The sequence below is a fragment of the Pigmentiphaga sp. GD03639 genome (assembly GCF_029845405.1).
In the GTDB taxonomy this organism is placed as follows: domain Bacteria; phylum Pseudomonadota; class Gammaproteobacteria; order Burkholderiales; family Burkholderiaceae_B; genus Pigmentiphaga; species Pigmentiphaga daeguensis.
The window spans coordinates 1-109,850 of sequence record NZ_JAOCLR010000002.1 but is presented as its reverse complement, the minus strand read 5'-3'; the positions used below and the strand labels follow the sequence as shown (position 1 = coordinate 109,850).

Genomic DNA, 109,850 nt, shown 5'->3' with positions numbered 1-109,850 from the left:
GATGAGGATGGTCGCCGGGGGCGACTTCATCACGAAGGTGAAGCTCTTGTCGGCAAAGGCGGTGATCACCACGGGAATCGGCAGACCGGGTTCCATGCCCTGGGTCTTGGCGTTGAACGCCTTGCAGAATTCCATGATGTTCAGGCCGCGCTGACCCAGCGCCGGACCGATCGGGGGGGACGGATTGGCTTTACCAGCTGGCACTTGCAGCTTGATGAAGCCGACGATTTTCTTCGCCATGCTTGACTCCTTGCGGGTACTTGCGCAGGCCGTTCAGGCCTGCTCCCCGGGGTTGACGGTCGGGGTTGTCCGCGGCGCGAACGCCGCGAGCCGGATGGCGCTGACCGTAGCGCCCCATCCGGCCATATATCTGGTCAGGACTTCTCGACCTGGCTGAAATCGAGCTCCACCGGGGTCGATCGGCCGAAGATCGTGACCGACACGCGCAGCTTGCTCTTTTCGTAGTTCACGTCTTCCACGTTGCCGTTGAAGTCGGTGAACGGACCTTCCTTGATGCGGACCATTTCGCCCACCTCGAAGAGGATCTTGGGACGCGGCTTCTCCACACCCTCTTCCATCTGCGACAGGATCTCGTCGACCTCGCGCTGGGGGATGGGCGTGGGACGGTTGCCCGACCCACCCACGAAACCGGTCACCTTGTTGGTGTTCTTCACCAGGTGCCAGGTCTCGTCGGTCAGATCCATCTCGACCAGCACGTAGCCGGGGAAGAAACGCCGCTCGGTAATGGACTTCTGGCCACCCTTGACCTCGATGACCTCTTCCGTGGGCACCAGGATGCGACCGAAGGAGGTCTGCAGCGCGGCCCGCTCGATGCGTTCCGTCAGCGCCTTCTGGACGCTTTTTTCCATGCCGGAATAGACATGGACAACGTACCAACGTTTGCTCATCGTCTCGTTTCCGCCGTGTTATTTCCAACCAAGAATGAGGTCGTACAGCACCCATTCGATGGTCTTGTCTGTGACCCACAGGAACAACGCCATGACCACCACGAACGCGAACACCGCAACGGTGGTCTGGATGGTTTCCTTGCGGGACGGCCATACGACCTTGCGCGTTTCCTGGACCGAATCCTGGCCGAAAGCGACCAGGCGCCGCCCGGGCTCGCTGAACCAGCCGATCACGAGGGCAACGACCACGCCGGCGACGATGGCGCCCACCCGGGCGATCGTGGGGCTGCCTGCCAAGGCGTAGAACCCCACCAGCCCAGCGACGAATGCCGCGATGGCCAGGCCCAGCTTGATGCGGTCGGCAGTGCTAGTTACGGTTTCTACGTTTGGATTCGACATCTTTTCGTCCGGGCAGCGCCAGACCTGCTGGCGGTGACGGTGCTTGCAAAACACCCGGGGCAGAAGCCGCGCCGGGCTTTCTGTCGGAAGCCGCGGCTAGACCCCGCAGGCTCCGGGAGAAGTGGCAGGGGAAGAGGGAATCGAACCCACAACCTTCGGTTTTGGAGACCGACGCTCTGCCAATTGAGCTATTCCCCTATGGATGAAGCCCCCCCGAATTCTTTAGGGAGGGCTTTCAAACTTTTACCGCCAACTACTGTACTTTCGCACTACGTCTTATCCCGCGCCAGGCGCGGGACAAGGGTCTCAAGCAATAATTTTAGCGACGACGCCGGCGCCGACGGTACGACCGCCTTCACGGATGGCGAAGCGCAGGCCTTCTTCCATGGCGATCGGCGCCAGCAGCTTGACCGTGATCGACACGTTGTCGCCCGGCAGCACCATCTCCTTGTCCTTGGGCAGCTCGATCGTGCCCGTCACGTCCGTCGTACGGAAGTAGAACTGGGGACGATAGCCGTTGAAGAACGGCGTATGACGGCCGCCCTCTTCCTTCGACAGCACGTACACCTCGGCCGAGAACTCCGTGTGCGGCGTGATCGAACCCGGCTTGGCCAGAACCTGGCCACGCTCGACGTCTTCACGCTTGGTGCCGCGCAGCAGGATACCCACGTTGTCACCGGCCTGGCCCTGGTCCAGCAGCTTGCGGAACATTTCCACGCCCGTGCACGTCGTCTTGACCGTGTCCTTGATACCGACGATCTCGATTTCCTCGCCGACCTTGATCACGCCACGCTCGATACGCCCCGTCACCACCGTGCCACGACCCGAGATCGAGAACACGTCTTCCACCGGCATCAGGAACGCTCCGTCGACCGCACGCTCGGGCGTCGGGATGTACGAGTCCAGCGCCGCCGCCAGTTGCAGGATCGCCTGCTCGCCCAGCTCGCCCTTGTCGCCTTCCAGCGCCATGCGGGCCGAGCCCTTCACGATCGGCGTATCGTCGCCCGGGAAGTCGTACTTCGACAGCAGTTCCCGGACTTCCATTTCCACCAGCTCCAGCAGCTCGGCGTCGTCAACCAGGTCCGCCTTGTTCAGGAACACGATGATGTACGGCACGCCAACCTGCCGCGACAGCAGGATGTGCTCGCGCGTCTGCGGCATCGGGCCGTCAGCGGCCGACACCACCAGGATCGCGCCGTCCATCTGCGCCGCGCCCGTGATCATGTTCTTCACGTAGTCCGCGTGCCCCGGGCAGTCAACGTGCGCGTAGTGACGGGTCTCCGTCTCGTATTCCACGTGCGCCGTGTTGATCGTGATCCCACGCGCCTTCTCTTCCGGCGCCGCGTCGATCTGGTCGTACGCCTTGGCCTCGCCGCCGAACTGCTTCGACAGCACCGTCGTGATCGCCGCCGTCAGCGTCGTCTTGCCGTGGTCAACGTGACCGATCGTGCCCACGTTCACGTGCGGCTTGGTACGCTCAAACTTGCCTTTTGCCATGGCTGACTCCCGCCTCTGGATGCCTGCTATAACGGATGGAACCGAAAAAAACTGGTGCCCATGACGCGGATCGAACGCGTGACCTCTCCCTTACCAAGGGAGTGCTCTACCACTGAGCCACATGGGCGAATTCTGTACTGCAATCACCGGACCGTCCGGCAACTCACCGGAAACCCGGGCGCCTGCGACGACCTCGTTGGAGCGGGTGAAGGGAATCGAACCCTCGTCGTAAGCTTGGAAGGCTTCTGCTCTACCATTGAGCTACACCCGCCTACCTGGTACTGCTACTGCCGCGGACCCCACCGCCGCCAAACCTTCCGGCCAAAATTTTGACCAGCCGCTTGAGTTACAGCACGCTTCAAGCCACTGGCCACGAATTTCACCGGAAAGCAAAGCCGTTGGTGGAGGGGATTGGATTCGAACCAATGTAGGCGCAAGGCCAACAGATTTACAGTCTGCCCCCTTTAACCACTCGGGCACCCCTCCGCCGGGGAACGAAAGATTATGAAGGAGTCTGAATCGAATGTCAATTCACGCTCCCGGCCTATCCGTATCCGTCCCCAGGGCAGTTCGCTAATATAGACGAAAACGCCACCGCGCCCGACGCGCCCACCCCTTCGAGATACTCCCATGCACCAGGAAGCCATCGTCATCAGCCGCGCCGGCGGCCCCGAAGTCCTCGTTTCCGAGAATCGCCCCGTTCCCGCCCCCGGCCCGGACGACGTGCTCATCCAGGTAAGCTGGGCCGGCGTCAACCGGCACGATTGCGGCCAGCGCTCCCGCGGCCCCAACGACCATGAGTCGGACGTTCCCGGCCTGGAGGTGGCCGGCCGGGTGCATGCCGTGGGCGCCAACGTCCGCGACCTCGCTCCAGGCACCCCGGTCTGCGCCCTGGTGGACGGCGGCGGCTACGCGCAATACGCCTTGGCCCACCGCGCCCTGGTGCTGCCCGTGCCGGACTCGCTCACGCTCGAGCAGGCCGCCTGCCTGCCCGAGGCGGCCTTCACCGTCTGGTACAACTTCTTTTCAGTGGCCGCCATGCAACCCGGCGAAACGGCGCTCATCCACGGCGGGACCAGCGGCATCGGCGTATTCGCCATCCAGTTGCTGCGCGCGCTGGGCCACCCGGTCTACGCCACCAGCGGCAGCGACGAGAAATCGGCTTTCGCGCAGTCCCTGGGCGCCAGCCGGGTGTTCAACTACCGTACCGAAGCCTTCGCCGAGATCATGGCCCGCGAGGGCCTGGCCGCGGACGTGGTGCTGGACATGTCGGGCGGGCGGCACACCGAACAGAACCTGGCCGCGCTGGCCTACGGCGGCCGCATCGTGCACCTATCGGGCGGCTCGGGCGCGCCGCTCCAGGCCTCCCTGCGCGCCATCATGCAGAAAGAGGCACGCATCACCGGCTCGATGATGCGCCCGCTGCCGCTGGACCGGAAGATGCGGGTGGCCGAGGCCCTGCGCACCCGGGTCTGGCCGCTGCTGGGCAAGGAGATCCGGCCCGTGATCCAGCGCACCTACCCGCTGTCGCAGGCCGCCCAGGCCCATCGCGACATGGAAACGGGCGACCACATCGGCAAGCTGCTGCTGGAAGTGCGGGCCTGATGCGGGCGCGGCTGCCCTCGCGCCGCCCTACAGGTCCAGGGCGACCGCTTCCTTGATGGTGGACAACGCGAAACTGGAGCGGATGTCCACGACGGACGGATGCTTCATCAGCGTATCCATCGCGAATTTCGAAAAATGCGCCAGGTCCCGCACCTGGACGCGCACCAGATAATCCATGTCGCCCGTCATCGCGTAGCAGGCCACGACCTCGGGCCAGGCCTGCACGTCGCGGGCGAACTGCTCGATGGGCGCGTGGCCGCCGTTGACGTGCTTCTGCAGGCGCACGCTGACGTAGGCCAGGAGACCCAGCCCTACCTTTTCCGGATCTACCACCGCCATGTACTGGCGGATCACCCCCCGCTCTTCCAGGCGCCGGACCCGCCGCAGGCAAGGGCTGGGCGACAAGGCCACGCGTTCGGCCAGTTCCTGGTTCGTCAGGCGTCCATCGCGCTGCAATTCCACCAGGATCCGCCGGTCCGTCCGATCCAATTCAATTTCCGCCATCTTCCGCCCCGATTCCCTATATTTCTTTTATTTTATTGCTCAGAACACCTTTATTCGAGCAATCTTTGGAATCATTCGCCTCGCGATCATTCCTACAATGCCGTCTGGGATTCCTTTCGATCAGAGGCGCGCGGCGCCACAGCGGAGACAGCCATGACCACCCCCTTCCAGCCCTGGGACAACCCCATGGGTACCGCCGGATTCGAATTCGTCGAATACGCCGCTCCGGATCCCGCCGCCCTGGGCAAGGTGTTCGAAGGCCTGGGCTTCAAGGCGATCGCTCGCCACCGCCACAAGAACGTGCTGCTTTACCGCCAGGGCGGCATCAATTTCATCGTCAACGCCGAACCCGACTCGTTCGCGCAGCGCTTCGCTCGCCTGCACGGCCCTTCGATCTGCGCGATCGCCTTCCGGGTGAACGACGCGGCGGCGGCCTACAAGCGCGCGCTGGAGCTGGGCGCCTGGGGCTTCGACGGGCACAGCGGCCCCATGGAGCTGAACATCCCGGCCATCAAGGGCATCGGCGACTCGCTGATCTATTTCGTTGACCGGTGGCGCGGCAAGAACGGCCGCAACGGCGGGATCGGCGACATCGACATCTACGACGTGGACTTCGAGCCGCTGGAGCCGGCGCGAGCCAGCGAGGACGCGGGCCACCGCGGCGCCGGCCTGACCCTGATCGACCACCTGACGCACAACGTGCACCGGGGCCGCATGAGCGAGTGGGCGGATTTCTACGAACGGCTGTTCAATTTCCGCGAGATCCGCTACTTCGACATCGAGGGCAAGGTCACGGGCGTCAAGTCCAAGGCCATGACCTCGCCCTGCGGACGCATCCGCATTCCCATCAACGAGGAAGGCAACGACGAGAAGGGCCAGATCCAGGAATACCTGGACCTCTACCACGGCGAGGGCATCCAGCATATCGCGCTGGGCACGGACGACATCTACGCCACCGTCGAGGCGCTGCGGGCCTCGGGCGTGGTCTTCCTGGACACGCCGGACACGTACTATGAACTGCTGGACAAGCGCCTGCCGGGCCACGGCGAAGACGTCGCGCGGCTGGCGAAGAACCGCATCCTGCTGGACGGCGCGCCCGGCGGCGGCCTGCTGCTGCAGATCTTCACGCAGACCGTGATCGGCCCGATCTTCTTCGAGATCATCCAGCGCAAGGGCGACGAAGGCTTCGGCGAAGGCAACTTCAAGGCCTTGTTCGAATCGATCGAGCTGGATCAGATGCGGCGCGGGGTGTTATAGCCCCCCCTACGCGCTGACGCGCGCCCCCAGGGGCGATGCGGGTGGACCGGCGGAGCCGGATCCACCGCATCCTGGGTCTAGTCCTTTTATCTTAGGGTGTGGCGGCTGCGCTTCGCTGGCTGCCAACTGTTCGGCATGCCGAGAGGTGGGCCGGAAACTTGCGTTTTGCCGACCGGCCGTCTCAAGGCCGGGCGGAGCCTACCGTCCGGATGCCGTCCACGGGGGGGAGCTTGGTGGCCTGGACTTCGACGCGCTCGCCGCCCTGGTCCAGCACCACGCCGCCGCCCAGGACCTCGGCCAGCGTGACGCCTTCGGCCAGCTGGGTGCCGACCGCGTAGGCGCGGGCGGGGCGGCCGTCTATGGCCAGGACCGCGGAGCCGCTGGGTCCGGCGGCGATGAGGCCGGCCACGACCACCTGGATCTTCGCCCCGGCGCCCGTGCCGAACCAGCCGGCCACCGGGCCGGTGTCGGTCTGCAGGGCACCGTCGCCGACCGCCGTGGGTGGGGCCGGCGGGGGAGAAGGCGCGAGCAGGATGGCTCCCCACACGCCTATGCCCGCCGCGAGCGCCAGCAGCGCGACGAAGGTGCTCGATCGGGGGAGACTGGGGATTACCCGCATCACTGACTCCGGCAGGGGCCGCCTTGGCGCGGCCGGTCAAAACGGTCCATTTTGCGGGGGGAATGTGACAGGGATACCCGCATCATGAATTGTCATCTAAAGCAGCGATAATAGGTGCCGCAAAAATTACGACACGGAGTTTACGCTGTGACACGGTCACGCTCTATCCGCGCCCGGCGCCAGGCCGGCTTTACCCTGATCGAGATCATGGTCGTCGTGGTCATCCTGGGCATCCTGGCGGCGCTGGTCGTGCCGCGGGTGCTCGATCGGCCCGACCAGGCCCGGGCGGTTGCCGCCCGGCAGGACATTTCCGGCATCATGCAGGCGCTGAAGCTGTACCGCCTGGACAACGGCCGCTACCCCACGACCGAACAAGGCCTGCGTGCCCTGGTCGAACGGCCCGCGACCGGACAGGTGCCTCCGAACTGGAAGCAGTACCTCGACCGCCTGCCCGCCGATCCCTGGGGCAATCCGTACCAATACCTGAACCCGGGCGTACACGGCGCCGACGTCGACGTGTTTTCGCTGGGCGCCGACGGCCAGCCCGGCGGCGAAAACGCCAATGCCGACGTCGGTTCCTGGGACCTCTGATCCCCGGCGCCGCCCCGCTGCCCGCGGCGTCGGCGCAGGCCCCCGGCGCGCCCGGGGGTTCACGCTGATCGAATTGATGGTCGTGGTCGTGATCGTCGGCATCGCCGCTGCGGCCGTGACCATCCGGGCCTTTCCCGACCGCCGCAAGCTGCTCCGGGACGACGCCGAACGGCTGGCCCAGCTGTTCTCGGTGGCCCAGGGCGAGGTCCGCGCCGACGGTCGCCGCATCACCTGGCAGGCGGACGAGCAAGGCTACCGCTTCGTCCGCCGCGCCCGCGCGCTGACGCCGGGCGCGGTCACGGCCGCGGGCACCTCCTCCACCACGCTGGACACCTTCGGCCGCGACGAACTGCTGCGGCCACGACGCTGGGCCGACGGTCCGGTCACCGTGCAGGTCGAGCCGCCCGGCCCGCCCGTATTCACGTCGGAGTGGATTCCGGGTCCGCTCATCGTCAGGCTGCGCAACGCCGACGCGATCGTGACCATCCTGCGCGACGAGGCGGGACGCTATGCGGTCCAGTGAAGCCGGCTTCACCCTGGTCGAAGTGCTGGTCGCCCTGGCCATCGTGGGCGTGGCGCTGGCCGCGTCGGTACGGGCGGTCGGCCTGATCGCGCAGAACAATGCCGCGCTGCGCGCCAAGTCGCTGGCGCTGGTCGAGGCCGAGAACCAGTTGGCCGAGCTGCGCCTGGCCCGCCTCATGCCCAGCCCCGGACGCCAGCTGGTCAACTGCCCGCAGGGCGGTCAGGCCATGCAGTGCGAACAGGTATTCACCAATTCGGACAACACCAACATCCGCCAGGTGATGATCCGCGTCCATCCCGAAGGCGATCCCGACCGCGTGCTGGCGCAGGTCAACGGCTTCCTGAGCGCGCTGCCATGACCCGACGCGCGCAGGCCGGCTTCACGCTGATCGAGGTCCTCGTCGCCATTTCCCTGATGGCGGTGGTGGCCATCATCTCGTGGCGCGGGCTGGAGAACGTCAGCGCCCTGCAGCGACGGCTGGCGGGAGATGCCGACGAGGTCGAGAGCGTCACGCGCATGCTGGGCCAGATGGAGCGCGACCTGGCGATGCGCGCGCCGGACGCGCTGCTGGACACCGGCACCGCCACGGCCACCGGCGCGCGTCTGCCGCAAAGCCTGCGCATCACGATCAAGGAAACGCCCGACGCCTCGGCCACGCTGGAGATCATCCGCGCCGACGCCGCCGATCCGGCCGGCTGGCAGCGCGTCGTCTGGTTCCTGGACGGCACGGTGCTGCGCCGCGCGGCCGGCGCCTCGGCCCGCCTCTATCCCCTGCCCGCGGCGGGCGGCGGCGCGGCGATCCTGGGCGGCGTGACGCGTTTCGTCATACGCGCCTGGGTACCCGGCCAGGGCTGGATCAATACCCCCTTTCCCGCCACCGGCACCCCGTTCACCGGCCTGGAGCTGTCGGCCGAACGCCGGACCGGCGAACGCGTGGAACGCTATCGCCGCGTGGTGGTGCTCGAATGACGCGGCGGCCCGACCCTCGCGCCAGGCGCCGGCAGCGCGGCATGGCGGTAATCAGCGCGCTGCTGATCGTGGCCGCCGTGGCCGTGCTGGTAACCGGCCTTTTCCAGCGCCAGGCGGCGTCGGTGCGGGCGGTCGAGAACGAACAGGCCCGCATCCAGGCCCGCTGGCTGTTGCTGGGCGGCCTGGACTGGGCGCGGCTGGTCCTGCGCGAGGACGCCCGCCGCAACAACACCACGCGCCTGGGCGAGCTGTGGGCCACGCCCGTGGCCGATACCCGCATCACCCGCCCCGGGGACGACCGGGTGGCCCTGTTCTCCGGCCGCATCGAGGATGAACAGGGCAAGTACAACCTGCGCAACCTGGCCAAGGCCGGCGTGCCGCAGCCCATGGAGATCGCGGCCCTGGACCGGCTGTGCGCGATGCTGGGCCTGCCCGGCAGCCTGGCGCCGCGGATCGCCGTGCGGATCGCCAGCGCGCAGGCGGTGCCGGGCACTTCCGGAGAAACGGGTACGGGAACAGGAACGGGTACGGGCAGCGGCACGGGAACCGGCCAGAACGGGGAAGCAAGCCAGGGCCGCGGCCCTTCCGCCCCGATGATACGGACGGTGGACGACCTGGAAGGCATCACCGACGTGGACGAAAAGACCATCGAAGCCCTGCGCCCCTACGTCACGGTGCTGCCCGAAACCACCGCGGTCAATGCCAACACGGCCCCCGCCGAGGTGCTGGCGGCGGTGGTGCCGGGCCTGTCGCTGGCGCAGGCCCGCGCGCTGACCGAGCAGCGCAACGCCGGCACCTGGTTCAACGACCGTGCCGATTTCGGCAACCGCCTGGCCAATCCTGACATTACTATCAGCGACTCGCAGATCGTCACCGCCAGCAAGTGGTTCATGGTTTCCGGCACCGTGACGCTGGAGCGCGCTGCCGTCACAATGCAGGCGCTCGTCTCGCGGGCCAATGCCAATTCACCCACCGTGGTCTGGAAGAGGGAGACCAATTGAAGACAACGTTGCGGCTAGAGCTGCCCGCCCTATCCCTGCTGCATGCCGACTCGCGGGTGGCGTTCGCGCTGCTGGACCGGCAGCATGCCGTCCAGCGGACGGGCGAACTGCCGCTGGCCGAACTGGCCGCGGCCGTGCCGCCCAGCCGCGTCGAGGGCATCCTGCACCCGGCCGACAGTGTGCTGACCACCGTCACGGTGCCGCCCCTGCCCACGCACCGGCTGCAGGCCGCCGTCGCCGGAGCGGTCGAGCCCATGCTGCTGGGCGACATCGAAGGCCTGGCGGTCGCCCACGGCGCCCGCGCCGGCGATGGCTCCGTCTCCGTGGCCTGGGCGGCCCGCGAGCCGCTTGCGCGCGCCCTGCGGCTGCTGGCCGACAGCGGCCTGCCCGCCGACGCCCTGGTGCCGGCTCCGCTGGCCCTGCCGCTGACCGACACGGGCTGGACCGTGCTGGTGCGCGACGACCACGTGGTGGTGCGCACCGGTCCCCAGGCCGGCCAGGTCTGGGCCATCGACCCGTTCGCGACGACCGATGCCGATCCGGCGGTGGCGGCGCTGCTGCCCGCGCTCGAGCAGGATGCGCCCGGTGTCGTCGGCTGGATCGACCCGCAGCCCGCGGGCTGGCCCGAACTCTCGGCGACCGAGCGGCGCGCGTTGCCCACCGGGGCGCGCTGGCAGGGCGTGCTTCCGGGGTGGTCGCTGGCCCTGGCCGACCTGCAACCCCATCGCTCCGGCCGTTCGCCGTGGCGCCAGCCGGCCGCCTGGGCGGCCGGCGCGGCCGCCGTGTGGCTCGTGGGCCTGAACATCCACGCCTGGCAACTGGGCCGCGAGGAAGTCGCCCTGCGCCAGCGCATGGCCACCCAGGTCAAGACGGCGTTCCCGGACATTCCCGTGGTGCTGGATCCGCTGCGCCAGGCCGAACAGCGGCGCGATGCGTTGCGAGCCGCGGGCGGCGAATTCGGCTCATCCGATTTCCTGCCGCTGGCGCTGGCGACCACGCAACTGCTGCCGGCCGCCACGAACAACGTCGTCGCGCTGCGCTACACCCAGGGCGAACTGAAGCTGGAGCTGGTGGACGACGGCATAGGCATGGTCGCCAAGGCCGGCGCCGCGCCGCCACCGGCGCCAACGCAGCAGCAACAGGCCACGCATGGCCTGCGGCGCCTCATGCAGCGCCGGGAACAGGCCGCCGCGCCCGCGCCCACGGCAGCGCCCGTGGCGAGCCGGATGGAAATCGATCCGGCCATCCTGCAGCGCGCCGAGGGCCTGGGCCTGCAGGTCACGCACGACGACGGCGTCTGGACCATCCGCTCCGCCGCCAGCGCGGGCCAGGACGGGGGCACGCGCCCGGCGCCCCAGGGCGGCGGCGTGCGCATTCAACAGGACAACCCGCGACGATGAATCTCCCCGCTTTCAAACTTTCCATGCCGCCGGCGCTGGCCCGGCTGGGCGAAGACGCCGGACGGCGCTGGGCCCGGCTCGCACCGCGCGAGCGCCGCCTGCTGAGCATCGCCGGCGCGGTGGCCGGCATCGCCCTGGTGTTCCTGCTGTTCATCGAACCCGCCTGGACCCGCGCCAACCGACTGGAAGCGCAATTGCCGCTGCTGCGCACGCAGGCGGCCCGCGTCGACGCGCTGACGACCGAGGCGCGCAGCCTGCAGCGGGTGACCAGCGGCCGGATGACGGCCGACGAAACCCGCCAGGCCCTGGCCCAGAGCCTGGAGCGCGCCGGCATCGCCGCCGAGGTCGCTCCCGCCGACGCACCGGCGGGCACCAGCGGCGATGCCTGGCAGGTCACCGTCGACCGGGTGCAGGCCGCGGGCCTCATGCAGTGGCTGGCCTCGGTGCCCGGCCGCACCCGCCTCCAACTGGCGCAAGCCGATCTCGAACGCCCCACGGACGATAACGGACGCCTGCTGACGGGCAAGGCGTCGGGCGTCCTGGTCTTCACCCCGGCCACGGCCGGACAGGGCCGCTGATGCGCACCTGGCTCAAGATCCTCCTGTGCGTCCTGGTGGCCCTGGCCGCCGCCCTGGCGGTACTGCCGGCCCGCTGGCTGATCGCGATCCTGCCCGCCCAATGGCCGGTGGCGGTGGTCGACGCCTCGGGCACCATCTGGCGCGGCAGCGCGCTGCTTGCCCTCGGTTTCCCCGAGGCCCGCAGCACCCTGCCCACGCCCGTCGAATGGAAGACGACATGGGACGGCGGCCCGGCGGTCGAGATCCGCCATCCCTGGCTGGACGGCCCGCTGGGGCTGCGCCTGCAGACCAACGGCTTCCTGCTGTCGGGCCGCACGCTGAAGCTCCCCGCCTCGACGCTGGCGCAGCTGGGCGCGCCCTTCAACACCCTGCGCCCCACCGGCGACGTGCGGCTCAAGTGGCCGTCCCTGCGGCTCAACGGCGGCATTCCGCCCGGCGAGCTCCTGGACGCCGAGTGGAGCGACGCCGGTACCGCGCTGTCGCTGCTGCGGCCCATCGGCCACTATCGCGCGCGCCTGACCGGAGAAGCCGGCGGCGCCGTCGCGCTCGCGCTGTCCACGCTGTCCGGCCCCCTGACCATGGAAGGGTCCGGACGCTGGGCCGCGCGTACCGGCTTCCGCTTCAACGGGGTCGCCCGCCCCGCCCCCAATGCCTCGCCCGAGGCCCGCGCCGCGCTGCAAAGCACGCTATCGGCGCTGGGTCGCCGCTCGGGCGACGATTCCATCCTGCAAATCGGCCGCTAACATCATGCCTATGCTCAACCAAGCCCCTTTCCGCAACCGACCGGCCCCGGCACCCTTCGCCCGGACGCTGGCCGCGGCGGTCTCCTCGGCCATGCTGGCGCTGGCCGTACCGCCGGCCGGAGCGGCCGCCGCCGCAGGCCCCGCCAATGCCTCGGCGGCCGACGGCGTGGTGCTCAACTTCGTCAACACCGAGCTGGAAGCGGTGGTACGCGCGCTGGGGCAGTTCACCGGCAAGACCTTCCTGGTCGATCCGCGGGTGAAGGGCCAGCTGACACTGGTTTCCGAGAACCCCGTCAACCGCGACACGGCCTATCGCATGCTGCTGGGCGCGCTGCGCATGCAGGGCTTCGCGGTGGTGGAAGTGGATGGCGTCAGCAAGGTGGTTCCGGAAGCCGACGCCAAGCTGCAGGGCAGTCCCGTCACCAGCGGCGCCGGCGCCAACAGCGGCCAGCTCGTCACGCAGGTGTTCAAGCTCAACTACGAAAGCGCGACCAATCTCGTGCCCGTGCTGCGGCCCATGATCGCGCCGAACAACCCGATCAACGCCTACCCGGGCAACAACACGCTGGTCATCACCGACTACGCCGACAACCTCAAGCGCATCGCCAACGTCATCGCCAGCGTCGATACGCCCTCGGCCATCGCCACGGACCTGATCGAGATCAAGTACGGCATCGCCACCGACGTGGCCGCGCTGGTCACCAAGCTGCTCGACCCGGGTACCGGCGGCGACGCCACGCAGCGGATCACCGCGGTGGCGGACCCGCGCACGAACAGTGTGCTGCTGCGGGCCAGCAGCCCGGCGCGCAACAAGCTCGCGCGCGACCTGATCGCCAAGCTGGACAACCCAGCCGCCCGTGCCACGAACATGCACGTCGTCTACCTGCGCAACGCCGAAGCGGTCAAGCTGGCCGAAGTGCTGCGCGGCGTGCTGACCGGGCAGTCGGGCACCGGCACGATGGGCGGTACCGGCAGCCTGGGCGGCGGGATGAGCGGCGGCCTCGGCACGGGCCTGGGCGGCTCGACCGGCCTCTCGGGCAACAACACCTCGTCCCTCGGCAATAATTCCAATACCTCGGGCACGTCCGGCGCCCTGGGCGGCGCGACCGGGCTGGGCGGCTCCAGCACCCTGGGCAGCGGCACGACCCAGGCCGGCTCGACCGTGTTCACGGGCGGCGGCGCGACGGTGCAGGCCGACGCCACCACCAACACGCTCATCATCACCGCGCCCGAGCCGCTTTACCGCAGCCTGCGCGAGATCGTCGACCAGCTCGACGTGCGCCGCGCGCAGATCTTCGTCGAAAGCCTGATCGTCGAAGTCTCGGCCGAGACCGCCGCCGAGTTCGGCATCCAGTGGCTGACCGGGCTGGGCAACCTGAACGCGGGCAACGGCACCGCCGTGGTGGGCGGCACCAGCTTCGGCGGCACGGGTTCGAACATCATCGGCGCGGCACAGAACATAGGCTCCATCGGCAAGGGCCTGAGCATCGGCATCGCCAAGGGCTCGGTCAACATCCCGGGCATCGGCCAGGTCACCAACCTGGGCTTCCTGGCCCGTGCCCTGGAAACCCAGGCCGGCGGCAACATCCTCTCCACGCCCAATCTGCTGACCCTGGACAACGAACAGGCCAGCATCATCATCGGCCAGAACGTGCCCTTCATCACCGGCCAGTACGCGCAGACCGGCAGCACGTCCACCGTCAGCCCCTTCCAGACCATCGAGCGCAAGGACGTGGGCCTGACGCTCAAGGTCAAGCCGCAGGTATCCGAAGGCGGCACGGTGAAGATGACCATCTACCAGGAAGTCAGCAGCGTCGACGAGAGCAAGTCCAACAGCGCGGGCATCATCACCAACAAGCGCGCCATCGAATCCAACGTGCTGGTGGACGACGGCCAGATCATCGTCATCGGCGGCCTGATCCAGGACCAGGTCACCGGCAGCGTGGAAAAGGTGCCGGGGCTGGGCGACATTCCCGTGCTGGGCAACCTCTTCCGCTACGACAACCGCAAGCGCACCAAGACCAACCTCATGGTGTTCCTGCGGCCCTACGTGGTGCGCGAAGGCGGCTCGCAAAGCAGCCTGATGATCGACCGCTACGAATACATGCGCGCGCAGCAGGCCCAGGCGCAGCCCGGCTCGCACTGGCTGCTGCCCGACATGCAGGCGCCCCAGCTGCCGCCGCGCGTGCCGGGCGTGGGCGATCCGGTCCAGAGCGGCCGCGCCGGGGCGGGCAACGTGCCCCCCACGACCATTCCGCGCGACGTCTCCGCCCTGCAATCGACCGACCCGACCATCGTGCTCCAGGTATTCGGCGCGCCCTCGGAAAGCGAAGCCCAGCTGGCGGCGCGCCGGGTGGCCGACGCCGGCATGAGCGCCTACGTGGTCCACGACGACGCGCAGCGCTGGGACGTGCGCATGCGCGTGGCGCGCGACCGCGTCACGGTGGACACGACACTGGCGGCCCTGCGCGACCTGGGCTATGCCGCCGAGATCGTGACGCGGCCATGAATCCGCTGCCTTATTCGTGGGCCCGCGCCCAGCGGGCACTGCTCAGCATGCGGCCCGACGGCAACCTGCTGACGGTCAGCCCGCGCACGCCGGCCTGGGCCATCGCCGAGGTCCAGCGCCGCCATGGCGCGGTGCGCATCGCGCGGATTTCCGACGCCGAACTGGAAACCCGCCTGACCGCGGCCTACGCCGACACCGGCGACGCCGCCGCGGTGGTGGGCGCGGCCGAGAACGAGATCGACCTGGCGCGCCTGATGCAGGATATCCCCGAAGTGGAAGACCTGCTCGAAACCCAGGACGACGCGCCCGTCATCCGGATGATCAACGCGCTGTTCACCCAGGCCGCGCGCGACGGAGCGAGCGATATCCATATCGAGCCCTTCGAGACCCACTCGGTGGTGCGCTACCGCGTGGACGGGACGCTGCGCGACGTGGTCAGCCCGCGCAAGGCGCTGCACGCGGCATTGATCTCGCGCATCAAGATCATGGCCAACCTCGACATCTCGGAAAAGCGCCTGCCGCAGGATGGCCGCATCGCGCTGCGCGTGGGGGGCCGTCCCATCGACGTGCGGGTATCCACGCTGCCCACCGGGCACGGCGAACGCGCGGTGCTGCGCCTGCTGGACAAGGAAGCGGGCCGGCTCGAGCTGTCGCGCCTGGGCATGGACGCCGGATTGCTGCAACAGCTGGACCGGCTCATCCACCAGCCCCACGGCATCGTCCTGGTCACCGGCCCTACCGGCAGCGGCAAGACCACCACGCTGTACGCCGCGCTGGGCCGGCTCGATGCCTCCACCACCAACATCCTGACGGTGGAAGATCCGATCGAGTACGACCTGCCCGGCATCAGCCAGACCCAGGTCAACTCCAAGATCAGCATGAGCTTCGCGCTCGCGCTGCGCGCCATCCTGCGCCAGGATCCGGACGTGATCATGATCGGCGAGATCCGCGACCTGGAAACCGCGCAGATCGCGGTGCAGGCCTCGCTGACCGGCCACCTGGTGCTGGCGACGCTGCACACCAACGACTCCGTGTCCGCGGTGACCCGCCTGACCGATATGGGCGTGGAACCCTTCCTGCTGTCGTCCTCGCTACTGGGCGTGCTGGCACAGCGCCTCGTGCGGCGCCTGTGCCCCGACTGCAAGGCGCCGCACACCGAGCCGGACGGCCGCACGGTGTACCGGCCGGTGGGCTGCGCCACGTGCAGCCATACCGGCTACGTCGGCCGCACCGGCATCCACGAGCTCTACACCGTGGACGACACGCAGCGGCAACTGATCCATGAAGGCGCGGGCGAGCAGGAACTGCGCAATGCCGCCCAGGCGGCCGGCATGCGCACCATGCGGCAGGACGGCGAGCGCTGGATCGATTCGGGCACGACCTCGCCTGAAGAAGTGGTGCGGGTAACACGGGATGTGTAGGAGGAAGGGCTGACATGCCTTCGTATCGCTTCGAAGCCGCCGACGCACTGGGCAAGCTCGACCGTGGGATGATCGACGCCGACAGCCCGCGCGCGGCGCGCGCCCAGTTGCGGGCGCGGGGGCTGACGCCCCTGGCCGTGGAGGAGGCCGGCGCCCAGCGCAGCAGCGGCGCAAGCCGCGGCTGGTTCGGCCCCCGCATGTCCGACTCGGAACTGGCCTGGGCGACGCGGCAACTGGCCAGCCTGCTGGCGGCCCGCCTGCCGCTGGACGCGGCGCTGACCGCGACGGCCGAACAATCCGAGAAAAAACACGTATCCGAGGTCCTGGCCGCCGTGCGCGCCGACGTGCGGGCGGGCCACCGGCTGGCCGACGCGCTGGCCACCCGGCCGCGCGATTTTCCCGACATCTACCGCGCCCTGGTGGCGGCGGGCGAGGAGTCCGGCGACCTGGCGCACGTCATGGAGAAGCTGGCCGACTACATCGAGGAACGCAACGCCCTGCGCATCAAGGTCCTGACCGCCTTCATCTATCCCGCGGTGGTCGCCCTGGTATCGGTCGGCATCGTCATCTTCCTGCTGGGCTACGTCGTGCCGCAGGTCGTCAGCGCCTTTTCGCAGGCACGCCAGGAACTGCCCATGCTGACCCGCGTCATGCTGAGCCTGAGCGACTTCGTCCGCAGCTGGGGATGGCTGGTCGCCCTGGTCCTTGCCGCCGCGCTGACCGGCTGGCGCATGATGTTGCGCGCGCCCGCCACGCGACTGGCCTGGCACACCCGGTTGCTGAAGATGCCGCTGGCCGGCCGCTTCATCCTGGGCCTGGACGCCGCCCGCTTCGCCTCCACCCTGGCCATCCTGACCGGCAGCGGGGTACCGCTGCTGCGGGCGCTGGACGCGTCGCGCCAGACGCTGGGCAACGACCGCCTGCGGGCCAGCGTGGACGACGCCACGTCTCGCGTGCGCGAGGGCGTATCGCTGGCCTCGGCGCTGCAGGTACAGAAGACCTTTCCGCCCCTGCTGGTGCACCTGACCGCCAGCGGCGAGAAGACCGGCACCCTGCCCGAGCTGCTCGAACGCGCGGCGCAGACGCTGTCGCGCGAGGTCGAGCGCCGCGCCATGGCGTTGACGGCACTGCTCGAACCGCTGATGATCCTGCTGATGGGCGGCTTCGTGCTGCTGATCGTACTGGCGGTGTTGATGCCCATCATCGAGATCAACCAGCTCGTGCGCTAGCGCACGTTGCACCGGCGGCGCCAGCGCCGCCGGGTTCGCCGCATCCGACTCATGAAGAAACCCGCCGGCCATTCCAACGACCACCTCGAGAATTCGTTGGGATACCTGCTGCACCGCGCGGCCCACATCATCGCCGCCACCTTCGGCGACGAGCTGAAGGCGGACGACATCCCGCTGTCCGTCTGGCGCGTGCTGGCCACGCTGAACGACCGCGACCACCAGTCGCTGAGCGAACTCGCCAGCCATACCGGCGCCGAACTGTCCTACCTGTCGCGCACCGTGGCGCAGGCCGAAGAGCGCGGCTTCGTCATGCGCTCGGCGCAACCGGGCGACAAGCGCGCGACCAGCGTCTCCATTACCCCCGCGGGACGGGCCATCGTCCGCAAGTTCTCTCCGTTGACGCAGACCCTGCAAAAGCAGTGGCTGGCCGACATACCCGACGCCGACGTGGAAGCCACCTTCCGGACGTTGCGCGCCGTGTACCGGAACGCGGTCGCCGGCGCTTCGCCCTCTTCTCCGGTCAACCGCAAGATCACGGTGGCCCGCAGGGTCAACAAGCGCGCGACGCTCAAGGCCGACTCGCACTGACCCGCCTTTTCCCCCGGGGAATTCCCTAGGATCTTCGTCGCGCCAAAAAGGTTGTTTAAACTACCATTTAGTGATCCAATGCTTCGCATGCGCTGCGTGGGCATGACTCGTGTCGAGAACTGCTCCGTGGTTCCGATGCCATTGCTTGCCCGAGGTCCACCATGAAGCTCGTCACGATCGACGCGACCCCCGGCGGGATTGCCGGCGCCCTGCTGGAATCCGGCGAGATCCTGCACCTGGGCCGCGCGGCGGCCCCCGGCACGATAGAGGCCTGGCTGCCCGCAAGCGTGCGCGGCATCCTGCAGGCGGGCCCGGAAGGGCTGGAAGCCGTGCGCCGCCTGGTCCGCCGCGCGGAAGGGCTGGGCGCTAGCGAACGGGACCGGCTGCGCAGCACGGGAGCCCTGACCGATGCATCGGCGACCCCGCTGCTGGCTCCGGTGCCTGATCCCCGTTTGATCCTTGCGGCGGGCCGCGCCTACGGCGCCCACGTCCGCGAGATGGGGGGCGGCCCGCCGCCCCATCCGACCGCCTTCCTCAAGAGTCCTGACAGCGTGACCGGCCCCGGCGCCCGCATTCCCATCCCCGCCGGCATCGAACAGGTCGACTACGAAGGCGAACTGGCCGTCGTCTTCGGCCGCGCCTGCCACCGCGTGCGGCCGGCACAGGCGCTCGACCACGTCGCGGGCTACATGGCGGCCAACGACGTCTCGGCGCGCGACTGGATGCCGGGCGTCCAGGCCGCCCGCACCCCGGTCGAAGGACGCCAGAGCTGGGAACTCAACATCATGGGCAAGCAGTTCCCCTGCTTCACTCCCATGGGGCCGGTGCTGGCCACGAGCGACGCAGTCGGCGATCCGTCGTCGTTGCAGCTCGTCACCCGGCTCAACGGCCGCGTCATGCAATCGACCAGCGTCGGCGACCTGATCCATCCCATCGCCGAGACCATCGCCTACTTCTCGCAGTGGTACCGGTTCCAGCCCGGCGACGTGCTGCTGACCGGCACCCCGGCCGGCGTCGGCTTCGGCCGCGACCCGCAGGTCTTCATGCACCCGGGCGACCAGGTCGAGGTCGAGATCGCCGGCATCGGCACTTTGCGCAACGACATCGCGGCCGCCTGACGCATCCGCGACAAGAGAGGAGACCAGACATGAACATCGAAAGCATCATCCCGGCGCCGGCCCATGCCGGGTCGGTCGTCAGGCCCTATGTGCTGTCCCATGGCACCCTGGAGTGCTATGACATCGAGAAATCCAGGCGCTTCTATGAAGAATTCCTGGGACTCGAATGCGTGCACCATGCCTCGCGCGGACTGTCCATCCGCTGCGGCCTGAAGTTCCACATCGTCTGCCTGGAAGTGGGAGAACGCCTGAAGCCCGTCAGCGTCTTCAACCACTGGGGCCTGGACGTCGCCACCCCGGCGCAAGTCGACGCTGCCTGGGAAGCCGCCAGGGCGCTCCAGGAAAAGTACGAGATCCGGCAGGTCCTGTCGGTCAAGAGCCAGCACGGCGTGTACTCGTTCTACCTGGAAGACCTCGACCATAACTGGTGGGAGATCCAGCATTACGACGGCTTCCAGCACGACGACGTCTTCGCCGCGGGCGATCGCCACAGCATGGCCGACCGCCCTTCCCAACGCCGGCTGCGCCAGGGCATCGACGCCACGCGCACGGACTGAGCGCCGGCCAGTTCCTCCAACGACAATCACCAGCGAGACACCGATGAACGACGACCTGCCCGTGCTCGACGCATTCACCCATCTCATGCCTCCCGCCTACCTGCGCGAGGTGGAGCGGCTTTCGACCAACCGCGACATCGCCAAGCGCCTGGGCACCGTGCCCATGCTCCATGACGTGCCCCGCCGCATCGAGATGATGAAGGGCTTCGGCGACTACCGGCAGGTGATCTCGCTGTCCCAACCCTCGGCCGACAACGTCCTGGGGCCGGAGGCCTCGCCCGCCCTCGCCCGGCTGGGCAACGACGGCCTGGCCGAGATCGTCGACCGCCACCGCGCCTACTTCCCGGCCTTCGTCGCGAGCCTGCCCTTGAACGACATCGAGGCGGCGCTGGAAGAATTCGACCGCGCCGTGCTCGAGCTGGGCGCCGCCGGTATCCAGATCGAGACCAACATACACGGCGCGCCGCTGGACCATCCGAGCTTCCTGCCCCTGTTCGAGCGCGCCGTCCACCACGACGTGCCGATCTGGATGCATCCCCACCGCGGCGCCGGCTACGCGGACTATCCGACGGAAGGCAAATCCCGCTTCGAGATCTGGCAGGTGCTGGGCTGGCCCTATGAAACCAGCGTGGCGATGGCGCGCCTGGTGTTCTCGGGGCTGATGACGCGCCTGCCCACGCTGAAGATCATCACTCATCACCTGGGCGGCATGATTCCCTACTTCGAAGGCCGCGTCGGCACGCTATGGGACCAGATCGGCGTACGCACCGCGGACGAGGACCTCGGCTACATCAAGGACATGCTCGGCGACCGCCCCGTCGACTGTTTCCGCCGGTTCTACGGCGACACGGCCGTGGGCGGCTCGGCCTCCTCCATACGCTGCGGACTGGACTTCTTCGGCAACGACCATGTGGTGTTCGCCAGCGACTGCCCGTTCGATCCCGAAGGAGGCCCGGGCTTCATCCGCGACACACTGCGCGCCATCCGGTCCCTGGCGCTGCCCGCCGACGCCCATCGCAAGATCTGCCATGACAACATCGCCGGGCTGATAGGCCTCGCGCACAAGGCCGCGCCCGCGGCAGCCACCAGCGTCCAGGAGGCCTGACATGAAACGCTTCGGGATCATGCTCACCGCCGCGCTGGCCGCCTTGACGGGTGGCGCGGGCGCACAGACCTTTCCCACGCGGCCCGTCACCGTCGTCGTACCCTATACCCCCGGCGCCGGAGGGGATTTCGTCGCCCGCAAGCTGGCCCCGGAAATGGCGCGCGTCCTGGGCCAGCCCGTGGTGGTCGAGAACCGCGTCGGCGCAAGCGGCACCATTGGAACGTCCGGCGTGGCGAAGGCGCCTCCCGATGGGCACACCCTGCTCTCGACCGCCGACACCATCACCATGCTTCCGTACCTGTACAAAAGCGTCACCTTCTCGCCTTCAAAGGACTTCGCGCCGGTGGCCATGGTCGCGACCGGCACGTGGGCGCTGGCCGTCACGCCTTCGCTACCCGCGCACTCACTGGCCGAACTCGTCGAACTGGCCAAGAAGCGTCCCGGCGGACTGTCCTATGCCTCGCCCGGGCTCGGGACGCCGCACTACTTCCTGATGGAACTGTTCAAGCAGACCGCCAGGATCGACATGCTGCACGTCCCCTACAAGGGCATGTCGGGACTCGTCACCGACCTGATCGGCGGACAGGTGCAGGCCGCGCTGCTGTCCCTGAACGTTGCGCTGCCCCACGTGGCGGCGGGCAAGCTGCGGCTCGTCGCCGTCATCGCCGACCACCGCTCGCCGCTGGCGCCCGCCATACCCACCTTGCAGGAAGCCGGCTACGCCAACTTCCCGTTCGCGCCCTGGATAGGCCTGCTCGCTCCCGCCGGCACTCCACGGCCCGTCGTCGAGCGTCTGCACCGCGCCGTCGGGCAGGCCCTTGCCTCGGCAGAAATCCGCGAATCGCTGCACCAGCAGGGGCTGGAAGTCGCCCTGAGTTCCCCCGAAGAACTGGGCACGCGCATCCGCGCCGACATGGAACGGTGGAAGGCATTGGTCGAACGCTCCGGCGTCGAGCCCGAATGAGCGCGCGACCTGGCGAAGGGCAGCGCTTCCAGCGGAGTTGACGGCGGGGCGGCAGGCGCCTGATGATGCGCGGTGAAACGGCGCGCCGCCCCAACCGGGCGCGCCCCCGCCACTCACCCAGGGACACGCCATGACGACCATCTACGATTTTTCCGCCACGGACATCGAAGGCCGCGACGTACCGCTCGAGCGCTTTCGCGGCAAGGTGCTGCTGGTGGTGAACGTGGCCTCGCAATGCGGATTCACCCCCCAGTACGCGGGCCTGGAAGCCATGTACCGCGCCTACCGCGAACGCGGCCTGGAAATCCTGGGCTTCCCCTGCGACCAGTTCGGCCACCAGGAGCCGGGCAGCAACGAAAGCATCCGGGACTTCTGCAAGCTCAACTACGACGTGACCTTCCCGATGTTCGCCAAGATCGACGTCAATGGCGACGGGGCCCATCCGCTCTACCGCTGGCTGAAAAGCGCCAAGCCCGGCCTGCTGGGCACCGGCGCCATCAAGTGGAACTTCACCAAGTTCCTGGTCGATCGAACCGGCGTGCCCATCGCCCGCTACGCGCCCACGGACAAGCCGGAATCGATCGGACCGGATGTCGAGGCGGCGCTGGGCTCCGGTCCGGCTTCGTCCTGACCGGCCACGATCAATCCCGCGCCTCGGCGTCCCTGCCTGGAATCTCCACCCCCGGGATACCCGCCAGGATCTCCGACAGGATATCGATGAACCCGTGAACCGGTGCGGAGAGCGTCTTGTGGCGCTGCCAGGCCACGACCACCTTGCGCCTGATGACCGGCTCGACCAGGGCCACGCTGCGCAGGGCTCCCCCGAACAACTCCGACGACAAGGCCATGGGCGGAATGATGGACAGCCACCCCGGCCTGAGCGTGACGTGCAACAGGCTCTGCAAGGAGTCGATTTCCAATTGCGGCCGCAAGACCAGTCCTTGCAGGCCGAACTGGGCGTCGATCAGGTTGCGCATGGACTTGTAGCGCGACGGCAGCACCAGCTGGAACCCGGCCAATTCATTTCCCCGCACGTGGTCCCGGTCCGCGAGGGTACTCCGATGACCGACCACCACCAGGGCTTCGGTGGAAATATCCCGGGTCTGCATGTTGAGCAGGTCCTGCGTCGTGCTGAGCAGCGCGCACTCCAGGTCGCCGGAGATCAGCCAACTGATCAGGTCGCTGCGGTACCCGTCGCGGGACAAGAATTCGACCGCCGGATGGCGCTCGCGGAACGCCTCCAGCGCCCGCGCCATCACGAACTGGTGAAACGACGCCTGGGCGCCGATCCGGATCTTGCCGCTGAACCGGTCCGCGCCGCTCGCCAATACCGCTCCCGCGCGTTCGAGTTCCGTCAGCACGCGGATGCAATGCCGGTAGAACTCGTGCGCCAGGGGATAGGGCGTCACGCCATGCGGGTCCCGGCTGAACAGTTGCACATCGTGATATGCCTCCAGCCGCTTGATCTGCTGGCTGATCGCGGGCTGGACGACGTGCAGCCGGCGGGCTGCGCGCGTGATGCTGCCCTCTTCATAAAGCGCGACGAAGCAGCGTATCTGGCGTATGTCCATGCTGGGCACCCGGACAGGGAGTGATGCGCGCTTGGGGCCCGGGCATCCCGTTCAGCGGCTGGGAACGACACCCGGCGGCAGGCTCGCGACGTGCTCGGCGATCGCTCCGGGCGTCGTCAGCCATACCCGGTGGCGCTGCGAGGCGATATGGGACAGGATCCGCCGCAATTGCCTGATGCGATGGGGCTGTCCGGTCAGGAACGTATGCAGCGACAGGCAATATACCATCGGGTATTGCGCCGATTCCTGGAGCTGTTCGTCGAACGCATCGATGGCCATGCGCGTGAACTCCTCGTCGCTCGCTCCCCGGTTCACGTAGGCGGGCAGATCGTTGAGTTCCATCGACGGATAGGGCACCGCGAGAATGGGGCCGTGCTTGGTGCGGAACCACATGGGCTGGTCGTCGAACCACCAGTCGAGCATGTATTTCCATCCCAGTTCCTTGAGCAGTTCCGGCGTGTTCGGGCTCTGCGAGATGAACGGTCCCAGCCATCCGGCCGGCGCCTTGCCCTCATGCCGCTCGAACAGCGACTTGACCTCGCCCAGCATGGTCCGCTCGGCGTCCGGCGCCATGTCGGCCTGGCGCTCGGAGTTCGTACGCCCGTGTCCGACCATCTCGTCGCCACGCTGCCGGCATGCCTCCAGTACCTCCGGGCAGACGTCGTAGACCGATCCGTTGGCCAGCACGGCCAACGGAAATCCGAACGATTCGAACTCCCGCAGGATGCGCCATACGCCCACGCGATTGCCGTAGTCGCGATAGGCGTAGCCGCGATGGTAGGGGGCGGAAGGCATGGAGGTGAAATCGTTGCCGGGATTGCGCCCGAACTCGAAGCCTTCGATGTTGAGGGCGAAATAGACCGCCAGCCGCTTCCCCTCCGGCCAGTCGTAGACCGGCCGGGTGACGATGGCGCTGTAATCGTAGCGATCGTTGCCGTGTTCGAATTTCTTCACTTCCCATCCTCCTCTGCCACCGCCGGCGCCAAGCCTTCGAGCGCCGCCAGCAGTGTCCTGGTATCCATCACGTCCGCGTACTTCTCCGCCATGTCGTAAAGATTGACGGCATGCGAGGCCTGGTTCCGGTCGTAAACCGCGTCCGAAGGCACGGCGACTCGATAGTTGTAGGAAAACGCGTCCACCACGCTGCTGCGCACGCAGCCCGACGTCGCGCAACCCGTCACCACCAGGGTGTCGGCACCGGTATTGACCAGGTAGCTGGCCAGCGGAGTGCCGAAGAACGCACTGGGATGTTTCTTGGGCAGCAACACGTCGCCCGGACGAGGCGCGATGGACGCCACGAACTCGTAGCCCTTGGCCGGGATCTGCATCATGGTCGGCACCTTCTCCGTCAACCGGCCCTGGTCAAAGCCGAACTTGGGCGCGACGTGGGGATACAGCACCGGCCAGTTCCTCGCGCGAAACAGCGCCAGCAATTCGGCGATGTGCTCGATGGCCCGCCACGCCGTATCACCGCAGGAAGTGGCGAACTCCTGCACGGCCTGCTCGAACGGCATCGGCCTCGTCCCGGCCGTGCGGTATTGCACGTCGATGATCAACAGCGCCGGCCGTCGGCCCAGGCCCGACGGCCGGCCAAACCCGGCCAAGCGGGAAGCGGCCCGGTCTCGTTCGGGGATGAGCTGGTCCCATATTTCCGACATGTCGCTTTCCTCCTCAACGCGCACCGCGCACGATATCGACGATCCGGGCCGCGTCGCGGGCCTCGGCACCTCGCCACGCCACGTGGCCATCGGGGCGCACCAGCACCAAGGGCGCGCCATACGCCCGGGCCGCTTGCCCGGATTCGATCCGGTGCACCGCCAGCGGCATCCCCCTGCGATCCGCTTCGCGCACGAACCGGGCCGCCTCGGCCATGGCCCCGTCGCCGAATGCCAGCAGCGTGAATCCCCTGCCAAAAAGATCGAGTGTCGACCGCCCCGGTTCAAGCCAGGCGTGCGGCGCGCGCGCCCCCGGGCGTGCGGTCTGCTCGTAGCGCGAGTATTCGTCGGGAACCGGCGGCGTGCCGTCCGCCACGCACAGCGGCGATTCGTCGTAGCGGTATCCCATCTGCAACCCCCACGACTGCCACTCGTACTGCGTGGCGCGCTTCATCTGCTCGCCGATCTCGCGGCGCGCCGCCTCCGCCTGCGCCGTGTCCTCCAGCAGGTACTCGCAGCGGGGCGGCGACACCCAGGTCTTGTAGTTGTGCGTCGAGTAGGCGGCATTGCGCACCGCTACCGGCTGGCGCTCCTGCGTGTAGGCCGGCAGCAGGGCTGGCCCGCCCCACCCCTCGATCATCGCCTGCAGCTTCCACCCCAGGTCCGCCACGTCGCCCAGGCCCGTGTTCATGCCCATGCCGCCGGTGGGCGACATCGTGTGCACGGCATCGCCGGCCAGCAGCACCCGTCCCCGCCCGTAGCTCCCGGCCACCAGTTCGGCCCGCTTCCACGGCAGGATGGACACCACCTCGAACGCGATCCGGTCCGTGCCCAGCGCGCGCTGCACCCAGGCTCTGGCGTCGAAGGCTTCCATGTCGAACTTCGCCGCCGTGCCATACACGGTCAGCCGCCACACATCGCGCCCATCGATCACCGTGACGTTGCCCCAGGTTCCCTCCGGCCCGATCAACAGGAACCGCTCGGCGGCCTGCTTACCGCACTGCTCCAGCAGCCCCGGGCAGGAGAACAGCACGCTCATCGAATAGTTCAGGTGGCCCCGGCCTTCCATCTCGATGCCGAGACCGGTCCGGATCGTGCTGCCCGCGCCATCGCATCCGACCAGATAGTCGGCCCGGATAGCCAGGGGCGCGTTCCGGCGCAGGTCCGTGGCGCGGATCAGGACGTGTTCCGCATCCTGCTCGAAGCCGTCGACCCGCGTCTCGACCCGGATCGTGCCGCGGCCGCTGTCCCGCAGCGCCCTCTTCAAGACCGGATCGAGCCAGTGCTGCGGGCAGCGTTGCTTCTTCTCCGGCGACCACTCGGGCAGCGGCATGGCTGCCAGCGCGGGATACTCGTCCCTGGCCAGCGTATGGCCGGCCAGGCTGGTGCAGAACTCGATGGAGAGCGCGAAATCGCCGGGAAACCCGCTTTCCCGGACAGCTTGCGCGATTCCCCAGCGCCGGAATAGCTCCATGGTCCGCACGGAAACGAACCCCGCTCGCGGATGGGTCACGTGCCCGTCTTCCTTTTCCAGCACCATCGCGTCGATACCCCGCCACGCGAGATCCAACGCCAGGGACAAGCCCACCGGACCGGCACCGACGATCGCCACCGGGGTGGACAACACTTCTTCAGTCATACAGTCACTCCACCGAAACCTTTGCGTCCGTCACCACCTGCTTCCACTTCCTGCCTTCGGCTACCACCGCCGCCGAAAACTGGTCCGGCGTCTCGTCCACGGGCATATAGCCGAGCCTGGCGATTTCCGCCCGCACCGACGGCTGCTGACTGGCGTGGCGGAACGCAGTATTCAACTTGGCCAGCACACCCGCGGGAATCCCCTTGGGGGCCACCAGCCCGAACCATTCGAGCGACTCGAACCCGGGATATCCGCTCTCGGCAAAAGTCGGCAGATCGGGAACCAGCGGATTGCGCTCCAGGCTGGAAATGGCGATGGGGCGCAAGCCCCCGTCCTGCATGTGAGGCAGCATGTGTCCCAGCGCGATGAACGCCATGTCCAGGTGATCGCCGGTCAGGTCCGTCAGCACTTGCGCGTTGCCCTTGTAGGGGATATGGATCATGTCGATTCCGGCGCGCGCCTTGAACAGCTCGCCGGTCAGGTGGATGATCGATCCCACGCCCGCGGAGCCGAAGCTCAGCCTGCCCGGCCTGGCCTTGGCCAATGCCACGACGTCCGCGACCGTCCGCACGGGCAGCTTGCTGTTGACCGCCAATACCAACGGCCCGCGCACGGCCCGGCTGACCGGCTGGAAAGAAGCAAGCGGGTCGTAGGGCAGCGAGGCATACAGCGATGGCGCGACCGCCAGTGTGCTGGTGCCGCCCCACAGCAGCGTGTAGCCGTCGGCCACCGCGCGGGCCGCCTGACCACCTCCCAAGGTGCCGCCAGCGCCCGGCCGGTTGTCCACCACGACGGTCTGGCCCAGCTCCGGGGCAATGGCCCGCGCGAAGATGCGGGCGGTGACATCGGTGGGCCCGCCCGCCGCGAACGGCACGATCAGCGTGACGGGACGGCTGGGATAGTCGGCCGCCCAGGCCGTGGACAACACGGCCGCGGACAGTGCCCAAGCCAGCATGATACGGGCGTGACGTCGCCACGCTTGTCTGGAAGCGTTCATGTGATTCTCCTGAGATTGCGCGGTCGCCGCCGCGCCGTGAAAACTAGACGGGAATCCGGCCTGCCCATCCGCCATAGAGCGGCTCGCCCACACGCTCCGGGGCCAGGTAGGCCTCGCCGCCGGCCTCCCTCACCATGGCCCAGGCCAGGCACAGGTTGGAAGACACGACAGGCTTGCCTGTCGTGGACGAGACTTCGACCAGGGCCCTGAGCGTCGGCATGCCGGTCCCCGTGAACATGATGGCGTCGGCATCCTGCCAGCGCAGCCGGCTGAACGAAGACATCACCAGGGGAGTCGTGATGCCGTAGATATCGCGCGTGTCGCTGGTGTCCAGCGACACCGAGGCACAATCGACGACGTCCAGGCCCGCGGCTTCCCAATAGCGTTTGCTGGCCTCGACCAGGAACGGCGGATAAGGCGCGAAAAGGGCGACCCGCCTTGCGCCGAGGTGATCCAGGGCCCGCCGCAGCGCCTGCGCCGAGGAAATGACGGGATAGCCGAAGCGCGCCGATGCAGCATCCAGCGCCCGCCGCTCCTCATCCGCGCCCACCAAATACGAGCTACCGGTGCAGGCATAGCCCAGCACATCCAGCCTGGCGCTGTCGTAGCTCTCCAGGCTGGACGGCAGATTGATCAGGTAATCGATCAGCCGCTGGCGCGAATCCGTGCGGCTGCCTTGCAGACGAGTGACGAGCATCGAGAATCCGGCAGGCAGCAGGGCCGCCAGTTCGGGCTCGACCACGGGATTCGCCTGCGGAACCGCCACGCCCAGCACCGCACCATTGCCATACTCGCGTACCACGTCGCTCATGACATTCCTTCGTTCCAGAGTCGAAGAAATTATCTGCAGGCGACGCCATCGGGACAATTAACTTTGGTTGATGGGGGGTATCACGCAGCACCCCACCCTGGGCAAGCCTCCCGTTTCATGGGAGCATCTGCGCTTTCCGTCAGAAAGCGAGCAACAGCATGAAAGAAGTCATCGACGTCGGCCTGCCCGATGTGGGCCAGCCTTTTTCCTGGGCGGTGCGCAGCGGCGGGATCCTGTTCACCTCGCAAGGTCCGGTGCGCAAGGACGGCAGCATCGACACCGGCCCGATCGAGGACCAGGCCCGCCTGACCTTCCGCAACCTGCAATCGGCGGTCGAGGCCGCGGGCGGCACGCTGGACGACGTCACGCAGGTGCTGATCTACATGACCGACGTCAACGACATGAAGGCCATCGACGCGGTCTACCGCGAGTTCTTCACCGCGCCCTACCCCAGCCGCTCCAGCGCGGCCGTCGCCGCCCTGGTCGTGCCGGGCATGAAGGTGGAGATCGTGGCGTTCGGGGTGGTCAACAAGTAGCGGGGATCACTCCCGGTCCAGCACCTCGAAGGGCGAGGCCGAGCGCTTGATGTAGCCCAGCACGATGTTGGACTCGATGTCGCGCACGCCGGGCGCGCGATACAGGCGGTTGACGATGAAGTCGGAGTAGTGGCTGACGTCCCGCGCCCTGACCACCAGCATGTAGTTGGCCCCGCCCGTGACGATGCGGGCGGACAGCACTTCCGGCCAGTCCTTGATGGCGGCCACGAAGGCTTCGTGCCACCCCTCCACCTCGTGGCGCATGGACACGTGCACCACGGCCTCCACTTCCAGGCCCAGCTTGGCGTAGTCCAGCACGCAGCTGTAGCCCTGGATGATGCCCGCTTCCTCCAGCAGTTTCACGCGCCGCAGGCAGGCCGATGGCGACAGCGAGACCTGGGCCGCCAGGTCCTGGTTGCTGATGCGGCCGTCGCGTTGCAGGCACTCGACGATGCGCATGTCGAGGCGGTCCAATTTTATTCGCATTAAATTTCAACTTTCTTTTCGAATTTCGAATTTTATTTGAATTCAGCCTTGCACGGGCGTCGAAAATGCCAGCACATTCGACGGCCGCTTCGATAAGATTCCGCTTGAATACACGGCGTTGCGGCCCGCGCACGCCGCCCCCTAGCCGCGACGCCATGCCCCTGATAGACATCAGCCCCCCGCTTTCCCCCGCGACCCCGGTCTGGCCGGGCGACACCCCGTTCCAGCAAGCCGAGGTCTGGCGCATGGAAGGCGCCTGTCCCGTCAACGTCGGGCGCGTGACACTGTCGCCCCACACCGGCGCCCATGCCGACGCGCCGCTGCACTACGCGCGCGATGGCATGCCCATCGGCGCCGTGCCGCTCGATACCTACCTCGGCCCTGCCCGTGTCATCCACTGCCTGGGCGCCGGTCCGCTGGTGGAACCACGCCACATCGAACACGCGCTGGCCGATGTGCCGCCGCGCGTGCTCCTGCGCACCTATGCCCGCAATCCGGTCGAGCGCTGGGACAGCGGCTTTTGCGCGATCGCGCCTGCCGCCATCGCGCTGCTTGCGCGGCATGGCGTGCGGCTGGTCGGCATCGACACCCCCTCGATCGACCCGCAGGAATCCAAGACCATGGACGCGCACCGCGCGGTGCATGCCGCGGGCATGGCGATCCTCGAGGGTCTGGTGCTGGATCAGGCGCCCGAAGGCGACTACGAACTGATCGCCCTGCCGCTGCGCTTCGCCACGCTGGACGCGAGTCCCGTGCGCGCGGTGCTGCGGCCGCTGCGCTGATCCTCCCATCCCGTTTCAACGACCCATCGTCCAGGACGTTCCTCCATGACTGCCTCCCGGCAAGACACCGACGCATCCCCCGCCTCGTGGCACAACGCGCAGATGGACTTCTCCAAGTCAATGAGCTATGGCGATTACCTCGGCCTAGACCAGTTGCTGGGCGCCCAGCATCCGCTGTCGCCCGACCACAACGAGATGCTGTTCATCATCCAGCACCAGACCAGCGAACTTTGGATGAAGCTGATGCTGCACGAGCTGTTCGCGGCCCGCGCCTGCATCCAGCGCAGCGAGGTGGAGCCGGCCCTGAAGATGCTGGCGCGCGTCTCGCGCATCATGGAGCAGCTGGTCCATGCCTGGACGGTGCTGTCGACGATGACGCCGTCGGAATACACCAAGTTCCGCCAATACCTGGGCAGCTCGTCCGGCTTCCAGTCGTTCCAGTACCGGCAGATCGAGTTCGTGCTGGGCAACAAGAATGCCGCGATGGTGGCGCCGCATGCGCATCACCCCGAGCGCAAGGCACTGGTGGAAGCGGCGCTGGAAGCCCCCTCGCTGTACGACGAGGCGCTGATGCTGATGGCGCGGCGCGGCTTCGCCATCGCGCCGGAGCGCCTCGCGCGGGACTGGACCCTGCCCACGCAATACGACGCCTCGGTCGAGGCGGCCTGGCTGAAGGTCTACGCCGATCCGGATGCCTGCTGGGACCTGTATGCGCTGGCGGAGAAACTCGTGGACCTGGAAGACGCCTTCCGCCAATGGCGCTTCCGCCACGTGACGACGGTGGAGCGCGTGATCGGCTTCAAGCGCGGGACCGGCGGCACGGCCGGGGTCAGCTACCTGCGCAAGATGCTGGAGGTCGTGCTGTTCCCCGAGCTCTGGCAGATGAGAACGAATTTGTAACCCCCCCTACGCGCTGACGCGCGCCTCCCAGGGGGCGGCACTGGCGGACCGGCGGAGCCGGATCCGCTGTGCCCTGGGTAGAGCGGCGCTTGAAAGGCGCCGCTCTATAATCGATCGATAGTTCCAAGGAAAATCGTTCCATGTTCGAGCACGTTCCCCGCTATGCCGGCGATCCAATCCTGTCGCTGGTGCAGACCTTCCTGAAAGACCCGCGCGAGCACAAGGTCAATCTCAGCATCGGCTTCTACTACGACGGCGCCGGCAAGGTGCCCGTGCTCGGCAGCGTGAGCCAGGCCCGCGACCGCATCGACACCTCGGTGCCCGCGGTCTACCTGCCGATGGAAGGCGATGCCCAGTACCGCAAGGCGATCCAGGAAACCGTGCTGGGCGCCGGCCACCGCGCCGTGGCCGAGGGCCGGGTGGCGACCATCCATACCCTGGGCGGCTCGGGTGCGCTCAAGGTGGGCGCCGATTTCCTGAAGGCACATTTCCCGGGCAGCGAGATCTGGATCAGCGATCCCACCTGGGAGAACCACTACAACATCCTGGGCGGCGCGGGTTTCCCCATGCATGCCTTCCCGTACTACGACGCGGCCACCAACGGCATCCGCTTCGACGAGATGCTGGCCACGTTCGGAACGCTGCCCGAGCGCAGCATCGTGCTGCTCCAGCCCTGCTGCCATAACCCGACGGGTATCGACCCGTCGCGCGAGCAGTGGCTCAAGATCATCGACGTGCTGGTCGCCCGCAACGCCATCCCGTTCTTCGACATGGCCTACCAGGGCTTCGGCGATGGGCTGGAAGAGGATGCCTGGGTCGTGCGCGAAGTGGCCAACCGCGGCATCGCCATGCTGGTGGGCAACTCGTTCTCGAAGAACATGTCGCTGTACGGCGAACGCGTGGGCGGACTCTCGGTGGTCTGCCCCACCGCCGACGAGGCGAGCCGCGTGCTGGGCCAACTCCAGGCCACGGTGCGCAAGAACTACTCCAGCCCCGCGCTGTTCGGCAGCCGGGTGGTCAGCACCCTGCTGAACGACCCTGCGCTGCGCGAGGAATGGAAGGGCGAAGTGGCGCAGATGCGCACGCGCATCCATGCCATGCGCAAGGGCCTGCGCGACCGGCTGCACGCCCTGCGTCCGGACCTGGACGTGGATTACTTCGTCAACCAGCGCGGCATGTTCAGCTACACCGGACTGAACCCGGCGCAGGTCGATCGCCTGCGCGACGAGTTCGGCGTCTACCTGATCCAGTCCGGCCGCATGTGCGTGGCCGGACTGTTCGAGGCCAACCTGGACTACGTGGCCGCGTCCATGGCCAAAGTGCTGGCCTGATCCGGGCCGAAGCCGGCATCCGGCTCAATCGAGCCGGATGTTCGCCTTGTCGATCACCTGGCGATACAGGCCGCGCTCTTCCTTGACCAGCCCTGCCAACGCCGCGGCATCGACAGCGGGCACGTCAAACCCTCGCTCGTTCAGTTGCCTGACGAAAGCCGGATCGCGCAGGATGTGGTTCAGGTGCGCATCCAGTTTGGCCCTGGCCTGGGTATCCATGCCCGCGGGCGCAAGCAGGCCAACCCAGCTGTCCACCGCCGCCAGTGCCGGATAGCCGCACCTTATCGCCAATGCCGCGCGATGGCGGCGGCCGCCTCGGCGCCGCTGCGGCAGGCGCCATTCACCAGCGATTGCGCCAGGTAGTCGCCGCAGTAATAGACGCCGCGACGATCGGCGCCCTGCCAGGCCAGGAACCGCGCGACCTTGCGGCCATATCCCGGATAGAAGACGGGCAGCTTGCAAGCGATCCACTGGTTGTATCGGTAGACCAGGCGCCGATCGAAGCCCGGTATGCGGGCGCGTATCTCGGCGCGCAAGAGACGGTCGACATCGTCGGTGCAACCCTGCTCCTGGGCCTCCCGCACAGCTTCCGGCGTCAGCTGGCAGTAGAGGATGGACTTGGCCTCGCCGGCATCGGCGGGCGCCGCCATCTGCTGCCAGGTCGCGATGCGGGTCGACCGGCTGCGCAGCGAGAACTCGAGGGCGGGCGCAAGCTCGCCGCGCAACGCATAGTGGACGATGCCCAGGCTGTTGTAGCGCACGGCGTCCAGCAGCGCGCGCTCCTCGTCCGATTGCCCGGAAACCAGCTTTCCCGCGTATTGCCCTTGGGTCGCGCAGACGACGATATCCGCCGCGGCCTCGAGTTCGCCGTCGCCCTGGCGATACCTGACGACGGAAGCCGCCGGGGCCGCGCGCATGATGCCGGTCACCTGGGCTCCGTACTCGATGGCGAGCTTCTCCGCCAGCGCGGCGGTCAGCCGTCCCATGCCTCCCCGCGGCACGTGGACCGTATCGCGGCCCAGCAGGCTGGGGGTGGTGCTCAGGTAGAACGAGGCGGAGATGTCCTCCGGATTCCAGCTGCGCGTCCCCCGGAACACGGGCTCGACCAGGCGCTCCAGCACGCGCGGACCGGCCACCTTCCGGATGTAGTCCGCAAGCGTTACGTCGTCGTAGGCCAGCGCCGACGCCGCATGATCGGGATCGGTGCGTCCGCGCAGCCAGGCCAGGTGCAGCCCCGAGCGCAGCAGCCCCGCCCGGTCGCGCCACCCCAGTCCGAGTGTGCGCAGTGCCGCGAAGCCCGGCATCAGGTCTACCCGGTATGTCGCGTCGTCCGTGCGGCAATCTGCACCGAGATTCCTGAGCGGAACCAGGGTATCGCGCAGGCCCAGCTCGTCGATCAGGGCCTGCAGTTCACTGCCGAAGGGATAGAGCAGCCGGGCGCCCGTGTTGTACGGAATCGGCCCCGCCCGACCCTGCGCCACACGCCCGCCAGGCTGGTCGCCCGCCTCGAGCACCTTTACCTGGAAGCCCCGCTGCTGCAGGCGGAAAGCGGCGGTCAGGCCGGCAATGCCGGCGCCCACGACGATGACGGACCGGCTCATTGCGGCTTCCCCACGGTGGCGGGCAGGACCAGTTCCAGCAGGGACGGCCCCGCCGCAGCCAGCGCCCGCTCGAGCGCCGGCAGGACCGTTGGCGTGCTGACGCCCGTGGCCGAAGCCTTGACTCCCGCCCACTTCCGGGGCATGGGCGTGGCCGGCATGCCCCCCATCGAAGGATTGCCGCCGGACTCGCTGTTCAAGCGCGACCTGCTGGAAAACCGGACGACGTTCGACGTCGCGGCGCACGAACGCGAGGTGGTCGCGGCGGCCCGTCGGCTGGTCGACCGGCATCCCGAGGTCGGCGCCATCGTCAGCGAATGCGCGAACTTCCCGGTCCATTCGGCGGCGGTGGAGGCCGATCTGGGGCTGCCGGTGTTCGACGCCTATACCCTGGTGTCCTGGTTCCACGCGGGGCTGAGGCCCCGCGCCTTCACCGCCGGGGCTTCCAGGGAAGCCTGACCTCGGCCAGCGCGCCGAAGGCCGCCTCGGCCTGCACCTCCAGCTCGCGCAGCCGGGCGGCGATCCATCCCAGCGCGAACCAGGCCTGCGAATGCGCGTCGGCCAGTCCGGCATAGTGCGTACGCGCCACGACCAGGTCGTTGATCTCGCCCAGGATGTCCTGCAGCGCCGCGAGCTTCTTGCGATAGGCGCGCACGCGCCCGGCGCGGTACAGGGGCGCTGACAGGGCGAGCCCGTAGCGCAGGCGCTTGGCCAGCTTGCGCAGCGCATGGCGGCGCTCGTCCTCCAGGCGCACGAAATGCCGTCCCTCGCGGACCAGCCGGCCGTGCCACTTCCGCAGGCGCCGCGTGACGGCGCGAGCCAGGCGGACGGCGCGCGCGGGTTCCGGCGCCACGGCCGGCGGGGGCTCCGGCAGCCCGCCGGCCGGGGGCAAGCGGGTGGCCGGCTCGCGTATCCCCACGTTCCAGGCCAGCAGGCCCAGCAGCCACGACTGGAAATCCACGGACGACGCCAGGGCGGCCGCATCCGTCCCGGCCGCCGGCTGCCACGGCAGGGGCGGCATGCCGGCGTCGACCAGGGCGGACAGGACCTCGCCGCCCATCACGTCCTGGTCGCGGACCCGGCCGAACTCGGCGAAATGCCTGCGCGCGCCGTCCTGCAAGGCAGCCGGAGGCAACTCCGCATGGCCATCGAGCAGCTTCCAGGCCGAGCGCAGCCGGCGCATGCCGACGCGCAACTGGTGCACGTGCTCGGCGCCGCCCAGACGAACCCCGGGAGGCGCGTCGGCGGCGGCCAGCGGCGCCGCGTTGCGGGCGATCTGTTCGAAGCATTCGGCGGTCATCGCGGCCAACGCCTCGTCGGGCGTCTCGTCCTGGCCCAGGGCTATCCCCGCGGCCAAGCGCGGCGACCAGAACGCGGCGATCTCCGCCTCCCTGACCTGGGGCCGTTCATCCAGCGGCGCGGCGGCGATGCGGGCCGCGGCGTTGGCCAGCCCGTCGCCGCGCTCGGCCTTGCTGCGCAGGTCCAGCACCAGGCCATGCCGGGCCAGCCAGCGGCCGGCCACGACGAACAGCGCCTGGGGCCGCCCGGATACCAGCTCGAACTCCAGCTCGCATACCGGCAGCTCCAGCCCCTGCGCCCGGATCGCGCCCTCGTCGTACGCCACTTCCACCGTACCCGCGCGGGTGCGCACGGCGGCCGCCTTGCGCCAGACGTCGGTCTCGTAGCGCACCCCCAGCTCGGCACCCAGGCCGGCCAGCACCGCTTCCGCCGGCGTGCCGGCATAGACGGAAAGGTCCAGCGCGCGGCCGGGACTGGGATGGTTCAATTCGACGCGCGACAGGGCATCGGCGCCGGCCATCTTGAAGGTCTGCACCCACCTCCGGCCCTCCTGGCGCAGCCGGATCGCCGCGCGCTGGCGGGCCAGTTGCCTGTCGGGAGTGTCGAAGTACATCGCGCGCAGGCGCGTGCGGGGCGCGGATGACAGGGAAGCGAACTGGCCGGCGACGGCCTTGCGCGCGGCCCAGGGGACGGAAAACTTGAGTTCTTGTTCTAGCATGAGGACGGAAAGCGAGCCATGACGGAAAATTTTCGACATGGTAGAGCTCGCCGCCCTCGAAAATGATGACAGGTCATCTGGGCGTCACAATCTGCGACCGCGGCGGCCTGCGCCACCCCCTCCCCGGATCAAAAACGGGTATTCCGGGTGACCGACCAGCGCGCGGACAACGCCCCCAGCAGGGCCACCCCCACCACGAAGGCCGCCAGCCATTCCCATTGCGGCAGGCGCAACGCGAATTCGGTCCCGTAGCTGCGCGCCAGGTCCGCCAGCGCGGCGTTCAGCGGATCAAGCACCACGGCCACCAGCCCGATCGCGGCCAGCGCCGCCACGCCGCAACTGATCGCGCCCAGGTACAGGAAAGGCCGCCGCACGAAGGATTCGGTGGCGCCCACCAGCCGCGCGACGCCGATCTCCTCGCGCTGGGACAGGGCCTGCATGCGCACGGTATTGAATACCGCCGCCAGCACGGCCACCGCCACCACCAGGGCCAGGAACAGCAGGCTCGCGCGGGCGAAGCGCAGGATGGCCTCCAGCCGCTGCACCCAGGCGCTGTCCACCTGCACCATGTCGACCTTGGCCCAGGTCTTCCACAGGGCCGCCAGCTTGGCCGACCGCTGGGCCAGGTCCTCGCCCTCCAGCGTGACGACGATGGCGTCGGGCAGGGGATTGTCGGGCAGCACCGCCAGGGCCTGGGCGTAGGCCGGGTTGGCCTTGAGCTCGGCCAGCGCGCGGTCGCGGCTGATCACCCGCAGGCCCCGGATCTCGCTGGCGTGATCGCGCCGGATCCGGTCGGCCACGGCCCCGGTCTCGGCCGGCGTGGCGCTGACCTGCATGAAGACGGTCATCTCGGGGTCGGCCGTCAGGTGGTTGGCCACCGGGCGCAGCGACATCAGGGCCGTGGCCCCCAGCAGCGGAATGGCCAGCGCCAGCGTGATGACGAGGATGTTGGCGATGGACGAGAACGGCTGCGACAGCAGGCGGCGCAGGGTCACGCCCAGCGCATAGCGATGTTGGCGGATCAGGGGACTCATGCCTCGACCTCCCCGCCCAGGCGCGGCGTGCGCTTGCCGCCGTCGGTGACCTTGCCTTCCTTCACCAGCAGCACGCGCGTCGCGTAGTCGGTGATCAGGCTTTCGTCGTGCGTGGCCAGGATCGTGGTCACGCCCACGCGGTTGAAGTCGCGGAAGACCTCGACGATGCGGCGGGCGCTCTCGCGGTCCAGGTTGGCGGTGGGTTCGTCGGCGATCAGCAGGCCGGGACGGTTGACGATGGCGCGCGCGATGGCCAGCCGCTGCTGGTCGCCGCCCGACAGTTCCTGCGGCCGCAACCCGTCCTTGCCGGACAGGCCGACCCGCTCGATGGCGGCGTGGGCGCGCTTGGCGGCGGCCGCGCGCGAATGGCCGGTCACCGTCAGGGGCAGCATGACGTTCTCGAAGGCGCTGCGGTCGCTCAGCAGGTGCACGTCCTGCAGGATGGTGCCGATGGCGCGCCGCAGGTAGGGCCGGAACCGGCCGGGCAGCTTGCCGACGTTCTTCCCGTTGACCAGGACCGTGCCCCGGTTGGGGACGTCCAGCCCCGCGATGAGCTTCAGCAGGGTCGACTTGCCCGCCCCGGAAGGGCCGGAGACGAAGACGAATTCACCTTGGGCGATGCCGAAGGTCACATCGGCCAGCGTGTCGATGCCGCGGCCGTAGGATTTGTAGACTTGCTGGAATTCGATCATGAGGTCGAAATAGTAACCTGGGCCGTCCGGAGACGACAGGCCCCGAGGTTTTCATCATACCGAACACATGCTACGGTACGTTTCCCCAAGGAGGCCATGGCCCGCGATGCTTTATAGTCCAGGGCCCCCCGCGCAAGGAACCCGCCATGAAAGCATTGAAATCCTTCCTCGCCGCCGCCCTGATGCTGGGCGCCGCGCATGCCGCCCACGCCGGCCCCACGCTGGACGCCGTCAAGAAGAAAGGCTTCGTGCAGTGCGGCGTGTCGACCGGCGTGGCCGGCTTCAGCAACCCCGACAGCAAGGGCAACTGGACCGGCATCGACGTGGACCTGTGCAAGGCCGTCGCGGCCGCGCTGTTCGGCGACGCCACCAAGTTCAAGCTGACCCCGCTCAATACCCAGCAACGCTTCACCGCGCTGCAATCGGGCGAGGTGGACGTCCTGCCCCGCAACACCTCCATCACGCTGCAGCGCGACGCGGCGCTGGGCCTGACGGGCGTGGGCGTGAACTTCTACGACGGCCAGGGGATCCTGGTATCGAAGAAGCTGGGCGTCAAGAGCGCGAAGGAACTCAACCAGGCGGCCATCTGCCTGCAACCGGGCACCACCACCGAACTGAACCTGGCCGACTGGTTCCGCGCCAACAAGCTGACCTTCAAGCCCGTGGTCATCGACAAGTTCGACGAACTGGTCCGTGCCTTCGCCGCCGGCCGCTGCGACGCCTACACCACCGACATCTCGGCGCTGAACGTGATCCGCACCACCAAGCTGTCCAACCCGGACGACTACGTCGTGCTGCCCGAGATGATCTCGAAAGAGCCGCTGGGGCCCATGGTGCGCCGGGGCGACGAGCAGTGGGCGGCCATCGTCCGGTGGACGCTGAACGCGATGATCGAGGCCGAGGAATACGGCATCACGTCCAGGAACGTCGACGAGATGACCAAGAGCGCCAACCCCAACGTGCAACGCATCCTGGGCGTGACGCCCGGCGCCGGCAAGAACCTGGGCGTGGACGAGAAGTGGGCCTACAACATCGTCAAGCAGGTCGGCAACTACGGCGAGAGCTTCGAACGCAACCTGGGCCAGGGCAGCCCCCTGAAGATGCAGCGCGGCGCCAACGCGCTGTGGACCAAGGGCGGCCTGATGTACGCGCTGCCCATCCGCTGATGCGCGCATGACCCGGTTCAGCTGGAGCAACCCTTCCGTCCGGTCGGCGGTCTACCAGGCCGTCGCCCTGGCCGCCGTCGCCGGGCTGGCCTGGTTCCTGGTCTCGAACACGCTGGCCAACCTGGCCGCCCGCAACATCGCGTCGGGCTTCGGCTTCCTGGGACGCGAAGCGGGCTTCGCCATCGGCGAGACGCCCATCCGCTACGATCCGCAGGACACCTATGCGCGGGCCATCCTGGTCGGCCTGCTGAACACGCTGCGCGTGGCGGCGGCCGGCATCGTGCTGGCGACGATCCTGGGCACGGTAGTGGGCATTGCCCGCCTGTCGCGCAACTGGCTGGTGGCGCGGCTGGCATCGGTGTACGTCGAACTGATGCGCAACACGCCGCTGCTGCTGCAACTCTTCCTGTGGTATGCGCTGATCACCGAGACCCTGCCCCCGGCCCGCCAGGCGCTGGAGCTGCTGCCCGGCGTGTTCCTGTCCAACCGCGGCATCAAGCTGCCGCTGCCCGCCGACCACCTGGGCTTCGACCTGGCCGCGGCGGGATTCGGCCTGGCGGTCGTGCTGTCGCTGGTGCTGGCCCACTGGATGCGCAAGCGCCAGCAGCACAGCGGAGACGTGCGCCCCATTGCCCACTGGGTCGTCGCGCTGCTGGTCGGACTGCCGCTGGCCGGGTGGCTGGCGGGCGGCGCGCCCGTGCAGTTCGACGTGCCCCGCCTGCAGGGATTCGGCTTCATCGGCGGCGCCACGCTTACCCCCGAGTTCACGGCGCTGCTGTTCGGGCTGGTCATTTACACGGCGGCGTTCATCGCCGAAGTGGTGCGCGCCGGCATCCAGTCCGTGAACCGCGGCCAGTGGGAAGCCGCCGAGTCCCTGGGCCTGCGGCGCAGCAAGGTCCTGCGGCTGGTCGTGCTGCCCCAGGCGCTGCGGGTCATCATCCCGCCGGTCACCAGCCAGTACCTGAACCTGACCAAGAACAGCTCGCTGGCCGTCGCCATCGGCTATCCGGACATCGTCTCCATCGCCAACACGACGTTGAACCAGACCGGCCAGGCGATCGAGGGCGTGCTGATCATCATGGCGGTGTACCTGGCGGTCAGCCTGACGATCTCGGTGCTGATGAATCTGTACAACCGCCGTATGGCGCTGGTGGAACGATAATGGAGGCGGCGTCCCTCATCGACGATGACTCTGCTCCAGGGCGCCGCGGATCCGGCTCCGCCGGTCCGCCAGCGCCGCCCCCTGGGGGGCGCGCGAAGCGCGTAGGGGGGGGCCTCTTCTCGTCTCCGTTGAACGTCGTACTGACGCTGCTGGTGGCCTGGCTGCTGCTGATGATCGTGCCGGCGCTGGTGGAATGGGGACTGATACGCGCGACCTTCGTGGCCTCGTCGGCGCAGGAATGCCGCGAGGCCGGCGGCGCGTGCTGGGCCTTCATCGCCGAGAAGCACCGGCTGATCCTGTTCGGCCTGTATCCCTACGACGAACAATGGCGCCCGCTGCTGGCCAGCGCGCTGCTGATCGGCGCCGTCGTGGCCAGTTGCCTGCGCCGCTTCTGGAACCGCTGGCTGGCGCTGGTCTGGGTCGTCGCGCTGACGGCCACCGGCATCCTGATGTGGGGTGGCGTGCTGGGCCTGCAATACGTCGAGAACACGCTCTGGGGCGGCCTGCCGCTGACGCTGATCCTGGCCACCTTCGGCATGGGCCTGGCCTTTCCACTGGGCGTGCTGCTGGCGCTGGGGCGCCGCTCGCGCCTGCCCGCGATCAAGGCCCTGTGCGTGGTCTACATCGAACTGATACGCGGCGTGCCGCTGATCAGCCTGCTGTTCATGTCCTCGGTCATGCTGCCGCTGTTCCTGCCCGAGGGCATGAGCATAGACAAGCTGCTCCGCGCGCAGATCGCCATCATCCTGTTCGCCGCCGCCTACCTGGCCGAACTGGTGCGGGGCGGCCTGCAGGCCATCCCCAAGGGCCAGTACGAGGGCGCCGACTCGATCGGCCTGGGCTACTGGCAGCAGATGCGCCTGATCGTGCTGCCGCAGGCGCTCAAGACCATCATCGCGCCGCTGGTCAGCATGTTCATCCTGGTGTTCAAGGACACCTCGCTGGTGGTGATCATCGGCATCTTCGACCTTACCCAATCGGCCAAGGCCTCGCTGGCCGATGCCGCCTGGCCGGGTTTCTCGGTCGAGGCCTACCTGTTCATCGCCGCCATCTACTTCGTATTCTGCTTCGCGATGTCGCGCTACAGCCAATCGCTGGAGAAGCGCCTGCGCACGGACCGGGAACGATGAGCTCCCGTCCCGCCCGGACGCAAGCCCCCGACAGGAAAACCGCCATGTCCTCATCCACGCAGCCGATCATACAAATGGAAGGCGTCAGCAAATGGTTCGGCAAGTACCAGGTGCTGCGCGACATCGACCTTGCGGTGGAGCGCGGCGAACGCATCGTCATCTGCGGCCCGTCCGGATCCGGCAAGTCCACGCTGATCCGCTGCATCAACCGCCTGGAGGAACACCAGCAGGGCCGCATCGCCGTGGGCGGCATAGAACTGACCAGCGACCTGAAGGACATCGAGGCGATCCGGCGGGAAGTCGGGATGGTGTTCCAGCATTTCAACCTCTTCCCGCACCTGACCGTTCTGCAGAACCTGACGCTGGGCCCGATATGGGTGCTCAAGCAGCCCAAGGCGCAGGCCGAGGCCGCCGCCATGCAGTACCTGGAACGGGTGCGCATTCCGGAGCAGGCGCACAAGTACCCGGGACAGCTCTCGGGCGGGCAGCAGCAGCGGGTCGCCATCGCGCGATCGCTGTGCATGTCGCCCAAGATCATCCTGTTCGACGAACCGACCTCCGCGCTCGATCCGGAGATGGTCAAGGAAGTGCTGGACGTGATGACCTCGCTGGCCGAGACCGGCATTACCATGCTGTGCGTGACGCACGAAATGGGCTTCGCCAGGCAGGTCGCGGACCGCGTGATCTTCATGGACCAGGGCCAGATCGTCGAACAGAACACCCCCGAGGCCTTCTTCTCGAATCCGCAGAACGAGCGCACCCGGCTGTTCCTGAGCCAGATCCTGCACTGAGCGGATCCGGCGGCGGCGCCATGAACCCGAAACGCCCAATTATTACGATTGAGCAAGCCAACCGGGGATGAGCACCCCGAGGCATTAAAATCCGGAACTCATGGACCTCAAACTCTTCGAAGACCTCATCGCGCTCGCCCGCACGCAAAGCTTCGTGCGCGCCGCTGAAATGCGGCACGTCACCCATCCCGCCTTCGGCCGCCGCATCCGCGCGCTGGAGGTCTGGGCCGGAGCGCCGCTGGTGGAACGCAATCGCACGCCGGTCCAGCTCACCCCCGAGGGCGAGGTCATGCTCAAGACCGCGGAACGCACGGTCGAAAGCGTCGCCAACGCCCGCTCGCAAATCCAGCGCCACGGTACCAATCAGGGCATGAGCCTGCGCATAGGCACGGGCCGCACGCTGGCCCGCACCCTGGTGGCCGACTGGCTGGCCCGCATCACCCACATGCCGCGCAGCCCGCTGCGGGGCAAGGCGCAGATCGACATCATCACGGGCGCGACTTCCGACCTTGCCGCCATGCTTGAACAGAGCAAGGTCGACATGCTGTGCTGCTACGAGCACCGCGCGCTGTCGGTGCCGCTGAACGGCCACCGCTATCGCCACCTGACGCTGTCCACGGAGAAGCTGGTCCCCGTCAGCGTGGCCGATGCGCAAGGCAAGCCCCGCTACAGCCTGATCGGCGCCAGCCAGGCCACGCCGCTGATCGCCTACGGCATCGGCCTGTCCATGGAGCGGCTGCTGAGCGAGCATTTCGAGCGCAATCCACTGGCCGGCATGAACGTGTTCCTGCGCTGCGACTCGGCCGACGCCGTCTACGAATTCGTCAAGAAGGGCCTGGGCGTCGCGTGGCTGCCCTGGTCCATGGTGGCGGCGGACTGCCAGCGCCGCAACATGGTGGTCCTGGGCGGCCGCAGCGACGAAGTCCCGTTCGAGGTCCGGCTGTACCGGCCCCGCGCGCGCCAGGCCGACGTGGTCGAGGCGGTCTGGGCAGCGACGGAATTCGCCCGCTGATCCGTACCGCGGGAAGCCCCGCCCGCTTCCCGCACCACCCTGGGGCGCCAAGCGTTTCGTATATCCGCCACCTCCGCACCTTCCTGGGGCAAACCCTGGTGCGGGGCCGAATCCGCACATACATGTGCCTGATTCGCACCTTTGCATCCATGCCGTGCGCAAGGATGGCGGCACGATAACTGCTCTGTACGGGGCCTCACCATGAACCAGCCTACCCTTACGCGCCGCGCCCTCATGCTGGCGCTCGCCGCCTGCGCCGGCGCCGCCGCCGTCCCGGCCCATGCGCAAGACGACTATCCCGCCCGCCCCATCACCCTGGTAGTGGGCTACCCGGCCGGCGGCAGCACCGACCTGACCGCCCGCCTGTTCGGCGAGGCGCTGTCCAAGCGCATCGGCGAACGCGTCATCGTCGAGAACGTGGGTGGCGCCGGCGGCGTGATCGGCGCCCAGCGCGTGGCCAAGGCCCGCGCCGACGGCTACACGCTACTGCTGGGCGCATCCAACGAGATGGCCATCGCCAGCCTCATCAACAAGGCGGTCAAGTACGATGGCCTGAAGGATTTCACGCCCATCGGCATGATCAGCACCCAGCCCATGGTGCTGGTGGCCTCGGCCAACTCCCCCATCAAGAACATCTCCGAGTTCCTGGCCCAGGCCCGCGCCAATCCCGGCAAGTTCAGCTTCGGCACCTCGGGCGTCGGCACCGCGCTGCACCTGTCGGCCGAGAGCCTGAAGGAAGCGGGCGGCCTGCAGCTGGTGCACGTGCCCTATCGCGGCGTCGCGCCGCTGGCCAGCGACATCATGGGCGGCCAACTGCAATTCGGCGTGTTCGTGCTGTCCAGCGCGCTGGCCAACATCCGGGCCGGCAAGCTCGTGCCCATCGGCCTGATGCAGGCCTCGCGCGCGCCGCTCGCGCCCGAGATCCCCACCTTCGCCGAAGCCGGCCTGAAGGACGTCAACATGGACATCTGGTTCGGTCTGTACGGCCCCGCCAACGTACCCGCGCCCGTGGTCGCGAAGCTGCGCGCCGCGCTGGACGACGTCCTGAAGATGCCGGAGTTCCGCAGCAAGATGCAGGAATCGGGATCCACCGTGGCCGCCCCGGGCGTCGACCTGGCCCAGTTCCAGCGCAAGGAGACCGAGAAGTACAAGCGCATCGTCGAGTTCGCCAAGATCGAGGAATGAAGATGGCGACTCACGATTTCCTGCTGCCCGTGCCCGACCTGTCCGCCGTCCGTGCCGGCAACACCGGCGTCGAAGGCGTCTGGCACTTCGACTCGGGCACGCCCGGCCGCCATGTGCTGGTCACCTCGCTGGTACACGGCAACGAGCTGTGCGGCGCCTGGGCGGTCAAGACCGCGCTGGAATCCGGCCTGCGGCCCCGGCGCGGCAAGCTGACGCTGGCGTTCTGCAACCTGGCCGCGTTCGATACCTTCGATGCCGCCCGACACGACGCCTCGCGCTATCTGGACGAGGACCTGAACCGGGTCTGGAGCGACGACAAGCTCGCCGCCCCTACTACCCGCGAGCGCGCGCGCGCCGCCGCGCTGCTGCCCTGGGTGCGGCAAGCCGACTGGCTGCTGGACCTGCATTCCATGCACGAACCCTGCGCCCCGCTGCTGCTGACCGGAATGCAGCCGCGCAACCTGGACCTGGCCCGCGAACTGGGCGCGCCGCGCCACATCATCGTCGACGCCGGACACAAGGACGGCGTGCGCATGCGCGACTACGGACGCTTCGGCCAGATGACCGACAACGGCACGCGCTCGCTGCTGATCGAATGCGGCTACCACGGCGCGCTCGAAAGCCGGGCCGTGGCGCAGGACCAGGTGGCGCGCTTCCTGCGCGCCTCGGGCATCGTCGACGACAACGACATTCCCGCCGAGTGGATCGCCCCCACGCCGGACGCCCAGCAGGCGATCGAGGTCACGCAGCCGGTGGTCGCGCGCAGCATGGACTTCCGGTTCGCCCAGCCCTGGCAGGGACTGGAGGAACTGGAGCGCGCCGGCACCGTCATCGGCTGGCAGGACGGCGAACCCGTGACGACGCCGTACGACCATTGCACGCTGGTCATGCCGTCGCTGCGGCAGCTCGTGCCGGGCGTGACCGTGGTCAGGCTGGCGCGGCGGGTCGGCTGAGGCTTGGGAGGCCCGGCCGCGATCAGGCCGCCTGCGCCATCACCCAGTCGCGAAAATCGCAGACGTGGGCATCGTTCCGCAGGCGTTCGGGATAGACCAGGTAGAAGGCGGAATCCAGCACGAGCCGCCCTTCGAACGGCGCAACCAGCCGGCCGGCGGCCAGGTCGTCGGCCACCAGCGCGTACTGGCCCATGGCGACGCCCATGCCTTGCAGCGCCGCCTGGTAGGCCAGCGTGACGTTCTCGAAGGTCAGCCCGTGCGCCGGGTCGACGCCGTCCACGCCATGGGCGGCCAGCCACCGCCCCCAATAGTCGGGCCGGGCCGCCGATTGCAGCAGGGTATGGCGTGCCAGGTCCGCCGGTACGCGCAGGGGCACCGGTCCGGCAAGCAAGGCCGGGCTGCACACCGGCAGCAGCTCGATGTCCACCAGCCGGTGGGCGATCACGCCCGGCCAGTCGCCATGGCCGATGCAGATGGCGACGTCGGCGTCGCTCAGGTTGTCCAGTTGCTTGAGCGACGTGGTGAAAACGGCATCGCGGTCCGGATGCCGCGCATGGAACTCGGCCATGCGCGGCAGCAGCCAGCGCATGGCGAACGTCATCTGGCACCACACGTGCAGCGGCTGGTCCCGGTTCCGGTTCAGGGCCTTGGTGGTCGCCTGCGATATGCGCTCGAAGGCTCCGCTCAGGTCGTCGCGGTACTCCCGGCCCGCCGGCGTCAGGCGTACTTCGCCGCTGGCACGCTCGAACAGGCGCATGCCCAGGAATTCCTCCAGTACGCGGATCTGCCGGCTGACCGCGCCCGTCGTCACGTGCAGCTCGCGCGCGGTCTGCGTGAAGCTCAAGGTGTGCGAGGCGGACTCGAACACCCGCAGGGGGTTCAGGGGCGGCAGTTTCATCTTGGAGATGTTGATGAAAAGTAAACCGGGTTGACTATATATCGATTGCCTGACGGCGCCCAGGCCCGCACGATTCGAGTCTGACGAACCGGAGGCATTCCCGCATGAAGACCATCTTGCTCGCAGGCTTCGGAGCCATGGGGCAGTCGATTTTTGATCAACTGAGGGACGATCCGCGCATCGGCCGGTGGCTGGTGCTTGAACGGGCTGAACGGGCCGACGACGCCCGCCGCAAGCTGGGCAGGCATGGCCAGGTGGTGCAATCGGTCGACGGCCTGGAAACCCGCCCCGACTTCGCCGTCGAATGCGCCGGCCACGAAGTGCTGGGCACCCTGGTGCCCCAGTTGCTGGAACAGGGCATCGACACCATCGTCGCGTCGGTGGGCGCGCTGGCGCTGCCCGGCATGATCGAGCGGCTGGACGCGGCCTGCCGGGCGGGCGGGGCGCAGCTGACGCTGGTGCCGGGCGCGCTGGCCGGCGTCGACGCACTGGCGGCCGCACGCGACAGCGGACTGGTATCGGTGGACTACACCGGGCGCAAGCCCCCTGGCAGCTGGCAAGGCACGGCGGCCGCCAGCCTGTGCGACCTGGAACATCTTGCCGAAGCCACGGTGTTCTTCGAAGGCACCGCGCGCGAAGCCGCCGCGACCTTCCCGCAGAACGCCAACGTCGCCGCCATGGTCGGGCTGGCCGGCCTGGGACTGGACCAGACCCGGGTCCGCCTGATCGCCGACCCCGCCGCCGGCGGCAACACGCACACCATTTCGGCGCGTGGCGCCTTCGGCCGGCTCGAGGTCATGGTCGAGGCCGCCGCCTTCGCGTCCAACCCCAAGACCTCGGCGCTGGCCGGCATGTCCATCGTGCGCGCCGTGCGCAACCGCCTGAACGCCATCGTGATCTGACCCCCCTGTGCGTGCCGGCGCCCGGCGCGGCACCCACGACATCGTTGCAAGGACCATCATGCTCAAGAAACTCATCCCCTGCCTGGCCGCGCTGGGCACCATCGCCGGCCCCGCGATGGCCGCCGCGCCCTTCCCCGCCGGGCCCGTCACGATCGTCGTGCCGAATGCGGCCGGCGGCCTGGCCGACAACATCGCCCGCCCGCTGGCCGATGCCTTGGGCCATGAATTGAAACAGCCGGTCATCGTCGAGAACAAGGGTGGCGCCGGCGGTGTCGTGGGCACGGGCATGGTCGCGCGCGCCAAGCCCGACGGCTACACGCTGCTGCTGACGCTGTCGTCCATATCGGGGCTCCCCGAGGCCGACCGCCTGCTGGGCCGCAAGCCGGCCTTTCAGCTGGACCAGTTCGTACCCATTGCGCGCATCACCGCCGACCCCAACCTGCTGGTGGTCCGGGCCGACGCGCCGTGGAAATCGGTGGCCGAACTGGTCGCGGATGCCAAGAAGAACCCGCAGGCGCTGAACTACGGGTCATCTGGCGTGTATGGCGCCATGCACATCCCCATGGAAATGCTGAAGGCCGCATCGGGCGCTCCCATCACCCACGTGCCGTTCTCGGGCGGCGGCCCGGCCCTGGTATCGTTGCTGGCCGGGCAGGTCCAGCTGGCGGCCAGCGGGCCCGCCAATGCCAGCACCTTCGTCAGGTCAGGCAAGATGCGGCCCCTCGCACATTGGGGTACCAAGCCGCTGGCCTCGATGCCCGGCGTCCCCAGCCTGAAGTCGCTGGGCTACGATGTCGAGTTCACGCAATGGTCGGCCCTGATCGCCCCCGCCGCCACCCCCAAGCCCGTCATCGACGCGCTGCGCGAGGCGGTGCGCAAGGTCACCGCGCAACAGGGACTGCAACAGGTATTCCTCAACCTGGGCAGCCCCATCGACTACATGGACGCGCCCGAATTCGCGGCCTACTGGAAGACCGACGCCGAACGTGTGCAGGCCGCCGTTCGCCGCATCGGCAAGGTGGACTGACATGCCGCATCCTCCCGACATCCCCCCGTCCCTGCGCCAGGCCATGGCGGAACTCGGTCCGCGCTGGGGCACCAGCGTACAGGCCCACGTCCGCCAGATGGTGCAGGGGTTCTCCGAGATCCTGCGCGACGCGCCGAAACTGGCCACGGTCACGCGCGACCTTCCCTATGGCGACGATCCGCGCCAGTGCCTGGACGTCTTCCAGCCGCTGGGCCAGGCGGCCTCGCGCCGGCCGGTGCTGATGTTCGTGCACGGGGGCGCCTTCGTCGAAGGCGAGAAGGACCGCACGGCGGAGATCTACAGCAATGTGCTTTGGTACTTCGCCCGGCACGGCATCATCGGCGTCAACGTCGAATTCCGCCTGGCGCCCGCCCATCCCTATCCCAGCGGCACGCAGGACATCGCCGCCGCGGTGGCGTGGGTGCGCGCCCACGCGGACGAACTGGGCGCCGACCCGGGCCGCATCTTCCTGATGGGACATTCGGCCGGCGGCACCCATGCGGCGCACTACGCCTACGATGCCCGCTTCCACCCGCCCGCAGGGCACGGCCTGGCCGGCCTGGTGGTGGTGTCCGGCCGCGTGCGGGCCGAGAATTCGGCGGAGAATCCCAACGCCAGCCGGGTGGAGGCCTATTACGGCACCTCGCCCGCCACGATGGAGGAGGGCTCGCCGGTCAACCACGTCACGGCGCAGACGCTGCCCACCATGATCGCCGTCGCCGAATACGAGAATCCGCTGATCGACGTGCATTGCGTGGAACTGCTTGCCGCGCTGACCCGCATCCGGCGCCGCGCGCCGCGCTTCGTCTGGATGGCGGGCCACAACCATACGTCGATCGTGGCGCATTTCAATACCGCCGAGGATGACCTGGGCCGGCAGATCCTGGCGTTCATGGAGCGGCCGGCCTAGGACCTGACGGCGCCAGGGCCGTTCCCGCCGGCATCAATTCCCCAGCAGCGCCCCGGCAAACTCGTCCGCCACGAAGGGCTGCAGGTCGTCGATGCCCTCGCCCACGCCTATCCAGTACACTGGCACCGGCCGCACGCCCTGCGCGCCGGCCGCCACCGCGGCCAGGATGCCGCCCTTGGCGGTGCCGTCCAGCTTGGTCACGATCAGGCCCGTCAGGCCCAGGGCCTGGTCGAAGGCCTTGATCTGCGCCAGCGCGTTCTGTCCGGTGTTGCCGTCTATCACCAGCAGCACCTCGTGCGGCGCCGAGGCATCGGCCTTGGCGATCACGCGCTTGATCTTCTTGACCTCTTCCATCAGGTGCAACTGCGTGGGCAGGCGGCCGGCGGTATCGACCATCACCACGCCCATGCCGCGCGCCTGGCCGGACTTGACCGCATCGAAGGCGACGGCGGCCGGATCGCCGCCTTCCTGGGCGATGACCGTGACGTCGTTGCGGCGGCCCCACTCCACCAGTTGTTCGCGCGCGGCCGCGCGGAAGGTATCGCCCGCGGCCAGCAGCACGCGTCGGCCCTGTTGCTGGAAGGTGCGCGCCAGCTTGCCGATGGACGTGGTCTTGCCGGCCCCGTTCACGCCCGCGATCATGGTCACGATGGGCGCGGGGCGGTCCAGGTCGAAGCGGCGCTCGAGCGGCCGCAGATGCTCGGCCAGCAGTTCGCGCAGGACCTGGCGCACGCGGTCGCCATCCTCGATGCGTTCCTGGCGCACCCGCTCGCGCAGCCCCTTGAGCAGCGATTGCGCCGCGTCCACGCCGGTATCGGCCATGATGAGCGCGGTCTCCAGTTCCTCGAACAGGTCCTCGTCGACCTTCACGCCCACGAACAGCGTGGTCAGGCTCTGGCCGGTGCGCGACAGCCCGCTCTTGAGGCGCGCCAGCCACGACGACTTGGCGGGTGGGGCCGCCTGGGGCGCCGGAGCCGGAGCTGGAATCGGAGCCGGAGCTGGAATCGGAGCTGGTGCGGGGACGGGCTGGGCCGGCGCGGGCGCCGCCGGCTCCTCCGGCACGGGAGGCGGCGCTACCGGCGTGTCGGGCGCCGCCATCCCGGGAGCGACGGGCTCCTGGGCAATTGGCTCCCGGGGAGCCGGCGGGACAGCGGGCTGGTCCGCCGCCGGCGCGGGAACGGGCGCGGCGGGCGGCTCCTGCGCACGATCCTGCTCGGGGGAAGGCTGGGGGGTCTTCTTCTTGAAGAAACTGAACATGGAAACCTGTCTGCTGTAACGGCCTGCGCCTTCATCGGGACGACGGGCGGCGGCCCACCCGGCGGACACGCGGCCGCCGGCATATAGAATCTGGGATTCTACCGGTCCATCGCCATGCCCTCATCCCGCCCTCCCGCCGCCCGCTCCCACCGCTCCGCTCCCCACAAGGTCCGCATCATCGGCGGCCGCTACAAGCGCACCCCGCTGCCCGTGCTGGACCTGCCCGGCCTGCGCCCCACGCCCGACCGCGTGCGCGAGACCCTGTTCAACTGGCTCAACCATCTGTGGGGCGGCGAATTCGCCGACAAGACCGTGCTCGACGCCTTCGCCGGCTCGGGCGCGCTGGGCTTCGAGGCCGCTTCCCGCGGCGTGGCACAGGCCGTGCTGGTGGAAAGCGACCGCCGCGCGACGGCGTCGCTGGAGGCACTGCGCGCGCGCCTGGGGGCGGACAATGTCAGCATCGTGACCGGCGACGCCCGCGCCTACCTGGCGCGTCCGGCCGCCCATTTCGACCTGGTGCTGCTGGACCCGCCCTTCGGCCAGGACTGGCTGGATCGTATCCTGGCGTCATCATTGCAAGCACTTACTGACGGTGGAATGGTCTATATTGAAGCCGAAGCGCCGATACAGGCACCGCCCGGGACCGAATTGCTGCGGCAGGACAAGGCCGGCGCGGTACATTTCCATCTGCTGCGCGCCCAGGCGAAAGCGGCGTAGCGCCTGGAAACGTCTGATACGCGTCATTTCCAATTTGCTGCGCCGCGCAAATAAGGAAATAATCACATCATCCGGAAACCGGATGCCGGCCGCCGAAGGCGCCGGACGATTCGTCCCCGCCATCCGGGCCGGGACCGAAAAGGCTGACGCCCATCAATAGAAATACGGAGCCTACGCATGATCATTGCCGTATACCCTGGCACCTTCGACCCGATGACCCGCGGCCACGAGGACCTCGTCCGCCGCGCGGCCGGGCTGTTCGACAAGGTGGTGGTGGGCGTGGCGGTCAGCCGCAACAAGGCCCCCTTCTTCACGGTCAGCGAACGGGTCGAGATCGCCCGGGAGATCCTGGGCCACTATCCCAACGTCCAGGTGGCCAGCTTCTCCGGCCTGCTCAAGGACTTCGTGCGCGAACAGAACGCCCGCGTCATCGTGCGCGGCCTGCGTGCCGTCTCGGACTTCGAGTACGAGTTCCAGATGGCCGGAATGAACCGATACCTGCTGCCGGATGTCGAAACCATGTTCCTGACGCCTTCGGACCAGTACCAGTTCATCTCGGGCACCATCGTGCGCGAGATCGCCCAACTGGGCGGCGACGTCAGCAAGTTCGTCTTCCCGTCGGTCGAACGCTGGCTGCACGCCAAGGTCACGCAGCTGGGCGGTCGCGACGGCGCCTGAGTCCCCAAGCGGCAAGGAAGTCCCCACCATGGCTCTGCTGATTACCGACGAATGCATCAACTGCGACGTCTGTGAGCCCGAGTGCCCCAACGATGCCATCTACCTGGGCACGGAGATCTACGAGATCGACCCTGCCCGCTGCACCGAGTGCGTCGGCCACCACGACGAGCCGCAATGCAAGGTGGTCTGTCCGGTCGAGTGCATCGAGCTGCATCCCGAGTTTCACGAGACCCACGAGCAGTTGATGGTGAAGTACCGCAAATTGACGGCGCCCGCCTAGGGCGCGCCTTCCGTCAGAAATCCAGCACCACCTCGGCCCGGTCCCCCACGTTCAGCACGGCGCCCGGCGGCGCGCTGACGATGGCGTTCATGCCGAACGTCACGCCGCCTTCGGGCTGGCTGCGGAAAGTGCCCAGCGTGGCCATGGGCTCATTCGCCCGCGCGCCGGTGAGCTGGTCGGTATTGGGGATCTCGCAGCGCACGCAGGGCTTGACCAGCGCCAGCCGGACCTCGCCCACCGTCACCAGCACGGTGTAGTCCTCGTCGTAGGCGCCGAACTCGCTCAGCACCACGTTGGGACGAAAGCGATCCATGCCGACCGGAGCCTGTCCCGCCGCCGCCAGCTTCTGGTTCAGTTCGGCCAGCGAAGCCTCGTTGGCCACCAGGATGGGGTAGCCATCGGCGAAGGCGAAAACGTGGTGTCGCGGAAAGCCTTCGGCCACCGGATGACGCGCCAGCCAATTCTCGATGCGCGTCGTGCTGGCCAGCCGATGCGATTGCGGGTGCACCTTGACCAGCCGGCATGGCGTACCCAGCAATGCGCCGAACCATTGGGCGGCCAGGTCCCCCTCGTCCACGGCATCGACCTCGTCGCGCCAGACCGTGACCCGCGTGCGCACGCTGTCGTCGTCTTCGACCACGTCGACCGGTATGTCCAGGCGCGGCTGCCCCGGTGCGGTCACGAGCAGGTAGCCGTCGCGCAGGTCGGTGCGAACCCGGGCCATGGCCGGATGGCTGCGCTGCGAAAGAAAGACGCCATTGGCGTCGACCACCATCCATCGGCGGTCGTTGTGCAGGCCGGCCATGCCGACGGGAGAGCGGTCCAGGGCGATGCCGCCGCAGGACTTGATGGGGTAGATGTACAGGCCGGAGATGGAAATGGACATCGGCTTTCCGCTAAGAATTCGTCTACCGGAACAATCCCTTGAGCCGGTCCTTGACCTTGCCGCGCAGCTTGTCGCCCGCCTCGGACGGTTCGATGCCCAGCTCTTCCTTGAGTTTGTTCTTGACGGTGTTCTTGAGCACGTCGGTGGCGACCTTGCTCCATTGGATCGTATAGGACGGCGATGCGAAGGGCCCCGCCACGTGGACCGGCACGGTGACGTTGCGCAGATCCGCGAGGTCCTTGCCGTCCTGTCCCGTGGAGGTATTCACGACCGTGACCAGCGCCACCAGGTCGAAGCGTTCGCCCGGGATGTCGATGCGGGCCGGCTCCCCTTCCGAGATGCGCAGCAGCGGCGCCTTGGCGCTCAGGCTGCGCACGGTGCCGATGCCGCTGGCGAACACCAGCTGGGCCTGCAGTTCCGAAAAATCGGTCTGGAGCGTATCCTGGTGCTGTCTGGCATCGTCCTTGCGGGCGGAGAGCAGCGCACGGAAATCGCGCAGGGACTGGGCGACGTTCACGCCCTTGATGGCCCCGTCGCGCACCGCCAGGCTGGCCGTGCCGTTCAGGCCGCGCTTCATCTGCCCCACGGTCTTGCCGGTCGCGGTCAGGTTGAGAGCGATCGTCGCGCGGCCGATCAGGCCGTCCTTGTGCTTGAGATCGGACAACAGCGGTTGCAGTGAAACGTTGGTGAGCGTGGGCGCGAGGCCGATGCGGTTCGTGGACGCGTCCGCGAACACGCTGCCCGACAGCGAGCCGCCGTACAGCGACGCCTTCAGGCCACTGACATCGGCGCGCCCCTTGGCCACCCGCACCGAGGCGGAGACGTTGCCGGCCTTGAGCCCTCGCGCGACAAGATTGCCGACCTTGACGGTTCCGCTGGCCGTGATGTCCTCGAGCGCGGACAGGTCCACCGGCGGATCCGCGGGCGCGCGGACGCTGCCGCCGGCCCCGCCGCCCGCCGCCACCTGCCCGGCCGGGGGCATCAGCTTGTCAAGGTCCAGCGTATCGGCGGCGACGGTAAAGGCGATGCGCGGTTCGTCGAACTGCGACACCTCGGCCGAGGCGTTGAACTGGCCGCCTTCGATCATGGCATCGAGCCTGGCCACCACGTGTTCCCGCTCGAAGTTGGCGCGCACGCTGCCTTTGATGGGGATCGTCATCAGCTTGTCGGGAAGCGCGGGGTCCTGGATCTCCAGTTGGCCCGCCAGCTGGGGCAGCGATACTTTCCTGCGCGGCAGGCTGGCCTGGACCGGCGAGGCGCTGGAGAGCCGGACCACGCGCTCGCCTTCCTTGAGTTCTCCGTCCAGAGACAGGCGCTCGATGCCGAGCTTGTCGGCGCTGCCCGATATGCCCGACAGGGCCACGCGCAGGTCCAGGTCGCGCTTGCCATCCAGGCTCACCCGGGCGGTCAGCGCCTCGCCTTGGGCCGCCTGCGGCGACACGTGCAGCGCCGGCGCGGACAGCGACAGTTCGAAGGGATCGGCGCCCAGCTTGCCTTGCGCGGACAACGACAGTTTCTCGACCTGTACCCGGCCCTCGGCCAACCCGGCATTCAGGCGCGGGGCGTCCAGCCGCAGGTCCACGCCGCTGAGCGGCCGGCTGCCCGCCACGTCGCCCTGGAACGCGACCGAGACGCCCGAGGCGTCGATGGCCTGGCGCTGCCCGTCATAGGCGAAATCGCCCTGCGCCGTCAGCGCGGTGGCCCGGATGGAGGGCAGCACGCCCGTCGCCTTCAGGTCGAAGTCCTTGACCGAGAAAAAACGCTGCCCGGGATCCACCGTCAGCCGTCCCTGGACCTGGATGGTGGCATCCACGCGCGGATTCTGGCCCAGCACCCTGGCCGACAGGTCCAGGTCGAACGGCGTGCGCGGCGCCACGCGTCCCGTCGTGGCGGACAGCCGCTCCACTCGCATCGACGTGCCTTTCACGTAGTCGCGCAGCGCCAGCTCGCCACCGCTGAATTCGATGCCCGCCACGTCGAACAGCAAAGGTTTGCCGCCGGCATCCAGCTGGCCGCCCGCCGGCTGGTCCGGGGTCTTGGGCGCCGGGCCCAGCAGGTCCTCGAAATTGAACTTGCCGTCCTGGTAGCGCACCACGTTGGCCTTGAGTCCCACGACCCGGACGCGGTCGACCACGATGCGGCCGGACAGCAGCGGCAGCACCGCCACCGATACCCGTGCGGTATCCACCGCCGCGAAGATCTGGGTGGAACGAGGCTCGGACAGCGACAGCTTCTCGATCTCCACGCCCAGATTGGGGAAAACGCTGAACCGGACGTTGCCGTCCATGCGCAGGGTACGGTCGTAGCGTTTCTTGACCGCGTCGGCGACCGGACCCTTGTAGTGATTGGGATCGACCAGCAGCACCAGGGCCGTCAACCCGATGGCCGCCACGGCGAGCAGGACAGCCGCACCGATTGCGATGCGCTTGAACCACCGCATTTAACACGTCTCCGAAAATCCTGGATGGCCGGCGTGCCGCTGCCGGTTCCGCGACTGTACCCACCAGGCCTATATGATAACGGGTCCCCCCTACGCGCTGCATATGGAGAACCTGACATGACTGCTGAGAATTCCGGTATCGAACGCATCGAGTCGCGCACGGCGCAGATCGGGGGCGGCATCAGCGTGGACAGGGTATTGCCGGTACGGCAGCACCGGCGCATCGGGGCCTGGTGTTTCCTGGACCATGCCGGGCCGGCCCGGTTCGAACCCGGCCAGGGGATGCTGGTCGAGGCGCATCCCCACATCGGCCTGCAGACCTTCACCTGGCTGATCGAGGGCGAGGCCCTGCATCGCGACAGCCTGGGCAACGAGCAAATTCTGCGCCCGGGGCAGGTCAACCTGATGACCGCCGGCATCGGCATCAGCCATACCGAGGAATCCCTGCCCGACCAGCGCGTGCTGCACGCCGCCCAGCTATGGATCGCGCTGCCGCCCGGCAAGCAGGAAATCGCCCCGGCGTTCGACCATTATCCCGACCTGCCGCGCTGGTCGGAAGCCGGCCTGGACTTCACCCTTCTGGCGGGCTCCCATGCCGGGCGCACGGCGCCCACCCGGATCCATACGCCGCTGGTCGGCATGGACCTGCAAAGCCCGGAAGGCGCCTCGCTGCGCCTGGCGCTCGAGCCCGGTTTCGAACACGGCCTGCTGGTGCTGGAAGGTGCGGCGCAGGTCGAGGGCGAACGCTTCGGCCCGAACGAGCTCGCCTACCTCTCGCCAGGGCGGGTCGAGCTGAACCTGTCGACCGAGGCCGGCAGCCGGCTGCTGCTGATCGGAGGCGAACCGCCCACCGACGACATCACCATCTGGTGGAACTTCGTCGGCAGCAAGGCGGCCATTGCCCAGGCCCAGCGTGACTGGGAGGCCGGCAGCGCGCGCTTCGGCTCGGTCAAGGGCTACGAAAACCGGCGGCTGGTCGCGCCGCCGGTGCCCTGGTAGGTTTTCGCTGGGCGGAAACTCGAAAAATCCGGCTTGAGGTCGGCCTGCGCGCGGTGTCTAGTGTGCATGGCGCGTCTCGCAGGCGCGCCATATCCTCACCAGAACATCCGGAGACCCCCCATGCGCGTCCTTGCACTCGGACGGCTCGCGGCCGCCCTGGCCGCTGCGCTTGCGCTGTGCCCACCGGCCCTGGCGGCCGACTACCCCTCCCAACCGGTCACCTTCGTGGTCGGCTACACCCCTGGCGGAGCCATCGACCAGTCCGCCCGCCTGATCGCCAGCGAACTGGCCAAGCGCTGGAAGCAGTCGGTCATCGTCGACAACAAGCCGGGAGCCAATGCCACGATCGCCGCCACCGCGGTGGCCAACGCCCGGCCCGACGGCTATACGCTGCTGGTGGCCGCCAGCAGCCACAACCTCAACAAGTTCGTGAACAAGAACCTGCGCTACGACGTGGAGAAATCGTTCACGCCGGTTGCGCTGACGGTCGAGGTGCCCAACGTGCTCGTGGTGAACGCGGCCTCGCCCTATCGGAACCTGGGCCAGTTGCTGGCGGCGCTGCGCGAGAAGAAAAAACCGTTCAGCTACAGCTCGCAGGGCATAGGCGGCGTGCCGCACCTGGCGGGTGAACTGTTCAAGATCCGCACCGGGACCGACATCCTGCACGTACCCTACAAGGGCGCGGCACAGGGCATGACCGACCTGATGGGGGGCGTCGTGGACATGTCCTTCCCCACGCCGGGCTCGGCCATGGGCTACATCAGCCAGGGCAAGCTGCGGGCGCTGGCGGTGGCGTCGAACGAGCGGCTGGCGCAGTTGAAGGACGTTCCCACCTTCGCCGAGGCCGGCGTGCCCGACTACCTGATCAGCACCTGGCACGGCCTGCTTGCTCCCGCGGGGACCCCGCCCGAGGTGGTGGCGAAGATCAACGCCGACGTGGCCGACATCCTGCGCGACCCCGCCGTGCAGCAGGCGCTGGAAGCGCAGGGCAACCTGGCGGCCAAGCCGCTGACGCCCGCCGAGTTCCGCGCCAAGCTGTCCCGCGAGCTGTCCGTCTACGGCGACATCGCCTCGCGCATAGATCTCAGCGGGGGCTGATACCCGCCCCCCCTACCCGCTTACGCGCGCCCAGCATGGTGAGCCCCCAGCCGCGACGCGGTCCGCTGTGCCCTGGGTCAAACGGCATCCGCTTCTTGCTTCGCGTTGGCCAGAAGCAGGTAGATGCGGGTCTTCAGGTCGGACGGCGGGGTGGTCTTCGGGTCGTTCACGTATTCCTCGAACACCGGGAAGTCGGCCGGCTGCTCGCCGCTGGCCGGCAGCCAGCCGCCGAACAGCCAGGCATAGGCCGATTCCAGCTCGCTGTACGGCCCGGTATGCTCCAGTACCGCGCAGCGGCCGGCGGGCAGCTCCACGCGGTGCAGGGGCGCGTCCAGCGCCACGCCGGGCGGCGCCTCCAGGCCCGCTTCGCTGCGCAGGTCCTGCGTGGCCACCTGCTCGGGGTCGTCGTAGTAGATGCCGAAGCTGCGCGGTTCGCCACGCAACAGGTTGCGGCTGCCCGCCAGCATGAACAGCCGGTCGAAGGTCGCGCCTATCCGAAGATAGTCGCCGGTATGCGAAAGGGCCGCCAGGGAGGCGCCGGGAAAGCTTGCGATCTGCACGGGATACATGGTGAGCTCCTTGCTGCGATAGATGACGTCGGGAGAACGGTCCTCGCGATATCGCCCGGGCGGCATGCCGAACGCCGCGCGGAACGCCCGGCTGAACGCGGCGGTCGAGCCGTAGCCCGCCCGCCGCGCGACCTGGTCCAGCGTGCGGCCACCCCGGTGCAGCTCCGCCGATGCCCGCAACAGCCTGACCCGCTGCACCGTGGCCGCCACGGTCTCGCCCAGCATGGCGCGATAGACCCGGTGGAAGTGATACGGCGACAGGCAGGCCAGCCCGGCCAGGTGATACAGGACGGCATCGTGGTCCGGATGCGCGGCCAGCCAGGCCAGGACAGGTTCCAGGCGCCGTTCGTAGTGGCTGCGTGTCTGCGATTTCATGAGTACCTCCGGGTACCGACTGTACGGGGGGACGTATTGCGGATTTTGCGGTTTTGGCGCCCGGCGGACCGGCCGGCGGCGAGGGCTAGAATATAAGCGTCCCGCCCCCCGAGGTATCAACGTGTCCGACTTCGACAAGATCAGGCGCGCCGTCCGGCGCTTCACCGAAGAACGCAACTGGGACCAGTTCCATTCCCCCAAGAATCTCGCCATGGCGCTGAGCGGCGAAGCGGGCGAGCTCGTCTCCATCTTCCAATGGATGACCGAGGAAGAATCGAAGGAACTCAATCCCATCAAGCTGTCCGAGGCGGCCGACGAGATCGCCGACGTGCAGCTCTATCTGATCGCGCTGGCGGACAAGCTGGATATCGACATCGGCCAGGCGGTGGAGCGCAAGATGGTGAAGAATGCGATCAAGTATCCTCCCCGGGCGTTCTATGGCAGCGCCCGCAAGTACAACGAAAGCGACGAGACCTGAAGGCGACCGCCATGACTCCGTCCCGGACCGCAGCCCAGCCTCATCTCGCGACGCTGCTGCAGGCCATGCCCAAGGCCGAGCTGCACGTGCACATCGAAGGCACCCTCGAGCCCGAACTGATCTTCGCGCTGGCGCGGCGCAACGGCCTCGAGCTGCCCTATCCCGACATCGACAGCCTGCGCCGGGCCTATGCGTTCCAGGACCTGCAAAGCTTCCTCGATCTCTACTACGCCGGCGCCGCCGTGCTGCAACGCGAGGAAGATTTCTACGACATGGGCATGGCCTACTTCCGGCGCGCCGCCGCGGACAACGTCGTGCATGCCGAGATCTTCTTCGATCCACAGACGCATACGGTGCGCGGCGTGGAGTTCGGCACCGTCATCGCGGGGCTGGAGCGCGCGCGGCGCGACGCCCGCGACACGCTGGGCGTAGGCAGCGAGCTGATCATGTGCTTCCTGCGCCACCTGCCCCAGGAGTCGGCCTTCGAGACCCTGGCGGCGGCGCTGCCGTACCGGGACCGCATTCTGGGCGTGGGACTGGACAGCGGCGAGGTCGGCAACCCGCCCGGGAAATTCACCGAAGTGTTCCGGCGTTGCCGCGAACTGGGATGGCATGCGGTCGCCCACGCCGGCGAGGAGGGCCCGGCATCCTACATCTGGAGCGCCCTGCACGACCTGAAGGCCGAACGCATCGATCACGGCGTGCGCTGCCTGGACGATCCGCGACTGGTGGCCCATCTGGCCGAGCACCGGATTCCGCTGACCGTCTGTCCGCTGTCCAACGTCATGCTGAAGGTCTATCCCAGCATGGAACGGCACACGCTGGCGCGGTTGCTGGAGGCCGGGCTGTGCGTGACGGTGAACTCGGACGACCCCGCCTATTTCGGCGGCTACGTGAACCGGAACTACCTGGCCTGCTTCGAGGCCTTGCCCGAACTGGGCGCGCGCGAAGCATACCGGCTGGCCCGCAACAGCCTTGACGCGAGCTTCGCGCCCGAGACGGACAAACAGCGCTGGCGGCAACAGCTGGACGCCACCTTCGCCGGCGTCCCCGACGCCCGCTAGGACCTGTTCACGCCATCCGGGGGATACCGCCCCGGTGCCATGAAGCCGTCACACAGGCGGCCAACAATGCGCGTCGCCGGCACTACCCGCGACGCATGGCGCCGCGGATGGCGCCGGCTGTCCGGCGCCGCCATTCGGCCCGCCTTCGCAGCACGCCACCCAACCTGACATGCCCATGAAGACACGCTGCTTCGACCGGCAGGCAACCTCCCGCCCTGTCGCCGCATCCCTGCTCGCCTCGCTCGTCCTGTCGCTGGCCGCCTGTGGCGGCGATGGAGACGGGTCCCCGGGAACGACACCCCCGACCACGCCTCCCGCCACCCCGCCCGCCGCCTCCATGGACGTCACCCTGGCCGGCTGGCCCGGTCTTGCCGGCCTGACCGTCAAGGCGGACGGCAAGGAGATCGCCGTCGCCAACGGCGCCTTCTCGGTAGCCGGCGGCGCCACCCTGACCCTCGAGGCCGGCGGGGTGGAACTGGCGTCGCTATCGCCCCGGCATACCATCACCGTGTTCGATCTGCTGTCCAGCCGCGACTGCCAGAGCTCGCCCGAACTGGGCAGGCTGCTGAGCCTGCTGCTGGCCCTGGACAGCGACCAGGATTCCTCGAACGGCATCACCCTCGCCCCGATCGCGCAGCCGGCCTCCGGGGTCAAGCTGGCGGCGCTGAGCGAACAGGAACTGCTCGCGCTGGAAACCCGGCTCGTGGGCCGCAGCGTGTCGATCACCGATGCCCTGCGTGCGGCCAACGCAGCGCTGGACCAGGAGACCTGGACCGAATCGCTGGCCACGCGCACCTCGTTCGTGAACGACATGAAGGTATTGCAGAACTACCTGGACCGCGTGCTGGCCGAGCTGGCCATGGATGCCCGGGCGCTGACGGGCTTCTCGTACCTGACCGACGAGCAGGCCGCGCGCATCCCGGCCACGCTCAAGAGCCAGGGCATGGCCTTCGACGGCGACACGCCGGTCTTCTCGTGGCGCTACGGCCTGCAGCGCACCAGCGCCGTCTATCAGCCCACCCTGAACCGTCCGCTGGCGCTGCCCGCCGACATCCAGTCCGAATACGGCGCCAGCGCCGACGGACCGCACATGGGCCACATCGGCGACATCGACATCCTGGACGGCAAGCTCTATGCCCCCATCGAAGACGAGGACGACTCGTCGCAGCAGTCCTACATCGCCGTGTTCGACGCCAAGACCCTGCAATACACCGGCGAGAAGCATGCGCTGCCGCTTGCCGAGCACGCCGACGGCGTGCCCTGGGTGGCCGTGGACGGCCCCCGCAAGCAGCTCTACACGGTGACCTGGAGCACCTCGGCGGCCGACAAGCTGAACGTCTTCGACCTGGCGACCTTCAAGCTGGTCCGCTCGGTGCCCCTGCAGACTTCATTCAACGGCAAGCGGGTGCAGGGCGCCAAGGTCTATCACGGCATGCTGTACGCCTCCAGCGACACCAAGGACGGCGTAGCCGGCACCGACCTCAAGCGCAAGCGCATCTACAAGGTCGATCCCGTCAGCGGCGCCGTCATCGAGCTGATGCACTACGACGAGCCCAACCGCACCGAAGCCGAGGGCCTGGCCTTCAGCCCCGACGGCACCATGCACCTGACGGTCATCGCTCCGTACACGACACCGATATACGGCCAGACGACCAATCCCAGGCCCTTCGACGAGAGCTACAGCATCGACGGCGACGACTGGAATCCGTCCGCCACGCTGCGCCACTTCAAGCGCACCGGTGGTCCGCTGCGCGAGAAGCTCTGCGCGCTGGGCGCATAGCCGCCGCTGTCCGCCCCGCCTACAGGCCTTCCGAGAAGCCCGTGCGCGGGGCGTTGACCACCGGCTGGTCGAGGGTGACGCGTTCTCCCTGGCGCTGGTGCCAATAGGGTTCGGTCCCGTAGCGGCCGTGCAGCTCGGTGGCCCAGCCCGCGTCGGCGAAGCTTGGCCAGCGGTCCTTGTCGAAGCCTTCGGCCTGCTTCACCACGTCGGCCGACACGCCCAGGATGAACACCTTGCGGTCGGTATCCAGCGTCAGCGCGTTCCACGGGATGGCCAGGAGCTTGTCGCCCATGCCCAGGAAGCCGCCGCTCGACAGCACCGCGTAGGCGATACGGCCGGTCGACACGTCCAGCATGATGTCCTTGATCGATCCGACGTGCACGTCATCGGCGCTGTAGACCTTGTTGCCGTCCAGGGTCGAGGCGGCCATGATGTGCGGACCCGGCCCGTCGGCCGTGGCGCTGCCCTTGCCCACGATGCCGGCGCCGCCCTGCTGGGGCGCGGAAGTGCTGTCGATCTGTGCCATGTTGATCTCCTTCATGGACGTCGGCGGCTTCCACGCCCACGCCCGGTGACGAAACTGCGGAAGCGCCGTGGATCAGCAAGGAACGTACCCACATGGCAGGGCACCTTGTCGAGCTCAGGCGGAATACGAGCTTCCCAGCCGCATCAATTCCGGCGTGCCGATCAGCGCGTTCAGCTCGTCGAAATCCAACATGCGGTCGCGCCAGGGAGCCGTCGTGCCGTGCTCGCGCAGGCTGCCGTAGTAGCCCTGCAGCACGTGGGCGACCGCGCGCGCGGTGCCGCCCGGGAAGATCGCGATGCCGAAGCCGTGCCGCTCGAGTTCCGCCGCGCTCTGGATAGGGGTCTTGCCGCCCTCCACCATGTTGGCCAGCAGCGGCGCCCGGCCTTTGAAGCGGCGGCAGGCCGTGTCCATCTGCTCCGGAGTCCTCAGGGCCTCGATGAACAGCGCGTCCACGCCGGTCTCCAGGTATCGTTCGACCCGGTCCAGGGCCGCCTCCAGTCCTTCGACGGCGACCGCATCGGTACGCGCCAGGATCAGGGTGGACGAGGAGTCCCGCGCATCCAGCGCGGCCTTGAGCTTGCCGGCCATCTCGGCGACCGGCACCACGGACTTGCCGTCCAGGTGGCCACAGCGCTTGGGAAAGGTCTGGTCCTCGAGCTGTATCATCGCGGCGCCGGCGCGCTCCAGTCCGCGCACCGTGCGCATCGCGTTCAGCGCGTTGCCGAACCCGGTATCGGCGTCGACGATCACGGGCAGCGACACCCGCTCGGTGATGCGCGCCAGGGTATCGGCGACTTCGGTGTAGGTGGTCAGGCCGACGTCCGAACGCCCCAGGCGGGTATAGGCGATGGATGCGCCCGACAGGTACAGGGCCTCGAAGCCGGCCTGCTCGGCGATCAGGGCGCTGAAGGCATCGTAGACGCCCGGGGCGAGCACGATGCCGGGACGGGCCAGGCGGCCGCGCAAATCATGGGACATGGCGGGCTCTCCTTCAGGCGGCCAGGCCGCGCTCGAAGCTGCGGCAGTCGGTTACGTCGGCGATGCCCGCCATGTCGGCCAGCGCCGTGGCATGCACTTCCTCGCGGAAGGCGGCGCAGCCGTCCGCCAGCACGGCGACATGGTATTCGCGCATGTGGGCGTCGCGGACCGTGCTGGCCACGCCGCCGTTGGTCACGATGCCGCACACCGCGACCGTATCGATGCCGGCATGGCGCAGCACCCAGTCCAGCTGCGTGTTGAAGAAGGCGGAGTACGCCACCTTGCAGACCGACACGTCGACCAGGCCGTCCAGCTCGGCCACATTGGCTTGCCCACGGCTGCCGGGCGCGAAATCGCCCTTGCGCAGGAACGGCCGGAGCGCCGCCAGGTGCGGGGCGATCATCGGTTCGCCCCGGCCGTCCGGCCACAGCGTGAACTGGCTGGCAACCACCATGCCGCCGGCCGCTTTCAGGGCCCGCGCCGCTGCCGCCACGCGCGGCGGCAGCGCGGCCGCGGCGGCGCTGACGGCCCCGCCCCGCGCGTAGGCGCCGTCGGGCGCGAGGAAGTCGTTCTGCAGGTCGACGATCAGCAGCGCGGTGCGCGCCGGGTCGGCGGGAAAGGATGCGTTGGTCATGACGGTCGATGTCCGGTGGAAGAAGTGGAGGGACCATTCCCGGCCAGACGCTTGCGCAGCTGGTTCAGCAGTCCGCCGCTGCGGGCCATGTCTACCAGGAAATCCGGAATGACCTCGCACTCGAGCACCCTGCCGTCCCGCTTCACCACTTGCGGCGTCGCGCGAAACCGGATCTCGATCCGCTCGGCCTCGTCCAGCGACTCCGCCTGCGGGCAGGTCAGCAGCATCAGCCCGACGTTGAAGGCGTTGCGGAAGAACAGCCCGCCATAGGACGGCGCGATCACCGCCGCCACGCCCAGGCGTACCAGCGCCGCCGCCGCTTGTTCGCGCGAGGATCCGATGCCGAAACCCGGTCCCGCCGCCACGACGTCGCCCGGCCGCACCGTGGCGGCGAACTCGGGCCGGACCGACTCCAGGCAGTGCGTGGCGATGACATCGATGCCGTGCTTCATGACGTAGCCGGGCGCCAGCAGGTCGGTGTCGATGTCCGGCCCCAGCTTCCAGACGCGGTGCGTGGTCCCGCTCATGCCAGTACCTCCCGGGGATCGCTGATGACGCCGCGCAATGCCGAGGCGGCCACGGTATAGGGCGACCCCAGGTACACCTGGGCGGTGGGCGAGCCCATGCGCCCCTTGAAGTTGCGCGCGGTGGTCGAGATGACCGTGACGTCGTCGCCCATGGGACTGCCATAGCCCGAGCAGGCGCCGCAGGATGTGGGAAAGAGTTCCGCGCCGGCATCCATCAGGACCTGCAGCACGCCTTCGTCGCGCGCGGCATCCTGGTCGCGCAGGCTGGCCGGGGCGACGATCAGCCGCACGCCCGGCGCGACGCGGTGTCCCTTGAGCACCGATGCGGCGGCGCGCAGGTCATCGAGCTTGGCACCCGTGCAGGCGCCGACATAGGCGACGTGGACCGGAACGCCGTGATAATCGTCCACCGGCCGCGAATTCGCGGGGCTGTGCGGCGCGGCCACCATGGGCGACAGCGCGCTGGCATCGAAGTCGTAGCGGGTGCAGGCGGCCCCTTCGTCCGTATGCCATTCCCCCAGGTCGGGCACCCTGGCGCCGATGGCGGACAGCCATTCGGCCGTGATCTCGTCGGGTGCGATCAGGCCGGCCTGGGCGCCCAGCTCGGCGCTCATGTTCGACAGCGTCATGCGTTCCTGCATGCCGAGCGCCCGTACCGCCGGCCCGCAGAACTCCACGGCCTGGTAGGCGCCGCCGTTCATGCCGAAGCGGCCCAGCATGTGCAGCATCATGTCCTTGGCGGTGACGCCCCCGGACAGGGCGCCGGACCAGTGCATGCGCAGGGTGTCCGGCACGCGCAGCCAGATCTCGCCCGTCACGACCACGCCCAGCATCTCGGTCGAGCCTATGCCGAACATGTAGGCGCCGAACGCGCCGCCCGTCGGCGAATGCGAATCCCCGCCCACGCAGAACATGCCGGGCAGGATATGGCCGCCCTGCGGCACCACGACGTGGCAGATGCCCTGGCTGTCGTAGACGTGGGGCAGATCCTGCTCGCGAGCCCATTCGCGCGCGATGCGGACGATCCTGCGGGAATCCTCGTCGCGCTCGGGCACGTAGTGGTCCATCACCAGCACCACGCGCGACTTGTCCCAGATGCCCGCGCCCAGCTCTTCCAGCATGGGCTTGAGGCGCCTCGGTCCCGAAGAATCATGGAACATCGCGAGATCGACCTTGCAGGTCACGATCTCGCCCACGCGCACGCTGGCGCGCCCCGACGCGCGCGCGATCAGCTTCTGCGCCAGCGTCCGGCCTTCATCCGGCGATGTAATCAAGCTGTCACCCGATATCCTCGAAGGTCCCGGCCGGGCCCTTCCAATCTATTGTCCTAACAATAGTACATTTGATTCGGGTTCTTGTGTTCTTATTTGTGGCGCGCCGGATACCCGGCGCGGCGCCTCAGCGCATGTAGGCGTTGAAATCCTTGCTGACCCAGACCTTGGCGTCGATGTCGCCCACCCGCGACAGCTCCATCTCGTACTCGTAGCGGTCGGGGCAGTACAGGCCCTGCAGCCAGAGCACGGGCCGATCGTTCACGTCGTAGACCACCCGGCTGACCGACAGCAGGGCCGATCCCAGCGGCATGCCGAGCAGGCCCGCGACGGTGGCATCGGCCTGGCGCGCGGAAATGCTTTGCCGGGCCCGGCCGATCTCCACGCCCGACTCCTCGATCAGCACCAGCATGGCCTTGCGGCCCAGTTGCCGGCGGCCGAGGTTGCCCGCGAACTCGCGCGGCACCCAGGTGGTGATGCAGGAGACGGGGCCCGCCTTGGTGCTGCGCACGCGCACCGCCCGCAGCACCTGCGCACGCGGTTCGATCTGCAGCATCTGCGCCACCGGCTCGGTGGCGGACACGTATTCGTGCTCGATGACCTTGACCGTGGTGTCCAGGCTGGCGGCGATGATGTTGTCCAGCAGCCCCGCCATCCGGTGGGTGGACGAGGCTTGCTGCCCCGCCTGGCCCGGAGGCTGCAAACGCCGCGTCCCCCGGCCGGCCGATCGCTCGATCAATCCTTCCTGGGTCAGGTTCTCCAGGGCCTTGCGAACGGTCGCCCGCGAGACGCCGAACTCTTCCATCAGTTCCAGCTCGCCGGGCACGCGCTGGTCGTACAGGCCATCGCGCAGCCTTTCTTTCAACACCAGGTATACGCTGTGGTACTTCGGCAGGGGCAAGGTTTGCTGCATAGACTGGGGTTCTGTCTTATTGTCTGTCCAATAGAACAATTTAGCTTGACTCGATAGCGAAACCTGGCGGAATATCCACATGCGTTGTCCATATTCTTTCAGGTCCTGCCATGCGCCATCATAGTACAGGGGAACACCGCGCCCACCCCCGCGCGCTGAATATCTGCCGCCGTGCATTTCTGGCCCTGGGCCTGGCCGCGGCTTCGATCACGGTCCACGCGCAAACCTATCCGGACCGCCCCATCAAGCTGATCGTGCCATTCAGCCCGGGCGGCTCGACCGACGTCATCGGCCGCCTCGTCGCCAGCGCGCTGGCCGAACAGGTCGGCCAGTCCGTCATCGTCGACAACAAGGGCGGCGCCGGCTCCATCCTCGGGACCGACCTCGGCGCCAAGGCGCCGGCCGACGGCTACACGCTGGTCATCACCAACGGCGCGGCCATCACCACCGGGCCGCTGCTCGGCCAGAAGATTCCCTACGATCCGTTCCGCGACTTCACGCACATCATGCTGCTGGGGACCTTTCCCAATGGCCTCATCGTGCGCACCAGTCACCCGGCGAAGAACTTCAAGGAATTCGTCGAGCTGGCCCGCCAGGCCGGCGGCAAGTACAACTACGGTTCGGCGGGCGTAGGCTCGGCCGGCTTCCTGACCGGCGAAATGCTGAAGCAGAAGGCCCGCCTGGACATGACCCACGTACCCTACAAGGGCACCGGGCCCGCCATGAACGACCTGCTGGGCGGACAGCTCGACGCCATCTTCAACAACATGTCGGTCGCCTCGACCCAGGCCAAGGCGGGCAACGTGCGCATCCTGGCCGTCAGCGGCCCCAAGCGCGTCGCCGCCTTCCCGGACGTGCCCACCATGGACGAAATCGTGCCGGGCACGGTGGGCGAGGCCTGGTTCGGCGTCTCGGCGCCCGCCGGCACGCCAGCCGCGGTCGTCGACCGGCTGCAGGCCGCGCTGGGCAAGGTCATGGCCAACGCCGACATCCGCGCCAAGCTGTCGGACTTGGGACTTACCCCCGTCGGCGCGCCGCAGGCCGAGTTCGTGAAATTCCTGCACGACGAAGACCGCAAGTGGGCGCCCATCATCAAGGCCGCCAACATCAAGCTGGATTGATGCCCGCATGGCCGTCGAATACGCACCCCGGGGGCTCATCGGCCTGCTGACCCCGCAGGCCAACACCACGGTCGAGCCCGAATACTTCATCCTGCTGCCGGCCGGCTACGCCCACATCAATGCCCGGTTGATGAGCGACAAGTCCACGATCGAGGCGCGGCTGGTCGACTACGTGGACAGGCTGGACACCGCCTGCGACCAGTTCGCCAACGCGCCCATCAAGGCAGTCGCGGTGGGCTGCACCGGCGCCTCCTACCTGGTGGGCCGCGAACGCGAGGAACGGGTACTGGCAGGCATCGAGCGCGAGCGCGGCGTCCCGGCCTTCACGGCGGCCACCGCGGTGGTCGCTTCATTGAAGCAATTGGGCGCCCGCCGGATCGCGCTGGCCTCGCCCTACCCCGCCGGGCTGACCGCCGCCAGCAAGGCCTATTGGGAATCCCAGGGGTTCACGGTCGTGCGCGTGGCGTCGGCCGCCATGGACCACACGCAGTTCCATCCCATCTATTCGATGAAAGCGGACACCGCCGGCGCGCTGCTCGATGACCTGGCCCGCGACGACACCGACGCCATCCTGATGCTGGGCACGGGCATGCCCACCCTGACCCCGCTGCTGGCGGCGAACGCCCGGTCACGCGTGCCGGTGCTGTCGTGCATGCTGTGTCTGGCCTGGATGGGCGTCTCGGCCGTGGATGGCCAGCCCGCGCCGCTGGAACCCTGGCTGCGTGGCGACCACTGGCGCGAGCGCCTCGCGCGGCAACAGCCCTGAACCACCACGAAACGGCGCTTCCACCGGAAAGCGCCGTTTTTTCATCGCCGGGCCGCCCCAAGATGAAAAACACCCCCTTGGGGGGCAGCGCCGCCGCGAAGCGGCAAGCGTGGGGGCCATTTTTCATGTCCCCAGGCGTGGGATGGACGGCGGCACCGTGGGCAGCATGACCGTCTTCTCGAAGGTATAGAACTTCATGCTGGACTCGCCGCCCTCCCGGCCGTAGCCCGATGCCTTGATGCCGCCGAAGGGCGCGCGTAGGTCACGCGTCATGGGCGTGTTGACCCACACCATGCCGGCCCGGATCTCCGACAGCGCGCGCATCACCGTGGGCTGGTGGTCGCTCCATACATACGACACCAGGCCGAACTCGCTGTCGTTCGCGATGGCGTAGGCCTCGTCCTGCGTATCGAACGGGACGATGGTCGCGAAGGGTCCGAAGATCTCCTCGCGGCAGACACGCGCCGTGTTGTCCCGCGCCAATACCGCCGTCGGCTGGAAATAGAAGCCCGGTTCCAGTTCCTCGACCGTCGCGCCGCCGCACAGCAGCTGCGCGCCATCGGCGCGGGCGATGTCCACGTAGCCGGCCACTCGTTGCCGGTGCGCCTGGAACGCCAGCGGCCCGATCTCGGTGGCCGGGTCCAGCGGGCTGCCTATGCGCAGCCGGCGGGCGCGCTGCGCGAAGGCGTCGACGAAGCGGTCCAGCACCGCCCGCTGTACCAGGATGCGCGAACCGGCCAGGCACTGCTGGCCGTTGTTCGAGAAAATGCCGACCAGCGCGCCGTCCAACGCGCGGTCCAGGTCGGCCGATTCGAAGACGATGTTGGCCGACTTGCCGCCCAGTTCCAGCGACAGGGGCTTGAGCCCTTCGCCGGCGCTGGCCGAGATCCGCCGTGCCGTCTGCGTGCCGCCCGTGAACGACACCAGGTCCACCTGCGGATGCGCCACCAGGGCTTCGCCCGTGACGCCGCCCCGGCCGTTGACCAGGTTGACGACGCCCGGCGGCACGCCTGCTTCCACCAGCAGTTCCATGAAGCGCGCGACCGCCAGCGGCGTGACCTCGGACGGCTTGCAGACGCAGCTGTTGCCGAACGCGATGGCGCCGGCGATCTTCATCGACGTCAGGGCCAGCGGCGCGTTCCACGGGCCGATCAGCGCCGCCACGCCCACCGGCTCGCGCAGCACCAGCGTCAGGTACCCGTCCGTCTGGCCGTGCAGCTTCTCGGCATGCTGGCCCAGGAACTCCGCGAAAAAGCGGAAGTTGTAGGCGGTACGGGGAATCTGGCCCTTTTGCAGGTGGCGCATGGGAATGCCGGAGTTCATGCACTCCAGGTAGGCCAGTTCGTCGCGATGCAGGTCGACCAGGTCGGCCACCCTGCGCATCACGGCCTGCCGGGCCTCGACCGGCAGCCTGCGCCAGCGCCCGTCCTCGAAAGCGGCCCGGGCGGACCGCACCGCCGCATCGACCTCGTCCGCCGGCGCCTCGACCAGGGTCGAGATGCGCCGCGCGTCGCCGGGGAAGATCACCGGCAGCTCGTATCCGGCCGAACGCGTGCAGCGGCCGTCGATGAAACTCGTTACTTGCTCGCGGATGGGGAATTCGGCCGGCGCGGGTTGCTTCATGTCGTTCCGTGCTATTCGATCGCGGCCGCTTCGCGCAGGCTCAGGATCATCGAGGTTTCGAGCAGGTACTCGCGGGCCAGGCGCGGATCGTCCGCCTTGCGCTTCAAGTCCTCCAGCGTCGCGCGGCGTTGCGCCTCCCCGCGCTCCTGCATGCGGGCGCGGTTACGGCCGGACTGCTGCAATACGTGCTTGATCGCGATCGGGCGGCGCTGGCGCTCGTATTGCCCCAGCAGCGCATCGCTTTCGCCCGCATAGATGCGGCGCAGCTTGTCGGTAAGGTTGAAGGCGTCGTGGATGCCGCCGTTCATGCCCATGCCGCCGCTGGGGCTGTTGATGTGGGCGGCGTCGCCGGCCAGCACGATGCGGCCGTTGACATAGGTGTTCACGACCCGCTGGTGGATGCGGTAGGGCCGGATCTCCATCACCTCGTAGGCCTGTTCGCGCGGCAGGACGTGTTGCAGTTTCTTCTGGATGGACTCGGGCTGGAGGGCGTCGTCGATCGACTCGCCTTCCCACGGGTACAGGCTGACCCGCCAGAGGCCGGGAAGCCGCAGCAGGCTGAAGGTGCCGGTCGAGGCCCAGCAATAGTTGATGTAGGACAGCGTGGGAATGTGCTCGTGGAACGGAAAGCGGGTGGTGGCCAGCACCGTGGTCTCGGGAAAGGTCAGTCCTTCGAAGCTCAGGTCCAGCGCGGCCCGCACCATGCTGCGGGCGCCGTCGGCCGCGATCAGGTAGCGCCCCGTCAGTTCCTGCCGCTCGCCGCCGGGCCGCTCCACCGTGACGCGCACCGAGTCCGCGTCCTGCGACACCTCCACGCACGGGTGTCCCATCAGCACCCGCACCGCCGGCAGCTTTTCCCGGATGTGGGCCAGCAGCAGCTCGGACAGTTTCCATTGTTCGGTCTGCAGGCGATAGGGATGCGGGGTCTCGTCCTTGAGCACCGACAGGTCGAATTCGGCGAATTCGCTCGTCTCGTGCATGCGCACCTGCCAGGTGGGGGCGACCAGCCCGGCTTCGATCAACCCGGGCGTGATACCGTACTCGTCCAGCATCTCCAGCGTCGGGGGGTGGAAGGTCGAGGCCTTCAAGGCGCGCGACACCTGTTCCTCGGCTTCCACGACCACGACCGGAATGCCGTAATGGCCCAGCCGCATCGCCGCGACCAGGCCCACGGGGCCGCCGCCTACAATAATGACCTGCTCGGGGGTCCCGGTGCTCACACGCTACCTCGTTTCGGTTATCGACGCTTTTCGAGCCATTTCACATTTATTCTATTGACCTGTCAATAGGACAATTAAACCATCCGATCCGGCGTTCGGGACGGTGTCGCACGGGACGTCACAAACCGGCGGGCTCGTTCGTCACAAGGAGATCGCGGCGCCGACCAGCGCGATCGCGGCGATATCAACCTCTGGAGCCGGCTCCAGGTATCGATGCACTGATGGGTCCGCTCGGGAATGAATCATGGACATGATGACGGGTGATGGGACGGAGATCTTCGAAGCACGGCGGCGGTTCCTGTTCGGGCTGGCCTACCGCATGCTGGGCACGCGGGCGGATGCCGAGGATGCCGTGCAGGAGACCTTCATCAAGTGGATGCACGCGGATCGCGGCGCGATCGCGAATCCCGCGGCGTGGCTGACCAGCATCTGCACCAACCTGTGCGTGGACATGCTGCGCGCGGCGCACCGGACGCGGGTGGACTACGTGGGTTCGTGGCTGCCCGAGCCCATCCATACCCGCGAGGACGACACGCCGGAGTCGCGGCTGGAACTGGCCTCGTCGCTGACCACGGCCTTCCTGCTGGTGCTGGAGCGGCTCACGCCCAAGGAGCGCGCCGCGTACCTGCTGCACGAGATCTTCGACACCCCCTATCCGGACATCGCGGCCACGCTGGGCATGCAGGAAAGCGCCTGCCGCAAGCTGGTCTCGCGGGCGCGCGAGGCGGTCGAGTCCAGCAAGGTCCGCCACGCCACGCCGGCCGAACGCCAGGAGCAGTTGCTGTCGGCCTTCCAGGACGCCATCAATGGCCATGGCACGGGGCCGCTGGCTGCCCTGCTGTCGGACGATGTCCGCTTCTCGTCGGACGGCGGCGGCAAGGCCATCACGCTGCAGCAGGAACTGATGGGCAAGATGTCGGTGATGCGCTTCGTCGAACGCGGCCTGATACGGTTCTGGCGGGGCATGGACTGGATCGTGGCCGACATCAGCGGCGCCAGGGGCGTGCTGCTGCGCGAGAACGGCGTAATCATCGGCGCGTTGACCTTCGCCTACGGCGAAAACGGCGCGGTGTCCAATATTTACCTGATGCGCAACCCGGACAAGCTCGCCCGATTCCAGGGCCTGTGAGGCGGCTCTTGCAGGCCTTGCGGCAAGAGGTAACAAGTTTTGCGGACCTCGCGCCACGTTCCTAAGATGAAGGCTGCACAGCTTTCATGGGCACGATCATGCATCTTCCTTCCCCCGGATTTTCGTCGCCGCGCCGGGCCGCCCTGGCCGGCCTGCTGGCGGTGGCGCTGGCCGGCTGCGCCAGCCTGCCCGGCCGCGATCCGCTCAACGTGCAGGTCGCCGGCATCGAACCCCTGGAAGGCCAGGGGCTGGAGATGCGGATGGCGGTCAAGCTGCGGGTCCAGAACCCCAACGACTCCGCGGTGGACTACGACGGCGCCGCGCTGGAACTGGAGTTGAACGGCAAGCGCTTCGCGACGGGCGTCAGCAACGAACGCGGCAGCGTGCCCCGCTTCGGCGAGACCGTGCTGACGGTACCGGTATCGGTGTCCGCGCTCAGCGCCATCCGGCAGGCACTGGGCCTGGCCGATGGCTCCAGCCTGGACAACATTCCCTATGTGGTCCGCGGCAAGCTGTCGGGCGGCATGTTCGGCACGACGCGCTTTTCGGACAAGGGCAGCCTGAGCCTGCCCGGTTACTGAAGCGAGTCTCCTACAACCCCTTCTCCACCATCTCCAGCAGCCGCTGCCCCACCACTTCGACCTGCGCGGGACTGAAGCCGCGCAACGGCCCGTCTATCACCAGCATGGCCAGCCCATGGACGGACGACCACGCGAGGTATTCGGCGGCGTGGCGCCGCTCCGGCGTGAGCAGGCCCGCCGCCGCCATGCGATCCAAGGCGGCGCTGAGCAGCTGGAACGGATCCAGTCCGCCCCGGCCGGCCTTGTCGGCCGGGGGTACGTTCAGCGGCCCGTCGGCCGGGGCGAACGCGGTGCGGAACAGGCCGGGCTCCTTGCTGGCGAAGCTCAGGTAGCCCGTGCCCACCGCGCGCAGGCTGGCGCGGGCGTAGTCGGCGGGCGGGCTGTCGCCGTCCAGCTTGTCGAGCTCGGCTTCCATGGCGGTCGCCAGCGCGGACAGCGCCGCGGCCCGCACCGCCAGCAGCAGGTCTCCCCGGCTGGCGAAATGGCGGTAGGCGGCGTTCGGAACGACGCCGGCGCGGCGGGTGGCTTCGCGCAGCACGATCGCCGACGGGCCGCCCTGGCGGGCGAGCTCGATGCCCGCTTCCAGCAGGGCGCGGCGCAGGTCGCCGTGGCGGTAGGTGCTGCGCGAGGCGGGCGGGGTGACGGCGCTGGTCATGGGAACTCCATGTGGACACTGTACATTATCTCTGATAACTTATGTGTACAGCGTCCACAAACCCATCCCCTTCATCCAGCAGTCAGACGAGGAGACCGTCATGCACATCCAGCCCTATCTGTTCTTCGAAGGCCGGGCCGAGGAAGCGGCCGAGTTCTACGCCAAGGCGCTCGGCGCCCAGGTCACGATGATGCTGCGTTTCAAGGACGGCCCTCCGGCCTCGGGCGACAACGAGAACTGCGCGCCGCCGCCCGGGTCGGAAGACAAGATCATGCACATGTCGCTGCAGATCGGCGATGCCGTCGTGATGGGATCGGACGGCATGTGCAAGGGCCCGGCCGAATTCAAGGGTGTCTCGCTGGCGCTCAGCGTGGCCGACGACGCCGATGCCGAACGCAAGTTCGCGGCCCTGGGCGACGGCGGGACCGTGATCGCGCCGATGACGCCCACCTTCTTCTCGTCGCGCTTCGGCATGGTGACGGACCGCTTCGGCGTGACCTGGATGGTACAGGTCGCGCCCTGAGGCCGGCCCCGCTACCTCCCGTCTCCGGGCAAGGCGTAGGCGATCACGTAGTCTCCCGCCTTGGTGCCCAGTGAACCGTGGCCGCCGGCCACCACCAGCAGGTACTGGCGGCCGTCGGCACCCGCGTAGGTCATGGGCGTGGCCTGGCCGCCCGCAGGCAGGCGGGCCTCCCACAGTTGCCTGCCGTCGCGCACGTCATAGGCGCGCACGTAGTTGTCCAGCGTTCCCGACAGGAAGGCCACGCCTCCTGCCGTCATGATGGGACCGCCCAGGTTGGGCACGCCCATCCGGAAAGGCAACGGCAAGGGCGAGCTGTCGCGCACGGTGCCGTTCTTGTGTCGCCAGACGATTTCACCGGTACGCAGGTCGGCTCCGGCCACGTAACCCCAGGGCGGCGCCTGGCACGGCAGGCCCAGCGGCGACGTGAAGGCGCTCAGCTTGACGGCGAACGGCGCGCCGAAGTTCTCGTTCAGGGCAGGCAGGCTGTCATTGGGCCGCTCCGAGCCCTGCACGTACAGGCTCTTGTCGTTCTTGCGCGGGACCAGTTGCGAGACGAACGCAAGATAGGTGGGTGTCGTGAAGGCGATCTGGCGCCGCGGATCGACGGCGATCCCGCCCCAGTTGAAGACGCCGAAGTTGCCCGGATAGATCAGCGAGCCCTGCGTGGACGGCGGCGTGTACCGGCCCTCGTAGCGCAGTTGATGGAACCTGATGCGGCAGGCGAGCTGGTCGAACATCGTCGCCCCCCACATGCTGGCGCCGGTCAAGGGCGGCGGGTCGTAGGACAGCGCCGATACCGGTTGCGTGGGCGCGGCCCGGTCTCCCCGCGCGGCGCCCTGGGGCGCCAGCTTCTCGGTAACGGGCAGCAGCGGACGCCCCGTGCGGCGGTCCAGCACGTAGAGTTCGCCCTGCTTGGTCGGCTGGACCAGGGCCGGGACGGTCGCGCCCCCCATCGTCAGGTCGATGAGCGTGGGCTGCGCCGGCACGTCGTAGTCCCACAAGTCGTGGTGCACGGTCTGGAACGACCAGCGCACGCGCCCCGTCTCCAGGTCCAGCGCCACCACCGACGACGAGAATTTCTCCGCGCCCTCGCTGCGGTTGCCGCCCCATTGGTCGGGCGGCTGGTTGCCCAGCGGCACGTAGACCATGCCCAGCTCCTCGTCCACGCTGGAGATGGACCAGCTGTTGGGAGAATTGGCCGTATAGGTACGCCCTTCGGCAATGGGCTCGGTGTCCTCGGGGTTGCCCGAATCCCAGTTCCACACGAGCCGGCCCGTGCGTATGTCGAATGCGCGGATCACGCCCGAGGCCTCGTTCACCGAGACGTTGTCCAGCACCGTGCCGCCCACGATGATGAGTCCGCGCGCGACCACCACGGGCGAGGTGGAGTAATAGGAGCCCGGGCGGACGTTGGGCATGTTGCGCCACAGGTCGATCTGCCCGGTGCCGCCGCCGAAGTCGGTGCAGACGCCGCCGCTGTCGGGATCGAGCGCGATGACGCGGCCGTCCGCCGTCGGCATGAACAATTTGGCCGGACAGCGGGCGGAGGTCCTGCCATCGTTCGCGGCCACCGGTTGGCCGGCGGTGGGAGCCGGTCCGTTCGCCGGCGCCGGCGCCGGGGGCGAGGGCGCGGCGGCGGCCGGAGCGGAATCCGGCTGCGCGGCATCGCCGGGATAGTAGGACAGGCCCCGGCAGGTCAGGTGTTGCAGCGCCAGCCTGTCCTGCACGTGCGGGTCGTATCGCCACAGTTCGCGACCGGTGGTCGCGTCCAGCGCGATAACCGACTGGTGAGGCGTGCAAAGGAAGAGCCGATTGCCGATCTTGAGCGGCGTGGCCTGGAAGGTCGTCTCCTCGGGATCGCCTTCCCTGCCCCGGACGTCGCCGGTGCGGAATACCCAGGCCTGCTCCAGGCGCCCGACGTTGGCGGGCGTGATCTGCCCCAGCGCGGAATAGCGCTGCCCGCGGCCGGTTCCGCCATAGGCGGTCCATTCCTCGCCCGCCACCGGTCCCGGCGCGGCGGCGGGCGCTTCTTCCGTGAAGCTGCCGCGCAATTGATGCAGGTCGACGAACCAGGAGACGACGCCGACCGCCAGAAACGCCCCCAGCGCCACCGCCAGCCCCGCGCGGGCACGCAACAGCGGTCCCGACGGCGACAGCAGCGCCCCGGTCTCCAGGCTCGGGGGCTCCAGCCTGCGACGTATCCAGGGCGTCAACAGGAACAGGCCCAGCACGAACAGCACGTCGCCGCGCGCGGCCAACGGCCACCAGTCCAGCCCCGACTCCCACAGCGCCCAGGCCAGCGTGCCCAGCACCAGCGCGGCGTAGAGCCAGATCGCCGACACATGGCCCGCGGCCAGGCGGACCCCGCAGACCGCCATCACGATCCCCGCCACGAGGTAGTACCAGGATCCGTCCAGATAGATCAGCCACGCTCCTCCCACCATCAGCGCAATCCCGAGCAGGACGAGCACGGCGCCGGTGGCGATCAGGAGTCCGTAACGCGGTGGAGCTGGCATGGGAGCCTCCTCGGGGCTGGACAGAGGGGGGCGCGTCAACAAGTTTCATGCCCAGCCGCGCCATGCCGGCCCCGTCCCGCCCGGTGCTAAGATTCACGCACCGGTCTGCTCAAGGCCCGCTTCCCGCAGGTGCGGCGCCCGGCACTTTTTGCATGCCCGGCCGGCCTGTCGTGCCTATCTGGAAAACCATCCCTCTTCGCCTCCTCGCGCTGGCCCAGCGCTACCCCGGCACCATCGCGGCCTTCGGCTTCGCTTCCGGGGTGGTCAGCTTTTTCACCGTCGAGCGCCACGAGTCCTTTGCCCGCGTCATTGCCGCGGTCATGCTGCTGAGCTGGATCTGGCTGATGCTCGAGCGCGCGCTGCGACGGCGCATCGCACAGCGCTTCGGGTGGACCATACCCATACCGGTGCTGCGCTACGGCACGCAGATGATCCACCAGGAAGGCCTGTTCTTCGTGCTGCCCTTCCTGTACACCGCCACCACCTGGAACAGCGGCCAGGCGCTGTTCACCGGGCTCGTTGGCGCCGCGGCGCTGATAGCGCTGGTCGATCCGCTGTACTTCCGGTGGCTGTCGACCCGCAGGTGGGTGTTCCTGACCTACCACACCTTCACGCTGTTCGTGGTGCTGCTGACCGCGCTGCCACTGGTCCTGCACATCCCGACGGGCAATAGCTACAAGCTGGCGCTGGGCGTGGCGGTGCTGCTGTCCTTCCCCACGCTGGCCGAGCTGGTTTCGCTGGATGCCCGCTGGCGCAGGTGGGCGGTCGTGGGACTGATGCTGGCGCTCGGCTCGGTGGGATGGCTGCTGCGCCTGTGGGTACCGCCCGCCACGCTGTGGCTGACCGAGGTCGCCATCTCGACCAGCATGGACAGCCTCAACATGAAAGCGGGCGAACGCCTGCGCGCCGTGACGCCCGCCCAGATGCGCGATCAGGGCATCTATGCCTATACCGCAATCAATGCCCCGCTGGGCCTGGAGGAACACATCTACCACGTCTGGCTGCACGACGGACGCGAGGTCGACCGCATCGCGCTGGACATCCGCGGCGGCCGCAAGGAAGGCTACCGGGCCTGGACCCACAAGCAGAATTTTCCCGCCGACTCCGGCGGCCGCTGGCAGGTCAAGGTGGTGACGGACACCGGCCAGATGATAGGCACGCTGCGCTTTCGCGTGGAAGGCGACCAGGAACCGGCCGCGGCGCCCTAGCCTACCCCTGCCTGCGCAGCAGCCTGCGGGCCAGTTCGACCACGAGCACGATCGCCGCGCCGGCCAGCACGCCGAACGAGATATTGAGCAGCACGGGCAGCACCGCCGCCGCCACCGCGCCGATCACGGGCAGGCTGGCCGCCCCATGCGCCAGGCGTTCGATGCCACCGTGCACGGCTTCGAGCCCATGCGTCAGGATGGAGCCGCCCACCGCGAACATGGCCACCGTGCCGACGACCGACAGGCCGCGCATCAGGAACGGCGCGGCGCCGACGATGCTCCTTCCCACCGCGCGCGCCACCGCGGACCGCCTCGCCCCCAGATACGCCCCGGCATCGTCCAGCTTCACCACGCCGGCCACGATGCCGTAGACCCCGATCGTCATCAACAGCGCGATGCCCACCAGCACGGCCACCTGCGTGCCGAAGTCCGCCCCGGCCACGGTCCCCAGCGCGATCGCGACGATCTCGGCGGACAGGATGAAATCGGTCCGCACGGCGCCGCGGATCTTGTCCCGCTCGAAGGCCACCATGTCCACGCCGGGGTCCTCCAGGGCCTTGCGCCGTTCGTCGTGCCGGGCCGCCTTGTCATGCCCGGGCAGGAATTTCGCCGCCAGCTTCTCGGCGCCCTCGAAGCACAGGAAGGCGCCGCCCACCATCAGCAGCGGCAGGATCGCCCATGGCGCGAAGGCGCTGATGATCAGCGCCGCCGGCACCAGGATGGCCTTGTTGCGCAGCGAGCCCTTGGCCACGGCCCACACGACCGGCAATTCGCGGTTCACCGACACGCCGGTCACCTGCTGGGCGTTCAGCGCGAGATCGTCGCCCAGCACGCCCGCCGTCTTCTTGGCGGCAACCTTGGTCATCAACGAGATGTCGTCCAGGACCGACGCGATATCGTCGAGCAAGGCGAAAAAGCTGCTTCCTGCCATCATGGCTCCTCGAACGTCGCTGCCATGGTAGAGGCGCCGAGGCGCAACGTCTGTAACGCGTAGCGACAGCGCGGTCTTCAAAAACTGTGGTTCACGCCCATGCCCACGTTGGTCCGGCTGCCGTCGTTGGATGGCCGCCCGTGGCCCACCCCGGCGTAGACCTGCGTGCGCCTGGACAGCGCATACGACACGCCGGCGCTGACATAGTCGGTCGCGCCGCTGCGGCCGTAGCCCTGGAAGTCCCGGCCCACGCCGATCTTGAGCGTGGCCGCGCCGATGCGGTGGGTCGCGGCCAGCATGGCGCTGGTGCGGCGCCGGCGGGCCTCGCCCAGGAACACCTGGCTGGCGGTCGTCAGCTCGGTCAGGCTGGCGGAGGCCATCACCCGCGTCGGGCCCGAGCCGTAGGCCAGCCCGACGAAATAGGTCTTGTCGTTCACGCTGTTGCGTTCGGCGGAAACCAGCAAGGTCGCCGAGCCGTCGTCGTAGTTGATTCCGGCCGCCAGCCCCCGCTTGCTTTCGACCGTGCCGTTGGCATCGGGCACCTTGCTGCGCTCGCCGTTGGCCGCCAGGTGCACCGACCAGCCGCGCGCGACCGGCGAGTCGTAGAACACGCCGTTGTTCGCGCGGTTGTAGTCGCCCGCCGGCCCGTTGCGATAAGGGTCGGTCCGGTACGCCGGATGGTAGATCTGCCAGGCGATGGAAGCCACGCGATCGAAGTTGTACCAGGGGTCGAACTGCCAATCGAGCGCCCACATGGGAGTCATCGCCCGTCCCAGCCGCAGCTGGCCGAAGGGCCCCTTCACGCCCACGGTGGATTCGCCGTAGAACAGGGGCGCGCCGCCGCTGGCCTCCAGGCGGCCGGTGTCGATCTCGAAGCGCGACTGGAGGTGGAACATGGCGGCATAGCCGCTGCCCAGGTCCTCCGAACCCTTGATGCCCCAATAACTGCGCTGGATGTTGCCGATGGAGGTGGCGCCGCGCGCCAGGCGGTAGATGCCGGCGTCGACCACGCCGTACAGGGTGAGGGACGACTGGGCGTGTGCCGCGGTTGCCGGCACCAGCGACGCGGACAGTATGGCCAGCCAGGTGCGATGCGATCTTCTCATGTTCTGGCATGTCTGGAAAAACAAGACCCGGCGCAAGTGTGGCGCGATCGGCGCCGCTTGGCAAAGGCGCCCGCCGCCGGGCCTACGCACAAGCCCCCACGGACGACCATGCGCACGCGCGCCCCGGACACGCCCGGATCCCGGCCTAATGGCACCTCGCCCGCGCCGCGCCGGCCGGGACGCCCTCGCCATGCAGGCGAAGGACGCCACGCTTGGGAAACGCCATGACACCGCGCCACCTGGGGATGCTCGTGTCCCTCCTGTCCCTGCTTGCCGCCTGCGGCGGGGAAGACCCCGCTCCGTTACAGGCGCGGTCCATCGAAGACCTGGAACGCCAGGGCGCGCTTCCCGTCCTGGATCGCTCCGAGGACCTGGGCGGGCCCGACGCCGACGGCAATGGCGTACGCGACGACATCGACGCCTGGATCGCGCGCCAGGGCGGAGCGCCGGCGCGGCAGGACGCGCTCAGGCAACTGGCCCGCGCGTTCCGCGACGCCTTGCTGGTCCGCGGCGACTCCGTCGCCGCGCAGGAGGCCGCGTGGCGCACCACCCTGGCCGTGTCATGCGTGATGGCGCACAGCGGCTCCGGCACCGAGGGCGCCGACGCGGTGGCCGATATGCGCAAGATGTCCGCCAACACCAAGGCCCGGGTCCTTGCCTATCTCGATTATTCCGCGGCGCTGGACGGCGCCATCCTGTCGCTACCCGCCGGGGACGGCTGCGATGAATAGGATGCTGCGCCGATGGACACGGACGCTGCTGGCGATGGCTGGCATGCTGGCGCCAGGTGCGTACGCGGCGGATCTGTGTCCGGCCCATACCCACACCCTGGCCTTCTTCAACGGCGTCTGGAATACGCCCGATACCGCAGCCAGCGGCGCGCGGGCCCTGCTCGGGGCGCTGGACGAAGCGCTGCGCGCACACCCCGCACGCGCGACGCTCGCCATCGGCGCCGAGGTGTTCTACAACGCCAGCGGCTTGCAACGCGGGACGCGCGAGGGCATCGAAGACCTGGTCGAAGTCTTCGCGCAGCGGGCCGCGGAACTGGACGATGCCGTGCGCCAGCGCTGGGAGCTGTTTTGGGAAATCGTCGATGGCCGCCTGGAAGGCTGGCGCCGGATAGCGGCCGTGCTGCCGCGCGCCCGCGACCTCGCCGTCGCGCTGACCGAGGCACGCAACGCGCGGCTGCTTGCGCATGCCACTTCGTTCGCCGCCGCCCCGCCCACCGGAATCGACTACGCCGCCCACCGGCTGCGCTTGCGCGCGCTGCACGCCCTGGGACGCGGCGTCCTGCTGGTGGGGCATTCGCAGGGCAACTTCTTCCTGAACGGCGCCTATCGCGCACAGCCCGATCCGGCGGCGCTCGCGGTGGTCCACATCGCGCCCGCATCGGCCCGCGCCAGCGGTCCCCACCTGCTGTCGGGCAACGACATGGTCATCGCTGCCCTGCGCGGCGTGGTACCGGGCACCCCGCCGCCGCCCAATCTCTGGATCCCGCCGTCGACCCGGGACCCTTCCGGCCATCAGTTGATCGAGACCTACCTGGACGCCGACCGCAACGGCCGGTCCGCCGCCGGCGCGCTGATGGCCGATCGCCTGCTGGCGCTAAAGGCCGCCGAACCCCGGGCAAGCCCGGGATTCTTCACCGCCACGCTGGCCTGGGACGGCGACGGCGACATCGACCTGCACGTGCTGGAACCTGGCGGCGCCCACGTGCACTACGGCGCGCGCGTGGGCGCCAGCGGCTCCCTAGACCTGGACAACACGGCGGGCCATGGGCCGGAACACTATCACGCGACCTGCGATCCGCAGCGCCTGCAAGCCGGCATATTCAGCGTGGGCTTGAACAACTACGCGGCGCCCGCCGGCAGGAAGGCGATGCTGCAGATCGCCACCGCGGCCCACGGCGTGATGCGCACCGTCCAGGTGGATGCGGGCCCGCCGCGCGGCGAAGCGGGGGATACCTCGCCCATCGTCCTCCTGCGCGTCGCCGTGGCCCGATCCGGCTCGGCCTGGACGGCAACCGTCCACTAGGGCCTGTTCACGCTAAAAGGAGGCTCGCACAGGCCGGGAATGGGCCTTGGGCCGGGCGGATCATTCGGCGCGGATGCCGCGCTCCTTGATCAACTGGCCGAAGCGGGCGTAGTCCTTGGCGAAGCCGGCCGCCGCCGACCGCGGGTCGTCGCCTACCGGCACGAAGCCCATGCCCCGGAGCTGTTTCGCCACGTCGGGATCCCGCAGCACGCGGGCGAACTCGGCGTGGATGCGGTCCACGACGTCCGGCGGCGTCCCCCTGGCGGCGAACAGCAACTGGAAACCTTCGACCTCCGTGCCCGGATAGCGGCGGGCCATGGGCTGGGCGGACGGAAACAGGAAGAATGGCTCGGCTGAGGTCACACCCAGCACACGGACGGTGCCCATGTCGACCAGGGGCTGCACATTCGTCGGGGTGTCGATGCCGCAATCGAGTTGCCCCGAGGCCAGGCTGGGGGCGGCCTGCGAGAAGCTCCGGTACGGGGCGTGGACGATCTCGACCGACGCCGCCTGCTTGATCAGCTCCAAGGCCAGGTGCGGCGGCGAACCCACGCCGTAGCTGGAACAGGTCAGCTTGCCGGGATGGGCGGCCGCGTAGGCCACGAAGGCCTCGAACGACTCCACCGGCAGGGAGGTCCTGACGACCAGGGCATAGGGGGTACGCGCGATGCGGGTCACGGGCACGAGGTCGCGCTCCACGTCGAACGGCAGCCTGGACAGCCATGGGGTGATGGCCAGCGCCGAGGTCTGCATCAGCAACGTGTAGCCGTCCGGCGGGGCCGCCACGACGGCCTGGGTGCCGATGTTGCCGGTCGCGCCGGTCCGGTTGTCGACGATGACCGGCTGCCCCACCCGGGCCTGGATGCGCTCGGCCAGCAGGCGCGCCACGCGGTCGATCGAACCGCCCGCCACGAAGGGAACGATGAGCCGTATCGGCCGTTCCGGGTAGCCTGCCGCCGCCGGGGCGAACGGCGCCAGGAGGATGGCCGCCATCAGGCCGTGCCAGAACGCTCGGATCATGTGCCGTCTCCGTTGTTGTCATGTATCGTGGTCGCCCGATCGCTGCACTGTAGAAGGCGGGCGCCTCTCCCGCCATAGGCGCGAGGCAATGCGGCCATTGCCGGCAGGTGATGATGCCGCGCGGACACGAGACCGAACGATGACGACCCTGGAACTGATCGCCGGCCGCCACGCCGGCCTTGCCTTTCTCGCCTGGCTGGCCGGCGCGTGCGCGCTCGGCCTGTGGGTAGGGAGGCTGCTGGACGCGAGCCGGACCTCGCCGGGGCGCCGGTCGCGCGTGATGGCGGGGTTGATCGCGGGCGGCGTCGCCGTGTTCGGATTCATCGCCGCCAACGTCGTGACCGAGTCACGGCTGGTGGCCTTCGACAAGGTGCTGGCCGAGACCCTGGCCGAACGCGCCTCGCCCGCCTGGCTGCGGTTCCTGTCCATGCTGACCGTGGCCGGCGACCGGGACTTCCTGCTGGGACTGGGCACGCTCGTGCTGGCCGTGCTGCTGTGGCGCCGCCGCTGGCGCGACGCGGTGCTCTGGCTGGCGGGCACGCTGGGCGCGGCGGGACTGAACGTGCTGCTCAAGAGCACCTTCCAGCGGGTCCGCCCCGAACACCTGCACGGGTTCACGCAGGAACTGGGCTGGAGCTTCCCCAGCGGGCACGCCACCGGCGCGATGGCGGTGTACGGCATGCTGGCCTATTTGCTGGCTGGCCTGGCGCCGCCGGCGTGGCGCCAGGCCATGGCCATGTTCGCGGCCGGCCTGATCGCCAGCGTCGGCTACAGCCGCGTGATGCTGCAGGTGCACTACCTGAGCGACGTCATCGCCGCCTTCGCCGTCACCGCGGCCTGGCTGATGGCATGCGTGGCCGTGCGCGAGCGGACGGACCGCCCGCGCGTACTCAGGCCATCAGGCCTTCGATCTCGCTGACCTCGCGCACGTCGCCGAAGTTCTGCACGAAGGTCTCCAGCGCCGCCCGGTGTTCCTCGTCGGACAGCGCCGCCAGGCAATCCGCCACCATGATGGGGAAGAAGTCCAGCATCATGGCATCGCGGCCGGTGGACTCGCAGCAGATGTTGGTCTTGATGCCGGCGATCAGCAGATGGGTGATTCCCGCGCTGCGCAGCACCCGCTCCAGCCCGGACGAACCGTGGGCCAGGGCGCTGTAGCGGTTCTTGGCCAGATGAACGTCGCCGGGCGCGGGCGCCATGCCCTGCCACAGCGCCTCGGAAGCCGGGCGCGGCGCGTTCGCCTCGATGGTTCGGGCGCGCACGTCGGCGGCCACGAAATGGTCGTAGAAGCCGGACCAGTCCGATCCCTGCCCCACCGGCAGGTTCGCGTGGGTGACCCACGCGACCAGTCCGCCCCGGCGCCGCACGATGCGGGCCAGGGCGTTGATGTTGTCGACGATGGACCGGGATTCGGGGACTTCGGCGGGGCTGCCGGGGGCGACGAAGGTCGGCTGCATGTCGATGACGACGAGGGCGGTCCTGGTCGGGTCGAGCCGGTCGTGCAAGTGCACGCGGCCGCGCCGGGCGATGACGCGATCGACGATATGCTGGCGTATCGGTAGCGTGTGCATGCTAGCGACGGCCTCCCAACAGGCTGCCGCCGATCTTGACCAGATCGTCCAGGCCCACCTGCCCGTCGCCGTTCTGGTCGAGCAAGGATCCCAGCAGGCCGCCGCCCAGGCCGCCCTGCTGGCGCGCGGCATCGCGCTCCTGGCCCAGCGTGGTGCCCAGGCTGTCGGCCGACATGCCGCCCGACTGCACGCGCTGCGCCAGGAAGGCCATCACGATGGGAGCGAGCATTTTCAGCAGGTTGGCGGCGTTGCCGCCGCCCAGGCCGGTGGCCTCGCCCAGCCCGGCCTCGGCGCGCTGCCGGTCGGCGCCGAAGATGTGGCCCAGGATGGCGCCCCCGTCCGATTGGGCACCCGCGTTGCCGCCCCCCAGGAGCGACCCCAGCATGCCCTCCAGGCCGCCGCCCCCGCCGTGGTCCTGCAGCGCGCCGAACAGCGCCTGCGCGCCCTGCGGCTGGGCCGCGTTGTTGCCCATCGCGCCCAGCAGCAGGGGCAGCGCGGCGCCCACGGCCTGCTGGGTCTGGGCGGTGTCCGTGCCCAGTTGCTGCGCGAGCTGCTGCAAGGGGGCGCCTTGCAGCTGGGACATCAGTTCGTCTGACAGGGAAGAAGAGGCGTTCATGGCGATTCTCGCTGAAGACGCCGGCGCAGTGCCGGCCCAGGGGCCATCGTAGCTCGCCATGCATGAGCGCGCATGGCGTTAACAGACTGATACGTCTGGCGGGGCCGATTGTTTCCGCCCGACGCCCGCACAAGGGTCAACGCCGCGGCAGCGCCAGGTACGCCTCGCGCACGGCCTCGGTCCCATGGACGCGCTCCAATCGCCGCACGGTGAAGTGGCCCCGCCCCATGTCCTGGAAATGATCGATGAACAGCGCGTTGATCGCCCCGCCGCCGATGGCGCCTATCATCGGCACCGCCTGCGCCAGCGCCTTCTCGGACACCGCGATCGAGAAGCGCGAGGCGATCTCGGAGATCAGCCGGACCAGCACCGGCGCGCTGCCCTTGGCCGTGCCATGCTGCGCGAGGTACTGGCTGGCCGAGGCGATGGCCTGCGCCAGCGCGGCGCGGGAGGCGAAGTAGCCGGCGTCGGTCGCGTCGTCGGCCTTCGAGGAACCGCCCAGCGCCAGCACGTGCAGGCACTCCAGCCGCGCTTCGGGCGTCTTCAGGTCCTCGCCCTGGCTGCGGGCGATGTCGGCGATGGAGCGCAGCATGATGGTGGTCGAGATCGGCAGCTCCACGGCCAGCCCCGCCATGCCGAAGGCGCCGCCCGCGGCCCCCGAGGCCCCGGCCGCCAGCTTGTGCCACCAGTCGGCGGCCGCCGCCGGCCGGGTCGGATCCATGGTCTTGACCGCCACGTCCAGGGCCTTGCTGATGGAACGGCGGGCGAGTTCGTCGATCATCGACGACACCCGGTCCGGCAGCGCGGCCAGCGTACGCTCGATGGGCTTGCCGGCGATCCCCGCGATGCGCGCGGCGATGCCCGGGTGCTCCAGCAGGTGCCTGGCCCGCGCCAGTTCCTGCAGATCGGATTCGGAAAGCGGCATGGAAAGTCCTCGAAAGACGTCCGGTTGCATGGGACCGGTACGAGGGCGGCGGGTTCTGGCCCATGTTAAACAAAAAGGTACGGGCGCGGTCCCTGCGCGCCGGGAGGACTACAATCATTGATCGATCAATGATTCTGGCATCCTCCCATGTCCACGCTTCCCCAGCATTCCGAAGGCCAGGTCCTGCCCTTCAGGCAATCGCTGATGGCCGTCCTCGGCATGTGCTTCGTCATGATGATGGTCGCCATCGACCAGACCGTGGTGGGTACCGCCTTGCCCACCATCGTGGCCGAGCTGCGGGGATTCGACCTGTATGCGTGGGTGGCCACCGCCTACCTGCTGCCGTCCGTCATCACCGTGCCCATCTTCGGCCGGCTGGGCGACTACTACGGCCGCAAGCCGTTCGTGATCGCGGCCATCTTCGTCTTCACGCTGGCCTCGGTGCTGTGCGGGGCCGCCACCAGCATGCTGTGGCTGGTCGTGGCGCGCGGCCTGCAAGGCATAGGCGGCGGCATGCTGGTGGGCTGCGCGTTCGCGTGCATTCCCGACCTGTTCCCCGAGCCCCGCGTGCGCCTGCGCTGGCAGATCATCGTCAGCTCTGCCTTCGGCATCGCCAACGCCATCGGCCCTTCGCTGGGCGGGGTGATGACCGAGCAGTACGGCTGGCGCTCGGTGTTCTACGTCAACCTGCCGGTCGGGCTGCTGGGCATCCTGTTCGTCGCGCGCTTCCTGCCGCGCATCCGCCATCACACGGCCGGCAAGATACAACTGGACTGGCCCGGCGCGCTGCTGATCGCGCTGGCGCTCGGCTGCCTGCAGATGGTCGTGGAGCTGCTGCCCAAGGGCGCCGCCTCGACCACGGTACTGCTCCTGGGGGCCGGCAGCCTGGCCGCCTTCGCCGGCCTGTATTTCTGGGAACAGCGCTGCCCGCAGCCGCTGCTGCCCATCGACATGTTCCGCAACCCGGCGCTGGCGGTGCTGTTCGTGCTGGCGACACTGGTCGGCTTCATCATCTTCGCGCTGATGTTCTACGCGCCGCTGCTGCTGCAGGGCGGCTTCGGGCTGTCGCCCCAGGAAGCGGGCCTGCTCATCACCCCCATGGCGGCCTGCATCACCGTGGGCAGCATCCTGAACGGCCGCATCATCAGCCACATCGACAAGCCCAACCGCATGCTGTATGCGGGCTTCGCCACGCTGGCGCTGGCCTGCCTGGGGGTCGTCACCACCCACCACGACACGCCGCACGCGCTCTTCGCGTTCTACATGTTCCTGGCCGGGATAGGCATAGGCTTCACCATGCCCAACCTAACGATCTTCGCCCAGCACACCGCGGACCGGACCCACCTGGGCATCGCCACCGCCACGCTGCAATCGACCCGCATGGTGGGCGGCATGCTGGGCACGGCCATCGTCGGCACCATCGTCTCGCACAGCTACCTGTGGCGCGTCACCGACGTGCTGCAATCGGAGAACGCGCTGCAGTGGCTGCCGCAGCTGCACAATCCCCAGGTCCTGGTGGACCCGCAGGCCCAGCGCACGCTGGCCGAACAATTCGCCCAGCATGGCGGCCACGCCACCGAACTGCTCGAACACGTGCGCCAGGCCCTGGTCTCGGGCATCCACAACGGCCAGATCCTGGCGGTGCTGATCGCCCTGGTCGGACTGTGGCTGGTAAGGCGCGTACCGTCCATCCAGATCGTGCGCCCCGAGCGGGGCAAGCGGCCCGCCCCCGAGGAGGCGCCGTGAATCGCGAGCAACGCGGTCTGCAGGTCATCCAGCGCCTGGGCCAGACCTACCGCGCCATGCAGGCCGGCTTCAGCGGCCGCATCGGCCACGCCCTGCCGCGCTGGCGCATCCTGCTGACGCTGGCCGAGCACGGCACCTGCCCGCAGAAGCTCCTGGCCGAGCGCTGCCGGCTGGACCCCGCATCGCTGACTCGATTGCTCCATGCCCTGGAACAGCTCGGCTGGATCGCCCGTCAGGTGGATGCCCAGGACAACCGCCAGACCAACGTCAGCCTGACGGCGGCCGGACAGGAGGTGGTGGACGAGGCCATGCCCCGGCGAGCCGCTTTTCTGGACGAAGTGCTCCAGGGCCTGTCGGAGAAAGAGCTCGATGCGCTGTTGCGGACGCTGGAAGCGCTGGAGGGCAACTTCAGGCAGGCCGCCACGGGCCAGGCCAGCCCGCCCAGGGTCTGTTCACGATAAAAGGAAGGCTCGCACAGGCCGGGAATGGGCCCTAGACATGCGGTGAAGCCCGCTCGTCGTCGATGCGCTCGCCGTACAGTTCCAGCCTGACATCCCGCAGGCGGTAGCCGAGCGTCTCGGCCGCCGCCTCGTACATGCGCACCAGATCGGCCCCGGGCAGCTCGACGATCTCGCCCGTATGGACATCGATCAAGTGCGCGTGCAGGGCGCGCTGCGCCAGTTCCCAGACGGCCCGCCCCTGGGTGAACACGTGGCGGCGGACCATGCCGCGATCGTGGAATTCCTTCAGGATGCGATAGACGGAAGACAGGCTCAGGGCCGGATCCGTCTTGCGGGCGCGCATCAGCAGGTCTTCGGCCGTGGGGTGGTCGGAGGCCTCGTCCAGCGCGGCAAGCACCGCCTGCCGGCCCTTGGTGGCCCGCATCCCGGCCAGCGCAGGCGGCCGTGACGCGACCGGGCTTCGTGGCGCCAGGGTGGGCTTCATCCTAACCCCCGCTAATGTCCCGGGCGGCCTTCTCCAGGACGTCCAGCACGCGCCGTGTCTCGGCCTCGTCCCAGCCGCGCGAATGGAAGGCCAGCGCCGCGCGCAGCGTGTGCATGGCCTGGTGCACCGAGCCCGGCGTGGCGCGGCCGGACATCGACTGGGCGGTGATGTTCATGCGGTTCAGCACCGCGTCGACCATGGGCCGGTTTTCCTGCAGGAAGGCGCGGCCTTCTTCGGTGATCTCGAACGACCGCTTGGCGCCTTCCATGCCGGCGGCGCGGATGTGTCCCTGCTCTTCCAGCAGCGTCAGGGTCGGGTAGACCGAGCCGGGGCTGGGCGCGTAGACGCCGCCGAAGCGCTGTTCGAGTTCCTTGATCAATTCATAGCCCGAGCTGGGACGTTCGGCGATCAGCGCCAGCAGCACCAGCCGCAGGTCGCCCGGCCCGAAAACGCGTCCGGCCCGGCCGAAACCGCGACCGCCATCGCCGAAACCGCCCCGGCCCCGGCCATCCATGTCGAACGGGTCGCGGCCACGATGGCCGCCCCGGCCCGCCATCCACGCGGGCCAGGCGGCCCACATTCTATGAGGGTGAAACATGAGAATACTCCTTCGATACAGTTAAACGATATATCGTTTGTGTGTATCGTATAGGCGTTCTTTTCGATATGCAAGCCCCCATGAGGCCGTCTAGCCACGCTTGCGCCCGCCCCCGCCTTCATCACCGTGTTCCAGCGCGAGCCGGACGAATTCGCGCGCCGCCGCCGTCTGGTAGGCGCCGCGCCTTTGCATCAGCACCGCGGTTCTTTCCAGCAGCGACGGCGTGAGCGCTATGGAGGCGAGGCCGTCCCGGCCGCTGGCGATGGTGGCCGGCAGCAAGGTCGACAGCGAAGTGCGCCGCACGATCTCGATGACCGCGCCCAGCGAGTTGGCCTCCATCAGGACACGGGGACGCAGGCCGTGCCGGCGGCAATAGCGGTCGATCTGCTCGCGCGTCGCGAACTCGGCGGTCAACAGCACCAGGGATTCGGCGTCCAGCGCCTTCAGCGCCATCCGCCGCCTTCCGGCCAGGGGATGCCGGCTGCCGACCACCAGCGCCAGCGTCTCCACCAGCAGCCGCTGCGATGCGATCTCGGGCGAGCGCACTTCCTCGAATCCTATGCCCACGTCGTACTCGTCGTCCGCCAACAACGCCTCGATGCGCTCCTGCGGCATCTCGCGCAGGATCAGCGAGACGTTGGGGTGGCGGGCGTGGAAGCGCTCGACCAGCGGCCCGACCAGATACGAGGCGAAGGTGGGCGTGACCGCCAGGCGCAGCGATCCCCGGCTCAGGTCGCCCACGTCGTGGATCGCGCGCCGGCCTTCTTCCAGGTCCTGCAGGGCCTTGCGGGCATGCTTGAAATAGACGTGGCCCGCATCCGTGAGGCGCGTCGCGCGCCCCGTGCGGTCGAACAGTTGCGCCTCCAGCATCTCTTCCAGCTGCCGTATCTGCTGCGACAGCGCCGGCTGCGAGACATGCAGCGCCGCGGCGGCACGCGTGAAGCTGCGGTGCTCGGCCACGGCCAGGAAGTAATGGATGGGTCGGAGCAGCATGGACGGACCTTATAAGAGGAAATTATCGAAAAGATAATAAATCCGTCTTTTACCTTATTGATGGCGTCACGTAAGATCGATGTCCTGCCACCGGTCCGTCCTCATAGGGAGACAACAACATGAACATGCCCGAGCATTTCCTGCGCATGGCGGTCGATCTCGCCCGCAAGAACGCGGAATGCGGCGGCCGTCCCTTCGGCGCGGTCATCGTCAGGAACGGTTCGGTCATCGGCACCGGCGTCAACCAGATACTGTCGTGCGCCGACCCCACCGCCCATGCCGAGCTGTCGGCCATCCGCGCGGCCTGCCGCGCGCTGGGCTCGCCGCGGCTGGACGGGTGCGTGGTGTATGCCAGCGCGCAGCCTTGCCCGATGTGTCTGGCGGCGATCCACATGACCGGCATGCGCGAGGTCTTCTACGCCTACTCGAACGACGACGCCGAACCCTATGGACTGTCCTCCGCGCCCGTGTACCGCGAGTTGGCCCTGCCGCTGTCCGAGCAGTCCATCCACATCGTCCACTATCCGATCTCGCCCGCGCCGCAGTTGTATGAATCGTGGCGCGCCGCGATCAGCGAGCGCGCCTGACGGATATCGCGCCGGGCCGTCAGGCCTGGTCCGGGAACACGCCGCGATCGGACGGGAGCGGCGCGCCGGGAGGAAGCGCCGCGTTGCGCAGCCACCGGGCGAAGCGGCGTATCAGTTCCTGCTTGGGATTGTCCCCGCGCCAGACGATGTAGCAATTGACGCTGGCCGGAAAACACGCAGCCAGCGGACGCACCAGCCGTCCCGCCGCCAGCGCGTCGCGCACCAGCAGCCCGCGGGTCAGCGCCAGCCCCAGGCCGCTGGCCGCCGCCTCGGCCATCAACGCCCGGTTGTCGAAGACGATGCCGTCCTCGGGCTCGTCCAGCTCCACCCCTGCCGCCGCTCCCCATTGCGACCACCGGAACCGCGCATGCCGCAGCCGCGGCAGGCGCGCGACGTCGGCCAGCCGCATGCCGGGATGGCGCTGGGCGAACTCGGGACTGCAGACCACGATGATCTCGTCGTCCACCAGCTTGGCGCACTAGTAGCCCGTGAAGGGCGCGGCCGCGTAGCGCAGGCCCACGTCCAGGTCCGCCCGCTCGAAGTCCGGATCGTCGGTGGTCGTGGCGATGGACAGGTCGAGCTCCGGCAGGGCCGCGCGCAACTGCGACAGGCGGGGGACGAGCCAGGCCCCAGCGAGTTCCGGACTGACGTTGACGTTCAGTGACGAGCGGTCACGCTTGCGGCGTTCGGCCGCATCGGTCAGCGAGGCCTCGACCGCGCGCAGCGCGCTTTCCAGCCCGTCTGCCAGTTGCCGCCCCGCCGGCGTCAGCTCGACCTGGCGGCCGGTGCGCTGGAACAGCTCGCAACCCAGTTGTTCCTCGAGCGAACGGATATGCCGGCTGATGGCCCCGTGCGTGACGAACAGCGCGTCCGCCGCGCGCGTCATGCTGCCGTAGCGGGCCGTGGTGGTGAATGCCTGCAGGATCTGCATGGAGGGAAGGCGGCGGACCATCCTGTGATTCTGCCTCACAGGTCATGCCAAAACAAGTCGATTGTCCCGGCCGAGCGGGCTCGCCGATACTCGGCGCCGCGAAGCCGGCCTCGCTGGCCGGGAGGAGATCCTTATGAAATTGCAGCTCAAGGTCAACGGCGCGCCGCTCGCCGTCGATGCCGACGGCGACATGCCCCTGCTGTGGGTACTGCGCGACTATCTTGGCCAGACCGGCACCAAGTTCGGTTGCGGCATGGGCCTGTGCGGCGCCTGTACGGTGCACGTGGACGGCAAGGCCACCCGGTCCTGCGTCACGCCGGTCGGCACGGTGCTGGACGCCGACATCACTACCATCGAAGGGCTGTCCAAGGACGGCACGCATCCCGTGCAGGCGGCATGGATCGCCGAGCAGGTCCCCCAATGCGGTTACTGCCAGTCGGGCATGATCATGGCCGCCTGTGCGCTGCTGCAAGAGAACCCCGCGCCCACGCGCCAGGACATCCGCGACGGCATCGGCAACCTGTGCCGCTGCGGCACCTATCCGCGCGTCGAGCGCGCCATCCTGCGCGTGGCCGCGGCCACCAACGGGGGGCAATCATGAACGCGCCCGCCGTCAACCGCCGCCAGTTCCTGCAAGCGGCCGGCGCCGTGTCGGCCGGACTGGTGCTGGGCTTTCGCATCCCCGTGGTCCAGGCCGCCGGCGCGCCCGCGCGCGATCCGGACGACGTCAACGCCTGGCTGCGCATCGCCACCGATGGCGAAGTCACCATCATGGTGCCGTCGGCCGAACTGGGCCAGGGCGTGACGACCTCGGCTCCCATGCTGGTGGCCGAGGAACTCGAATGCGACTGGACCCGCGTGCGGGCCGAGCTGGCTCCCACCGATCCCGTCTACGCCAACCGCATCTTCAAGGTCCAGGCCACCTCCAGCAGCACCTCGGCCCGCTGGTCGTTCGAGCCGCTGCGGCGCATCGGCGCCACCGCCCGCGAGATGCTGCGCGCAGCCGCGGCGCAGACGTGGAAGGTGCCCGTGGCCGAATGCCAGGCATCCCAGGGACTGATCCGCCATGCCCCCAGCGGCCGCACGCTCGGCTACGGCGAACTGGCCGCGCGCGCGTCCGCCCTGCCCCGCCCGGCCAACGTGGTCCTGAAGGAGCCGCGCGACTGGAAACTGATCGGCCATGCGATCGATCGTCTCGACATCCCGGCGAAGACGCGCGGCGCCGCGACCTTCGGCGTGGACGTCAAGCGCGAAGGCATGCTGATCGGCACCATCGTGGCCTGCCCCGCATTCGGCGGCACCCTCGCCGGGGTCGACGCCAAGCCCGCCCTGGCGGTGCGCGGCGTCAAGCACGTGGTCCCGCTGCATGACGCGGTGATCGTATTGGGCGACAGCTACTGGACGGCGCGCCAGGGCGTCCTTGCCCTCAAGCCCGAATGGCGGATGCCGGACGGCCCGCCGCTCGACGGCGACACGCTGATGCGGGGCTACCGTGAAGCGGCACGCAACGCGACGGCCGAGGCTCGCCGCGTGGGCAACCCCGACGAACACCTGAAAGGCGAGTCCGTCTACAGCGCCGAGTATGACGTGCCGTATCTGGCGCACGCCACGATGGAGCCCATGAATGCCACGGCCGACGTGCGCGGCGGCAAGGCCGAGCTCTGGGGACCCACCCAGGTCTGCGGCGAGATCGCCGAGCGTCTGGGGCCGGCGCTGGGGCTGCCCGCCGACCGCATCACCGTGCACTCGACCCTGGTCGGCGGCGGCTTCGGCCGGCGCGAGGAATTCGACGTCTTCACCCAGGCGGCGCTGGCCTCCAAGGCGGTGGGCCGCCCGGTCAAGCTGATCTGGTCGCGCGAGGAAGACATCCGCCACGACTTCTACCGCCCCGCCGCCGCGGCCCGCCTGAGCGCCACCATGGCGCCCGGCAAGGACGGCAACATCCTCGCGCTGGAAGCCCGGCTGTCCTGCTCGTCGATCTACATCCGCAACTTCACCGACCGGGTCAAGGGCGGCATCGACCCCAAGTCGGTCGAAGGCGCGGTCGACCTGATCTACGACCTGCCCCACTTCGCCGTGCGCTACGCCATGGTCAACACGGCGATCCCGGTGGGCTTCTGGCGCGGCGTGGGCTACACGCAGAACACCTTCTTCGCCGAAAGCTTCATCGACGAACTGGCCGCGCGCCAACAACGCGACCCGCTGCAATTCCGTCTTGCCATGCTGGCCGGCCGCCCGCGCCACGCCACGCTGCTGCGCAAGCTGGGCGAGCAGGCCGGCTGGGGCAAGGCCGCCGCCGGGCGCTTCCAGGGCCTGGCGATCACCGAGGCCTGGGGCTCGCTGTGCGCCACGATGGTGGAGCTGTCGGTGAAAGACAAGCGGATCACGTTGCACCGCATCGTCAACGCCATCGACTGCGGCACCGTCATCAACCCCGCCACGGTGGAACGCCAGCTCGAAGGCGCCAGCATCTGGGGCCTGACCGCCGCCATGTCCGGCGACATCACCATTCGCGATGGCGCCGTCCAGCAGTCGAACTTCCATGACTACCCGCTGCTGTACCTGTCGCAGGTGCCGCCGTTCGAGGCCGTGCTGGCGCCCAGCGGCGAACGCATCGGCGGCGTGGGCGAGTCGGCGGTGCCGACGCTGGCGCCGGCGCTGGCCAACGCGCTGTTCGCCGCGACGGGGGAACGCCTCCGCTCGTTGCCGCTGTCGCGGCACGGGTACGAGCTGGCGTAGGGGACCAGGCTTCCCTTTCCGGGGAAGCCCACCTCCTAGCTGGGCCAGATCGCCATCGCCGCGCTGGCCACCCGCTCCAGTTCCGCACGCTTGGCGCCGTCCCTGGCCTGCAGCGACATCCCCTGCACGACCGTCGTGAAATACCGGGCAAGGGTATCCAGGTCGGCCGCCGGCGACAGTTCCCCGTCGGCCACCCCCTGCTCCAGGCGCTCGCGCACACGCTGGATCGAGGCCAGCCTGTGGGTTCGCAGGAAGGCCGCCATGCCTTGGTTGGCGGGCGTGCAATTGGTCGCCCCCAGCACCACGAAACACCCCTTGGGCCTGCCCGGCAGCGTCAACGCCTTCGCCGCGGCCATCAACATGCCTTCGACCGCCTCGCGCGCGGTCCTGCCCTCGCGCAGCGCCACGTCGGTCATCCCGCCGTCGGTGTGGCGGTAGCGTTCCACGGCCTCGCGGAACAGCGCTTCCTTGCCGCCGAAGGCCCCGTACAGGCTGGGCGCGTTGATGCCCATCGCCGTCGTCAGATCCGACAGCGACGTGCCCTCATAACCACGCTCCCAAAAAACCTCCATGGCCCGCTGCAAGGCTGCGTCGCGGTCGAAACCGCGCGGGCGTCCCCGTTCAGCCATATTTCACCTTTTTTGTAACGATCGATATAAAAATTCTTGACGCTCCGCGAAGAGGTCGTGGATCATTTTATAACGATCATTACGAAAATGGAGCACAGCATGTCCCGATTGTCAGGAAAAGTGGCCTTGGTAACCGGCGCGAGCCGTGGCATAGGCGCGGCCATCGCGCTGCGCCTGGCGCGCGAGGGCGCGGACGTGGCGATCACCTACGCCAGTTCGCCGGACAAGGCCGAGACGGTGGCCGGCGCGCTGCGCGAGACCGGCCGCCGCGCCGTGGCCCTGCGCAGCGACAGCGCCGAACCCCATGCCCCCGCGCAGGCGGTGGCGCGCGTGGTGGAGGAATTCGGCCGGCTCGACATCCTGGTCAGCAACGCCGGCATCGGCTACTGGAAGGCGCTGGAGGATTTCACCATCGAGGAATTCGACCGCGTGATGGCGGTGAACGTGCGCGCGGCCTTCACCGGCGCCCAGGCCGCGGCGGCGCGCATGGGGCAAGGCGGCCGCATCATCACGATCGGCAGTTGCAATGCCGATCGCGTGCCGGCCCCGGGCTCGACGCTTTACGCCATGAGCAAGTCCGCGCTGATCGGCCTGACCAAGGGCATGGCGCGCGACCTGGGTCCGCGCGGCATCACGGTGAACCTGGTGCAGCCCGGCCCGATCGACACCGACATGAATCCGGCCGACGGCGAACGCGCGGACAGCCTGCGCGCGCTGATGGCGCTGGGGCACTACGGCGAGGGCGAGGACGTGGCCGGACTGGTGGCCTACCTGGCGAGCGCGGAAAGCCGATTCGTCACCGGCACCGCGCTCACGATCGACGGCGGCTACAACATCTGAGGCAAGGGCATGGACGCGAACATGAAGGCCGCGCATACCGGCAAGACCATCGTGCTGGCCGCGGTGTGCCTGGCCGGACTCATGATGCCCCTGAGCTTCACGGGCCCCGCGGTGGCGACGCCCGCCATCGCGCGCGACCTGGGCGGCAGCCCGGTCGCGCTGGCGTGGGTGGTGAACGCCTTCGTGCTCGCGTTCGGCAGCTTCGTGCTGGCGGCCGGCACGCTGGCGCAAGAGTTCGAGGGCCCCGCCCGCACGCGGGCCTTCAGCCTGCTCGGCACCACGTTCGGCGTCGGCCTGGCCTTCGGCCCCATCTGGTCGGGCCTGCTCATCGAACACTTCGGCTGGCGGTCCATCTTCCTGACGGGAGCCGTCATCGGCGCGCTGGTGCTGCTGTTCGGCGTGCCGCGCATGCGCGAGACGCGCGATCCCGACGCGCGAGGCATGGACGGCTGGGGCACCCTGACCTTCACCGTCGCCTTGTCCCTGCTGATCTTCGGTATCGTCACCGGTCCGCAGTACGGCTGGACCGGCACGGCCACGCTCGCGCTGCTGGGCGCGGCGCTCGCCATGCTGGCGGCCTTCGTCGCCATCGAACTGAAGCGGGCCCGCCCGATGCTCGACCTCTCGCTGTTCCGCTATCCGCGCTTCGTGGGCGTGCAACTGCTGCCCCTGGCGACCGCCGTGTGCTATGTCGTCCTGCTGATACTGCTCCCGATAGGCTTCATCGGCGTGGAGGGCTACTCCGAACTGAAGGCCGGCATGATGATGATTCCGCTCTCGCTGCCCATGGCCATCGTCCCCTTCCTGGCCGGGCTGCTGGCGCGCAGGTATCCCGCCGGCGCCCTCTCGGCCGGAGGCCTGGTGATAGCCGCGGCGGGCCTGGCCTGGCTGGCCACGATGCCGGTGGGGCAGCAATCGATGGCCATCATCTGGCCGATGCTGCTGATAGGTATCGGCACGGGCTTGCCATGGGGCTTGATGGATGACCTTTCGGTCAGCGTCGTGCCCAAGGAACGCGCCGGCATGGCGACCGGCATCTTCTCGACCATGCGGCTGGCCGGCGAAGCGGTGGCGCTGGCGGCAGCGGCGGCGTTGCTGCTGGCGCTGATGCAGTCGGGCCTCGCGCAGGCGCTACCCGATGCTCGCGCCATGGCGGACATTTCCGCCATCGCCAACGACATGGCGGCCGGCGCATTGGGGCAGGCCGCCACCCACCTGGGCGACGGAGGGAAGGCGATGCTGGTGGCGGTGTATGCCGATGCCTTCCGTGCCTTGCTGCTGGCGCTGGCGGCGCTTACCGTCGCCGCGGCGCTGGCTGCCTGGCTGCTGCTCAGGCCCGCCACGTCAGGCAAAGGGGTCCGAGCCGATGCGTGCACCACCCACGGCGCGTGAATCCGGGCGCGCGAATCCGGGCGCGGCGGGAGAGGGAACCGGCTGCTGCCCAGCCCCGGCTGCATCCCGCGCCCCTGCCTCAGAAGCGGTGAAGAATGCCGACCGCGTACACCTTGCTGTTGAAACCGCTGTCGGATGTCGTCCCGCTGACGTCCTACACCTTTACCTTCGACGGCTCCGGCGGCGTTGCGGGCTTCGGCAAGGGACAGGCCTCGGTAGTCCTTTCCGGACCGCCCGAGGGCGCGACGCAACTCAGCTATACCGCACAGGCGCAGGTCGGCGGAAAAATCGCCCAGGTGGGCGCTCGCCTGATCGACGGCGTGGCCAGGAAACTGGCCGACGAGTTCTTCTCGCGCTTCAAGACCGCTCTCGAACCGGCCTCGCAAGAAGCGCCCACCGAAGCGGTCGAGGAAGACGCCGAGCAATCCGGTCAACCGCCCACGGCCTCGCCGGCCTGGAAATTCTGGCGGTCGTAGCTGCGGATGACCGTGCCGGGATCCTGCCGTACGCTCAGACGTTAAACAGCGATTGTGACTGCAAGTCATTGAATGAACAGTTCACCATGCTGCTCCATTAAAAAATATACTCATGTTTGTACTCAAAAAACTCAGCATTGAGTACGTTCAACCCTGATCTGGCGCCGTTGCGCCGGCTCGGATTCAACTTTCCAGACGCCTGCGACAGGTATCAATGGTGGATTTTATCTGCTGCGCCAACATCTGCCTGATCGGAACACGCTCAAATCGCTCACCCAATGAGCTTGCCTGCGGCAGCATCCGGTCGATGACCTCTTCCGCCCGCTTCCTTGGGATGCCACCTTCCTCCGCCAGACGCAATAAATGCCGGCGTTCGATGGCAGCACCTTCGCCGCAAACGTCCAGGTGATGCTGGCCCATCGGGCCTTCACTGAAGGTCAGGTCGAATGCCGGTGCCAGACGCCAGCGCCGGTCAGGCCCGAGACGCCACGCGAAATTCTTGGGATGGTCGTCACGGTTGTGGAAAAGCACATTGAAGACGACTCGTGCGTAGGCTTTCTCCACTTCGCGCTCGTCGCGCGTCAGGAAACGGGTAGCCCGCAGGAAGGCGGTGTAGTCGGTGGCACCGGGCAGGCGAAAATCCACTTGCAACAATCCCGCCAGACTGTGCACCGGGACGCGTTGCCCTCCCTCCCGGTCGAAGCGCGCGACGCCGAAGGCGGCCAGTTCGGGGCCAAGGTCGAACCAGCGACTTTCGGGCACATCCAGTCCGCAATCCCGAGCCAGTTCGGCATAGAGCTGCTCGATGACGCAAACCTCCTTGTGTTCGTTCTGCGCCGGGAATTTGACCAGCCAGGGACTGCCGGACGCATCCGGACGGGTGCTGACTTGCCCGGTCGTTGCGTCGTACTGCACCAAGGCCTTGGGCCTGGCCCCTTGCGGTGAGCCGCCGGTGAGCGCGAGCTCGCGCAGGGCTGCCCCCGCCTCGCCCGCGAGCGCGAGACGGCTTTGCTCGGCCAGCGCCAGCAAGGACCAGTCGGGCTCCTGGGCAGCGGCGTCGCTTGCCGGAACGAAGCGCAACGCGCCCATGGCGCGCTCACCAATGAAGGCCAGGCGGTCCAGTGGCCCGGGATGGCGCAAGCCGTGTTGACGGAACAGGCGATCCATCAGCAGCAAACCCCAGCCGTCAGGCAGACTGTCGGCGATCAGGCCCGGAAGGCGATGCAAATGGGTCGGAAAACTTCCGTAGGCATCCGCACGCAGCTTGAGGTGCAAGGGCGACAGTTCCAAGCCCTGAGACAGGGCTACGGGAGAATATTCGAAGAGCAGGGATTGACCGTCATCGGCTAAGCGTCCCAACGGCCAGTCTTCTCCCCAGCCGCAATAATGCACGGTAAGCAGCTTCATGATGTTCTCTTACGCGGCGCACGCTGGCGGCGGCTGACAAGGTCCACCTGCTCCATCTGGGCGATGGATTGCCGTTTGAGCACGAAGAGATCGTCCAGCGCCTCCAGCAAGCCAAGTGCCTGCGCAACGCGGACCAGCGTTTCCAGCGAGCACTGGCCGTCGCTTTCGAGTTTGCGCAACGCCCCCAGCGACAGTCCGGCCATTTGCGCCAGTTCACGCTGCGTGAGCGATTGGGCAAGCCGCTGCTCGCGCAGACGAACACCCAGCGCGTGCAGAATCTCAGCGGAAGTCGAGAGATGAAAAGTCACTTTTATGACCCTTATCGCGAAAAAAATTGCGTAAGAACCATTTTAGTGGACTTTAATTATTCGTGAAAGCAGATGGCTGCGATAGCTGCCGCGAGCGATCATGCGGTGACCATCGTAACGCTACGATAACGTAGCGTTACGATGTTACGGTGCAGGCTCCTGTCCAGCCGCCGGCGCCTCCAGCAGTACTGAAGGCTCCACCCCCAGTGCCTCGGCCAGCTTGAAGATGTTGAGCAATGCGATGTTGCGCTGCCCACGCTCAACCCCCCCCAGATAGCTGCGTGCCAAGCCACTTTCCAGTGCTAGGCGTTCTTGCGACCACCCTCTGGTCTTTCTGATTTCTATCAGCTTCAGGCCGAAGCGTAGTCGGGGATCAAGGGCCATATTTCTCTCTTCTTAAAGAGAAATGACTCTATGAGTACCCCCTCTATAGGGCTACGCCCGATAAGTACCCGCACTATGAGTGACAATTGAATGCAGGCGCCATAAAATGGCCTCTATGAGTAACAAAATGGAGGAAATGACGTATGGCAAGCGTCTGGAAGACTGCGGGGATGGGAGCGGCGGCGGCGCTGGCAGTTCCGGTGGCTGGGCTTTCAGGTCTCGCTGCCGCTGGTCTTACGCTGATTCTTGTACTGGCGATGTTCGGCGTGGGGCCTGCGCGCCTGTCACAGACATCGCTGTGGGGGCTGTTGACCAGTGAGTTGATGCTCTATCTGCTGATTTCACTGGCGATTTTTACGCTGTCCTTCCGCTTTCTGGCGCGCTTGCAGGCCCGCTGTCAGGCACTTGTAGCCGATCTCAACGCTCAGCAGGGTCTGTCGTTCGATGCTGGGCATCTCTTGGGCTATCCCGCGCCAGCCTTTCTGGTGTTTGACCGGCAGCATCGCAAACTGGCTGTCTGCTCAATCGTGGATGAAGCCTGGCGCATCCATGACTACTCCTGGCTGCTTGGTTGGCGGATGACCTGGCGCGAGGTTGAGAGCATGGAGATGAACGGCGGTAGCCGTCAGGTCAACGCCAGCGGCATGAGCGTGCCGACCTTCGAGCGCACGGTACGCGCCAAGGACTTCGTCATTGAGTTGCAAACCGCCGACCCGCAACGACCAGTGCTCAGTTTTCCCATGAGTCGTCGGGCGGCGGAAACCTGGTGTGCTCGGCTCAATGCCCTCTTCAACGGATGACCTCGCGAGGAACTGCGATGAAACACTACCGGAGTGGGCTTGCCCCATCTCTCCGGACAGGTTGGTTAACCTAACAAGCCGCCGCTTCGAACTGTACCGGGCTAACGTATCCCAGTGTTGAATGCTGTCGTCGAGCGTTCTAGAACCGTTCGATGTAGTCGAACACTTCGGCCCGGCATTCATCTCGGGATCGGTAGATCCGTCGACTCAGTCGTTCGGTCTTCAATGTGGAGAAGAAGCTCTCCATGGCGGCATTATCCCAGCAGTCGCCGCGCTTACTCATGCTGCATACGATCCCAGCATCGGCTAGCAGCATCTGGAACTGTTCGCTGGTGTATTGGCTGCCTTGATCGGAATGGTGCAAGACTTCGCGCGGCCGGCCGCGCCGATGCAACGCCATCATCAGCGCGTCGGTCACTAGCTGAGAGGTCATGTTGGCCTGCATCGACCAGCCGACGATGCGTCGCGAATACAGGTCCATCACCGCCGCGACGTACAGCCACCCTTCGGCAGTCCAAACGTAGGTAAAGTCAGCCACCCATTTCTGATTCGGGGCGTTGGCTGTAAAGTCCCGGTCGAGCACGTTGGCGGCGATGGCCTGAGGTGAACGCAACCCCGTGTCAGAGGGATGGCGACGGCGCTTGGCCCTTGCGACCAGATGCGCCGCGCGCATGAGCCTCGCCACGCGATGCCGACCGCAATGCTCGCCCCACGCTCGTAAATCGCGCCATACCCGAGGACTGCCGTAGGTGCGGTCGCTGGACTCGAAGCTTTCGCGAATACGGCCCGTTAGCCTCGTATTGGCGCGCTCACGAGCGCTCGGTGCCCGGCCGTGCCATTCGTAGAAGCCACTGCGTGACACGCCCAACGCCCTGCATAGGTCGCTGACCGACCAGACGGCCCTATGACGGGCTATAAACGGATACTTCATGTCTGGTCCTTGGCAAAGTATCCGACCGCTTTTTTTAGTATGTCCCGTTCGGTCTTCACCTTTGCCAGCTCCCGGCGCAACTGCTCGATTTCTTGCTGTTGGGCGCTCTTGAGCAGTTTACCAGCAGTCGGCTCCCATGTGCCGCCGCGCATTTGCGTGACCCACCGACGCAGTACGCTGGGGTCTACTCCAAGGTCCTGGGCGATTTTCGATACGTTGCTATCCGGCAGTTCAGCCAGGCGTACCGCCTCGCGCTTGAACTCGTCGGTAAAGGTTCTTCTGGTCCGTGCCATCTTCCTGCTCTCCAGGCATCATCATGCCATCTGATGTGTCTGGAGAGATAGGGCAAGCCCACCTTGACGGGTAGGCGGCTACAGGGCGCCGCACTCGATGTCTTCTGGCATGAGCCGCTGGACCCAAGCTCACCGCTCTGGGCCTTGGATAACGTGATCGTCACCCCCCACGCCGCGAGTCACTCAGCAGGCCATGCAGGCCGCGTTGAAGAGATTTTTTTGGACAACTTGTCTCGCTGGGTGAGTGGGGCGGAGCTGCGGAATCGGGTGGCTTGATGTGTTGCCTTAAGGTCTTTGGTCGTGGTTGCGGACCGGCATGGCATCGTCAGCGCATCCCTGGGCCGCAACTTACGCCCGACGGTTATACAGGAAGTCGAGTGCCATTCGGTTGAACGCGTCGGCATGCTCCCATTGCGCCCAGTGCCCGCAACGGCTGAATACGTGAAGCTCGGCATTCGGGAGGCCCGCTAGCAGCCGTATTCCTGTCTCAACAGGCACAAACCTATCGTCCCTGCCCCAGATGATTAGAGTAGGGGCGTGTAGTTCGCTTAGTCGGTGGCCCATATCTGGATACTGTTGTGGGTGCACGCGTGCGCTCTCCACAAAATTTTCCAAGTGGTCGGGCCGCGCGCGTAAGTTGTTCAATCGAATGTTCAGCAGTTCCTCTGTCAGTGCCGATGGGTCGTAAACGAATACGTTCATCATCCGCTTTAGGTTCTCGATTGTGGGGTCTCGGTAAAGTGCGCCGATCAGCTTAATCCCCTCGGTCGGCATGGGAGTGAAAGATGCCGCCCCACCTGTGCCGCCGCCCATCAGAATCAGCTTGCCTACGCGCGTTGGGTGAGTCAGGGCGAATACAACCGCTGAATGTGCACCCATTGAATTACCGATAAGGTGTGCCTGCTCAACGTTGAGGTGGTCCAACAGCGCCAGCACCATCCGCGCGTTCAGATGAGGCCGCGATTCGTCACAGATAACGGTGTCACTTTTATTCCAACCTGGGAAGTCCAGCAGCACGACCCGAAACCCAGCGCTAACGAACGGATCGACATTTCGGCTGAAGTTCGCCCAGCCACTCGCACCGGGTCCTGAGCCGTGAAGCATGACGACTGTTTCATCCCCGTCGCCAATGGCGTTGTAGTGGAGGCGTAGCGGTCTGCCGTTGTCGACTACGTCAAAGAAGTTGCTCGTCTCGCTCTCAGAACGTTCAGTATTAACCACGATCTTTCCTTATCGGTAATTGCTATGGCTAGGCTTGGTCTTTAAACATGATTCCGAACCCCGCGATGTACTCCGGGATATCTTGGTAATACGTAAAGCTTGCGCGTCGGCTCGCCTCCGCGTTGAGCGTGGCCCGGGCTACTACCCAAGTTTTCGACTCGTGTGCGGCTAGACCTGCGTCGGCGCTGATGCTTGAGTCGCTCATTGCGGCAATTCGCTCTAGACCGTCTTCGGTTTCGAGCGCGCTCATCCATGCGCGATCCCAAATCGGATTCAACGGCTTCAGCGGTGACGTGCCTTGCGCAAGAGCCACGCCCGCTGCCATCACGCGTCTGACTCGTTCTTCATGTTCGGCGGCAGTCTGCGTTCTGGGCACGATGGTTCGTTCCCGAATCGCTGGATCGGCATGCGTCATGGTAGGAATCGGTGGCTCGTGAGAAAGACCACCGGATCCAATCGTCAGTGTGCGCAAGCCCGTGGTACTGAGAAATTCGCCGATTCGGCGGCCTAGCTCTACGCAGCGTCGGGTGCTAGGGATAGATGGCGGCGCGACGGCGTTCAGAAAAATTGGGATTACCGGAGGCGTGTCAAGGCCCCCCCAAAGAAGCTCCAGTGGTTGTGCGAAGCCGTGGTCCACTGTCATCCGGCGCGACACTGCGATGTCGAAGGCGTTTGAAACCAGGTGTTGGGCGAGGCCTAGGGCACACTCGCTATCAACGTTGATCTTCCCAGACGGGGTGCCGTAGTCACCCAACGACTGCGCCTCGGTGCCCAGGCAGAAGGTTGGCATGAGCTGGTTAAAGAACCCGTTGTAGTGGTCTGGCGCGATGAGAACCACGAGTTGAGGGTCGAACTGGCGGACGCAGTCGCTCGCAGCACGTATGGCCTCGCCCAATGCTCGTTCCACCGAGCTACTCACCGGATTGAGCCCCATCAATGGTGAATGTGACATTCCCAAGAAAGCGCGGCTTGCTGTCAATTTTTGTCCTGCGGCTAGATTTTCATAGGCCTGCAGGATGGAGCCCCCGCCGTAAAAATTCAAAGTGTCAGTTCGCCTGGTGAACCGCCGAGTTTTTAACGCGCTTCCACTGGAAACCCCTCTCTATTCCCCAATGGGACTGCCCTGGAGCCCTCCGGTCCGAGCGCCTCAATCTGCGGAACTTTTGGCGTTCGTTCACCAGGTGAACAGCGATATTGCGAGGTGCTGGCGGTGAGGCACACCATTGCCGCCTGACACAACACGCTTTCTAAAACGGCAAGGGAACGATATGGGACGGCATTCAGGCAAGACGGCGATAGTCACGGGAGCTGCACAAGGCCTCGGGCGGGCGGTCGCGTCGCGTTTGGCGGCCGAGGGCGCGTCGGTCATGGTGGTTGACCGATCAGCCGACCTTTGCCAAGCGATCGTGGCCGACATTCAAGCGGACGGTGGCACTGTGCGAGCGTTCGCGGCCAATCTCGAAACCTACGAGGGCAATGCTGCGATGGTCGGCCAGGTGCTCGACTACGCAGGGAGCATAGACATTGCGGTCTTCAATGTCGGCGGAACCATCTGGGCACAGCCGCTATGGGAGTACCAACCACAGCAGATTGAGCAAGAACTCGCACGGTCTCTATGGCCCACGGTTTGGGGGTGCTATGCCGTCCTGCCGAACATGCTTGAGCGGGGGCGTGGCGCAATCGTGAACATTGGTACTGCGGCCACGAGGTGGTCGCTGCGCGTGCCGTATGCCGCTGCGAAAGGGGGCGTGCACGCCCTAACCGCGGCGCTGTCGCGTGATCTTGCAGACACTGAAGTGCGTGTGAACTGCGTGTCGCCGGGAGCGCTAGCCGTTCAAGACCGAATTACCCCCAGAAACTCGACTGCCCAGAGCGATCGCCAGCGTGCGTGGCGCGACGAGGCATATCAGCAATCTGTGCGAGATACGCCGTTAGGCCGACCAGGCACCCCGGAGGAGGTGGTGGGAGCGGTGAGTTTCCTTGCATCCGATGAGGCTAGCTATATAACCGGCCAAACCCTGTTTGTTGCCGGTGGGGCGATCGGGTAGCTGTTGATGCGGGCAGGTGTGGTCGGTAGGGCTATTTGAGCTGTTTAGTGTAGGTAGGAGAATGTAAATGGAAGAATCCGGAGTTTGGCCGCCATTGAAATGGCCAGCAAAGGTCACAGAAGTTCCTAAAGAAATATTTGTACGCGAGGATATTTACCAAGAGGAATTACGCCGAATTTTCTGGGGTAAAGAGTGGTTCCCGATCGCCCACGAAAGTGAAATCCCCAACGTCAACGATTTTAAGACGTGCTCGCTAGGCGAGGTGCCGCTTATCGTGGTGCGCGACCGAGACGGAATCGTGCGGGCGCATTTCAACGCGTGTACGCACCGGGGGGCACAGCTAGAAACTGCGCCGTTTGGAAACAAGCGTATGTTCGAGTGCCCGTACCACCGCTGGAGCTTTAATCCCAATGGTGCCCTAGTCGGCTGTCCGATCCGGCCCGGCGACGCCGCAGGGTTTGATAAGGCGAACTACGGCCTGAAAGGCCCTCGCACCGAGCTGCTCCATGGTTTGGTCTTCGTCACGTTGAACGAGGAAGCCCCCAGCCTGAGCGAGTTCATGACAGGACTCGAGGGTCAGTTGGCCAACGTCATGCGTGGCGATGGCAAGTTGAAGTTGCTGGGATATCACAAGTCCCTGCTCGAAGCTAACTGGAAGACCTACCACGACAACGATGCCTATCACGCACCGTTGCTGCACACCGCATTTCGCCTGCTCAACTGGCAAGGCGGGCGTGGCAAGCAATTTGCAAATGATCGCGGCCATCGAGGCTTCATCAGCGAAATCTCGGTGCCGGACGGAAAGGACGTTCTCAGCGACCCATCGTTAATCGAATTCCGAGGCGGAAACGAAAAAGATGGGTCCTGTTCGATTCACCTGTTCCCTCTATTCGTGGGCATTCGGCATTTGGATACCATCGGGCTGCGTTTTGTTAACCCGCGTGGAGTGAACCAAACAGAGCTGGTGTACGCCTATTTTGGCCGCGAGGAGGACGACGCTGAGATGCTGAAGCATCGCGTTCGACAGTCGTCCAACCTGCTCGGACCGTGTGGCATGGTGAGCATGGAAGACGCTGCAGTGTTCCATCGCATACATATCGGCAGCCGTACCCCGGGCATGCAGGAGTTTCAAAAAGGCGTCACGGATCCCTATGAGTTGCCGCGAGACTTTAACCAGAACGACGAGTCTCCGAACGTACTGAGCTGGGAGTATTACCGGAAGGTCATGGGATTCGAGAAAGAGGCACGAGTATGAGCGGTGGTAGCAGTTTAGCGTTGGATAAAATCGATCGTTTGCAAGCGGAATATATCGATGCACTGGATCGCAAGCGGATGGGCGACTGGCTGAACACCTTTAGCTCTGCAGGTTCATATATCTGCCAAACACTCGAAAGTGTACAGGCGGGCTGGGACATTGCGTTGATTTTGGACGACTGCCGTGGACGCTTGGAGGACCGAGTCAAATTCGTGGAAAAAATCTGGGCCGGTACATTCCAAGACTATCAAACTCGCCATTTCGCTCAACGTATAACGTGCGGCGAGCGAGAGAGCGGCATCTTCGACGTGCGATCGAATTTTTCGGTCGCATTTACCAGATGTGACACTGGGCAGACAGGAGTGTTGGCAACCGGTGTTTACGAAGATGTCGTCGATTTAAATGGCAGCACAGCGCAATTTATCTCGAAGCGGGCTGTGATTGATGCGCCATTCCTGCCTCACTACATCGTTTATCCACTCTAAATAATCGAGTCGGCAATCAGCATTCGGGGAGTTCTCGGCTCCCCGTCGGACCGTCGATTGCCCGTTGTGTAACGGGCACGAAAAAATACTGGAGATAAGTCATGAAAATAATCACCAGGGTTAATGCATGTCTTGTGATGTTGATCGCAGGTGCTGCTGTTGTACCGTCCGTGGTTGCGGCGAGCGACTATCCGAACAAGATTGTTAAAATTGTGGTTCCTTATAGCGCGACGGGTGGCGGCCCCGACTTTGTGGGGCGCACGGTGGCGGAAAAGCTAAGCTCCTTGACTGGGCAGCCCTTTATCATAGATAACAAACCCGGTGCTGCTGCGACCGTGGGTACTGCCTTTGTCGCGAAGACCGCTCCTGACGGCTATACGATCCTGACAGGGGACACAGGACCTTTGTCTGTAGCGCCAGGACTCAGAAAAAACCTGTCGTACGACACGCTGAGAGACTTCATGCCGGTCAGCAATGGTGTGAGAGCCCCCATTTTTATCGTGGTTGGTGGAAATAAGGGGATTAACTCGCTTCAAGATCTCGCTGCGCTTGCCAAATCAAAACCAGGACTGGCTTACGGTACCCCGGGTATCGGCAGTGTTCACCATCTGGCGATGGAAAAGTGGCTAAGCATGGCCGGCGTGAAGATGACCCATATACCCTACAACTCGCAGTCTCAATCAATCCCGGCTGTGGTGTCAGGTGATGTAACCGCGCTCGTCATCGCCTACCCCAACATCCGGTCGTTTATCAGCGCTGGCCGGGTGAAGGCACTTGCGGTTGGCGATAAGGCTAGGGTACCGTTCGCACCAGATGTGCCAACGGTTGCAGAAAGCGGTTATCCCGGGTATGACGTTGGGATCGACGTTGGCTTTTTGGTACCTAAGGGGACTGCGCCAAAAGTTGTTACGCGCCTCAACGAACTACTCCACGCGACGCTAAAATCCCCTGAAGTCGCCGAGAAGCTTAGCGTTGCCGGCCTGCTTCCTATTCCGAGCACACCGGAACAGTTCGCGTCGTCGATTAAGCGCGACTATGAGGTATTTAAGTCAATCATTGACGCTAACGGTATTACGAGTGACTAGTGAGCTCTTACTTCGCGTTTTAGCTCCAATTGCTGAGCCGTCTGCTTAGGTAGTCTTATGGGTGTTTCTAGACCAGTGGGTGAGGAGATCGATCTCTCTTCACCGTACAAACAAGTTCGCTCCATCCAGAGAGGGCTTGATGTGCTGCTATGCCTCAACCTGCACGGACCGTTGTCAGTGCAGGGGTTGAGTCACCACACCGGTCTGACCCGCGCAACGCTCTACCGTATCGTCGAAACGCTGGAGACCCTAGGCTATGTTAGCCGGGCAACGCTAGACGATACGGTCCGTTTGACCTCGAAAGTGCTCAGTTTGAGTAATGGGTACGAGCAAGGGGAGGAGCTTGCCGCCGCCGCCAAGGACGCGTTGCTGTTTCTACTCTCCTGTACTGGATGGCCATCGAGTGTTGGCACGCTCTGCAAAGATTCGATGTTAATCCGCGAAACGACCCATGGAAGAGCGGAAGTGTTTGTCCGTAATACGCTTGTGGGAACAAAATCTCCAGTATTGACTACAGCGATGGGGCGCTCATATCTGTCGTTCTGCGATGACGATGAGAGGCAGAAGAGCCTCTCCACGATTGCGCATTCCAGTTCGACTGAAGCTGAGCTTGCCCGAGATATGGCATACGTATCGAGGCTTGTCAGCGAGACGCGCGAGGCAGGGTTCGGGTTTGGGGCGGGCTATCCTGATCTGGGCGGCATTGCTCTTCCCATACGGTTCAGGAGGAAGGTTGTCGCCGGCTTGAACATCGTGTTTCGTCGGTCGTTCATTGCACCTAATAAGGCGATAGACAAATTTCTACCACCGCTTGCCGATGCGGTTTCCATGATCGAGCGTAACTTGGAGCAACAGTCTTCAATCCGTTGACTGCCTTGCTGCCGTTGTGCACGCCTGAGATTCTCGATTTCACTTCCGGTCCTGCACCTTAGAGCACGGCCCTCACCTCCGCACCGCCATCATCAGCCCGCTCTGACCAACCTGCACGAGCTCCCCGGTCTGCTTGATCAAACTCAGCTTGCGTTCGAGCAGGCCTCGGCCTTGGTCCATCACGCGCGTTGAGAGTATCTCGTCCGCCCTGAACAATGCGCAATCCCTTGATCTGAAACGTGGTTCTGCTGATTGATGGGCCCGGGATTTGCAAGGTATGGTTTTGCCAGTGCCTGTTTTCTTGCAAATTCCTCCAAAGAATCCCATGGGTCCAAAGCCTTCGCAGCCGCAAACGGCCGAGCTGTTCCGTCCAAGGCTGGACGAGCAGATCAACATGCAGCACCCGCTGGTCAGACTGGCCGCGCTGATCGACTGGGCCGAGATTGAGCGCACGTTCGCGCTGTCGTTCACTTCCGGCCGAGGCAGGCCCGCGTTGGCGCCGCGCCTGGTTGCCGGGCTGCTGTACCTGCAGCACACCTTCAATGCTTCCGACGAAGCCGTGGTCAACACCTGGGTGGAGAACCCGTACTGGCAGTTCTTCT

The 109,850-nt window shown here is 67.4% G+C and carries 117 protein-coding genes, 4 tRNA genes and 2 pseudogenes (1 of these 123 running past the window's edge); 67 read left to right on the top strand and 56 right to left on the bottom strand.

Annotated elements, in window-relative coordinates; translation table 11 throughout:
* From rplK to N5K27_RS02445, 8 genes are all read right to left on the bottom strand, one after another.
* Positions 1-240 carry the 5' portion of a 50S ribosomal protein L11 gene (gene rplK, locus N5K27_RS02480; RefSeq protein WP_087838387.1) on the bottom strand. 192 nt of this gene lie to the left of the window's left edge, so 240 of the gene's 432 nt are visible here — the first part of the coding sequence; it begins with the start codon at positions 238-240; the stop codon falls past the left edge of the window.
* A gap of 134 nt (positions 241-374) precedes the next feature.
* On the bottom strand, positions 375-908 hold the full coding sequence (gene nusG, locus N5K27_RS02475; RefSeq protein WP_087838388.1) for a transcription termination/antitermination protein NusG: 534 nt from the start codon (positions 906-908) through the stop codon (positions 375-377).
* Between the two features lie 18 nt (positions 909-926).
* Complete coding sequence (secE, locus tag N5K27_RS02470) at positions 927-1,307, bottom strand: preprotein translocase subunit SecE (RefSeq protein ID WP_087838389.1); 381 nt, start codon at positions 1,305-1,307, stop codon at positions 927-929.
* A gap of 122 nt (positions 1,308-1,429) precedes the next feature.
* Positions 1,430-1,505, bottom strand: a tRNA-Trp gene (locus N5K27_RS02465).
* Between the two features lie 108 nt (positions 1,506-1,613).
* Positions 1,614-2,804 carry an elongation factor Tu gene (gene tuf, locus N5K27_RS02460; protein WP_087838324.1) on the bottom strand — a complete coding sequence of 397 codons (1,191 nt, stop codon included), beginning with the start codon at positions 2,802-2,804 and terminating at the stop codon, positions 1,614-1,616.
* Positions 2,805-2,856: 52 nt separating this feature from the next.
* Positions 2,857-2,931: transfer RNA gene (locus tag N5K27_RS02455), tRNA-Thr, on the bottom strand.
* A 70-nt stretch (positions 2,932-3,001) separates the two neighbouring features.
* Positions 3,002-3,075 (bottom strand) — tRNA-Gly (locus tag N5K27_RS02450).
* A gap of 128 nt (positions 3,076-3,203) precedes the next feature.
* A tRNA-Tyr gene (locus tag N5K27_RS02445) sits at positions 3,204-3,290 on the bottom strand.
* Positions 3,291-3,434: 144 nt separating this feature from the next.
* On the opposite strand from N5K27_RS02445, the gene N5K27_RS02440 reads away from it, so the two are divergent.
* The gene (locus tag N5K27_RS02440; RefSeq protein ID WP_087838390.1) at positions 3,435-4,409 is read left to right on the top strand and encodes an NAD(P)H-quinone oxidoreductase; all 975 of its coding nucleotides are present in this window, start codon (positions 3,435-3,437) and stop codon (positions 4,407-4,409) included.
* 27 nt (positions 4,410-4,436) lie between these two features.
* Here the strand turns inward: N5K27_RS02440 and N5K27_RS02435 are convergent, their stop codons facing one another.
* The gene (locus N5K27_RS02435) at positions 4,437-4,913 is read right to left on the bottom strand and encodes an Lrp/AsnC family transcriptional regulator (protein WP_087838391.1); all 477 of its coding nucleotides are present in this window, start codon (positions 4,911-4,913) and stop codon (positions 4,437-4,439) included.
* Positions 4,914-5,066: 153 nt separating this feature from the next.
* Here N5K27_RS02435 and hppD point away from each other — a divergent pair, with 153 nt between their 5' ends.
* Positions 5,067-6,170, top strand: a complete 1,104-nt coding sequence (gene hppD, locus N5K27_RS02430) for a 4-hydroxyphenylpyruvate dioxygenase (RefSeq protein WP_087838392.1) — start codon at positions 5,067-5,069, stop codon at positions 6,168-6,170.
* 181 nt (positions 6,171-6,351) lie between these two features.
* On the opposite strand, the gene N5K27_RS02425 is transcribed toward hppD, so the two are convergent.
* On the bottom strand, positions 6,352-6,789 hold the full coding sequence (locus N5K27_RS02425) for a hypothetical protein (protein ID WP_165404484.1): 438 nt from the start codon (positions 6,787-6,789) through the stop codon (positions 6,352-6,354).
* Positions 6,790-6,936: 147 nt separating this feature from the next.
* On the opposite strand from N5K27_RS02425, the gene gspG reads away from it, so the two are divergent.
* The 17 genes from gspG (at position 6,937) to N5K27_RS02340 (ending at position 22,716) form a co-directional block, all read left to right on the top strand.
* On the top strand, positions 6,937-7,380 hold the full coding sequence (gene gspG, locus N5K27_RS02420; RefSeq protein ID WP_165963155.1) for a type II secretion system major pseudopilin GspG: 444 nt from the start codon (positions 6,937-6,939) through the stop codon (positions 7,378-7,380).
* Positions 7,352-7,903 (top strand): prepilin-type N-terminal cleavage/methylation domain-containing protein, encoded by a 552-nt coding sequence (locus N5K27_RS02415; protein ID WP_087838394.1) that lies wholly within the window; start codon positions 7,352-7,354, stop codon positions 7,901-7,903. The genes gspG and N5K27_RS02415 overlap by 29 nt, the downstream gene beginning before the upstream one ends.
* Positions 7,890-8,261 carry a type II secretion system minor pseudopilin GspI gene (gene gspI, locus N5K27_RS02410; RefSeq protein WP_087838395.1) on the top strand — a complete coding sequence of 124 codons (372 nt, stop codon included), beginning with the start codon at positions 7,890-7,892 and terminating at the stop codon, positions 8,259-8,261. The genes N5K27_RS02415 and gspI overlap by 14 nt, the downstream gene beginning before the upstream one ends.
* Positions 8,258-8,872: a prepilin-type N-terminal cleavage/methylation domain-containing protein gene (locus N5K27_RS02405; RefSeq protein WP_087838396.1), complete on the top strand. Its 615-nt coding sequence runs from the start codon at positions 8,258-8,260 to the stop codon at positions 8,870-8,872. The genes gspI and N5K27_RS02405 overlap by 4 nt, the downstream gene beginning before the upstream one ends.
* A 41-nt stretch (positions 8,873-8,913) precedes the next feature.
* Positions 8,914-9,873: a type II secretion system minor pseudopilin GspK gene (gene gspK, locus N5K27_RS02400; protein WP_243724517.1), complete on the top strand. Its 960-nt coding sequence runs from the start codon at positions 8,914-8,916 to the stop codon at positions 9,871-9,873.
* Positions 9,870-11,273: a type II secretion system protein GspL gene (gspL, locus tag N5K27_RS02395; RefSeq protein WP_165963154.1), complete on the top strand. Its 1,404-nt coding sequence runs from the start codon at positions 9,870-9,872 to the stop codon at positions 11,271-11,273. Before gspK ends, gspL begins: the two co-directional genes overlap by 4 nt.
* On the top strand, positions 11,270-11,851 hold the full coding sequence (gspM, locus tag N5K27_RS02390) for a type II secretion system protein GspM (RefSeq protein ID WP_087838398.1): 582 nt from the start codon (positions 11,270-11,272) through the stop codon (positions 11,849-11,851). The genes gspL and gspM overlap by 4 nt, the downstream gene beginning before the upstream one ends.
* A complete protein-coding gene (gene gspN, locus N5K27_RS02385) occupies positions 11,851-12,594 on the top strand; it encodes a type II secretion system protein N (protein ID WP_279814472.1) in 744 nt (247 codons plus the stop codon). The genes gspM and gspN overlap by 1 nt, the downstream gene beginning before the upstream one ends.
* A 4-nt stretch (positions 12,595-12,598) precedes the next feature.
* Entirely contained in the window at positions 12,599-15,103 is a 2,505-nt protein-coding gene (gene gspD / locus N5K27_RS02380) for a type II secretion system secretin GspD (protein ID WP_243724516.1), read from the top strand.
* Entirely contained in the window at positions 15,100-16,524 is a 1,425-nt protein-coding gene (gene gspE, locus N5K27_RS02375; protein ID WP_279814469.1) for a type II secretion system ATPase GspE, read from the top strand. The genes gspD and gspE overlap by 4 nt, the downstream gene beginning before the upstream one ends.
* Positions 16,525-16,538: 14 nt before the next feature.
* Complete coding sequence (gene gspF / locus N5K27_RS02370; protein WP_087838401.1) at positions 16,539-17,753, top strand: type II secretion system inner membrane protein GspF; 1,215 nt, start codon at positions 16,539-16,541, stop codon at positions 17,751-17,753.
* Positions 17,754-17,804: 51 nt separating this feature from the next.
* Positions 17,805-18,341 (top strand): MarR family transcriptional regulator, encoded by a 537-nt coding sequence (locus N5K27_RS02365; protein ID WP_087838402.1) that lies wholly within the window; start codon positions 17,805-17,807, stop codon positions 18,339-18,341.
* Positions 18,342-18,502: 161 nt separating this feature from the next.
* Positions 18,503-19,459, top strand: coding sequence for a fumarylacetoacetate hydrolase family protein (locus N5K27_RS02360; protein WP_279814465.1), 957 nt, complete (start codon positions 18,503-18,505; stop codon positions 19,457-19,459).
* Positions 19,460-19,488: 29 nt separating this feature from the next.
* Complete coding sequence (locus N5K27_RS02355; protein WP_279814463.1) at positions 19,489-20,016, top strand: VOC family protein; 528 nt, start codon at positions 19,489-19,491, stop codon at positions 20,014-20,016.
* Between the two features lie 43 nt (positions 20,017-20,059).
* Positions 20,060-21,121 carry an amidohydrolase family protein gene (locus N5K27_RS02350; RefSeq protein WP_243724515.1) on the top strand — a complete coding sequence of 354 codons (1,062 nt, stop codon included), beginning with the start codon at positions 20,060-20,062 and terminating at the stop codon, positions 21,119-21,121.
* Position 21,122: 1 nt separating this feature from the next.
* A complete protein-coding gene (locus tag N5K27_RS02345; RefSeq protein ID WP_087838405.1) occupies positions 21,123-22,085 on the top strand; it encodes a tripartite tricarboxylate transporter substrate binding protein in 963 nt (320 codons plus the stop codon).
* Positions 22,086-22,215: 130 nt separating this feature from the next.
* Positions 22,216-22,716, top strand: coding sequence for a glutathione peroxidase (locus N5K27_RS02340; protein ID WP_279814460.1), 501 nt, complete (start codon positions 22,216-22,218; stop codon positions 22,714-22,716).
* Between the two features lie 10 nt (positions 22,717-22,726).
* Here N5K27_RS02340 and N5K27_RS02335 read toward each other — a convergent pair whose 3' ends face one another.
* Genes N5K27_RS02335 through N5K27_RS02310 form a run of 6 tightly spaced genes read right to left on the bottom strand, consistent with a single transcriptional unit; the run spans position 22,727 to position 28,758 of the window.
* Positions 22,727-23,656: a LysR family transcriptional regulator gene (locus N5K27_RS02335; RefSeq protein WP_087838407.1), complete on the bottom strand. Its 930-nt coding sequence runs from the start codon at positions 23,654-23,656 to the stop codon at positions 22,727-22,729.
* 51 nt (positions 23,657-23,707) lie between these two features.
* Positions 23,708-24,610, bottom strand: coding sequence for a polysaccharide deacetylase family protein (locus N5K27_RS02330; RefSeq protein ID WP_087838408.1), 903 nt, complete (start codon positions 24,608-24,610; stop codon positions 23,708-23,710).
* The gene (locus tag N5K27_RS02325) at positions 24,607-25,314 is read right to left on the bottom strand and encodes an isochorismatase family protein (protein ID WP_087838409.1); all 708 of its coding nucleotides are present in this window, start codon (positions 25,312-25,314) and stop codon (positions 24,607-24,609) included. Before N5K27_RS02325 ends, N5K27_RS02330 begins: the two co-directional genes overlap by 4 nt.
* Before the next feature lie 13 nt (positions 25,315-25,327).
* Complete coding sequence (locus tag N5K27_RS02320; protein ID WP_087838410.1) at positions 25,328-26,950, bottom strand: FAD-dependent monooxygenase; 1,623 nt, start codon at positions 26,948-26,950, stop codon at positions 25,328-25,330.
* A gap of 4 nt (positions 26,951-26,954) precedes the next feature.
* The gene (locus tag N5K27_RS02315) at positions 26,955-27,947 is read right to left on the bottom strand and encodes a tripartite tricarboxylate transporter substrate binding protein (RefSeq protein ID WP_279814455.1); all 993 of its coding nucleotides are present in this window, start codon (positions 27,945-27,947) and stop codon (positions 26,955-26,957) included.
* Between the two features lie 43 nt (positions 27,948-27,990).
* Positions 27,991-28,758, bottom strand: a complete 768-nt coding sequence (locus N5K27_RS02310) for a hypothetical protein (protein WP_279814453.1) — start codon at positions 28,756-28,758, stop codon at positions 27,991-27,993.
* Between the two features lie 158 nt (positions 28,759-28,916).
* Between N5K27_RS02310 and N5K27_RS02305 the strand changes: the two genes are divergently transcribed.
* A complete protein-coding gene (locus N5K27_RS02305) occupies positions 28,917-29,294 on the top strand; it encodes a RidA family protein (RefSeq protein ID WP_087779920.1) in 378 nt (125 codons plus the stop codon).
* 6 nt (positions 29,295-29,300) lie between these two features.
* Here the strand turns inward: N5K27_RS02305 and N5K27_RS02300 are convergent, their stop codons facing one another.
* On the bottom strand, positions 29,301-29,774 hold the full coding sequence (locus tag N5K27_RS02300; RefSeq protein ID WP_087838498.1) for an Lrp/AsnC family transcriptional regulator: 474 nt from the start codon (positions 29,772-29,774) through the stop codon (positions 29,301-29,303).
* 161 nt (positions 29,775-29,935) lie between these two features.
* Here N5K27_RS02300 and kynB point away from each other — a divergent pair, with 161 nt between their 5' ends.
* The 3 genes from kynB (at position 29,936) to N5K27_RS02285 (ending at position 32,793) form a co-directional block, all read left to right on the top strand.
* Positions 29,936-30,562: an arylformamidase gene (gene kynB / locus N5K27_RS02295; RefSeq protein ID WP_279814446.1), complete on the top strand. Its 627-nt coding sequence runs from the start codon at positions 29,936-29,938 to the stop codon at positions 30,560-30,562.
* A gap of 45 nt (positions 30,563-30,607) precedes the next feature.
* Positions 30,608-31,462 carry a tryptophan 2,3-dioxygenase gene (gene kynA / locus N5K27_RS02290; protein WP_279814445.1) on the top strand — a complete coding sequence of 285 codons (855 nt, stop codon included), beginning with the start codon at positions 30,608-30,610 and terminating at the stop codon, positions 31,460-31,462.
* A 140-nt stretch (positions 31,463-31,602) separates the two neighbouring features.
* The gene (locus N5K27_RS02285; RefSeq protein WP_279814444.1) at positions 31,603-32,793 is read left to right on the top strand and encodes an amino acid aminotransferase; all 1,191 of its coding nucleotides are present in this window, start codon (positions 31,603-31,605) and stop codon (positions 32,791-32,793) included.
* Positions 32,794-32,817: 24 nt separating this feature from the next.
* Here the strand turns inward: N5K27_RS02285 and N5K27_RS02280 are convergent, their stop codons facing one another.
* Genes N5K27_RS02280 through N5K27_RS02270 form a run of 3 tightly spaced genes read right to left on the bottom strand, consistent with a single transcriptional unit; the run spans position 32,818 to position 34,537 of the window.
* Positions 32,818-33,084: a tripartite tricarboxylate transporter substrate-binding protein gene (locus N5K27_RS02280; protein ID WP_279814442.1), complete on the bottom strand. Its 267-nt coding sequence runs from the start codon at positions 33,082-33,084 to the stop codon at positions 32,818-32,820.
* On the bottom strand, positions 33,075-34,394 hold the full coding sequence (locus N5K27_RS02275) for an FAD-dependent oxidoreductase (protein WP_279814440.1): 1,320 nt from the start codon (positions 34,392-34,394) through the stop codon (positions 33,075-33,077). Before N5K27_RS02275 ends, N5K27_RS02280 begins: the two co-directional genes overlap by 10 nt.
* Positions 34,391-34,537, bottom strand: a complete 147-nt coding sequence (locus tag N5K27_RS02270; protein WP_279814438.1) for a hypothetical protein — start codon at positions 34,535-34,537, stop codon at positions 34,391-34,393. The genes N5K27_RS02275 and N5K27_RS02270 overlap by 4 nt, the downstream gene beginning before the upstream one ends.
* Before the next feature lie 13 nt (positions 34,538-34,550).
* On the opposite strand from N5K27_RS02270, the gene N5K27_RS02265 reads away from it, so the two are divergent.
* On the top strand, positions 34,551-34,850 hold the full coding sequence (locus N5K27_RS02265; protein ID WP_279814435.1) for a hypothetical protein: 300 nt from the start codon (positions 34,551-34,553) through the stop codon (positions 34,848-34,850).
* Here N5K27_RS02265 and N5K27_RS02260 read toward each other — a convergent pair.
* The 3 genes from N5K27_RS02260 to N5K27_RS02250 all read right to left on the bottom strand — a co-directional run bounded on the left by N5K27_RS02260 (position 34,822) and on the right by N5K27_RS02250 (position 38,134).
* Positions 34,822-36,408, bottom strand: a complete 1,587-nt coding sequence (locus N5K27_RS02260; RefSeq protein WP_279814432.1) for a CYTH and CHAD domain-containing protein — start codon at positions 36,406-36,408, stop codon at positions 34,822-34,824. The genes N5K27_RS02265 and N5K27_RS02260 overlap by 29 nt on opposite strands.
* A gap of 128 nt (positions 36,409-36,536) precedes the next feature.
* Complete coding sequence (locus N5K27_RS02255; RefSeq protein WP_087838420.1) at positions 36,537-37,442, bottom strand: ABC transporter permease; 906 nt, start codon at positions 37,440-37,442, stop codon at positions 36,537-36,539.
* Positions 37,439-38,134 carry an ATP-binding cassette domain-containing protein gene (locus tag N5K27_RS02250; protein WP_279814427.1) on the bottom strand — a complete coding sequence of 232 codons (696 nt, stop codon included), beginning with the start codon at positions 38,132-38,134 and terminating at the stop codon, positions 37,439-37,441. Before N5K27_RS02250 ends, N5K27_RS02255 begins: the two co-directional genes overlap by 4 nt.
* A gap of 182 nt (positions 38,135-38,316) precedes the next feature.
* On the opposite strand from N5K27_RS02250, the gene N5K27_RS02245 reads away from it, so the two are divergent.
* From N5K27_RS02245 to N5K27_RS02215, 7 genes and pseudogenes are all read left to right on the top strand, one after another.
* Positions 38,317-39,300, top strand: coding sequence for an amino acid ABC transporter substrate-binding protein (locus tag N5K27_RS02245; protein WP_243724521.1), 984 nt, complete (start codon positions 38,317-38,319; stop codon positions 39,298-39,300).
* 7 nt (positions 39,301-39,307) lie between these two features.
* On the top strand, positions 39,308-40,462 hold the full coding sequence (locus N5K27_RS02240; protein ID WP_132979804.1) for an amino acid ABC transporter permease: 1,155 nt from the start codon (positions 39,308-39,310) through the stop codon (positions 40,460-40,462).
* Positions 40,463-40,575: 113 nt separating this feature from the next.
* Positions 40,576-41,592: pseudogene (locus tag N5K27_RS02235) on the top strand (amino acid ABC transporter permease); the annotation flags it as partial.
* 44 nt (positions 41,593-41,636) lie between these two features.
* Entirely contained in the window at positions 41,637-42,383 is a 747-nt protein-coding gene (locus N5K27_RS02230) for an amino acid ABC transporter ATP-binding protein (protein ID WP_087838425.1), read from the top strand.
* Between the two features lie 100 nt (positions 42,384-42,483).
* A complete protein-coding gene (locus N5K27_RS02225; RefSeq protein ID WP_087838426.1) occupies positions 42,484-43,395 on the top strand; it encodes a LysR family transcriptional regulator in 912 nt (303 codons plus the stop codon).
* Positions 43,396-43,596: 201 nt separating this feature from the next.
* Positions 43,597-44,580: a tripartite tricarboxylate transporter substrate binding protein gene (locus N5K27_RS02220; protein WP_132979802.1), complete on the top strand. Its 984-nt coding sequence runs from the start codon at positions 43,597-43,599 to the stop codon at positions 44,578-44,580.
* A gap of 2 nt (positions 44,581-44,582) precedes the next feature.
* On the top strand, positions 44,583-45,533 hold the full coding sequence (locus N5K27_RS02215; protein ID WP_279814419.1) for a succinylglutamate desuccinylase/aspartoacylase family protein: 951 nt from the start codon (positions 44,583-44,585) through the stop codon (positions 45,531-45,533).
* 22 nt (positions 45,534-45,555) lie between these two features.
* Here N5K27_RS02215 and gcvA read toward each other — a convergent pair whose 3' ends face one another.
* Entirely contained in the window at positions 45,556-46,431 is an 876-nt protein-coding gene (gene gcvA, locus N5K27_RS02210; RefSeq protein ID WP_165963152.1) for a transcriptional regulator GcvA, read from the bottom strand.
* A 104-nt stretch (positions 46,432-46,535) separates the two neighbouring features.
* Between gcvA and N5K27_RS02205 the strand changes: the two genes are divergently transcribed.
* Genes N5K27_RS02205 through N5K27_RS02195 form a run of 3 tightly spaced genes read left to right on the top strand, consistent with a single transcriptional unit; the run spans position 46,536 to position 49,270 of the window.
* The gene (locus N5K27_RS02205; protein ID WP_279814414.1) at positions 46,536-47,333 is read left to right on the top strand and encodes an aspartate dehydrogenase; all 798 of its coding nucleotides are present in this window, start codon (positions 46,536-46,538) and stop codon (positions 47,331-47,333) included.
* A 58-nt stretch (positions 47,334-47,391) separates the two neighbouring features.
* The gene (locus tag N5K27_RS02200; protein ID WP_279814410.1) at positions 47,392-48,360 is read left to right on the top strand and encodes a tripartite tricarboxylate transporter substrate binding protein; all 969 of its coding nucleotides are present in this window, start codon (positions 47,392-47,394) and stop codon (positions 48,358-48,360) included.
* Position 48,361: 1 nt separating this feature from the next.
* The gene (locus N5K27_RS02195; RefSeq protein ID WP_279814408.1) at positions 48,362-49,270 is read left to right on the top strand and encodes an alpha/beta hydrolase; all 909 of its coding nucleotides are present in this window, start codon (positions 48,362-48,364) and stop codon (positions 49,268-49,270) included.
* Positions 49,271-49,303: 33 nt separating this feature from the next.
* Here N5K27_RS02195 and ftsY read toward each other — a convergent pair whose 3' ends face one another.
* Positions 49,304-50,527 carry a signal recognition particle-docking protein FtsY gene (ftsY, locus tag N5K27_RS02190; protein ID WP_279814405.1) on the bottom strand — a complete coding sequence of 408 codons (1,224 nt, stop codon included), beginning with the start codon at positions 50,525-50,527 and terminating at the stop codon, positions 49,304-49,306.
* 114 nt (positions 50,528-50,641) lie between these two features.
* Here ftsY and rsmD point away from each other — a divergent pair, with 114 nt between their 5' ends.
* From rsmD to N5K27_RS02175, 3 genes are all read left to right on the top strand, one after another.
* Positions 50,642-51,244, top strand: coding sequence for a 16S rRNA (guanine(966)-N(2))-methyltransferase RsmD (gene rsmD / locus N5K27_RS02185; protein ID WP_279814400.1), 603 nt, complete (start codon positions 50,642-50,644; stop codon positions 51,242-51,244).
* Positions 51,245-51,421: 177 nt separating this feature from the next.
* Complete coding sequence (gene coaD / locus N5K27_RS02180; protein WP_087838434.1) at positions 51,422-51,922, top strand: pantetheine-phosphate adenylyltransferase; 501 nt, start codon at positions 51,422-51,424, stop codon at positions 51,920-51,922.
* A 28-nt stretch (positions 51,923-51,950) separates the two neighbouring features.
* Positions 51,951-52,202 (top strand): YfhL family 4Fe-4S dicluster ferredoxin, encoded by a 252-nt coding sequence (locus N5K27_RS02175; protein WP_087838435.1) that lies wholly within the window; start codon positions 51,951-51,953, stop codon positions 52,200-52,202.
* A gap of 13 nt (positions 52,203-52,215) precedes the next feature.
* Here N5K27_RS02175 and N5K27_RS02170 read toward each other — a convergent pair whose 3' ends face one another.
* Positions 52,216-53,088, bottom strand: a complete 873-nt coding sequence (locus N5K27_RS02170) for an MOSC N-terminal beta barrel domain-containing protein (protein WP_087838436.1) — start codon at positions 53,086-53,088, stop codon at positions 52,216-52,218.
* Between the two features lie 22 nt (positions 53,089-53,110).
* Complete coding sequence (locus N5K27_RS02165; protein ID WP_279814394.1) at positions 53,111-55,528, bottom strand: AsmA family protein; 2,418 nt, start codon at positions 55,526-55,528, stop codon at positions 53,111-53,113.
* A 117-nt stretch (positions 55,529-55,645) separates the two neighbouring features.
* On the opposite strand from N5K27_RS02165, the gene N5K27_RS02160 reads away from it, so the two are divergent.
* Both N5K27_RS02160 and N5K27_RS02155 read left to right on the top strand, forming a co-directional pair.
* Positions 55,646-56,527 (top strand): pirin family protein, encoded by an 882-nt coding sequence (locus N5K27_RS02160; RefSeq protein WP_279814391.1) that lies wholly within the window; start codon positions 55,646-55,648, stop codon positions 56,525-56,527.
* Positions 56,528-56,647: 120 nt separating this feature from the next.
* On the top strand, positions 56,648-57,625 hold the full coding sequence (locus tag N5K27_RS02155) for a tripartite tricarboxylate transporter substrate binding protein (protein ID WP_165963151.1): 978 nt from the start codon (positions 56,648-56,650) through the stop codon (positions 57,623-57,625).
* 77 nt (positions 57,626-57,702) lie between these two features.
* Here the strand turns inward: N5K27_RS02155 and N5K27_RS02150 are convergent, their stop codons facing one another.
* The gene (locus tag N5K27_RS02150) at positions 57,703-58,569 is read right to left on the bottom strand and encodes an AraC family transcriptional regulator (RefSeq protein ID WP_279814388.1); all 867 of its coding nucleotides are present in this window, start codon (positions 58,567-58,569) and stop codon (positions 57,703-57,705) included.
* A 121-nt stretch (positions 58,570-58,690) separates the two neighbouring features.
* On the opposite strand from N5K27_RS02150, the gene N5K27_RS02145 reads away from it, so the two are divergent.
* The 3 genes from N5K27_RS02145 (at position 58,691) to N5K27_RS02135 (ending at position 61,891) form a co-directional block, all read left to right on the top strand.
* On the top strand, positions 58,691-59,047 hold the full coding sequence (locus N5K27_RS02145; protein ID WP_243724513.1) for a nucleotide pyrophosphohydrolase: 357 nt from the start codon (positions 58,691-58,693) through the stop codon (positions 59,045-59,047).
* Between the two features lie 11 nt (positions 59,048-59,058).
* Entirely contained in the window at positions 59,059-60,111 is a 1,053-nt protein-coding gene (locus N5K27_RS02140) for an adenosine deaminase (protein WP_132979792.1), read from the top strand.
* Positions 60,112-60,286: 175 nt separating this feature from the next.
* A complete protein-coding gene (locus N5K27_RS02135; protein WP_279814381.1) occupies positions 60,287-61,891 on the top strand; it encodes a hypothetical protein in 1,605 nt (534 codons plus the stop codon).
* 19 nt (positions 61,892-61,910) lie between these two features.
* Here the strand turns inward: N5K27_RS02135 and N5K27_RS02130 are convergent, their stop codons facing one another.
* The 6 genes from N5K27_RS02130 to N5K27_RS02105 form a co-directional block, all read right to left on the bottom strand.
* Positions 61,911-62,417: a PRC-barrel domain-containing protein gene (locus tag N5K27_RS02130; protein ID WP_087838500.1), complete on the bottom strand. Its 507-nt coding sequence runs from the start codon at positions 62,415-62,417 to the stop codon at positions 61,911-61,913.
* A 114-nt stretch (positions 62,418-62,531) separates the two neighbouring features.
* The gene (locus tag N5K27_RS02125; RefSeq protein ID WP_132979790.1) at positions 62,532-63,395 is read right to left on the bottom strand and encodes an isocitrate lyase/phosphoenolpyruvate mutase family protein; all 864 of its coding nucleotides are present in this window, start codon (positions 63,393-63,395) and stop codon (positions 62,532-62,534) included.
* Positions 63,396-63,408: 13 nt separating this feature from the next.
* Positions 63,409-64,029 carry an isochorismatase family cysteine hydrolase gene (locus tag N5K27_RS02120; protein WP_087838445.1) on the bottom strand — a complete coding sequence of 207 codons (621 nt, stop codon included), beginning with the start codon at positions 64,027-64,029 and terminating at the stop codon, positions 63,409-63,411.
* Positions 64,026-64,556 carry a 3-isopropylmalate dehydratase gene (locus tag N5K27_RS02115; RefSeq protein WP_279814371.1) on the bottom strand — a complete coding sequence of 177 codons (531 nt, stop codon included), beginning with the start codon at positions 64,554-64,556 and terminating at the stop codon, positions 64,026-64,028. Before N5K27_RS02115 ends, N5K27_RS02120 begins: the two co-directional genes overlap by 4 nt.
* Complete coding sequence (locus N5K27_RS02110) at positions 64,553-65,830, bottom strand: 3-isopropylmalate dehydratase large subunit (protein ID WP_132979788.1); 1,278 nt, start codon at positions 65,828-65,830, stop codon at positions 64,553-64,555. The genes N5K27_RS02115 and N5K27_RS02110 overlap by 4 nt, the downstream gene beginning before the upstream one ends.
* 124 nt (positions 65,831-65,954) lie before the next feature.
* Complete coding sequence (locus tag N5K27_RS02105; protein ID WP_087838448.1) at positions 65,955-66,740, bottom strand: GntR family transcriptional regulator; 786 nt, start codon at positions 66,738-66,740, stop codon at positions 65,955-65,957.
* Positions 66,741-66,850: 110 nt separating this feature from the next.
* Here N5K27_RS02105 and N5K27_RS02100 point away from each other — a divergent pair, with 110 nt between their 5' ends.
* Together N5K27_RS02100 and N5K27_RS02095 are read left to right on the top strand one after the other, a co-directional pair.
* Positions 66,851-67,861, top strand: a complete 1,011-nt coding sequence (locus N5K27_RS02100) for a tripartite tricarboxylate transporter substrate binding protein (protein WP_087838449.1) — start codon at positions 66,851-66,853, stop codon at positions 67,859-67,861.
* 7 nt (positions 67,862-67,868) lie between these two features.
* On the top strand, positions 67,869-68,627 hold the full coding sequence (locus tag N5K27_RS02095; RefSeq protein ID WP_087838450.1) for an aspartate/glutamate racemase family protein: 759 nt from the start codon (positions 67,869-67,871) through the stop codon (positions 68,625-68,627).
* Between the two features lie 123 nt (positions 68,628-68,750).
* Here the strand turns inward: N5K27_RS02095 and N5K27_RS02090 are convergent, their stop codons facing one another.
* Positions 68,751-70,250 (bottom strand): aldehyde dehydrogenase, encoded by a 1,500-nt coding sequence (locus tag N5K27_RS02090; RefSeq protein WP_087838452.1) that lies wholly within the window; start codon positions 70,248-70,250, stop codon positions 68,751-68,753.
* 11 nt (positions 70,251-70,261) lie between these two features.
* Positions 70,262-71,470, bottom strand: a complete 1,209-nt coding sequence (locus N5K27_RS02085) for an FAD-dependent monooxygenase (protein ID WP_217896300.1) — start codon at positions 71,468-71,470, stop codon at positions 70,262-70,264.
* A 244-nt stretch (positions 71,471-71,714) separates the two neighbouring features.
* On the opposite strand from N5K27_RS02085, the gene sigJ reads away from it, so the two are divergent.
* Together sigJ and N5K27_RS02075 are read left to right on the top strand one after the other, a co-directional pair.
* On the top strand, positions 71,715-72,599 hold the full coding sequence (sigJ, locus tag N5K27_RS02080; protein WP_087838453.1) for an RNA polymerase sigma factor SigJ: 885 nt from the start codon (positions 71,715-71,717) through the stop codon (positions 72,597-72,599).
* Between the two features lie 98 nt (positions 72,600-72,697).
* Positions 72,698-73,180 (top strand): LEA type 2 family protein, encoded by a 483-nt coding sequence (locus N5K27_RS02075; RefSeq protein ID WP_087838502.1) that lies wholly within the window; start codon positions 72,698-72,700, stop codon positions 73,178-73,180.
* A gap of 10 nt (positions 73,181-73,190) precedes the next feature.
* Here the strand turns inward: N5K27_RS02075 and N5K27_RS02070 are convergent, their stop codons facing one another.
* Complete coding sequence (locus N5K27_RS02070) at positions 73,191-73,835, bottom strand: TetR/AcrR family transcriptional regulator (protein WP_087838454.1); 645 nt, start codon at positions 73,833-73,835, stop codon at positions 73,191-73,193.
* Between the two features lie 100 nt (positions 73,836-73,935).
* On the opposite strand from N5K27_RS02070, the gene N5K27_RS02065 reads away from it, so the two are divergent.
* Positions 73,936-74,358, top strand: a complete 423-nt coding sequence (locus tag N5K27_RS02065; protein WP_087838455.1) for a VOC family protein — start codon at positions 73,936-73,938, stop codon at positions 74,356-74,358.
* A gap of 11 nt (positions 74,359-74,369) precedes the next feature.
* Here the strand turns inward: N5K27_RS02065 and N5K27_RS02060 are convergent, their stop codons facing one another.
* Positions 74,370-76,874, bottom strand: coding sequence for a membrane-bound PQQ-dependent dehydrogenase, glucose/quinate/shikimate family (locus N5K27_RS02060; RefSeq protein ID WP_279814354.1), 2,505 nt, complete (start codon positions 76,872-76,874; stop codon positions 74,370-74,372).
* A 170-nt stretch (positions 76,875-77,044) separates the two neighbouring features.
* Between N5K27_RS02060 and N5K27_RS02055 the strand changes: the two genes are divergently transcribed.
* Positions 77,045-78,082, top strand: a complete 1,038-nt coding sequence (locus N5K27_RS02055) for a DUF5924 family protein (RefSeq protein ID WP_217896301.1) — start codon at positions 77,045-77,047, stop codon at positions 78,080-78,082.
* Between the two features lies 1 nt (position 78,083).
* Here N5K27_RS02055 and N5K27_RS02050 read toward each other — a convergent pair whose 3' ends face one another.
* Positions 78,084-79,013: a DUF808 domain-containing protein gene (locus N5K27_RS02050; RefSeq protein WP_279814761.1), complete on the bottom strand. Its 930-nt coding sequence runs from the start codon at positions 79,011-79,013 to the stop codon at positions 78,084-78,086.
* A gap of 77 nt (positions 79,014-79,090) precedes the next feature.
* Complete coding sequence (locus tag N5K27_RS02045) at positions 79,091-80,119, bottom strand: porin (RefSeq protein ID WP_176400705.1); 1,029 nt, start codon at positions 80,117-80,119, stop codon at positions 79,091-79,093.
* A gap of 224 nt (positions 80,120-80,343) precedes the next feature.
* On the opposite strand from N5K27_RS02045, the gene N5K27_RS02040 reads away from it, so the two are divergent.
* Positions 80,344-80,850, top strand: coding sequence for a hypothetical protein (locus N5K27_RS02040; RefSeq protein ID WP_279814352.1), 507 nt, complete (start codon positions 80,344-80,346; stop codon positions 80,848-80,850).
* On the top strand, positions 80,843-82,153 hold the full coding sequence (locus N5K27_RS02035) for a hypothetical protein (protein WP_279814350.1): 1,311 nt from the start codon (positions 80,843-80,845) through the stop codon (positions 82,151-82,153). Before N5K27_RS02040 ends, N5K27_RS02035 begins: the two co-directional genes overlap by 8 nt.
* Positions 82,154-82,213: 60 nt before the next feature.
* On the opposite strand, the gene N5K27_RS02030 is transcribed toward N5K27_RS02035, so the two are convergent.
* Entirely contained in the window at positions 82,214-83,173 is a 960-nt protein-coding gene (locus N5K27_RS02030) for a tripartite tricarboxylate transporter substrate binding protein (protein ID WP_279814338.1), read from the bottom strand.
* Between the two features lie 139 nt (positions 83,174-83,312).
* Between N5K27_RS02030 and N5K27_RS02025 the strand changes: the two genes are divergently transcribed.
* Positions 83,313-84,092: a phosphatase PAP2 family protein gene (locus N5K27_RS02025; protein ID WP_279814334.1), complete on the top strand. Its 780-nt coding sequence runs from the start codon at positions 83,313-83,315 to the stop codon at positions 84,090-84,092.
* Here N5K27_RS02025 and N5K27_RS02020 read toward each other — a convergent pair.
* From N5K27_RS02020 to N5K27_RS02010, 3 genes are all read right to left on the bottom strand, one after another.
* Positions 84,064-84,744: a cysteine hydrolase gene (locus N5K27_RS02020; protein ID WP_279814331.1), complete on the bottom strand. Its 681-nt coding sequence runs from the start codon at positions 84,742-84,744 to the stop codon at positions 84,064-84,066. The genes N5K27_RS02025 and N5K27_RS02020 overlap by 29 nt on opposite strands.
* A gap of 1 nt (position 84,745) precedes the next feature.
* Positions 84,746-85,360, bottom strand: a complete 615-nt coding sequence (locus N5K27_RS02015) for a DUF937 domain-containing protein (protein ID WP_132979765.1) — start codon at positions 85,358-85,360, stop codon at positions 84,746-84,748.
* 136 nt (positions 85,361-85,496) lie between these two features.
* A complete protein-coding gene (locus tag N5K27_RS02010; RefSeq protein WP_087838466.1) occupies positions 85,497-86,285 on the bottom strand; it encodes an EcsC family protein in 789 nt (262 codons plus the stop codon).
* Between the two features lie 147 nt (positions 86,286-86,432).
* Between N5K27_RS02010 and N5K27_RS02005 the strand changes: the two genes are divergently transcribed.
* Positions 86,433-88,031: an MDR family MFS transporter gene (locus N5K27_RS02005; protein ID WP_279814325.1), complete on the top strand. Its 1,599-nt coding sequence runs from the start codon at positions 86,433-86,435 to the stop codon at positions 88,029-88,031.
* Complete coding sequence (locus N5K27_RS02000) at positions 88,028-88,492, top strand: MarR family transcriptional regulator (RefSeq protein ID WP_279814323.1); 465 nt, start codon at positions 88,028-88,030, stop codon at positions 88,490-88,492. The genes N5K27_RS02005 and N5K27_RS02000 overlap by 4 nt, the downstream gene beginning before the upstream one ends.
* A gap of 31 nt (positions 88,493-88,523) precedes the next feature.
* Here N5K27_RS02000 and N5K27_RS01995 read toward each other — a convergent pair whose 3' ends face one another.
* The 3 genes from N5K27_RS01995 to cynR form a co-directional block, all read right to left on the bottom strand.
* Positions 88,524-88,976, bottom strand: a complete 453-nt coding sequence (locus N5K27_RS01995) for a Fur family transcriptional regulator (RefSeq protein ID WP_087838469.1) — start codon at positions 88,974-88,976, stop codon at positions 88,524-88,526.
* 1 nt (position 88,977) lies between these two features.
* Positions 88,978-89,574, bottom strand: coding sequence for a PadR family transcriptional regulator (locus tag N5K27_RS01990; RefSeq protein ID WP_279814319.1), 597 nt, complete (start codon positions 89,572-89,574; stop codon positions 88,978-88,980).
* A gap of 90 nt (positions 89,575-89,664) precedes the next feature.
* The gene (gene cynR, locus N5K27_RS01985; protein WP_087838471.1) at positions 89,665-90,567 is read right to left on the bottom strand and encodes a transcriptional regulator CynR; all 903 of its coding nucleotides are present in this window, start codon (positions 90,565-90,567) and stop codon (positions 89,665-89,667) included.
* A gap of 119 nt (positions 90,568-90,686) precedes the next feature.
* Between cynR and N5K27_RS01980 the strand changes: the two genes are divergently transcribed.
* Positions 90,687-91,154, top strand: a complete 468-nt coding sequence (locus tag N5K27_RS01980; RefSeq protein WP_087838472.1) for a nucleoside deaminase — start codon at positions 90,687-90,689, stop codon at positions 91,152-91,154.
* A 19-nt stretch (positions 91,155-91,173) separates the two neighbouring features.
* Here N5K27_RS01980 and N5K27_RS01975 read toward each other — a convergent pair whose 3' ends face one another.
* Both N5K27_RS01975 and N5K27_RS01970 read right to left on the bottom strand, forming a co-directional pair.
* A complete protein-coding gene (locus tag N5K27_RS01975; protein WP_279814313.1) occupies positions 91,174-91,620 on the bottom strand; it encodes a LysR substrate-binding domain-containing protein in 447 nt (148 codons plus the stop codon).
* Positions 91,621-91,632: 12 nt separating this feature from the next.
* Positions 91,633-92,106, bottom strand: a complete 474-nt coding sequence (locus N5K27_RS01970; protein ID WP_279814310.1) for a LysR family transcriptional regulator — start codon at positions 92,104-92,106, stop codon at positions 91,633-91,635.
* Positions 92,107-92,218: 112 nt separating this feature from the next.
* On the opposite strand from N5K27_RS01970, the gene N5K27_RS01965 reads away from it, so the two are divergent.
* The gene (locus tag N5K27_RS01965; protein ID WP_279814308.1) at positions 92,219-92,686 is read left to right on the top strand and encodes a (2Fe-2S)-binding protein; all 468 of its coding nucleotides are present in this window, start codon (positions 92,219-92,221) and stop codon (positions 92,684-92,686) included.
* Positions 92,683-94,824 carry a molybdopterin cofactor-binding domain-containing protein gene (locus tag N5K27_RS01960; RefSeq protein ID WP_279814306.1) on the top strand — a complete coding sequence of 714 codons (2,142 nt, stop codon included), beginning with the start codon at positions 92,683-92,685 and terminating at the stop codon, positions 94,822-94,824. The genes N5K27_RS01965 and N5K27_RS01960 overlap by 4 nt, the downstream gene beginning before the upstream one ends.
* A 35-nt stretch (positions 94,825-94,859) precedes the next feature.
* On the opposite strand, the gene N5K27_RS01955 is transcribed toward N5K27_RS01960, so the two are convergent.
* On the bottom strand, positions 94,860-95,453 hold the full coding sequence (locus N5K27_RS01955; protein ID WP_087838473.1) for a TetR/AcrR family transcriptional regulator: 594 nt from the start codon (positions 95,451-95,453) through the stop codon (positions 94,860-94,862).
* 99 nt (positions 95,454-95,552) lie between these two features.
* On the opposite strand from N5K27_RS01955, the gene N5K27_RS01950 reads away from it, so the two are divergent.
* The 3 genes and pseudogenes from N5K27_RS01950 to N5K27_RS01940 form a co-directional block, all read left to right on the top strand.
* Positions 95,553-96,293, top strand: coding sequence for a 3-oxoacyl-ACP reductase family protein (locus tag N5K27_RS01950; RefSeq protein WP_132979756.1), 741 nt, complete (start codon positions 95,553-95,555; stop codon positions 96,291-96,293).
* 9 nt (positions 96,294-96,302) lie between these two features.
* Entirely contained in the window at positions 96,303-97,685 is a 1,383-nt protein-coding gene (locus N5K27_RS01945; RefSeq protein WP_279814300.1) for an MFS transporter, read from the top strand.
* Positions 97,686-97,813: 128 nt separating this feature from the next.
* Positions 97,814-98,050, top strand: a pseudogene (locus tag N5K27_RS01940) (SRPBCC domain-containing protein); the annotation flags it as partial.
* Between the two features lie 294 nt (positions 98,051-98,344).
* On the opposite strand, the gene N5K27_RS01935 reads toward N5K27_RS01940, so the two are convergent.
* The 3 genes from N5K27_RS01935 to N5K27_RS01925 form a co-directional block, all read right to left on the bottom strand.
* Positions 98,345-99,568, bottom strand: a complete 1,224-nt coding sequence (locus N5K27_RS01935; protein ID WP_279814297.1) for a type II toxin-antitoxin system HipA family toxin — start codon at positions 99,566-99,568, stop codon at positions 98,345-98,347.
* The gene (locus N5K27_RS01930; protein WP_087838762.1) at positions 99,565-99,876 is read right to left on the bottom strand and encodes a helix-turn-helix transcriptional regulator; all 312 of its coding nucleotides are present in this window, start codon (positions 99,874-99,876) and stop codon (positions 99,565-99,567) included. Before N5K27_RS01930 ends, N5K27_RS01935 begins: the two co-directional genes overlap by 4 nt.
* Positions 99,877-100,020: 144 nt before the next feature.
* On the bottom strand, positions 100,021-100,260 hold the full coding sequence (locus N5K27_RS01925; protein ID WP_011806687.1) for a helix-turn-helix transcriptional regulator: 240 nt from the start codon (positions 100,258-100,260) through the stop codon (positions 100,021-100,023).
* 143 nt (positions 100,261-100,403) lie between these two features.
* Here N5K27_RS01925 and N5K27_RS01920 point away from each other — a divergent pair, with 143 nt between their 5' ends.
* Positions 100,404-101,060 carry a hypothetical protein gene (locus tag N5K27_RS01920; RefSeq protein ID WP_279814291.1) on the top strand — a complete coding sequence of 219 codons (657 nt, stop codon included), beginning with the start codon at positions 100,404-100,406 and terminating at the stop codon, positions 101,058-101,060.
* A 139-nt stretch (positions 101,061-101,199) separates the two neighbouring features.
* Here N5K27_RS01920 and N5K27_RS01915 read toward each other — a convergent pair.
* A protein-coding gene (locus N5K27_RS01915) for an IS3 family transposase (RefSeq protein ID WP_279814290.1) occupies positions 101,200-102,284 on the bottom strand; the annotation gives its coding sequence in 2 pieces (ribosomal slippage) (positions 101,200-102,017 and positions 102,017-102,284; 1,086 coding nt in all).
* Between the two features lie 63 nt (positions 102,285-102,347).
* Here N5K27_RS01915 and N5K27_RS01910 point away from each other — a divergent pair.
* On the top strand, positions 102,348-102,560 hold the full coding sequence (locus N5K27_RS01910) for an NAD(P)-dependent oxidoreductase (protein ID WP_279814288.1): 213 nt from the start codon (positions 102,348-102,350) through the stop codon (positions 102,558-102,560).
* 72 nt (positions 102,561-102,632) lie between these two features.
* Here the strand turns inward: N5K27_RS01910 and N5K27_RS01905 are convergent, their stop codons facing one another.
* Positions 102,633-103,505 (bottom strand): alpha/beta fold hydrolase, encoded by an 873-nt coding sequence (locus tag N5K27_RS01905; RefSeq protein WP_279814285.1) that lies wholly within the window; start codon positions 103,503-103,505, stop codon positions 102,633-102,635.
* Positions 103,506-103,533: 28 nt separating this feature from the next.
* Entirely contained in the window at positions 103,534-104,547 is a 1,014-nt protein-coding gene (locus N5K27_RS01900; protein ID WP_279814283.1) for a 3-carboxyethylcatechol 2,3-dioxygenase, read from the bottom strand.
* A gap of 226 nt (positions 104,548-104,773) precedes the next feature.
* On the opposite strand from N5K27_RS01900, the gene N5K27_RS01895 reads away from it, so the two are divergent.
* The 6 genes from N5K27_RS01895 to N5K27_RS01870 form a co-directional block, all read left to right on the top strand.
* Complete coding sequence (locus N5K27_RS01895) at positions 104,774-105,553, top strand: SDR family oxidoreductase (protein WP_279814280.1); 780 nt, start codon at positions 104,774-104,776, stop codon at positions 105,551-105,553.
* A 67-nt stretch (positions 105,554-105,620) separates the two neighbouring features.
* A complete protein-coding gene (locus N5K27_RS01890; protein ID WP_279814277.1) occupies positions 105,621-106,808 on the top strand; it encodes an aromatic ring-hydroxylating dioxygenase subunit alpha in 1,188 nt (395 codons plus the stop codon).
* Positions 106,809-106,828: 20 nt separating this feature from the next.
* A complete protein-coding gene (locus N5K27_RS01885; protein WP_279814275.1) occupies positions 106,829-107,293 on the top strand; it encodes an aromatic-ring-hydroxylating dioxygenase subunit beta in 465 nt (154 codons plus the stop codon).
* Between the two features lie 101 nt (positions 107,294-107,394).
* Positions 107,395-108,378 (top strand): tripartite tricarboxylate transporter substrate binding protein, encoded by a 984-nt coding sequence (locus tag N5K27_RS01880; RefSeq protein WP_279814272.1) that lies wholly within the window; start codon positions 107,395-107,397, stop codon positions 108,376-108,378.
* Positions 108,379-108,435: 57 nt separating this feature from the next.
* The gene (locus N5K27_RS01875; protein ID WP_279814270.1) at positions 108,436-109,248 is read left to right on the top strand and encodes a helix-turn-helix domain-containing protein; all 813 of its coding nucleotides are present in this window, start codon (positions 108,436-108,438) and stop codon (positions 109,246-109,248) included.
* Between the two features lie 325 nt (positions 109,249-109,573).
* Positions 109,574-109,850 (top strand): transposase (locus N5K27_RS01870; RefSeq protein ID WP_279814268.1); only part of this gene is annotated, 277 nt, incomplete at its 3' end.

Coding starts and splice junctions, on each gene's coding strand:
- gspD (WP_243724516.1), top strand. CDS start 12,599: ATGCCTATGCTCAACCAAGCCCCTTTCCGCAACCGACCGGCCCCGGCA.
- N5K27_RS02305 (WP_087779920.1), top strand. CDS start 28,917: ATGAAAGAAGTCATCGACGTCGGCCTGCCCGATGTGGGCCAGCCTTTT.
- N5K27_RS02425 (WP_165404484.1), bottom strand. CDS start 6,789: ATGCGGGTAATCCCCAGTCTCCCCCGATCGAGCACCTTCGTCGCGCTG.
- N5K27_RS02070 (WP_087838454.1), bottom strand. CDS start 73,835: ATGACCAGCGCCGTCACCCCGCCCGCCTCGCGCAGCACCTACCGCCAC.
- N5K27_RS02030 (WP_279814338.1), bottom strand. CDS start 83,173: ATGATCCGAGCGTTCTGGCACGGCCTGATGGCGGCCATCCTCCTGGCG.
- N5K27_RS02160 (WP_279814391.1), top strand. CDS start 55,646: ATGACTGCTGAGAATTCCGGTATCGAACGCATCGAGTCGCGCACGGCG.
- N5K27_RS02440 (WP_087838390.1), top strand. CDS start 3,435: ATGCACCAGGAAGCCATCGTCATCAGCCGCGCCGGCGGCCCCGAAGTC.
- N5K27_RS01950 (WP_132979756.1), top strand. CDS start 95,553: ATGTCCCGATTGTCAGGAAAAGTGGCCTTGGTAACCGGCGCGAGCCGT.
- N5K27_RS02270 (WP_279814438.1), bottom strand. CDS start 34,537: ATGCCCCGGAAGTGGGCGGGAGTCAAGGCTTCGGCCACGGGCGTCAGC.
- N5K27_RS02230 (WP_087838425.1), top strand. CDS start 41,637: ATGTCCTCATCCACGCAGCCGATCATACAAATGGAAGGCGTCAGCAAA.
- kynB (WP_279814446.1), top strand. CDS start 29,936: ATGCCCCTGATAGACATCAGCCCCCCGCTTTCCCCCGCGACCCCGGTC.
- N5K27_RS02355 (WP_279814463.1), top strand. CDS start 19,489: ATGAACATCGAAAGCATCATCCCGGCGCCGGCCCATGCCGGGTCGGTC.
- N5K27_RS01995 (WP_087838469.1), bottom strand. CDS start 88,976: ATGAAGCCCACCCTGGCGCCACGAAGCCCGGTCGCGTCACGGCCGCCT.
- N5K27_RS02255 (WP_087838420.1), bottom strand. CDS start 37,442: ATGAGTCCCCTGATCCGCCAACATCGCTATGCGCTGGGCGTGACCCTG.
- N5K27_RS01970 (WP_279814310.1), bottom strand. CDS start 92,106: ATGGTCCGCCGCCTTCCCTCCATGCAGATCCTGCAGGCATTCACCACC.
- N5K27_RS02065 (WP_087838455.1), top strand. CDS start 73,936: ATGCACATCCAGCCCTATCTGTTCTTCGAAGGCCGGGCCGAGGAAGCG.
- N5K27_RS02035 (WP_279814350.1), top strand. CDS start 80,843: ATGAATAGGATGCTGCGCCGATGGACACGGACGCTGCTGGCGATGGCT.
- N5K27_RS02200 (WP_279814410.1), top strand. CDS start 47,392: ATGCTCAAGAAACTCATCCCCTGCCTGGCCGCGCTGGGCACCATCGCC.
- N5K27_RS02285 (WP_279814444.1), top strand. CDS start 31,603: ATGTTCGAGCACGTTCCCCGCTATGCCGGCGATCCAATCCTGTCGCTG.
- gspN (WP_279814472.1), top strand. CDS start 11,851: ATGCGCACCTGGCTCAAGATCCTCCTGTGCGTCCTGGTGGCCCTGGCC.
- N5K27_RS02025 (WP_279814334.1), top strand. CDS start 83,313: ATGACGACCCTGGAACTGATCGCCGGCCGCCACGCCGGCCTTGCCTTT.
- secE (WP_087838389.1), bottom strand. CDS start 1,307: ATGTCGAATCCAAACGTAGAAACCGTAACTAGCACTGCCGACCGCATC.
- N5K27_RS02260 (WP_279814432.1), bottom strand. CDS start 36,408: ATGCTAGAACAAGAACTCAAGTTTTCCGTCCCCTGGGCCGCGCGCAAG.
- N5K27_RS02020 (WP_279814331.1), bottom strand. CDS start 84,744: ATGCACACGCTACCGATACGCCAGCATATCGTCGATCGCGTCATCGCC.
- N5K27_RS02240 (WP_132979804.1), top strand. CDS start 39,308: ATGACCCGGTTCAGCTGGAGCAACCCTTCCGTCCGGTCGGCGGTCTAC.
- N5K27_RS02010 (WP_087838466.1), bottom strand. CDS start 86,285: ATGCCGCTTTCCGAATCCGATCTGCAGGAACTGGCGCGGGCCAGGCAC.
- nusG (WP_087838388.1), bottom strand. CDS start 908: ATGAGCAAACGTTGGTACGTTGTCCATGTCTATTCCGGCATGGAAAAA.
- gspI (WP_087838395.1), top strand. CDS start 7,890: ATGCGGTCCAGTGAAGCCGGCTTCACCCTGGTCGAAGTGCTGGTCGCC.
- gspF (WP_087838401.1), top strand. CDS start 16,539: ATGCCTTCGTATCGCTTCGAAGCCGCCGACGCACTGGGCAAGCTCGAC.
- N5K27_RS01875 (WP_279814270.1), top strand. CDS start 108,436: ATGGGTGTTTCTAGACCAGTGGGTGAGGAGATCGATCTCTCTTCACCG.
- N5K27_RS01965 (WP_279814308.1), top strand. CDS start 92,219: ATGAAATTGCAGCTCAAGGTCAACGGCGCGCCGCTCGCCGTCGATGCC.
- N5K27_RS02265 (WP_279814435.1), top strand. CDS start 34,551: ATGCCCCCCATCGAAGGATTGCCGCCGGACTCGCTGTTCAAGCGCGAC.
- N5K27_RS02015 (WP_132979765.1), bottom strand. CDS start 85,360: ATGAACGCCTCTTCTTCCCTGTCAGACGAACTGATGTCCCAGCTGCAA.
- N5K27_RS02365 (WP_087838402.1), top strand. CDS start 17,805: ATGAAGAAACCCGCCGGCCATTCCAACGACCACCTCGAGAATTCGTTG.
- N5K27_RS02315 (WP_279814455.1), bottom strand. CDS start 27,947: ATGAACGCTTCCAGACAAGCGTGGCGACGTCACGCCCGTATCATGCTG.
- N5K27_RS02245 (WP_243724521.1), top strand. CDS start 38,317: ATGCTGGGCGCCGCGCATGCCGCCCACGCCGGCCCCACGCTGGACGCC.
- N5K27_RS02100 (WP_087838449.1), top strand. CDS start 66,851: ATGCGCCATCATAGTACAGGGGAACACCGCGCCCACCCCCGCGCGCTG.
- N5K27_RS01895 (WP_279814280.1), top strand. CDS start 104,774: ATGGGACGGCATTCAGGCAAGACGGCGATAGTCACGGGAGCTGCACAA.
- N5K27_RS01945 (WP_279814300.1), top strand. CDS start 96,303: ATGGACGCGAACATGAAGGCCGCGCATACCGGCAAGACCATCGTGCTG.
- N5K27_RS02320 (WP_087838410.1), bottom strand. CDS start 26,950: ATGACTGAAGAAGTGTTGTCCACCCCGGTGGCGATCGTCGGTGCCGGT.
- N5K27_RS02275 (WP_279814440.1), bottom strand. CDS start 34,394: ATGAGCCGGTCCGTCATCGTCGTGGGCGCCGGCATTGCCGGCCTGACC.
- N5K27_RS02345 (WP_087838405.1), top strand. CDS start 21,123: ATGAAACGCTTCGGGATCATGCTCACCGCCGCGCTGGCCGCCTTGACG.
- N5K27_RS02140 (WP_132979792.1), top strand. CDS start 59,059: ATGACTCCGTCCCGGACCGCAGCCCAGCCTCATCTCGCGACGCTGCTG.
- N5K27_RS02175 (WP_087838435.1), top strand. CDS start 51,951: ATGGCTCTGCTGATTACCGACGAATGCATCAACTGCGACGTCTGTGAG.
- N5K27_RS02220 (WP_132979802.1), top strand. CDS start 43,597: ATGAACCAGCCTACCCTTACGCGCCGCGCCCTCATGCTGGCGCTCGCC.
- gspE (WP_279814469.1), top strand. CDS start 15,100: ATGAATCCGCTGCCTTATTCGTGGGCCCGCGCCCAGCGGGCACTGCTC.
- N5K27_RS01925 (WP_011806687.1), bottom strand. CDS start 100,260: ATGGCCCTTGATCCCCGACTACGCTTCGGCCTGAAGCTGATAGAAATC.
- N5K27_RS02360 (WP_279814465.1), top strand. CDS start 18,503: ATGAAGCTCGTCACGATCGACGCGACCCCCGGCGGGATTGCCGGCGCC.
- N5K27_RS02310 (WP_279814453.1), bottom strand. CDS start 28,758: ATGAGCGACGTGGTACGCGAGTATGGCAATGGTGCGGTGCTGGGCGTG.
- sigJ (WP_087838453.1), top strand. CDS start 71,715: ATGGACATGATGACGGGTGATGGGACGGAGATCTTCGAAGCACGGCGG.
- N5K27_RS02335 (WP_087838407.1), bottom strand. CDS start 23,656: ATGGACATACGCCAGATACGCTGCTTCGTCGCGCTTTATGAAGAGGGC.
- N5K27_RS02325 (WP_087838409.1), bottom strand. CDS start 25,314: ATGTCGGAAATATGGGACCAGCTCATCCCCGAACGAGACCGGGCCGCT.
- N5K27_RS01960 (WP_279814306.1), top strand. CDS start 92,683: ATGAACGCGCCCGCCGTCAACCGCCGCCAGTTCCTGCAAGCGGCCGGC.
- N5K27_RS02340 (WP_279814460.1), top strand. CDS start 22,216: ATGACGACCATCTACGATTTTTCCGCCACGGACATCGAAGGCCGCGAC.
- hppD (WP_087838392.1), top strand. CDS start 5,067: ATGACCACCCCCTTCCAGCCCTGGGACAACCCCATGGGTACCGCCGGA.
- N5K27_RS02130 (WP_087838500.1), bottom strand. CDS start 62,417: ATGGCACAGATCGACAGCACTTCCGCGCCCCAGCAGGGCGGCGCCGGC.
- N5K27_RS02005 (WP_279814325.1), top strand. CDS start 86,433: ATGTCCACGCTTCCCCAGCATTCCGAAGGCCAGGTCCTGCCCTTCAGG.
- coaD (WP_087838434.1), top strand. CDS start 51,422: ATGATCATTGCCGTATACCCTGGCACCTTCGACCCGATGACCCGCGGC.
- N5K27_RS02350 (WP_243724515.1), top strand. CDS start 20,060: ATGAACGACGACCTGCCCGTGCTCGACGCATTCACCCATCTCATGCCT.
- N5K27_RS02205 (WP_279814414.1), top strand. CDS start 46,536: ATGAAGACCATCTTGCTCGCAGGCTTCGGAGCCATGGGGCAGTCGATT.
- gspK (WP_243724517.1), top strand. CDS start 8,914: ATGGCGGTAATCAGCGCGCTGCTGATCGTGGCCGCCGTGGCCGTGCTG.
- N5K27_RS01990 (WP_279814319.1), bottom strand. CDS start 89,574: ATGTTTCACCCTCATAGAATGTGGGCCGCCTGGCCCGCGTGGATGGCG.
- N5K27_RS01920 (WP_279814291.1), top strand. CDS start 100,404: ATGGCAAGCGTCTGGAAGACTGCGGGGATGGGAGCGGCGGCGGCGCTG.
- N5K27_RS02405 (WP_087838396.1), top strand. CDS start 8,258: ATGACCCGACGCGCGCAGGCCGGCTTCACGCTGATCGAGGTCCTCGTC.
- N5K27_RS02040 (WP_279814352.1), top strand. CDS start 80,344: ATGACACCGCGCCACCTGGGGATGCTCGTGTCCCTCCTGTCCCTGCTT.
- gspM (WP_087838398.1), top strand. CDS start 11,270: ATGAATCTCCCCGCTTTCAAACTTTCCATGCCGCCGGCGCTGGCCCGG.
- N5K27_RS02075 (WP_087838502.1), top strand. CDS start 72,698: ATGCATCTTCCTTCCCCCGGATTTTCGTCGCCGCGCCGGGCCGCCCTG.
- N5K27_RS02090 (WP_087838452.1), bottom strand. CDS start 70,250: ATGAAGCAACCCGCGCCGGCCGAATTCCCCATCCGCGAGCAAGTAACG.
- N5K27_RS01890 (WP_279814277.1), top strand. CDS start 105,621: ATGGAAGAATCCGGAGTTTGGCCGCCATTGAAATGGCCAGCAAAGGTC.
- N5K27_RS02060 (WP_279814354.1), bottom strand. CDS start 76,874: ATGCCAGCTCCACCGCGTTACGGACTCCTGATCGCCACCGGCGCCGTG.
- N5K27_RS02165 (WP_279814394.1), bottom strand. CDS start 55,528: ATGCGGTGGTTCAAGCGCATCGCAATCGGTGCGGCTGTCCTGCTCGCC.
- gcvA (WP_165963152.1), bottom strand. CDS start 46,431: ATGAAACTGCCGCCCCTGAACCCCCTGCGGGTGTTCGAGTCCGCCTCG.
- cynR (WP_087838471.1), bottom strand. CDS start 90,567: ATGCTGCTCCGACCCATCCATTACTTCCTGGCCGTGGCCGAGCACCGC.
- N5K27_RS02120 (WP_087838445.1), bottom strand. CDS start 64,029: ATGACCAACGCATCCTTTCCCGCCGACCCGGCGCGCACCGCGCTGCTG.
- N5K27_RS02105 (WP_087838448.1), bottom strand. CDS start 66,740: ATGCAGCAAACCTTGCCCCTGCCGAAGTACCACAGCGTATACCTGGTG.
- N5K27_RS02135 (WP_279814381.1), top strand. CDS start 60,287: ATGAAGACACGCTGCTTCGACCGGCAGGCAACCTCCCGCCCTGTCGCC.
- N5K27_RS02115 (WP_279814371.1), bottom strand. CDS start 64,556: ATGAGCGGGACCACGCACCGCGTCTGGAAGCTGGGGCCGGACATCGAC.
- N5K27_RS02155 (WP_165963151.1), top strand. CDS start 56,648: ATGCGCGTCCTTGCACTCGGACGGCTCGCGGCCGCCCTGGCCGCTGCG.
- N5K27_RS02195 (WP_279814408.1), top strand. CDS start 48,362: ATGCCGCATCCTCCCGACATCCCCCCGTCCCTGCGCCAGGCCATGGCG.
- N5K27_RS01935 (WP_279814297.1), bottom strand. CDS start 99,568: ATGAAGCTGCTTACCGTGCATTATTGCGGCTGGGGAGAAGACTGGCCG.
- rsmD (WP_279814400.1), top strand. CDS start 50,642: ATGCCCTCATCCCGCCCTCCCGCCGCCCGCTCCCACCGCTCCGCTCCC.
- N5K27_RS02225 (WP_087838426.1), top strand. CDS start 42,484: ATGGACCTCAAACTCTTCGAAGACCTCATCGCGCTCGCCCGCACGCAA.
- kynA (WP_279814445.1), top strand. CDS start 30,608: ATGACTGCCTCCCGGCAAGACACCGACGCATCCCCCGCCTCGTGGCAC.
- N5K27_RS02050 (WP_279814761.1), bottom strand. CDS start 79,013: ATGGCAGGAAGCAGCTTTTTCGCCTTGCTCGACGATATCGCGTCGGTC.
- N5K27_RS02415 (WP_087838394.1), top strand. CDS start 7,352: ATGCCGACGTCGGTTCCTGGGACCTCTGATCCCCGGCGCCGCCCCGCT.
- N5K27_RS02250 (WP_279814427.1), bottom strand. CDS start 38,134: ATGATCGAATTCCAGCAAGTCTACAAATCCTACGGCCGCGGCATCGAC.
- N5K27_RS02095 (WP_087838450.1), top strand. CDS start 67,869: ATGGCCGTCGAATACGCACCCCGGGGGCTCATCGGCCTGCTGACCCCG.
- N5K27_RS01955 (WP_087838473.1), bottom strand. CDS start 95,453: ATGGCTGAACGGGGACGCCCGCGCGGTTTCGACCGCGACGCAGCCTTG.
- ftsY (WP_279814405.1), bottom strand. CDS start 50,527: ATGTTCAGTTTCTTCAAGAAGAAGACCCCCCAGCCTTCCCCCGAGCAG.
- N5K27_RS02125 (WP_132979790.1), bottom strand. CDS start 63,395: ATGTCCCATGATTTGCGCGGCCGCCTGGCCCGTCCCGGCATCGTGCTC.
- N5K27_RS01980 (WP_087838472.1), top strand. CDS start 90,687: ATGAACATGCCCGAGCATTTCCTGCGCATGGCGGTCGATCTCGCCCGC.
- tuf (WP_087838324.1), bottom strand. CDS start 2,804: ATGGCAAAAGGCAAGTTTGAGCGTACCAAGCCGCACGTGAACGTGGGC.
- N5K27_RS02045 (WP_176400705.1), bottom strand. CDS start 80,119: ATGAGAAGATCGCATCGCACCTGGCTGGCCATACTGTCCGCGTCGCTG.
- N5K27_RS02435 (WP_087838391.1), bottom strand. CDS start 4,913: ATGGCGGAAATTGAATTGGATCGGACGGACCGGCGGATCCTGGTGGAA.
- N5K27_RS02170 (WP_087838436.1), bottom strand. CDS start 53,088: ATGTCCATTTCCATCTCCGGCCTGTACATCTACCCCATCAAGTCCTGC.
- N5K27_RS01880 (WP_279814272.1), top strand. CDS start 107,395: ATGAAAATAATCACCAGGGTTAATGCATGTCTTGTGATGTTGATCGCA.
- N5K27_RS02150 (WP_279814388.1), bottom strand. CDS start 58,569: ATGAAATCGCAGACACGCAGCCACTACGAACGGCGCCTGGAACCTGTC.
- N5K27_RS02215 (WP_279814419.1), top strand. CDS start 44,583: ATGGCGACTCACGATTTCCTGCTGCCCGTGCCCGACCTGTCCGCCGTC.